Genomic DNA, 115,343 nt, shown 5'->3' with positions numbered 1-115,343 from the left:
ATGCCGAGAGCACGCGCCACAATCACCATGTGTGAGTTCATGGCACCTTCAGTGGTCACAATCGCTGCGATTTTATCGACTGGGAGTTCAACCAAGGCAGCTGTAGAAATTTCTTCACCAATTAAAATACTTTCATCGGTGATTTCACGGTGACTGGCATCTGCTTCTTGCAAAAAGGCTAAGATACGACGCCCCAGATCTTTTAAGTCTGAAACACGCTCACGGAGATAGTCATCTTCCATCTGTGCAAAGAGCGCAATGTGTTTATCAATGACAATGCGAACAGCACCTTGTGCCCAGTTACCGTCGCGAATTTCACTTTTGATTTCCGCGGGGAGGGCATTGGCATCGAGCATCCGTAAGAACACGCTAAATAATGCCCGTTCTTCAGCCATGAGGGCATCTTGCATTTTTTCATCAAGCGACTGAATTTCCTGACGAACTGCGTCTATGGCATTGTCGAGTAATTCGAGTTCCTCACTAATGTCATCGGCTTCACGATCAGGGACTGACGCCAAGTCAGCAGGTGGATATAGGATAACTGCCCGACCTAGGGCAATACCGCCTGAACCTGAAATGCCTTGGAAGGTTTTGTACGCTGGCAGATTATTTGGCTTACGAAAGACTTCGATATTGCCGACGGCATGTGCATGGGCAATCACCCCTGAAAGTTGAGCGCATAGGGTCACGAGGAAGGATTCAGCAGCTTCGCTAAAGTCTTGAGGTTCTTTGTTTTGAACCACCAAGACACCCATAACTTTACGGCGATACATTACCGGAACACCGAGGAAGGAATTGTAAATTTCTTCTCCCGTTTCTGGCAGATACATAAAGCGTTCGTGTTTGGGAGCATTGTCTAAGTTGACGATTTCTTCACGTTGTCCAACTAAGCCGACCAAACCTTCACTGGTATGCAAAGAGACATGCCCAACGGCTTCAGGGTTTAAACCCTTAGAAGCCATCAGTAAATAACGATGGTTTCGTTCATCAAGCAAGTAGATTGAGCAGACATCCACATGCATGGCTTCTGCCACTTGATTGACCATTATGTCTAAAGATTCATGCAAACTGGCTGACGCATTAATCTCTTGGACTATGCGTCTTAATGTATCCAGCTGCATGTTCGACATCGTGTCTGCTCCAAAATTTATTCTGCTTTATTTATAACAACACTCATCCTAAAAATCTGCATCCATTCTGCAAATTTTTACGGCTTTTGTGGAAGCTGACTGCACAGTTCCACCATGGCTTTACGATATACATCGCGTTTAAAATTCACCACTTGTCCTAGTGGGTACCAATAGCTGACCCATTGCCATTGATCAAACTCAGGTGGATCTGACAAATCAAGCTGAATATGCTGTGCTGAAGCTGTCAGTTTCAATAAAAACCACTTTTGCTTTTGACCAATACAAACGGGGGCTGAATCGGTACGTATATACCGATGTGGCAAACGATAGCGCAACCACCCTTGGGTTTGTGCTATCACCTGGACGTGTTCGGGCAGTAAGCCAACTTCTTCTCTCAGCTCACGGTAAAGTGCCTGTTCGGGGGTTTCTCCATGTTGGATACCTCCTTGTGGAAATTGCCAGGCATTGTGACCAATGCGCTTTGCCCATAAAACTTGTCCAATGTCGTTTGCCAAAATGATCCCGACGTTGGGTCGGAAACCTTCTGAATCGATCATTTGGCTACCTAAATATTGTGTAATTTATGACTTTGCTCGCGGGGACGTTTATTTCTGTGTCCATCTCGAAAAAGCAAAGTGTAAAAATGTTAAAATTGTTATGATCTTAACGAATTTCTATCGACTAGCGGAGATAGATTTACAATTTTTTTCTTAAATTTCAGCTTTTACGAGTATTTTCATGAAATTGGCACTGTTTGACCTTGATCACACCTTATTAAATACCGACTCAGACCATTCTTGGGGGGAGTTTTTGGTCAATGAAGGCTTGGTTGATCCAATTCGTCATCGTGCCATGAATGACAAATTTTATGATGATTATAAAAAAGGCCAGCTTGACCCGATTGCCTATAACGAATTTGTATTTGAGTTTTTAACCCAACATGACAATGCCTACTTAACTGAGTTACATCAGTTGTTTATGAAAAAAGTTATTCGTGCGCAAATGCGTCCAGAGGGCTATGCTGCCATTCAGCGCCATCAAGATGCAGGGCATCAATTGGTCGGGATCACCGCAACGTCTGATTTTATTACCGCACCGATTTTTCGTGAATTCGGCATTACTGAAATCATTGCGACCAATGCCGAAATTGTGAATGGTAAATATACAGGTAAAGTAATTAATACTCCGTGCTATCAAAAGGGCAAATTAGTCCGTTTGAATCAATGGTTAGAAGGTCGTGATGTTACAGAGTCTTGGGCCTATTCAGATTCAATCAATGATCGATTCTTATTGGAATATGCGGATCATGCAATTGCAGTTAATCCAGATGATCGTTTAGAGGTCCTAGCAAAAGAACAAGGTTGGGACATTCAAGACTGGTCAATTCAAGCCTAAAGATGAACATGAAAAAAAGCATCTTGAGATGCTTTTTTTTTGATGTTCTTTTGATTAACCCTCAACTCACTTATTTGAACTATCGCTCCGTATGCAGACAGAAGCTTCTTTTAAACATTTAATTCAAATCTTTATTGGGCCACGTGCTCAATCTTATTTAAATTTCATTGAACAACAAGTTGGACAGAACAATGGTCTGAGTTGGGCAGGGCTAATTTTTGGACCCTATTGGTTACTCTATCGAAAGATGTACCGCTATTTCTTCTTATTCTTTGCGGTTGGTTTTTTGATTAGTATGTTGGCACTCATCATTGGTGTGCCTGATCAAGTCTTGATGGGGCTAGCATTGATTCCTAACGTCGTACTCGCAGGGATCGGAAAGCGTTTATATAGCGATTTTGCGGTGCAAAAGACCAAAGCCTATATGCAGCAGCCAAAATATAGTGAACAGGTGTTTGCTGAAGAAGGGGGAGTGAACTGGGGGCTACCTTTATTGTTGGTATTTATTCAATCTGTCGTGATGATTATGCTCAGTTTGCCTTTTATTCAATTTTCACCGCTATAGAATTCTGTAATTGAGTGCGTGTTCATTCCATGTTATATCCTTAAAACAGAATAATTTTGTATCCATAAACAATAAGTTTTAACAGGGAGAATGACAATGAGTGTACGTCCACGCATGACTCATCTATTTGAACAACTGGGTTTAGATTCGAGTGAAGACGCGATTGCTTTATTTATCGTGACGCATCAACTCAGTGCCCAAACTAAAATTACCGAAGCAGATTATTGGACAGATGCTCAGCGCCAGTTCTTGGCCGAAAAAATTAAGTCAGATGGTGAGTGGGCGATTATTGTCGATCAATTGAATGAATCATTACATGAAGATTCGTTGACGAAGTAAAACTGACGGGTCTTCCTTGGTTTTTTTAATGGGATCGGCTGAAATAGGCGATCCCATTTTTAATGCAAAATAAATTTAAGCGACCATTCAACATATAGAAAATCATTCGCTTTTTCTAGATGCTTAAACAGATGAATATAAAAAGCCACCATAGCAGTGGCTTTTTTAACGATTAAATATTGTAGGCAAAAAAATTCGATTAGATGTGTTTCATCAATTCAACCAGCTTTTGTGCAGCAAGTGACTGAGTACGGCCTGGGTGCCATACCATGCCCAATTGACGATTCATGTTTGAAGGTAAATTCAATTGTTTTAAATCTTGGTTCAATAAGGTTTTAGGAAGAACTGACCAACCGAGACCAATGGAAACCAACATGCGAATCGACTCAAGTGAGTTATTGCTCATGGTGACTTTTGGCTTGAGTCCATACTTTTCAAACTCAGCCAAGGTAATTTGACTGGTATAGGTTTGCGCCGCAGGTAAAAGACTTGGGTATTGGATCAAATCTTCTAAGGTCAAATGTTCAACTTGCGCCAAAGGATGGAACGGTGCAACCACGAATACCAATGGATCATTCCATGTCGTGATGTATTTTAAACGGCTGTCCCCTTGTGGCGGTAAAGTCAAAAATGCCAACTCTAAGTCGCCAGCTAAAACTTGCTCATGGGCTTGTTCAGAATCAACAAAGTGTACATCTAAGGTCACTTCTGGAAATTGCTGTACGTATTGACGCAAATGAGCCGGTAAATGGTGTAAGCCGATATGATGGCTAGTACCAATTTTCAGTTTACCTTGAACCTGACCTTGCTCATGGCTGAGCGTATGGTGAATATCGCCCAACTCATTCAACCAGCTCTTCACTTTTGGTAAGAGAGAGTTTGCTGCATGCGTCGCTTGAACACCACGACCAGCGGATTCAAAAAGTTTGACACCAAAGTATTCTTCTAAACTGTGAATACGCTTGGTCACAGCAGGTTGCGTAATGAAGAGTTGATCTGCTGCCAAAGAGATCGAACCAGTTTCCATAACTTTTACAAAGGCTTCAAAGGCTGCGAGATTCATCTTCATTCCTATAAAGAATTTTTATGCTTAGTCTCATTGTTATAATATTTTAAGAATAAATCAAAGGGAAAGTTGTATCTTTTGATTTAAAACTAGGCGTTCAAGCCAGATGACCCTTTAAATCTGAGGGGATTTTCCGAGTTCTATAGCGTTATTCAAGTGCTTGATTGTTGCATGATTCGAGATGGAGCTGTGACGTTTTCAGCTCAAATGCGTTGTTACAAAGTTGTTTTTTAAACCGAAACCACAGTTATGCATAATATAAAAAATACAGGGCTGGAAAGTATTTTTAACCGTTTGAATTAAAGAGGAGAGATGGCTTTTCTTTTTAACTCAGCTTTAAACTAGAACAAAAAAATGAGTTCAAGGTTTGATGGCTTGGGGAACATAGTTTTCAGTGAATAATTAAAGCAACAGGTACAGTCAGGGCGGCATCGATTAGCGATGTTTTATCTCACAGGGAGAAGGCGATGGATATTAAACACATTAAAAATTTATTGGATATTTTTGAAGTGACAGTCGAAAAGCGCTGTGCGATATACGAAATCGCAGACGATGAAGACGAAGAAAACCGTGCAGCTGCCGAGTGTAATGCGGCAAAAAACAAACTGATTCTTGCGATAGAACAATTGATCGAGGCGCATGATCAGCTGGTTTTACAACAAAAAACCAAGCTTTGATGATCTGTCTACAATTGAATCTATAGGATGAAATGAATAGAAAGTTAAAGTGGATAGAGTAAAAAAACGTTTGAAGATCATTAAAAAACCACCGTGATGGTGGTTTTTTTACAAGGAGCAGGGTTGGATTAAGCGGGGATATTTTCCTCTACAGCTTTATCTTTCTTTTCCCATGCTTTTTCGTGGAAGAAAAAGGCAACCGCTTGAACAGTTGGTTCAAGTAAACTTAAGGTAATAGCCATTGCAATACTGCCTGTCACGTAATAACCAACCAACATCGCAACCGTGATATGCATGATGTAATAGCTCAAGGTTTTTTTGAACATGCGCTGATTATTTTCGACGAACTTGTTAATGTGTGCCATGAGAATGCTCCTTGTTAAATTGATAAATCTTGGCAATGAGTTAATAATAATGATTCTTATTTGCAATGTAAAAGAGAAAATTCAATTTATGATCATTGAATTTCTAAATCACTGCCTAAAAATGGCAGAAAGTGAACAAAAAGTCGGAGAAAATTCTAAAGTTCCATCGGCTGAAAGTATTGAAGTGAGCGTGTTTTAAACGCATTAATGGTCTTTAAAATGCTGCGGAAATCAGCAATTAAATATCATTCCTATAAGTTTTTAAACTAATAAAAATGATAAATTAGATTTATGTGAATACGTGGTTATAATCGATTTAACGAAAGAATTTACCCAGTCCAGTGGAGCAAATCGACATGGCAGGCGAAACCCAAAAAGCGGAAACCCAAACAAAAAAAACCTTGTATGACAAATTGTGGGATGACCATCTAGTAAAACAACGAGATGATGGCTCTTCATTATTGTATATCGATCGTCATTTATTGCATGAAGTGACTTCTCCACAAGCTTTTGAAGGTCTACAACTTGCAGGTCGTAAACCATGGCGTTTAAGCGCTAACGTTGCAACGCCAGACCATAACGTACCTACGTCTACTAAGGAGCGTGCTGAAGGTATTGCGGGTATTGAAGATGATACTTCACGTATCCAAGTGCAAACCTTAGATGACAACTGTAAAACATTTAATGTTGCCCAGTTTGACATCAACGATGTACGTCAAGGGATCGCGCACGTGGTTGGGCCTGAACAAGGTTTAACCTTGCCAGGTATGACCGTAGTGTGTGGTGACTCACATACTGCAACGCATGGTGCTTTTGGTTGCTTAGCTCATGGTATCGGCACATCGGAAGTTGAACACGTGTTGGCAACTCAATGTTTAGTTCAAAAGAAAATGAAGAACATGTTGGTGCGTGTTGACGGTCAATTGGGTCATGGCGTTACTCCTAAAGACGTGGTTTTAGCGATTATCGGTAAAATCGGTACGGCAGGTGGTACAGGTCACGCGATTGAGTTTGGTGGTCAAGTATTCCGTGATATGTCGATTGAAGGCCGTATGACTGTATGTAACATGGCGATCGAAGGTGGCGCACGTGTCGGTATGGTCGCAGTCGATGAAAAAACCATTGAGTATGTCAAAGACCGTCCATATGCACCGAAAGGCGAGCAATGGGATCAGGCGGTTGCGTACTGGAATACCTTGCACTCTGATGAAGGCGCCCACTTCGATACAGTCGTGGTGTTGCAAGGTGAAGAGATTGAGCCACAAGTGTCTTGGGGGACTTCTCCTGAGATGGTGATTCCTGTATCTCAAGCAGTGCCAACTTTAGAACAAGCTAAAGATGACGTACAGCGTAATGACTGGACACGTGCATACAACTACATGGGCTTAGAAGCGGGTCAGGCATTGGCTGATATTCAATTAGACCGTGTATTTATTGGTTCATGTACCAACTCACGCATCGAAGATATTCGTGCAGCGGCTGAAGTGGTCAAAGGTAAAAAAGTGGCGGCATCGATTAAGCAAGCCATGGTGGTACCGGGTTCAGGTTTAGTCAAAGCACAAGCAGAAGCAGAAGGCTTAGATAAAATCTTAATTGAAGCAGGCTTTGAATGGCGTGAGCCGGGTTGCTCAATGTGTTTGGCAATGAATGCCGACAAATTGCAACCAGGTGAGCACTGTGCATCGACGTCTAACCGTAACTTTGAAGGTCGTCAAGGCAATGGTGGTCGCACGCATTTGGTGAGTCCAGCAATGGCAGCAGCTGCGGCAATCGCTGGTCACTTCGTTGACGTTCGTACCTTCTAATCAGGGCTAATAGGAGCAAATCGCATGAAAAAATATACCGTTGAACAAGGTATCGTTGCACCATTAGACCGTGCCAATGTGGATACAGATTTAATTATTCCAAAACAGTTTTTGAAATCTATTAAGCGTACTGGCTTTGGTGCCAACTTATTTGATGAGTTGCGCTATTTGGATGAAGGCTATTTAGGTCAAGACATTTCAAAACGTCCAATTAACCCAGATTTCGAATTGAATAAACCACGTTATCAAGGTGCATCGATCTTGATTTCACGTGCTAACTTTGGTTGTGGTTCAAGCCGTGAACATGCGCCATGGGCGTTGGAAGAATATGGCTTCCGTACCGTGATTGCACCAAGCTATGCGGACATTTTCTTTAATAACAGCTTTAAAAACGGCATGTTGCCAGTGATCTTGTCTGAAGAGATCGTCGATCAGTTGTTTAAAGAATGTGCTGCATCTGAAGGCTATCAATTAACCATTGATTTGGCTGCGCAAGAAGTGCGTACACCGAGTGGTGAAGCATTTACATTTGAAGTCGATCCATTCCGTAAACACTGCTTATTGAATGGCTTGGATGATATCGGTTTAACTTTACAAGCAGCCGATGATATCCGTGCTTATGAAGAAAAAACCAAAGCATCTCGCCCTTGGGTATTTGCAGAAATTAAAGCTTAAGTCAGTGTCACTGTAGAACTTCTTAGTAGTCAGTCGGCTTAAGTCTTGCTAATATCAGGCGAAACAAAATTTATACGTTAGCCAGAATTTATCAGGTTGGGTTCGAAAAATGAAAAAGTTCTTCGGTCAGCTGGTTGTAACGGGAGCGCTGTTCGCAACGCTCTCTGCCTGTCAAAGCTTTGACACGGCACGCATTAAAAATGTGAAAGAAACTGAAAGTACAAAAAATAATGCTCTGATTTACTGTGCAGGTACAGCGCATTGTGAATTTGAGCGTTTTGATCAAATACAGGTGGTTGATCCAAATAATCAACATGTACAACGTGCTGCGATTAAAGCAGGTATTGTACGGTTGAATGGTCGTTCATTGTCTGAGCCTAATCCTTTGTATTTGTCCGTACCTTCAGGTCAGCATGAAGTCGTGATTCGCTATTATCCTATTTCTCAGGAAAAAGCAGAGCGCTTGCATGTCATTCACAACTTTAGGTCTAAACACGAGTACACCTTTAAAATGTACCGTGAGCGTTCAAAAAACAGAGGCAGTTTACTAGATAAATCTGCGCCTGATCCGCTCTGTGTAGACTTAAAGCAAGGTGCAAAAACGATTCGACGTTTCTGCCGACCCTACAATGTCCTCACAGGACTTGGTGAGTTTGTAGAAAAGAAACTTTAAATCTGACTGGTAATCAAGCCAGCGTATAAATGGAAAGACTCATGTCAAAACATATTTTGATTTTACCAGGTGATGGTATTGGTCCTGAAATCGTGAAAGCGGCTGAACAAGTGCTGACACGTGTAAACGAGAAATTCAACTTAGGTTTGACTTGGGAACAAGGTCTTTTAGGTGGTGCAGCGATCGACGCGCACGGTTCACCTTATCCAGAAGTAACAGCAGCACAAGCGAAGACTGCTGATGCGATTTTATTGGGTGCAGTGGGTGGTCCTAAGTGGGATACTATTGAGCGTTCAATTCGTCCAGAACGTGGCCTATTAAAAATTCGTTCAGAATTAAATTTATTTGCTAATTTACGTCCAGCCATTCTTTATCCGCAGCTTGCAGATGCGTCGAGCTTAAAACCTGAAATCGTAGCAGGTTTGGATATCTTGATCGTACGTGAGTTAACTGGCGGGATCTATTTCGGTCAACCACGTGGTATTCGTGAACTCGAAAACGGTGAAAAACAAGGTTTCAATACTGACGTATATGCAGAATCTGAAATCAAGCGTATTGCCAAAGTTGCTTTTGAAATGGCGAACTTACGTGGTGGTAAGGTATGTTCAGTGGATAAAGCCAACGTACTAGAAGTGACTGAGCTTTGGAAACAAACTGTAACTGCATTAAAAGAAGAGCAGTATCCTGAAATTAACTTGTCTCATATGTATGTTGACAATGCTGCCATGCAATTGGTCCGTGCGCCAAAACAGTTTGATGTGATCGTGACTGGTAACTTGTTCGGCGATATCTTGTCTGATGAAGCGGCGATGTTAACCGGTTCTATCGGCATGCTGCCATCGGCTTCTTTAGATGAAAATGGTAAAGGTATGTATGAACCTTGCCACGGTTCAGCACCAGACATCGCAGGTCAAAACATTGCGAACCCATTAGCAACAATTCTGTCTGTTGCTATGATGCTACGTTATACCTTCCGTGAAGAAGCGGCGGCAAAAGCAATTGAAGATGCTGTAGGTAATGTCTTAGATCAAGGCTTACGTACAGGTGACATCATGTCAGAAGGCAGTACTCAAGTCGGTACTGTTGAAATGGGTCAAGCTGTAGTTTCTGCTTTGAACTAATGTTAAATCTAAAAAAACGCAGCGTTTATGCTGCGTTTTTTTGTGCCTAGAAATTATCAATCCTAGAATTGATGCGCTAACAGGTGCGACCAGTTAATCGGACATCAGTTGCAATATTATGCTTTAAGCTAAATTGAATAAGGCAGTTTAACTCAACCTCATAGCGTGTATTTCCACTGGGAATCGGCACAGCAGCGCCGCTGCCCATGCCCATCGCAGGATTTTCCGTCATCGGTAAAGGAATACTGATCGGGCGTGCAACACGATAACGAAGGTAGTCTGAACTGACCTCTACGGGAGAGGTTCTTTGATAGCCGAGTTTGCTGAGATTAAGTTCTGCTTGAATCATTTGGCTCGATTGACCAATAAATGAGGCTAAATAGCGTTCACGTTCGACGGAGGATATCGTTGATGTCGTGGTACAACCAGCCAACAATACGATGCTTAGAACGCATCCCATGCTCAATATCGGGCGAATAAAACGCTGATCTTCGTAAACCTGATGTTCTAAAATAAATTTCATGGGTCAATTCCTCACGAAATAAATTCAGTTTAATCAGATCGGTCTGTATAACACTGTAGTCATTTGATACACGGTCATCCGAGCAAGATTAGCCTCTAGTATTCTCATGCAGGATCAACAAGCTCTGCCAACATAGTCAATGGATTCAACTATTTGATTGCGTAATTTAAACTCGATTTTACATTCCATATCGACAGTGACACCACCTTTAGACGGCGTTGGGATAGGGGCGCCCATGGCTATACTGGTGCCGATATTTGGTGTACCAATCGGGATTGGCATCGAGCGTAAAATGGTATAGCTAAGTTTTTCGTTGCTTTGTACGGGTGCTCCCATCACTTTATACCCCAATTGACTCAAGTTGAGCTCTTTACGAACTTGATCAGCTGGCTGTCCAATATAGTGTTGTAGGGATTGATTGAGTTGCTTTTGGCCTGTCGTGGCGCAAGCAACACAAAAGATAGCACTGACTAATCCTAGATGTTTCATATGATTTTATGTCCTTATATTTTGAATTTTATAATCGAATTTTTATGTTTTTAGACTGTAAAGCAAATTTGCAGTCAATTTTTATCATTGTATTGAAATAAATACAAAAAAAGCCACTGATAAAGTGGCTTTTTCGCTTCGCTAAAACTTAGCGCGCACGGTAAGTGATACGACCCTTAGTCAAATCATAAGGTGTCATTTCTACTTTAACACTGTCGCCAGTCAAAATACGGATATAGTGTTTACGCATTTTGCCAGAGATGTGAGCAATCACTTCATGACCGTTTTCTAAACGTACACGGAACATAGTATTAGGAAGCGTCTCGGTGACAACGCCTTCGAACTCGATGAGTTCCTCTTTATTGGCCATAGCCTACCTGAATGAATAAATTAGCAAGGCGCAAATTATAGTCAATTTTTTTTCAGAATACAAGCCGTAAAAGGCTTTGAACTGATCGACTGTCAGTAAAATAAGCGAACAATTTAGTTAAATATTTTCAACAAAAAATGCGCAGTAACTGTTGTCAGTTTGGTCAATCGCAGTTAATCTAAAATCAATCTTTTTAGGTATAAATGAAGTACATACAAGGAAGGTTCTGGAGTGGGTCAGCTAACTGATGCATCTGTTGTGTTGCGTTTAGGGTATCAAGCGATTCGTCGTGCCGGATTGCCAACAGAAGAAATTTTAACAAAAGCGGGTGTGGCATTAAATCAGGTTGAAACCAATGACCGTACCCCATTGAATGCACAATTTGCATTCTGGGTGGCTGCAGAAGAAGTCAGTAAGGATCCTGATATTGGTTTGCATCTGGGAGAGCATTTGCCTTTGTATCGAGGGCAGGTGATTGAACACTTATTTATTTCATCTGAGAATTTCGGTGAAGGTTTAAAGCGGGCTTTGGCCTATCAACGCCTAATTAGCGATGCCTTTCATGCGCAATTGGTGATTGAAGATGACCGCTGCTATTTGACCAATGGTCATCAGCCTTGGGCAGAAAATATCGTGAATCGTCATTTTTCTGAATGCGCGATGTCTGGTGTTTTGCGTTTCTTTAAGTTTATTACTGAAGGGCGTTTTCAGCCGATTTATATCGACTTTAACTTTAGTCAGGGCGCGCCAGATGATGAGTATTTCCGTGTTTATGAATGCCCTGTGAGCTTAGGGCAGAAAGAAACCCGATTGTATTTTGATCCGGCTATTTTAGAGTATCAATTGTGGCAGGCAGAACCTGAGTTATTACAATTGCATGAGCAGTTGGCGATTGAAAAACTTCAGGAGTTGGCGCGTTATGATTTGGTCGGTGAAGTTCGCCGTGCTATTGGTTCAACGCTTGAAAGCGGTGAAACCACACTCGAAACGGTCGCTGCGCAGCTCAACATTACTCCGCGTCGTCTACGGACTCAGTTGTCAGAAGCCAATACCAGTTTTCAGCAAATTTTGTCAGACTATCGCTGTCGTTTGGCTAAAAAATTATTGGCCAATACCAATGAAAGTGTGGAGCGCATTGTGTACTTAACGGGTTTTTCTGAGCCAAGTACGTTCTATCGCGCATTTAAACGCTGGACCAATGAAACGCCCGTGGAATACCGTAAGCGGAAGCAGCGTTAAGGTTGATCTTCGATAAAATCCTTCCCTAAACAGAATCCCCCTTTTTCAAAGGGGGATTTTCATATTTAGAATCTGGCAATGGCGGAAATGAAACACCCTCTCTGTGAAAGTGAGGTTGGGAGGGATTGTTTATTCAGGCATATTTAGCCAATGTGGTCCTAACGGAACTTGAGGAAGTTCAAACTGAGCTGGATAGTCTGCATGGATAAAATATAGTCCATCGGGTGGTGCGGTGACACCTGCTGCTTTACGATCTTCAGCAGCAAAAATATCGTCAATATGGTCAACGTCATACATACCTTGCCCAATTTCCAATAAACAGCCCATGATGTTACGCACCATGTGATGTAAAAAACCATCGGCCTGAATATCTAGGACCAAGTAGCATCCGTGTTGGATCAGTCGGCAATGGCTGACATGACGAACAGGCTGATTGGACTGACAGGCTGCGGCACGGAAGCTTTCGAAATTATGAGTGCCTTCAAATTTGGCCGCGGCACGTTGCATTTTTAGCACATCTAGCTTGGCATAAACATGGGTCACTTGCTTATGTAATAAAGCTGGACGTTGTGGATTGTTATAGACCACATAGCGATAACGACGTGCTTGCGCTTTAAAGCGGGCATGGAAGTCCTGATCCATTTCCTTAATCCATTGGATGGAAATATCACGGGGTAATTGGCTATTACTGCCCATTAACCATCCACGAATGGGACGAATCGCCTGAGTATCGAAATGTGCCACCATATTGGTTGCATGGACGCCGGCATCTGTTCGGCCAGCGCCATGCAACATAATTGGCTCATTGGCCACTTTGCTGAGGACGGTTTCAATGGTTTCTTGCACGCTTGGTACGCCCGGTTGCTGAGTTTGCCAGCCCTTGTATTGCATGCCACAAAACTCAATCCCAATCGCAAAACGTTGCATAGTTACCTCAAATGACTTAATCGTTCCAATGCGCAGTCCAGTCTGCGGCACTGCCGTATTGTAAATACATTTTCAAGCATTTGGCATAAAGATCTGCATGACCCAAACAATTGCTCAGTAATATTCCACTGTCTTTGACCCAGTCACTCACAGCATAGCGCTGATCTATACCGCCATGAACAACCTGTGTACTTAAGATAATTTTGCAATTTTTTTGTTGTATGGCTTTCAATACATTGAGTAATTCAGCATCAACGGCAATATTGCCTGTACCAAAACCTTGCAAAATTAAAACATCTGGCGTGTGTGTAAGCAGGGTGGCTAAATTTTGACTGTGTAGATCAGTTGCTATCGGTTGCCACATCCAATTCAGGCAATTGAAATGAGCTGCTTTGTCTAAATCATTGGCTTGAACAATATACGGCGATGTCAGCATTGAAAGTGGTTGTGTGGCTGGCAGTCCATCAAAGGCTTTCAGATCAGTTGTATGTACTTTTAGTGCGGATTGAGCATGCATCAGTTGATGATGAAAGGCCAAATAAACCCCAACACTCGATTGGTGTACCGATTCCAATGCAAAATTTAAATTGTCGATGGCATCGGTAAATTCACGGGTGTTGTCACCAGCCACATTAAACAGCGGATATTGGCTGCCTGTAAGCACGATATGAGCAGACTGTGCCATAAAGTGTGCAAGTACTGCGCTGGCATAGCTAAGCGTGTCTGTGCCATGAATAATCACGAAATGCTGAAATTGTTGTAATTGTAAACTTTGAATTTGTTGGATCAGTGCCAGCCAGTCGGGCGCCGTACAGGCACTACTGTCACGAATGACAGGTGCAACAAAACATTCAATGTTAAGGTGTAGTGGCAGCACATGCTGTAATTTAGGTAAAAACACATTCGCTGGCATGGGGCTTAAAGGTTCACCGATACAACCGAAAGTACCACCCATATAAATAAGAGCAATTTTTTTCATCATAAAAAAAGCAGCCTTGAAAGACTGCTTTAGTTTAAATCGCTTTTGCTTAAGATGCGATTTGATTCAGTAACTGATCTGCTTGTTGACGTTGAGCTGAAGAAAACTCAGCCTCTTTTTCAGTTAAAATTTCACGTGCAGCGTCATAAGCACCTAGTTTGATGTATTGCGCTGCCAATTCAAGATTCAATTCAATTTCATTGACTTCAACCAGTTCAGGGAAAGATTGAACCAATGGATCGTTTTGGTCTGTAGCAGATGGGGTTGACGGTGTGCTTAAACCGCTAATGTCAAAACTCACACCACTTGAAGCAGGGGCTGCAGGTTTAACTTCAGGCGTAGACTCTAAGTTAAACTCTGTTGCAGGAGCGACAACCGCGTCTTCTGTTTTTGCTGTTTCAAAAGCACCTAAGTCAAAGTTTAAGGTTGGGGCTTCAACTTTGTTTTCTTCTACAACCGATGTTTCTGTTGTAAATGAAAAATCTAAAGGTTCGATTTTTTCTTCTACAGTTTCTGTTTTAGTTTCAGCCGCAGCTTCAGTGCTTGGGGCAAAGTCCATTGCAAAATCAATTGGTTTGATTTCTTCAACGGCAGGAGATGGCTGAGCAATCTCTTCGGTTTTCGGTGTTGCTTCAAGTGCAGGCTCTGGTGAAATTGAAAGCGTGTCAAATTCAAGCGGCTGTATTTTTTCAGCAGGAGTATTTTCAACTGGGGTAGAAATATCTGCTTTTGCAGGGGGTTCAGTGGTGAAATTAAACTCTAGAGGCTTTTGTTCTTCAGAGATTGGTTTAGTTGGCGCTGAATTCATGAGCGCATCAAAATCTGAGGTATTGTTTGTAATTTTAGGAGTTGATGATGTAGAAGAATGATGAATCGCAATATTTTCATCAACATGTGAATTTTCAAACTCTACTTTTTTTGCTTCAGCTTGTTCTAAAATTTCATCGAGTTCAAGTGAACGAATATGGCTCAGCAATTGGCTGATGGCAAATTCGTCTTTTTGTAAAATGTGAATATCTAATAGATATAGATATAACTCATGTAGCGAGTTGTCACGTTTTAACGATTGATTAATTTGCGCTTCAGCAGAAAAGAAATTACGTTCTGCAATTAATTTTTCAATTTTGCCACGAGCATCGGTCGTTAATGGCGTCATTGATTTTTTTTCAATGACACTGTTTTCAACCACTTGAGTTTTCTTCGGAGTCGCTTTAGCTGAAACACCCGTTTTCTTGGTTTTAGTGGATGTTGGTTTGGCTTTATCTGATTCTTGATCTTTTTGGCGTTTGTTTAAAAAAACCAATACGATCACTAAGATCACTAATGGAATCACATAAATCAGCATGTTTTAACCCCTTGGAGATAGAGCGATATAAAGTTGCACTCATCTCTATAAAATCTTGATTGGTAACGTTTTAGTTTATTGGCTTCTTTTATCTGCTTGTTGAGCTTTCAACTGTTGTTGCAGTTGAGCAAGACGAGCATTTAATAATTGAATTCTGTGATCCTTTTGATTTAGCGCCAATTCTAATTGAGTTACGTTTCTCTGTAATTTAACGGTTTTTTCACGAGATGTCATAACTTTTAATGACAACTCTTTCGAAGTTTTATTCTTTTCTGCCGCACTGTTGGCAGAAGATTGTGCCGAATCTTGCGCTTTCTCTGCAACCAGACTCATTTCAGCTTGATTCAAACGGTATTTGGTTTTGCCTGACTGCTTCGAAGGCACTTTGGCAAGTTCTGCCGCAGAGACTTTTACAGGCTGTTTTGCTTGCTGCATACCATGCAGATTTAATGCCGCACCACGGCGCAGACGGTTTACGTCGCCCTGAATGAATGCATGTTCGTTGCTGTTTTTAATCTGTTGCATGACTTCAGAGACAGGGCGGTTTTGTTCTGTCGCAATACGTGAGGCAATCCCCCAAAGGCTTTCATTTGAGCGAACCACATATTTTGCCGCAGGTGTTGCTGTTGATGCAGCTGCAGTACTTGTTGGTTTTGGTGTAGATGCTGTTTGAGTTGTCGTTGTTGGATTTTCACGTTTTTGTGCTGCCTGCTCCGCAGCAAATTTTTGTGCCAATGGGTCTTGAGACCTTGCAGTTGATGCGGTTTCAGCTTGTGTAGCTTGCATTTCTGAACTGACAGAGCCGGTCGAATTGGTTTTTGTAACTTGCGAAATTGATGTTTCAGAACTAGATGAAGTACTTGTGCTATTTTGCTCCGCAGGTGCAACGCTATAATTTTGCACATGCGTGACTGGTTCAATCGCAACAGGCGTTGACGTTGCTAATTTGGGCGGTGCTTTGGTACTGAGTAATAAGGGTTGTTCTACAGCTACAGGTGCTTGTGCGGTGTAGAGTGTGCTAACAGGTAAATTTAGGGCAATTTCTTTTTCATTTACAATAACGACAGGTGCTAAAGCACGCTCATTGGCGGTTTGATTCGCATTCGATGTGGTTGGATTGCGTTTTAATGGGGTACGAATTTGTTGCAGGCGTGAAGCATTCCCTTCTTTAATATTAACAATAAAATTAAGCTCAGCATCGGTCACTGGACGCGAAGAGGTAATGGTAATTACCCCATTGCCCGCACCATCACGACGCGTAAAGAAGTTTAAATGCCCCGGTGGTTGATGCCCTGTACCCATACTCAACAAATCTTCTGCCGTGGCTAAACTTGCATCGAGCGGCACAGATGTATTTGAGTGGCGAAAATGAATCTCAGCGTACAGCAATTCCCCGGGTGCTGACTGGACTTGTACAGGATCAATGCTGATCGCTTGAATGTTTTGAGATGCAATAACGGCTAAAATGGCGATCTTTAATTTGTTATATACGGTCATCTTAATCTTTAGCTCGAATATATGTCGCATGGCGAAAATTATAGATTAGCGAGTTGTCAAAGAATTGTAAAATATTTACACGACAGTTACATAAAAAAGCCGATCAATTGTGATCGGCTTCCTGTTCAGAGACTTAAAAATGCTTAAGCATTTTTATAATCAATGAGAATTCTTAGCATACGACGTAAAGGTTCAGCAGCACCCCAAAGCAATTGGTCACCTACAGTGAATGCACCTAGGTATTCTTTACCCATGTTGAGCTTACGGAGACGACCAACTGGAACAGACAAGGTGCCTGTTACAGCAACAGGAGTCAAATCAGTCATTGACGCTTCACGGGTATTTGGAACCACTTTAGACCAATCGTTGGCACTTGCGATAATATCTTCGATTTCATCCAGTGGAACATCTTTACGAAGTTTTAAACTCAATGCTTGTGAGTGACAACGCATTGCACCAATACGGACACAGTGTCCATCGATTGGAACGATTTGCTGGTTGCCTAAGATCTTGTTGGTTTCAACTTGACCTTTCCATTCTTCTTTCGACTGACCGCTTTCAAGCTGTTTGTCGATATAAGGAATGAGAGAACCTGCTAAAGGCACACCGAAGTTCGCAGATGGGAAACCTTCACCGCGTTGTAGGGCTGCAATTTTAGAGTCGATATCTAAAATTGGAGAACGTGGGTCATCTAGCAAATCTTTGGTATTGTTGTACAAGTAGCCCATACCTGAAATCAGTTCACGCATGTTTTGCGCGCCTGCACCAGATGCCGCTTGATATGTCATAGACGTTGCCCATTCCACTAAATTATTTTGGAATAGACCGCCTAAACCCATTAACATTAATGAAACGGTACAGTTACCGCCCACGAATGTTTTTGTACCTTTTACTAAGCCGTCTTTGATTACGTTCATGTTTACTGGGTCAAGTACGATGATTGCTTCATCGTCCATACGTAAAGTCGATGCAGCATCGATCCAGTAACCATTCCAATTTTCAGCTTTAAGCTTAGGGAAAACTTCAGTCGTATAATCGCCACCTTGGCAGGTGATAATGACATCCATTTGCTTCAGACTATCAATGTCCGTTGCATCCATAAGTGCTGGGGCAGTCTTACCACCAAACGCAGGGGCTTCACCACCTGCATTACTGGTAGAAAAGTAAAACGGTTCGAAATGAGCGAAATCGTTTTCTTCAACCATACGTTGCATAAGGACGGAACCAACCATCCCGCGCCAACCGACCAGACCTACTTTCATGTCACTTTGCCTCGGTGCGTTAAAAAAATAAAAAGGGGGTTCGAGTGTACCAAAAGGGCGCATAACTGCAAGCGCTACATAATGAAAACACCAATAATATTGTGCAATATATCTTGTTTATGTTACATGCAAAACTGATATAAATTTATGAATCAATAAAAAATAAAGAATATAAGGGAGGCGTAATGATTTGGATTGAAATACTGGCGGGCTTCGTCATTTGGTTGACATTTTGGTCACTCATACCACGAGATGAATGGTGGTTTCGTGGTGCAGATTTTCCGCGTCTGCAAATCTTGGCTTTGGGCATATTTGCCTTCATAGGCTTAATTTTATGGAATGCTGAATGGGACTTGGCGCGTGAAATCATTTTAATTGGGTTGATTGCTGCCTTGGCATATCAATTAAAAATGGTTTTGCCTTATACCTTTATTTGGAAAAAACAAGTCAAAAAAGTTCGTTCAGACCAGTTAGATAAACAGAAACAAATTTCAATCATTGTCTCAAATGTACTTACGCCGAATACTCAATATCACTTATTATTGGCACAAATACAAAAGCATCAACCTGACTTAGTACTCACGCTAGAAACAGATCAAACTTGGCAAAATGAATTGGCAGTGATTGAAGCTGATTATCCTTATCGCGTACCCGTACCTTTGGATAATTTGTATGGGATGCATTTGTATAGCAAGTTAGAACTTAGTGAAACTGAAGTCAAATTTATTCTCAGTGATGAAATTCCTTCGATCCATACCCGAGTCACCTTAGCATCAGGAAATCAGGTTCAACTGTATTGTTTACATCCCAAACCGCCAAGTCCAACAGAAGCCAAAGATTCAACTTTACGCGATGCAGAATTGCTGATTGTGGGCGATCAGATTAAAGATTTAGATGAAAGTTGCATCGTTATGGGGGACCTGAATGATGTGGCATGGTCACGTACTACACGACTCTTTCAACGAATCAGTGGGCTTTTAGATCCACGTGTTGGACGGCATTTCGTAAATACCTTTCATGCCAATTATCCACTGCTGCGTTGGTCGCTCGACCATATTTTTCATAGTACAGATTTTGCATTGGTACACATGGAACGCTTGCCCAATATCGGTTCAGACCATTTTCCAGTCTATGTGGTGCTGCAAACAGGCAGGGTATTTGAGCAAATCCAAGAAGAATTAGCGCAAACAGATGAAGATGAACAAGAAGCGCAAGAGGCAATTCAGGAGGGTATAGAAAAAGCTGAGAAAGAGGAGAAGATTGTGACTGATGAAATCGCCCATGATTATAAGGATGGTACGAAGGCACCTTGATTTTGTTTGATTTAAGAGAAAAGTGTAAGAAATAGCTTACACAGCTTTCGGCTTCTGACGAATGGTCAGGTCAAGTGTATTGACTTATTCTTTGTTCATCGGCACATGGAACTGGGAAAGGAACATCCCACTAAGGAAGACGAAGCCGATGGAAGCATCACGGAACGGATGCAGGAAAGGAAAGCCAATAAAAAATAAAAAGAATACTTGTGAAAGCACAACCTCATAGACCCGAGTTTTGCAGGATGCAGAACTCGGGTTTTGCTTTTGTGATATAGATTTTTTGCTTTTCTTTTGATCAATTTCTTTATACAGTGTGCCAAGAAAAAAACGATGAATTTCCAATAAAAATATAGGTATGAGACGTTCTATGCTGTCCGAATGGCACCAAAAAATATTGCAGATTACACACTTATCCACCGATGCACTTTCCATTTACCTTGGCTTAATACTGTTCTTTTTTGTGGCCTTTTGCCATCACCGCCAATTGAAATCACCTTATGCGATTTGGACTGTTGTGGTCGTCGCAGTGGGATTGGAATTGTTTAATGCACGCCATGATATTTTAGATAGAGGCTTTTGGCGTATAGGGCAAAGTTTGAAACATATTCTAAATGTCATGTTGTTGCCGCTGATCCTTTGGTTGATGGCCCGATACCGTGTATGGAAGGGTTGAATCACCATTGAGTCGTTCATAATAAAAAAGGATATTGTGCATTTCACAATATCCTTTCTAGATGCTGATCTAGTTGCCGAATTAAAAAGATTTCCCGAGCTTCATCCTGCACAGCAAAGATCTATGGCGTGTAGTCAATCAAGCTGAATGCTGAGAGACCACTTGCGTATACAACTCCAAAGTCTGATCACACATCTCTTTTAAACTAAACATGCTGATAGGCTGCACGTGTTGTGGTTGGTCTAAATGCAACTTTAAGGTGTCGAGTAATTGTGTTTCATCATCGACAGTGACTAAACCTTGCGGATAGACATTGGATAAAATTTCAGCTACACCACCACGGTTCCAACCAATCACAGGTGTACCTACAGACAGTGCTTCGAGTACAGTCCGTCCAAAGGTTTCCGCTTGGCTCGACAAAGATAAAACCAAATCGCTAAAAGCTAACCATTCACGGATATCTGAACGATGACCGACAAAAGTAATCCGATCACTCAGCCCTTTAGCCGCAATACTGTCTTGCATTTCTTGTAAATAAGCCGCTTTTTTCGGATCTGCACCACCGACCACCACCGCATGTACGTCGGGATACTGTGTTTGTAGCTGTTCCATTAAATGGATCAGGGTTTCATGACCTTTCAAACGGGTGATACGGCCTGGTAAGCAAATCAGACGCTTATTTTCTAGTTCAGGGAAATCTTTTAGGGTTTGATTGAGCCAGTGTGCTGAGGGTTGATAACCATGTGGAAAAGCAGCGGGGTCAATGCCACGATAAATACGCACAATGTCCTTGGTAGGACAGTTTTTGTAGTTGTCCGTGATGTATTTGACAACACTATCCGAGACCGCAATGACTTTTTCAGCCTGCGTCATGATTTGACTATAGCGATTAATCGAATAAAAACCATGTACAGTTGAAATCAGGTGAGGTCGCTTGTTTGCAGGAATCCCTTTGAGGGCAAAATGCGTGAGCCACGCAGGGACACGTGAGCGCACATGCACTATGTCTGGTTGATGTTGCTCAATCAGTTTACGTAGAGGACGAATTTGCCATAAGCTTGATAAGGCTTTTTTATGGATTGCGAGCGTGAGGTGAGTTGAACCTTCAGCTTCCAATTGAGTTACCATGCGACCACCATTTGAAACCACTAAGGACTCATGACCGGCGGTCACTAAAGCACGAGCTATTTCTAAGGTTCCTCGCTCGACACCACCACTGTTCAATTCAGGTAAAAGCTGCATTACTTTCATAGCATTTCTCTTTTTTATGTGCTGAGTTGAACTCAATAGATTTTGTCATAGCCTTGTGGGCGGGTTTTAAAGCGGCGATGGAACCACATGTATTGTGTCGGTGCGATTCGTAGCTGATTTTCAATAATTTTATTGGTTCGAACAGCATCCGAAACTTCATCTTCACTCGGAAAATTATCCAAAGCAGGTTCAATCAGCACATGATATTGAGGGTTGCTGATGTCGCCATCGCGATAAAAATACAACGGGATCGCCTCGGCTTTAGCAATTTTTAATAAGCGACGATGTGCAGTAACAGTGGCTGCTGGAGTACCAAAAAATGGTGCCATAACCCCTTGTTTTAAACCAAAGTCTTGATCGGGACTGTACCAAATGGCATGGCCATTTTTCAGATTGCGAATCAAGCCACGCATATCGTCATGGTCGATTTGGTTGGCATAGATGGTGGCACGGCAACGCACAATCAACATATCCAACAGCGGATTATTTTGCGGACGATAAACCACATCCGGCTCAAAGAACTGTGCGCATAAGTAGCCACCAGCATCGAGCAGGGTAGAATGTGTGCCGAGGAGTAAAATACCTTTGCCTTCAGCTTGTGCATTTTGAATATGTTCTAAGCCTTCAATTTGCACCCGATTTTTGAACCACTGCGGACTGTACCATGCATTTAAAGTTTCAAAAATGCCAATCATTTGGTCGATAAAAACCTGTCGTGCATTGGCCTCAACCTGTTCTGCTGTCCATTCAGGAAAGCAAACTTCCAAGTTGCGAATCGTGGTTTTACGACGTGATTTGAGATTTTTAAATGCGACAGAACCGAGGAATTGTCCAAGGCGATACTGAACTGCCCAAGGAAGAATCGCCAAAATCATAAGAAATACAATCCCTATCCATATTCCCCAATACTGAGGAAGTAAGAAAGACCATTGGAATTTTCCGGGTTGATATGTTGGCTTTTGACTCATAGGGCTAAATCAAAGATTAAAAAATAGGGGTTCAGTTTAGCATGAAGCTGAATTGAAAGAGAAAGTTCAAACTCATGCTGCGCTAGACTTAACCTTTGACTAAACCGCCATCGACAATCAAATTCTGCCCGGTGACTGCACGTGAGTAAGGGGACAAGAACATCATGATGGCCGCCGCAAATTCTTCAGGTGTGGTCACTGTGCGTAAAGGTGTCGATGCTGCGATTAAATCAAACACGGCATCGGGCGTCGCTTTACTGGCATCGGTGCTTTGTAATAAGCCACCTGAAAGCATATTCACATTAATCCCAAACTCACCCAGCTCATGTGCCGCTGTGCGGGTGAAGGCCAACAAAGCTGCCTTTGCTGCAGTGTAGTCGTGGTAAGGCACGACAGGGTTTTGTACCAGGTTGGTACCAATATTGACAATGCGACCAAAACCCTGTGCTTTCATCTTGGGAAGCGCCGCTTGCGTGGTGTTGAGAGCAGCAACGACTGCTCCATCAAATTGTTGCTGTAAGTGCTGTGCGGTCAGTTCTTCCATTTTAGGACGGGCATCGCCATTAAATTGAAAATGGATGAGGGCATTATTTACGACAGAGGTGATCGCGGTACCAAAATGTGCTTCTGCTGCGGCAAAAAGCTGTTCTACTTGAGCTTTATCTGTGACATCTGCTTGATAGGCAAACACTTGCTGAGGAAATGCGGTCGCCAACTGTTCTGCCGCAGTTTGACTGGATAGATAGTTCACGACCACGCGTGCCCCTTCAGCTATTAAAGTTTGGCTAATTGCCAAACCGAGGCCACGTGCGCCTCCTGTAACCAAGACAATTTGATCTGAAATTTGCATGCTCGTGACTCAATCTTATATTGAACGTCACCATAGCAAGCTTTTCACATTTGCGGAATCGTCTTTACAGACGCTGTATGCTCCAATTTGAAACAGCGTCATTTAGGTTAGCCATCCAGTCGAGTCATATGACATAAAAAAGCCGTATCGAAATACGGCTTTTTCTGTGTGGAATATTTGTAGATTTAGCCTTTAGCGAGCGTTTCTAGCTCATCTAAACGTTCCATTTTTTCCAACATTTCGTCATCAATTTCAGCAAGACGCTGTGATGCTTTGGTGGCAGCATCGGCGTCAGTCATAAACCAAGAACCGTCGGCTAATTTTTCAGACAATTCAGCTTGCTCTTGTTCCAATGCTTCAATTTCAGTCGGCAGTTGTTCTAAAGCACGTTGGTCTTTATAGCTGAGCTTGACTTTTTTAGGCACCGCAGCGGCAGCCGCTGCTTCGGCTTTAGCCATGGCTTTTTTCACATCGCTTTTTTGATCCACGACAGTTTGGTCAGGACGCTGTTCCAAATAGTCTTGGTAACCTCCGATGTATTCATCGATTTGACCTTTACCATCAAATACCCAAGTCGAAGTCACCACGTTGTCCATAAAGGCACGGTCATGCGAAATCAGTAACAGTGTGCCTTTGTAAGCGCTGAGCATTTCTTCCAACAGTTCAAGCGTCACCATATCCAAGTCGTTGGTCGGTTCGTCCATCACGATAAGGTTCGATGGTTTTAGTAGAAGCTTAGCCAACAGAATACGGTTACGCTCACCCCCAGACAGTGCTTTAACAGGTGTACGTGCACGTTCTGGAGAGAATAAGAAGTCTTGTAAATAACTGTAGATGTGACGACGGCTACCGTTTACATCGACATGGTCTGAGCCTTCAGAGACGTTATCTTTCACTGATTTTTCAAGATCAAGTGCATTTCGAAGCTGATCAAAGTAAGCAACTTCAAGCTGTGTACCTGTTTTTACTGTACCAGTATGTTCTTGCTCACCCAAAATAGCTTTGATAAGAGTGGTTTTACCCACACCGTTGTCACCGACTAAGCCGATACGGTCACCACGTAATACCAGTGCCGAGAAGTCTTTGATGATTGGTGCGCTGTTGCCAAATTGCACAGCTAAGTTTTCAATTTCAAAGACCACTTTACCTGAGCGCTGCGCATCTTGCGTTGCCATGCTCACTTTGCCTTGTTGTGAACGACGTGCTTTAGACTCTTCACGCAACGCTTTTAAGGCACGAACACGACCTTCGTTACGGGTACGACGCGCTTTAATGCCCTGACGAATCCACACTTCTTCTTCAGCGAGTTTTTTATCGAATAGCGCATTTTGCTTTTCTTCCGCTTCCATTTGCTGAGCTTTAAGTTCGAGGTAACGTGAATAGTTACCTTCATAGCTACGCAAAATGCCGCGGTCAAGTTCCACAATACGGGTTGCGATGCTATCGACAAATGAACGGTCATGCGAAATAAACAACAGGGTTAAGTTGTTTTGATCGAGTAAGAATTTTTCGAGCCATTCAATACTTTCAACGTCCAAATGGTTGGTTGGTTCGTCGAGTAGCAATACATCGGGCTGCGTTAAGAGAGCACGTGCCAATAGAACACGACGCTTACGACCACCAGACAAATCTGCAAGGTCAGCTTCTGGGTCTAGGCCCATTTTACTGAGGATGGCATTCACTTTAGTTTCAAGTGACCAGCCATCCATTTGATCCATCTGATGTTGTAGGTTACCCATGCGCTCACAGGCGTCCATATCGCCGAGTACGCAGGCTTCGCTGGCTTCATGATAAGCACGTAATACAGTTGCAGCTTCACCTGCACCATCGGCAACAATATCAGCAACTTTGCCCGAATCCATGGGTACATCTTGAGCAAGCATTGAAATCGTAATGCCATTTTGCAATGAAACTTCACCGCCATCTGGCAATAAAGTTCCCTCAATCAGTTTAAGTAAAGTAGACTTACCTTCACCATTACGACCGATTAGACACACTCGCTCGCCACGTTCTAAACTGAAGTTCGCGCCGTCGAGTAGGGAAGGTCCGCCAAATGCAAGCTGGACGTCCCTTAAAGTAATATAGGCCATAATGTTTCCTGAAATCTTATATGAGGAGTGTAAATTGACTACACAACAAAATCTTGATGAACAGGCGTCATTTTCCGCACCCATTGAAGATTTGCAAGTCCGAATTGCATTTTTAGATGATTTAGTTGACCAACTGAATGATCAAGTTGCGCGTCAAAACGCCGAAATCGCTGATTTAAAGAAACAAATGCAGATGTTGTATCGTCGTATTGAATCGGCAGATTTATCTGAAGGCATCGCGGCATTTGACCCGATGACCAACCGCCCACCGCATTATTAATGTCGATTTTGAATGACAGGCAGATGACGAATCAGCGCCAAAGCTGTGGATTGGTGTAAATTTATTTGACCTTTTGCAGCGTGACAGGTCTAATGCACCGCATCTGCTGATCGAAACCCATTATTTCATCTCATGAGTCAAAAAGTTGTCCTGCTAGATTTGGAAAATAACCCGCCCACAGCAAATCTATTGCGCAATATCATTGAGCATTACAGTACTTTGTATGTGTTTAGCTGCAGCGGAAAATTTGAATATGCACTTGAAGATTTGACTGAAATTGCAGGGTGGATTGCGAGTGGTCAATTGGTGGTTTTGGATATTCCAGAAACGCCGCAAAAAGAATTTGAATATGCGGTGATTGTGGGGCAACTGATGGCCTTGATGTATCTAGATTCGCATATTGAAGTCATTTCAGCAATGTCTAATATTGAATTACTGATGGAACAATTGGATGGCTCTGGACTCAGTGCACATCTCATTCAAATTCAGTCAGAACAAGAAGTTTCACATAAAGTGAAGTATAAGATTCCTGACCTAGAAACCATTCGGAATAAACCTGATTTATTACTGATTAAACACTATTGTGATGGTCTGGAAAAACTCAGTGGCAAACCCAACAGTTTGGATAAACTGAAAAATTCACTGATGAATATTTTGCAAGTCTCTAGCGAAAAAGCTCAGCATTTGGTCGGTATGTTGATCAATCTAAAAATCGTCAAACGCTTTGATGAGCAGATTTCGATTCGAAAAAAAGTACTCAAACAATGGGTGCAGCTAGATTTAAATGCGACTGCTGAAACAGCATTGCCCATCAAAACAGACCTGAACGCATTTACTGCTTCACTCGAAAAACAAACCTCAAATACTGATGATACGGCGTCGATGATTCAGGCTGCACAGCAAGGCTTATTTAAAAATTTCAATAAGATTGATCCTGTGCAAATGGAAGTGATCCGAAAATTGCATGAATTAAAATCAGATAAACCAAAAGATATCTACGCCTTACGTGATTTATTGGAGCAAATGTTCCCACAATCTGACGTTCGATTATTACTTAAAGAGTTGATCGAAAAAGGATATATCTATTGGAATGGTCACGAAGTCCTGTATAGCCACGAGATGTTCCTGAATTAATATAAAATAATTAAATGGGTGAGCTATGAAAAAAATATTATTACTTGATATTGAAAATTTGCATAAAACTGAAAATGAGTTGCTAACTTATTTAAAGCAATACTCATCTATTTATTTAGTTTACGCCAAGTCTCCAATAAGTTTTAGCTTGGATGGTTTGGTTAAGCTCTCTCCATTTATTATGAATGGCAAACTAAAAGTATTAAAAATGCCAAAGATTGGGAAGGATGCAGCTGATTTTGGACTAACATTTATTGCAGGCCAACTTTCTACACAAGTTTCGGCTAAGGAATTTAGTTTTGATGTTATGTCTAATGATCATTCCATGGGGTATGTTGTTGATTTATTAAAAATAGCTAAATTTGAAGCTAAAATTATTCATGAAAAGCCGCTAGTTTCTGCTCATGTAATTAACGAAGTGAAAGCTGAGCAAAATGTGGGTGAGCTAATTTTTCAATATTGTGAATATTTAACAAAAAATGCAGCTAGACCTGCAAAGTTAGAAAGTTTATTAAACTCACTTAAAGCTATACTTAAAGTGAGTGATGATGTTGCCAAGGTTTTAGTTGAGTTATTAAAAAAACACAAAATTATCCGCTTGGATAATAGTAAAATATTTTATCAAGATCCAAGTTTGCAGAAGTTTTTGAAATCAAATAAACAAACTGCTGAAACTGCTGAAACTGCTGAAACTGCTGAAACTGCTGAAACTGCTGAAACTGCTGAAACTGCTGAAACTGCTGAAACTGCTGAAACTGCTGAAACTATTGAGCAAAAATTGATTGAGATAAGAAATAAATTACTCGCTCATATGGATGTAAATAACCATACTCCTCCTAAATCTTTAAGTGGTTTTACTAGTATTTTAAAGAGATGTTTGCCTGAAGATGATGTTATTAACTCATTAGAATTATTGAGGAAATATAGATTGATAGAGGTTAATAGTAAACGGCAAGTTAGTTATAACCCGATATTGCTAACTAATATTATTCATTAAGCATGCTTGCGTTTTATATTGCGCTTATGCAACTCTAATAAAGGAATATAAAGGTTGTGCTATGGAAAATACTGGAATCTGGGTTACCGTTTTTATTGTGGTCTTTGTACTTGGGTCGATTTTTGGACTTCGAGTAAATCCTAGAGAAAAAGCCTTGGGCATTATGCGCGAGAAGGCGCGTAAGATGGGGCTGCACCCACGTTTAGTGGCTGCACCTGCTTGGACCAAGATTCCAATGGCATCTGAAAAGCGTGCCAGTATGGTGGCGTATTACAGTGTGCTGATTCCAGATGCGCGTTTGCCTTTAATGCGTGCTTTAGTGGTCGATGACAAACTTGAACTGGTACATGGTGATGACAAGTTCAAGGATTTAGCCATTACATTAAAGGGCATTTATGCTATTGATATGCAGGCAAACTGTGTAGGACTCTATTGGAACGAAGAATCTGACTTAAGAGCCACACAGCTTGATGATATGAAAGCATTTTTACATTCATTGGCTGAACTTTAAATTTTAAAAAACCTATTAAACAGGAATGATGGTTAACTATGGCGAACGCTCCTCGGTCCACATCTAAAAGTACCACAGCAAAATCTGCCGATGCTGGGAAAAAGCGTGCGTTAGTGATTGTGGAATCGCCTGCAAAAGCGAAAACAATCAATAAATATTTGGGCTCTGATTACATCGTGAAATCATCGGTGGGTCATGTCCGTGATTTACCTACAGGCGGCTCGAGTAAAACAGCAGAGAAAAAGCCAGTAACTCGTGCAAAATTAACTGAAGCTGAAAAAGCCAAAAAAGCACAAAAAGCTTTGGTTAATCGTATGGGTGTAGACCCTGAAAATGACTGGAAGGCACAGTACGAAGTCCTACCGGGTAAAGAACATGTTGTTGCGGAACTGAAAAAGCTTGCATCGCAAGTTGACGAGGTCTATCTCGCAACGGATATGGATAGGGAAGGAGAAGCAATTGCTTGGCATTTAAAAGAAGTCATTGGCGGTGACGACTCACGTTATCAACGTGTAGTGTTCAACGAAATTACCAAAAATGCCATCCAAGAAGCGTTTAAACATCCTTCTCGCCTCGATACAGATAAAGTCAATGCTCAACAAGCCCGTCGTTTCCTCGACCGTATTGTGGGCTTTATGATCTCGCCACTCTTATGGGAAAAAATCGCCCGTGGTTTATCAGCAGGTCGTGTGCAATCTGTGGCTGTTAAACTTGTGGTTGAGCGTGAACGTGAAATTCGTGCCTTCGTTCCAGAAGAATTTTGGCAAGTTTTTGCAGATACCAAGTCGAAGAAAGACGATATCCGTTTAGAAGCGGTGAAGCAAAATGGCAAGACTTTAAAACTGCACAATAAAGCTGAAACGGATGCTTTACTGAACTTGATTAAAGATGCCGACTACACAGTTTCAGCACGTGAAGACAAACCAACTAAGGTTAATCCAAGCGCGCCTTACATCACGTCTACATTGCAACAAGCAGCGAGTACACGTTTAGGTTTTTCTGTGAAGAAAACCATGATGTTGGCACAGCGCTTATATGAAGCCGGCTTTATTACTTATATGCGTACAGACTCAACATTCTTGAGTGATGACGCTGTAAATATGGTTCGTGGTCATATTGAAACTGAGTTTGGTCAAAAATATTTACCGGCTAAACCAAATCGCTACGGCAATAAAGCTGGTGCGCAAGAAGCCCATGAAGCGATTCGTCCATCAAATGTGGCGCTAAAAGGCGATAGTTTGGTGGGTGTTGAGCGTGATGCGCAGCGTCTTTATGACCTGATCTGGCGTCAGTTTGTGGCATGTCAGATGACACCAGCGGAATATTTATCATCGACTATTTTAGTCAATGCCAATGGTGTAGAACTCAAAGCCAAAGGTCGTACCTTGGTATTCGATGGTTTCACCAAAGTTCGTGGTCAAAACAAATCGGATGATGATGTACTGTTACCTGCTGTAAAAGTCGGTGAAGTACTGAAACTTGAAAAATTAGATCCATCGCAACACTTTACTAAACCACCTGCGCGCTTCACTGAAGCATCTTTGGTCAAAGAGCTTGAGAAAAAAGGGATTGGTCGTCCATCGACGTATGCTGCGATTATCTCAACTATTCAAGACCGTGGTTATGTGAAGCTTGATAACCGTCGTTTGTTCGCTGAGAAAATGGGTGAAATCGTGACAGATCGTCTCGATGAAAACTTCAATAACTTGATGAACTATGCATTCACGGCAGATCTTGAAGGTCAGCTAGATAAAGTCGCGGATGGTGATCGTAACTGGAAAGAGTTACTCAATAGCTTCTACGGTGATTTTAAAACACGCTTAACCACAGCTCAGGGTGAAAATGGCATGCGCCGTAATTTACCTGTAGAAGTGGATGCGGTGCACTGTAAAGAATGTGACCGTCCAATGCAGATTCGTACAGGTACAACAGGCGTATTCTTAGGTTGTTCGGGTTATAACTTACCACCTAAAGAGCGTTGTAAGGGAACTTTAAACCTGACACCTGTAGAATCATTGGCTGCACTGTCTGACGATGACTCGGCAGAAACAGCAGATTTAATGTCGAAAAAACGCTGTCCAATCTGTGAAACAGCCATGGACAGCTATGTGATTGATGGCGGCCGTAAGTTGCATATCTGTGGTAATAACCCGGACTGTGCTGGTTTTGAGCTTGAAGAAGGTGAGTTCAAAATCAAAGGGTATGATGGCCCAACCATTCCGTGCGACAAATGTGATGGCGAAATGCAATTGAAGACAGGCCGTTTCGGTCCTTACTTTGCATGTAATAGCTGTGACAATACACGTAAAGTGTTGAAGAGCGGTCAGCCTGCACCTCCACGTGTAGATCCAATTAAAATGGAGCACTTACGTTCAACAAAACATGATGACTTCTTTGTCCTTCGTGATGGCGCAGCAGGTTTATTCTTAGCTGCAAGTAAGTTCCCGAAAGTACGTGAAACTCGTGCACCGAAAGTGGCTGAACTACGTTCTGTCGCAGATCAGTTGGATGCAAAATATCAGTTCATCTTGCAAGCGCCGGATGTCGATCCTGAAGGAAACCCAACATTGGTGAAATTCAGCCGTAAGAACCAAGCGCAATATATTGGTTCTGAAAATGCTGAAGGAAAACAAACCAAATGGTCTTTGGTGTACCAAGACGGTAAGTGGGTTGAGGCTTAAGCTTTAAAATCAATAAAATGCTGACTTCGGTCGGCATTTTTTATGTCAGAATTAATCAAAATTTAAATGATAAAAATGATTGGGGGAATAGTGGAAATTCAAACGAAAAAGTTTGCTGTACTCATAGATGCGGATAACTCATCGACCAATGCTATTCCATCTGTGTTGGAAGAGGTTGCAAAATATGGAATCGCAAGTGTTAAACGAGTTTATGGAGATTGGAGCAGCGAAACCTTAAAAAATTGGCGTGAAGTCTTACTTCCTCATGCAATCACACCTGTTCAGCAGTTTGCTTACACAAAGGGCAAAGATGCAACGGATATGATTTTGATCATTGATGCGATGGATTTGCTGTACGCAGGTGCATTGGATGGCTTTTGTATTGTTTCAAGCGACAGTGATTTTACCCCTTTAGCATCTAGAATTCGTGAAAATGGGCTAAGTGTTTACGGTTTTGGAAAAAAGTCGACGCCAGAGGCATTTAAAAAAGCATGTGATAAATTTATTTATGTTGAAAACTTACTGCAAGATAATGAGCTAAAAAATACTGAAGAAGATCTTATTGTTTCACCAATTAAAGAAGTCATTGAAAATACAAAAGTAAGTGAACCAAAGCCATCTGTGCAGATTAAAGAGAATACAATCACTGAAATCATTGATAAACCCACTTTAAATTTGATTTATAAAGCTGTGAAAGATAATGCGGATGAAAATGGATGGGCCAATTTAAGTATGGTTGGGCAATATATCAGCGCAGTCAAACCTGACTTTGATTCTAGAAACTACGGTCGAGCAAAATTATCTGGACTAATTAAAACGCTAAATTTGTTTGAAACAAAAATAGAAATGAGTCAAATGTATTTAAGAAAGATAAAAAAGCAGAGTACGATTTAAAATGTGGAAAAAATTCGGGTACTGTGCTTATTGCTGATTTTATTGGTTGTCGCAGTCAATGCCTATAAAGACAAAAACCAAGACTGGAGTAAACCGATCTTTGTATTGTTACATCCAATTAATGCAGATGGTCGAGAGAGCACACAAGCTTATATACAGCAGCTCTCTGTCAATGATTTAAACGATGTTCAACAATATTTACAAGCGACAGCACAGAAATATCGAGGGCAACCGACTTATGTGTATTTTAAGTTAGGTCGCGAGCTGAAAGTTTTACCTCCCAAAGTACCCAATGACGCCGGTATGTTGGACGTTATCTTATGGAGTTTGAAATTCCGCTACTATGCTTGGCAGCAGCATGAAAATGTAGATGGTGTTTCGAGTGTCACTCTCTTTCTAAATTATTACGATCCGAACCAAACCAAAGAACTTAAACATTCCACAGCCTTGGAAAATGGTCGAATTGGATCGGTGAATTTATTTGCATCGAATAAACAGACAGCGCAGAATAAAATCGTTTTAGCACATGAGTTATTACACGCTTTTGGTGCAACTGATAAGTATGATTTGGCTACAGGTCAGCCTATCTTCCCTGTCGGTTATGCAGAACCCCAACGGCAGCCTTTGTTTCCACAAAGCAAAGCTGAACTGATGGCTGGGCATATTCCTACCTCACAGACGCAAAGTAAAATGCCTGAAGATTTAGCTGATACTGTGGTGAATGACGTCACAGCGATTGAAGTGGGATGGAAAAAATAATGTGGATAAAACCTATCTTATCCACAGTCTAAGTCAGCAGTGTGGATAAGATTTGGACTTTTCTTTTATTTTTCTTCATCATGAAGTTGCATAATCCATTGAATAACGAATAATTTGAGAAAAAACATGAGAACAGTAGGCAACGATTTAATTCGCAGTCAGCTCCATGAAAACCGTAAGTGGTATCTCGGTTTAGGTGCTTTATTGGTGGTCTTCGGATTGGTCCTTTTGGTAGCCTTGCCATTTGCGACACTTACGGTGATTTATATTTTTGGTTTGCTGATGATGTTAGGTGGCGTAATTCACTTCATCGCAGCATTTAAAATTTTTGAAGGCGGCTACCGCTGGTTCTGGGCACTATTTGGTGTGTTGTATTTGGTCGCAGGCTATTATGCATTTACAACGCCTGTCAAAACGGCCATTGTCCTGACCAATTTGTTGGCGATTATTTTGATCATTGCAGGGGTCATTCGTATATTTAATGCTGTGCTATTTCGAGCATTTCAAGGTTGGGGATGGACACTATTTTCAGGGCTATTGACCTTGATTACGGGGGTGATCATTTTGATTTCGCCTGATGCGCCATTTTGGGTATTAGGATTATTCTTGGCGGTTGATATTTTATTCCAAGGGGTCAACTACCTTACTTTGGCATCTTATATTCGACGTGAAGTGCCGAAAAGCTCGGCAGAGCAGTAAGTTGCTTGCGTCTCCGATAAATAAAAAAAGAGTGCTGAGGCACTCTTTTTTTATTCACTTTTAATGTGTACAACCCGTTAAGGTTTCACGCTATAGCGGCTACTAATGGCGATACGGTTCCATGTGTTAATGACAATCGCGAGCCATTCAATCGCACTGATTTGATCATCAGTTAAAAATGGTAGGGCATCTTCATAGACGGCATCGGGAACTTGGCCTTCGGCAATCAATGTAATCGCTTCGATCAAGCTTAAAGCAGCACGTTCTTTTTCATCGTAGTACGCAGTTTCACGCCATGCATTGAGTAGGCTAATACGTTCAATGCTTTCACCTGTTTTCATTGCATCTTGTGCATGCATACGAATACAGAACGCACATTCGTTGATTTGGGATGCACGTAATTTGAGTAAATGAGCTAATCCTTCACTTAGGCCAGCCTCATTTATTTTTTGCATTGCCAGTGCATCAAGTTCTGCGACTTTTTTATATAGCTCAGGTGCAGATTGACCTAGGTTGATTCGTGACATTTCGAACCTTTCTGATGTTTTTAGATATACCTGCTATTTTAAAACCGTTATGGTTGAGGACAAGTTTTATTTTGAGCATTTAGATGACCACTTTTGTTCTTGCGCCCGATTCATTTAAAGAAAGTATGAGTGCTCAACAAGCCTGTGACGCGATGCAGCGTGCAATTTTAAAGCTCATACCTGACGCCAATGTCATCGCTGTGCCAATGGCAGATGGCGGTGAGGGAACTGTAGATGCGTTACTCAGTGCTTGCGACGGCCAAAAAGTGACGATAGCGCTTACAGGTCCTTTGCCCAATCAACGTGTGACGACGTATTTCGGTTTGATCGACGGTGGGAAAACCGCAGTGATTGAAATGGCAAAAGCTAATGGTATTCATCTTGTCGATATTGCTCAGCGAAATCCTTTACTGACGTCAACTAATGGTACGGGCGAAATGATCCAGGCTGCTCTAGACTTCGGAGTAAGTAAAATTATCATTGGCTTGGGCGGGAGTGTGACCAATGATGGCGGTGCAGGTATGGCGCAGGCCTTGGGGGCACAATTTTTAGATGAAAATGGCTTGGAAATAGCAGTTTGTGGTGGTTGTCTTGATCAAATTAACAGTATTGATTTGACGCAGCTTGACTCACGTTTAGCGCATACAGAAATTATCATTGCCAGCGACGTCATTAATCCACTATGTGGTGAAAATGGTGCATCCCATATCTTTAGCCCGCAAAAAGGTGCAACGCAGGAGATGGTGCGTCAGTTAGATCAGAACCTCAGTCATTATGCCGATGTGGTTGAAGCGACACTGGGTTGTACTTTACGTGATGTAGCAGGTGCAGGTGCTGCAGGTGGATTAGGTTTTGGGTTGATGGCTTTTGCAGGTGCATCGATGCAATCAGGTGTGGAATTGGTTATTGAACAAACTCAGTTGAAGGAAAAAATAGCTCAGGCAGATTATGTGCTGACAGGTGAAGGGAAAATTGATCATCAAACCAAGTTAGGTAAAACACCATTTGGTGTGGCGCAGGTTGCAAAAAAGTTTAATAAACCCGTGATCGCCTTTGCTGGTCTAGTGGGTGAGGAAATAACAGAACTTTATGATTTAGGTTTCACACAGATTGTTGGGATTAATCCACCAGATTGTAAGTTGGAAGATGCATTAAAAAATGCCGAAACATACTTAGAAAAAAGTTGTACAGATCTCATCAATTCTATATGTAAAAGATCAGAACCTACTCCTCTTAAGATGGATCGGTTCTGAAAAGTGTTACTTCTATAAGCGATTTTCTAAATAGTGCTGTGCCAATGTGACTTCTGCATCGTACTCAGTTGGATTTTGCGGTTTAGGGAGGCGAATATTAGGTGCAATACCAATGTCGTCAATTTGCTGCCCCGTACGGCGGTGGATAAATGTGGTTGCATAATACAGTGTGAATTGTTGAGATGGCGTTTTGATGGTTCGAATATTCGATGCATCTAAAGCACCATAAGTGTTACGCCCCATGACTAAAACATTCGGATTTTGACGTGCGGTTAAAATAAACATTTCACACGAACTACCGCATTCTTCATCTGACAGAATAACAACTTTTTTGGGCGTAGCTTTGACGTCTGAATGGGCGATCACATATTTTTCCTCTTTCTGCTTCGTCATCCCAACCCAGCTATTTTTATTGCTTTCAAGTTTAGCAATCATACGATTAAATTCTACCTTGATTTCCCCATCAGGTAAGGTTTTGGCTGTTTCTTTCCATGATTGAATATTTTCTGTAGATGCATAAATTTGGGGTATTTCAAACCAATACTCAGCTGCTCCCAAAAGTGGATAAAGGGGTTGTGCTGATGTATCAAATCCGCCTGAGTTTTTGCGTAGATCAAGAATTAAATAACGTGCGTCTAACACTTGGTTTTGATTGTCTTGAATGATCTTTTCAAGTTGATCTTGAACAGACAGAGCAAAAGTTGGGATGGTAATTAAGGTTGTCTGCTCAGATAATTTTTGCGTGGTCACGAGATTGCTTGATTGTATTGTTGAACTCTCTGTGACGGCTTCTGATATGGTTTTTCGGCCTAAGCTCAGATGGCCTTTACGGATAGATTTCAGAAAGTGATTGGTGATTTCTTTACAGGCATCGACCGAATTTACTTGTGTAATTTTAGCGTTTTGCTCATTTATGTCCTTTTGAATATTTTCTGGATAGTTGTCCCAGTTTTTTGCTCGAATACCCGCATCATTTTTGAGTATAAATTTAGAGCTAAAGTTAAAATCTTTTTGGCACTCACTAGGTGTCATGGGCTAAGTTTATCTGCAGCTTGAATACTTGGACATGGAAAAAAACTACTACTCAGTACCAACAGAGAAAGCTGTGAAAATCTATTGAACATGTCATGATTCCTAGAGATGATTATTTTCTAAAGTTATAAGCCTATGGTTTTAAATAGGTTTTTGTTTTTCTAATGATATTGAATTGTAAATCTACTGATTTTTTACTGTATAAACAATGAAAATTTTAAATGAATAGTCATGGTTAAAGCGATGTGTTTCCGCGTCAAGTTGAGTCACTTTGTAGTCGTCTACGCTGTGAATTTAGGGTAGCTCTGTTAAACTACCAACTCACATAGCACGATGAGACACCATGAGTTTAGCCAACCTGATTGATGAATTAAATCCTCAACAAAAACAAGCCGCAACAACAGAAGCACAGCATAGCTTGGTTTTGGCGGGAGCAGGTTGTGGTAAAACCAAAACCATCGTGGCGCGTGCAGCTTATTTAATTGATCAAGGCGTGCCTGCCAATCAAATTCAAATTTTGACTTTTACTCGCCGTGCGGCCAGTGAAATTGTCGCTCGTGTGGAGTTGGCTCTGGGTGAGCAAGCTAAAGGGCTACGTGCATCAACCTTTCATACCTTTTGTATGTACCTATTGCGCCGCATTCCAAAAGCCTTTGGCCTAGAGCAGTTTTCGATTATTGATCGTGATGATCAACTCATGATGTTCCGCCTGATTCGTGGCCGTGATGATAAGAAAAACCCCAATCACTTGCCCAAGCCAAAAGAACTCTGTGACCTATATTCTTTTGCGCGGAATACGCGTCAAAAACTTAGCATTGCCATGGAAAAGCAAATGCCTGAGTACTTTGCTTTAAAAGATCAAATCGCGGATATCATGAAAGAATACGAAGCTCGTAAACGTGCGCGTAGTTTTTTAGATTATGACGATATCTTGGCGATTGTGGCGAAAGCCTTGGCGGAATCAGATGGACTGGTCGATTATGTGGCTTCGATTTGCCGCCACATGTTGGTCGATGAAATGCAGGATACCAATCCTCTGCAATGGGCGTTACTTGAGCCATTAAAAGAACGTGTCAGCTTGTTCTGTGTTGGCGATGATGCACAGTCCATTTACGGCTTCCGTGGTGCAGACTTTGAAAATATTCATCATTTCAAAGAGCGTGTACCCGACGCACAGATTTTCAAACTCGAAAAAAATTATCGTTCAACCCAAGAAATTTTAGATCTGTCGAATTGGTTGTTGGATGAAAGTGAAATTAAATATGACAAACGCCTAGATGCCTATCGTGGTGAAGGGATTAAGCCGAAAATGCATATTTTCCCGAATGAGTTTGATGAAGCCAAATGGATTGCCATTGATATTAAAGAGCGTCATTACCTCGAAGGCAGCAAATGGTCGGATCATATGGTGCTTGTGCGTTCAAGCTTTGCTGCTCGTCATATTGAAGCGGCCTGTATTGCCGCAAACGTGCCGTATCGCTTTATTGGCGGCATGAAATTACTTGAAACAGCCCATGTAAAAGACTTACTCAGTGTATTGCGTGTAGTGGCCAATCCTTTAGATGATATTGCATGGATGCGCTTTTTAACCTTGTGGAATGGTGTGGGTGATGTAGGTGCGAGTAAGTTATCGCAGCAGATTTTACTCGAGCCAGAAATGCAAGCCATTGCAACCAAGTTGGAAAAGTTTGGCAAAGTACCTGATCAAGCGATTCTGATGATGAAGCAAATGTCGGTGTTGAAAGATCAAGTCAAAGAATGTGTAAGCTTGGCTGTTCAAGCGATTTCTGAGCAGCTGGAAGAAAACTATAAAAAAGATTGGAACCGCCGTGTCGGGGATTTTGATTTGGTGAAACAACTGGCATCAAAGCATACACAGCTCAGTGAATTTCTTGAAGAGTATGTGCTCGATCCTGTGTCTATTTCTGAAATTGAACGGCAATCTGACAATGATGTCGTGACTTTAATTACCATTCATTCGGCAAAAGGAACGGAGCAAAAAGTCTGTTATGTGGCGAATGTCACACCAGGGCAATATCCGCATGCACGTGCCCAAGGTAATTTCGATGAAGTGGAAGAAGAACGTCGGGTGTTATATGTGGCGCTGACACGTGCGCAAAATGAATTGATTTTGACTAAGCAAAACTTGAACCACTGGGCGCGTGAAACTGTCGATGAGCAAGGGCGTAAAGTAGAAAGTTACTTTATGAATGATTTAACTCGAAACCTATGTAGTTTGGAAACACATTATAAAACCCGTCAGCAAACCGTAAAAAGTGCGTTAATCGAAAGAAAATCGATTAAAATAGATTTTTGACGTGATTTACACGCAAGTTAAAAAGCAAAATAGACAAATGCTTTTTGATGATGCTGTCTATTTGGAAGATTGAATGAAAATTTTAGTACGTAACTTAGAGCGTTCAGTTACTGAAGCAGAATTGGTTGAACTGTTTAAACCATTTGGCGCAGTAGAGTCTGCTGTTGTTGTTATGGATGCAAGCACAGGTAAATCGAAAGGGTTTGGTTTTGTCGAAATGCCAAATGGTCGTGAAGCTGTAAAAGCGATTAAAGGCCTGAATACTTTGAAAGTCAAAGGTGCGGGTATTCGCGTAAAAGCGGCTGAAGATAAGCCTAAAGCATAAATTCAAAAAGGAGCGTAACGCTCCTTTTTTTATCGGTGATCTATGAAAAAATGCTACTCGGCTTTGTCGATTGTTGCGCCATCTGGTTCGAACATTGCTTGTGGGCTTAAAACGCTTGAAGTCCGCTCATGGCAGCCCGAACATTTGCCTTTAAAAGATTTAGTGATCGTGGAAAATCAACGCTACTTACATGAAAGCGGAGATGAAGATATTGGACGTGCAGTGGCGATGGTCGATGTATATGACGTTCATGCATGGACTGAAACAGAGGTAGAGCAAGCGCAGGCGACATATTGGGCAGCAGGGTACTGGGCTTGGCGTCTGGAAAATATCAGGATGATTGATTGGGATATGCCTGTTCCTGCCAAGCGTGACATTTATTTAATTGAAATCGATCATCCATAATATTTATTGTGAATTTCCTAAAAATCCGTTTAAGCTTATTCATGTAGAAAAACACCAAAATTTAGGGAATTGTTCATGTCTCGTGTTGCTCGCTTTCATGCTGATCGTACCAATCAAAAGTTATATTTTAGCCGTCTTGCATGTCAGCAAGCTGAGCAGACCGATCATGTTCAACAAGCTCAGGCTTATCGCGAAGCAGCGGTTTTTCATTTGCATGGTGCAGTACTTGCGTTTTTACAAGAATTGGTGCGTTACTATCGTTTAAATGATCCTGCGCCCACGTTAAAGTCGATTGAAACGCTGATGGCTGAAAAAGGTCAGGTATCACCTGAAGTGACTGTTATGCAGCAATTGGCAAACCAGGGCTTTATTGCGGAGCTGAAACGCGCACATCGTATGTGTCAGTATGCACCTGAACCGTCTGCACCGGAGCCAGAAGATGAAACGTCTTCAAATTTAATTATTAAAGTTACCCAAACACCACAAGCATGGTTGCCCGATACCGCTATTTTGCGTGAATGGCATCGTGATCTAACTCAATTAATTGATGGATTTCGTAACGAGATGGTGGAGTTCTAATCGGACTATTGCTACTTGAAATAAATTTATTTAACCCGATATAAGATTATCTAAGTAATACAAAGTGCAGATGCCTTTATCACCATGTTGCGCATGGAGGGATATATGTCTATAGAACAGTTGAAAGAACTCTTTGGGAACCAGGAAGCAATTTTAGAGCTGGTTCAATTGGAAGGTGGTGAGTTGGCATTGCGTAATGCAGGCTCAGAAAAAGAGCCTTTGGTGACTATCCAATTCAATGAAGAATTACGCAATATTTTGGGCGATCAAATGAGTGTGATCGCTCAGCAAATGATTCAGGCTGCATTGTTTGGTCTGTTAGAAAAACAAGTGGATGAATGGCATGCCGAAGTGGTTGATGAAAAGCCAAAATATATGAGCTAATCATATAGCTGCTGACTTTGCGGATCATGATAATGAAAACGCACCTTTTGGTGCGTTTTTTTATATCCAAAATGGCACTTAGACTGTGCCCAGTTCAGTAGGTGAGATCAGTATCGAACCTAAAAATACAATAAAGACCCCGATGAGCTGTAAGAAAAAAGGATTTTTGGCATCTTGCCAATACAGAATCAGAAAGACGATGGAAATGGGATAAAACAATAGACAGCCCAGTCCCCATAAAATACTGGTTTTAAATGCAGCGATGAGAAAGCCCAGACCGCCAATCAAAATAATAGCAAGGCCTAAATAGAGGATGTACATGTTTTTCTCGTTTCTTGTTTGAAGTTTTTAAAAATGATGCTTCGTTTGATGCTTATTTTATCAATATGTTTTTTAAATTCAATTATTTGTAATTTTAAAATTAATGAATTATATCCATTAAAAAAAGGCGATGCTTAAATGCATCGCCTTTTTGGTATTGCCCCTAAGCGTTTTATTTAGGCATTTAGTGTGTCGGTGTTTGGTGATGCGCAATTTGGATTTGATTTAAAATATGATTGCTCATATTTTTCGCCATTTCCTCTTTGGCATAATAAACCTCACCGACATTGTCACGACGAATGACTTCAGCTTCTTCTTTGCTTTCCGCACAAACCAATACTTGGATAGACGGATTCAGCATTTTGGCAATGTCGACAATTTTATGAATATCTAAAATATCCATAGGTGAAATGACCAAAAGGCGTGCGTGTTGAATATGGGCCTGAATTAAAACCCCAGGTTCTGTTGCTACACCGGATACCGCAGCGATGCCTTTTTCCCGCAAGTTTTCCACGATTTCACGGTTTTCTTCAGCAATAACCACTTTAATGTTTTCATTCATTAATTCGCGGGTAATACGACGACCGACTTCACCATGACCAATCAGCACCACCTGATCACGCAGATAATCCTGTGAGACCTCATCCGGCAACATGGCCAATGGGTCACTACTACGTTCCAGTAAACGGGCCAAATTCGAGCGCTCACGGATGAGTCGCTGCATAGGCTCGATTGCAGAAAATATAAATGAATTCAGCGTAATCGAGATTAAAGCGCCTGCCAGTATCAGATTTTGACCTTCCATTGAAAGGAGATTTAGAGATACACCTAAGGTCGCCAAAATAAATGAGAACTCACCAATCTGCGCCAAACTCGCCCCAACGGTTAATGCGGTATTGATGGGGTAACGGAAGAACAACACCAACGCCATTGCAGCGATGGTCTTACCAATCATGATAATGCCGACTACTGCTAAGACGTGAAGCGGTTGTTCAATCAAGATCCGTGGATCAAACAGCATGCCGACGGAGACGAAAAACAAAATCGAAAAAATTTCACGAAGCGGAAGGGTTTCTTCTTCTGCACGGTGACTAAAGTCAGACTCTTTGACCACCATACCGGCAAAAAATGCGCCCAGTGCCATGGATACACCAAATACCTTGTAGGCACCAAAGGCAATAGACACAGCTGCTGCAACCACGGTAAGCGTGAATAATTCACGTGAGCCTAAGCGCGCAACCACTTGCATAATCATTGGCACTAAACGTTTACCAATGATCAGCATGAAGGCAATAAAGCCAGCAACTTTGAGTAAGGTAATACCAAGGGTGAGCCAGATATTTTCATCTGCACTACTTTCTGTGAGTGGCTGTCCACCAAGCAATACTGCTGTGGCAGGGAGTAAGACCAGAACCAAGACCATGACCAGATCTTCAACCAAGAGCCAGCCTACAGCAATTTTACCATTCACGGAATTAAGTAAGCCTCGGTCACCGAGAGCCTTGAGGAGAACCACCGTACTTGCACACGACAAACTTAAGCCAAACACTAAGGCTGAGCCCATGCTCCAGCCCCAAAGCATGGAAATTCCCATACCCAGTAAGGTCGCCACTGCAATTTGTAAAATGGCACCGGGCAAAGCAATACGACGGACTTGCATCAAATCATTGAGTGAAAAGTGCATACCCACGCCAAACATCAGGAACATGACACCGAGTTCGGCCAACTGGTTAGCGAGATGGATGTCACCAACTACTCCAGGCGTATTTGGGCTAATAATAATACCGGCAATCAGATAGCCGATGAGGGGAGGAAGTCGCAGGCGCGCAGCTATATAGCCAAAAATTAAGGCAAAACCAAAGCCAACAGCAAGTAATATTATGAGTTCTACATCATGAGGCACTAAAAACTCCTTAAGCCTAAGTTAAGGGTAAAAAAGACAAGCACAAAAAGTGCCAAAAGCATTTTGAAAGTTTAGCAATTCGAATAAAAAAAATGCAAAAAAAAACGACCTAAGCAGGTCGTTTTTTTCAAAAAACTAAAATTATTTGATTTTAGCTTCTTTGAAAATTACGTGTTGACGGATTTTTGGATCAAATTTTTTGATTTCCATTTTTTCCGGCATAGTACGTTTGTTCTTAGTGGTAGTGTAGAAATAACCTGTACCAGCAGAAGAAACTAGGCGAATTTTATCACGCATGTTCGTAGCTCCTTAGATCTTTTGACCTTGAGCACGTAGGTCAGCAACAACCTTTTCGATGCCCAATTTGTCGATAATACGCATACCTTTAGTAGTTAGACGAAGACGTACGAAACGTTTTTCGCTTTCTAACCAAAAACGGTGGTGATGCAGGTTCGGCTCGAACCGGCGTTTAGTTTTGTTGTTGGCGTGTGAGACGTTGTTACCAACGACTGGACGCTTGCCGGTAACTTGGCAAACCTTAGACATGGTGTAACTCCATTGATTTAGCCAACAGCAAATCTGTATGGCCAGTCAAAAAAAACATTGAATTCATTCAAGGGGCGTTTTATATCAAAAATGCGCTTAAAAGACAAGCGATTTTGCATAAAACGAACGATCACCTAGTGTGATCGTTCATGCCTTGATCGTTTATCGAAGAAGTGTCTTCGAAATCAGTTTGTGGATCGGCTTATTGAACGGTGGAAGAATGAATTTCAAACTATAGAGTTTTGGATTCGACATCACCGAGCGTTCATGCGACAAACTGAAGAAACCTTCTGGACCATGATATTTCCCCATACCCGAAGCCCCCACACCGCCAAAAGGCAGGTCATCTTGAGCCACATGGGTTAATACCGTGTTTTGTCCGAAATGTCCTGAATGGGTACGTGTCGCGACATAGTCGGCACGTGCCTGATCAAAGTCGAAATAGTATAAAGCAAGTGGACGAGGACGGCTATTAATAAAAGCAATAACCTCGTCAATTTGATCATATTCCATGATCGGAAGGATCGGACCGAAGATTTCATGCTGCATAATTTGCATGTCTGGAGTGACACCCGTTAAAACAGTCGGTGCAATTTTACGTACAGCGTCCACATTTTCATTTTGTGGGTTAAAACTGATGATTTGTGCGCCTTGATCACGTGCATCTTCTAAATAACCTTGTAGGCGCTTGTACTGCTTGTCATTAATAATCGAGGTGTAGTCCTGATTATGAGCAATACTTGGGTACATAGCTTCAACGCACACTTTATAGTGATCTAAAAATTCAGCAGTTTTACCACGAGGTAAGAACACATAGTCAGGTGCAACACAAGTTTGACCTGCATTCCAAAGTTTACCAACAGCAAGACGCTGTGCGACATCTGCTAGGTCAATAGACGGATGAACCAATACAGGTGACTTTCCGCCTAATTCTAAAATCACCGGAACTAAGTTTTCAGACGCTGCCGCCATGACAGTTTTACCGACATTGGTCGAGCCAGTAAAAATCATTTTGTCGAAGGCAAGGTGACTAAACGCATCTGAAATTGGGCCACCACCATTGACGACTGCGACCAATTCTTGAGGAAATGCTTCTGCGAGAGCTTTTTCGAGCACATCACCGAATACCGCAGAGGCACTCGAAATTTTGATCATGGCATGGTTGCCCGCAGCCAAAGCACAAATCAGTGGGCCTATAGAAAGAAGCAGTGGGTAGTTCCATGGCGTAATAATGCCAACGACACCAAGTGGTTGATATTGCACCCATGCTTTTGCAGGTTGGTGAATAATTCCGACATGGCGTTTGGATGGTTTCATCCAGTCTGTCAAATGCTTGCTATAATATTTAATGTGTTCAAGACATGTGAGTAACTCACCAATCTTGGTTTCACCAATAGAACGGTTACCATAGTCTTGATTAATTGCATCAGCAAATTGATCTTGATACTTAACTAAGATACGCTTAAGCCGAGCCAAACGGTCTATACGTTCCTTCGCTGTAGGCAATGGGTAACGTAAATACGCTTGTTTCTGCTGTTCCAACATATTGTTGAGATGCTGGTGATCAAAAGAATGTGGTGTCATTGAAGTTGTTTTTGTTTGACTATTCATGTCGCACGACCATATCCAAATTAGCGATTAATTAATTTTTAGAGCAAATACTCTAAATAGTCAAGTTACTTTATGTGTTAGTGTTCTAATGCTTTGAAATAAATGGTTGTTTTAGGATGTCTCACACCAAAACCTTAAAAACGAAAGAACGTATTTTGCAGCTGAGTTTGCAGTTGTTTAATGAGCGTGGCGAGCGTTCAGTGACAACCAATCATATTGCTGCTGAACTGGGAATGAGCCCAGGTAACTTGTATTACCATTTCCGAAATAAAAGTGAAATTATTAAGGAATTAATGGAGCAATATCAGCATGAAACGCTAGAAATGTTAGCGCTTCCTGATGATCGTCAGCTTGATGCCAATGATAAAATTCGCTATTTCCAAGTGTTAAGTAGCCAATTATGGGCTTATCGCTTTTTACATCGTGATGTTTATCACTTGGTCGAAAATAATGAAGATTTCCGCAAAATGTATCCACGTTTTGCCGGTCAAGTTATGCAACAAGGGCAGAAAATTTATCGTGCTTTTGTCGATGCAGGCTTAATGCAGATGACCGATTCTGAAATTGAGGCCTTAACCATTAACTTGTGGATCGTGCTGACCAACTGGACCAACTTCCTTTATATGTCGGGCCATATTACTGACTCCAACACTTTGGAAGAAAAGTGGGTGTGGCAAGCACTGCGACAAATGGTGTTCTTAGAAGGCGCATATCTACGTGGTGAAAGCCGTGAAACCTATGAGCGACTGCTCGAAACTTTAGGGCCGTCGGACTTATTTGCAAGTCTTTCAAACGTAAAGCATCAGGTTACTGAATAAGACTATTTAGTCTGGCTTTAAAAAGCGTTAGAATACTCGGCTCTTTTTTCAATTTAACTGATTAGTGATATAAACCAACATGAATATGTCGACCGCTAACACAGCACGCTTACTCATTACCTGTGAAGATAAACCAGGGATTGTGCAAGCTGTATCGAGCTTTTTGTATCATCAGGGAGCAAATATTACCGCACTTGATCAATACGCGACTGAAGCTCAAGGGGGGCGATACTTCATGCGTGTTGAGTTTGAATTGGACAATTTACAAAGCCGTAAAGAAAGTCTAACTCAAACATTTGCAAGCAATGTTGCTGAGCGTTACAACATGCACTGGCGTTTAGCTTTAGTCAGTGATGTGAAGAAAGTCGGTATCTTGGTGTCAAAAGTTGACCATGCTTTGCTTGAGCTGTTGTGGCGTCATGCACGTGGTGGTTTGCCATGTGAAATCACCAAAGTCGTGTCTAACCACGATGCTTTACGTGAATCTGTAGAAAATTTCGGTATTCCGTTTGAAGTTGTTCCTGTAAACAAAGAAAACAAACGTGAAGCTTATGAGCAAATTGATCAATTGATGCAAGGCAATGATTTATTGGTTCTTGCTCGTTATATGCAAATTTTAGACGAAGAATTTGTTCAAAAGTGGGAAATGAAAGTGATCAACATTCACCATTCATTCCTCCCAGCCTTTGTTGGTGCGAACCCATATAAGCAAGCGCATGAAAAAGGCGTGAAACTGATTGGTGCAACAGCGCACTATGTGACTGCTGATCTTGACCAAGGTCCGATTATTGAGCAAGACGTAGAGCGTGTCAGTCACGACTTTACCGTTGAACAATTGCGTGAGTTAGGTCAGGACGTAGAGCGTAATGTACTCGCACGTGCAGTCAAATGGCATCTTGAAGATCGTATTATTGTCGATGGTAATAAAACTGTTGTATTTCAATAAAACGAGATAAATTTTTGAATAAAAGGGCATACTTTAGGTATGCCTTTTTTATATTATGATTAAAAAAAGTCATTAAAACTGACGAATTAATAGTTGCAAATGAAAACACTTCTCATTTATTATTGCCGTACTTTAATTGTGCTAACCGATGAGCATGATTGTATTTTTGACAAAATAAATGCAATCGCTTCTTCAAGGTAACTGAGTTTAATGAGTCAATCTCCCGCTCCAATGATGCAATCACTTAACCCGATGAAAAAGAAAATCATTACTGCGCTTCTCGCTGTTGTGGTAGGGCATATGGGAGTATTATGGGCGGTCAGCAATATGAAAGCACCAGAACTTAAACCGATCGAAAAAGATCCGATTAAAGTTCGCTTTGTGAAGATTGTTGAAGAGAAAAAACCAGAACCTCCGAAGCCAAAACCAGAACCGAAGAAAGAGCCACCAAAGCCAAAAGAAGTTAAAATTGTAGATAAGCCTTTACCACCTCCACCGAAGAAAGTGGAAAAAGTGGAACAGGTGAAAAAGAAAGATGCGCCGAAACCAACTGTTGAAGCGGTCAAAAACGTACCACCAACACCTGTTGTTTCAACTGTGGTTTCTGAAACGAAAGTCGTTCGTGTTGAACCAACACCTCCGGCACCTGTTGCACCACCACCTGCGCCTCCAGCACCACCTGCGCCACCGACACCTAAAACTGTGAGCATTGGTAATGGTGTCAGTTGGATTAAGAAACCGAATGTTCAATTTGAAGATGGTGAATTAAAAGCGTCGTGTACAGTTGAAGTTGCGATTGCAGCAAGTGCTGAAGGTAAAGTCGAATCAGCAACGATTAAAAACTCGACTTGTGGCGCTGCTGTAAACCGTAAAGTGACTGCTGCAGTGAAGCGTGCACGTTTATCCAAATATATTGATAATGGTGTGGCAACTCCGACGCGAGTTGATCAACCATTCAACTTTAAACTTAATTAAGATTCCGGCTAACCCATTAGGAGTTCGAATATGAACTTTTCAGTTTATTGGCAACATGCAGATGCAGTCAGCAAAACACTGTATTTCGTGTTACTTGCAATGTCGATTGCGACTTGGACGATCTTCGTTCTTCGTATTATGGGCACACGTCAGCTCAAGCAAGTGGCATATAACCACCTTGCAGATGCACTAAGCAAACTGAAAGCGAAATTTGCTCCTTTAGCTTTTGAACAACGTAAGGCTGTGGCAGAACAAGCGTTACTACGTCAAATTTCGGTAGAAAAAGCTAATGCTGAAAAAGGCGTATCTGTATTGGGTACGATTGCTTCAATTGCACCGTTCGTAGGTTTGTTCGGTACAGTATGGGGTATTTTCCATGCCCTTGTAGCAGTGGGTAAAAGCGGTCAAGCGGGTTTAGCGCAAGTGGCAACTCCAGTCGGTGAAGCTTTGATCATGACCGGTCTTGGTTTGGCTGTGGCGATTCCTGCGGTATTGGCTTATAACATTTGTGTTCGTTTTAACCGTACACTGTCGAATGAATTGCAAGATCAAGCGCATGGTTTATTGATTGACACGATGTTGCAACAAGAATCTGCAGCGAAGAAAGAAGACGTGAAAACTGCACAGCAAAGTTTAGCTGGAGGTCAAGCTTAATGGCTTTTCAATTGGGTGAAGACAACGATGCTGGCATGAATGAGATGAACCTCATTCCGCTCATCGATATTATGTTGGTATTGATGATCATCTTCTTGGTGACTGCGACTGTTGCCAACCCATCAATTCCATTAACCTTGCCACAAACGACTGCAGAAGTGATTGATCTGCCAACTGAAAGCGTAACCATCAGCATTAACTCAGCGGGTGATATCGCTTGGAATGGTGATATTGTCACGCTCGAAGATTTAGAAAGTCGTCTAAATACAGCTGGTCAGCAAGAACGTAAGCCTGCATTGGTATTAAAAGCCGATAAAGAATCACGTTATGACACAGTTGCACAAGTGATGTCGCGTGCGAGTGGAGCCGGACTCAGCGATATCGCCTTTGCCAGTGATAACTAAGCACTGAGCAAAGATAACTAAAAAAAGCGACTGAAATGTCGCTTTTTTTATATCTCTATTTTGAAAATAGATGCCGTTTAATTAGATCACTCAGATTTGAGTAGGTCTTGAAATTTGCTACGTAATTTCATGAGTTTAGGTGGTATTGAAAAATTACAATAACCTTGGTTTGGGTTACGTGCAAAGAAGTTTTGATGATATTCTTCGGCAGGGTAGAAGGTTGGCATTGGACTCAGTTCAGTCACGATATTGACGCCTTCAGCTTTTAATTCTTCAATACGTTGCTCAGCGATTTGCTTTTGTGATTCGTCCTGATAGAAAATCACTGAGCGATACTGTGTACCGACATCGTTGCCTTGACGGTTCAGCGTGGTTGGATCGTGAGTTGCGAAAAATACATCTAGCAATTGGCTAAAACTGATTTGGCTGTCATCAAAATTGATCTGAATGACTTCTGCATGTTGGGTGTTTCCCTCACAGATTTGCTCATAGCTCGGATGCTGAGTAACTCCCCCTGCATAACCACTGACGACTGTTTGCACGCCCTTTAGTTGTAGAAAAACTGCTTCTACACACCAAAAGCACCCACCACCAAATACCGCTTGTTGCATAGTGAAATCCTATTTTGTTCCCTGATGTTTAATATGGGGTTATAGCTAAAAACTGCAATGTACGTCTGTATACTAATCACTAGTTTATGTGCATTAAATGTCTCTGGCATGACTGAACAGTGAATAAAAAAGTCTGCCGAAGCAGACTTTTTTAATGATTTAACGCGGTTGAACAGCGCTTTCATATTGAATTAATAAATTGCCGTGACGGTCTAGCAATTTCAAGGTTTTTCCAAAAACTTGATAATGCGTTACCTTTTCGAGTGCTGCATGGTACTGTCGCTCTAGCCCATTGTTATTGAGACAAGCCATTTGTGTCGCAACAATCGGGCCAAACGTTATGGTGTCTTTGCCAGCATTATAGCCACCCATTATACGATTACAGCCGTCTGCACCTGAGACACGTTTTGAAGCCGCATCGAATTGAATGCTTGGAATATTATGCGCATTGGGTGCTGTTTTGATTGGAGTGTTGCCAATCTGAGTGGCAATCCAAGTACGATTCTGTAATAGGTTTAAATTTTCAGTTATGGTGTTGTCTTGTGCAGGCATGCTTTCACAGCCTGTCACCACTAAAGTTGAAACCAAAGTTGCAGCAACAAATATTTGTTTTAGCATCGGAATTTCCCCGTGGAAGCATTTCAACTATCTAAGCAAATATCGCACAGATAAGCTAGCCATATTTGTATCATTATTTAAGAATTACAATTGATTGGCGCTTGGATTTGAATGTGAATGCGGCAAACCTTGTCGAATTAATTTGGAATATTGTTCACTGCTCAGTTGCTTGATTTGAGAGACACGAGGGTTAACATGGGCTTTTTGATACCATGTTTTCATATCCCAATTTTGGTCTATGGCATGGAGGTCATATAAATAATTCGGCAAATAACCGGATGCAAATAAGCGGTAATCGGTTGGAAGTTGATGTTTGGAAACGGCTTGAATCATGTCAAAAACCAGTGTTGTACAATTACTAGTGAGCGTGTTGTACCATTTGGGCTGAGTCTGCAGTTCATCGGCTTTATGTAGATATTCAATAAACAGCGCCTGCATTTCAGATTTTGGCATGTTTACGGGGAAGAAATAGACCTGTTCTCCGCGTGTATTGCTGCGGGTATAGATGATATCTTTTTCATCTGATGCAATAAGGCTCAGTTCATATTTACGGAAAAAACCACCAATCGCAGAGAATTCTTCGTTTTTCTCTTTGCGAATTTCAATCGAAAATGTCAGCGGTGGTCGGTCAGCAAAATCAAAACTGACCAAGGTATGGGCGATTTGCGGCCCCATCCAATACGAGGTAATGATGTTGACGCCATTGATTTGACTCAGGTCATATTGGCGGGTTTCCCAACGCGGGGTATAGCCGCCATCGGCATGCCAGTCGAAATTACGCACATTGTGCAAGGTGACGAGATTGCCTTGCTTTTCATAATGTAGAATTTCTGCTACTTCAGGATTCCATTCACGATCTTGGCGTGCTTCCATGCCAAAATACCAAAATAGACCACAGATAAAGCCCGCAATATAAATCAAGACATCTTTACGACGGCTAAAAAAGTGTTGGGTAATATAGATGCCTAAAATGCTCAGGGCGAAAGCAATCCAGATCCCAATGATAATGCGGCTGCTTAACCAGCCTGCCGGTTGCTGTATCCACAGGGCGGCACAGAGCCAAATCGAAGAACAGAGGACAAACACACTAAATAGAGCATGTAGAATACTTCGCCCTATTTTTTTGAACATTACTTGTTGGTCACTCTGTTGCATATTTTTCTTTTAGCTTAAGATTTTTCTTTATTTTCGGTAAGTTGCGAACTCAAAAGCAATCCCAGTTTTGTCGTCGATATGTTGTTCTGACGCCACTTTTTGAAAGTCCGCAGGAATTTCAGGATAATGCGCATCACCTTGAACATCGAGTTCAACATGCGTGAGTTCTAAACGGTCTGCGATGCCGATGGTTTGCTTAAAAATTTCACCACCACCAATAATAAACAAACTTGTTGTTTTTTCTGAACTCGCGACATCAGCAACAGCTTGCGTTAACGCCTCATCGATACTATATGCGACTTTGGTGCCTTCAAATGACCAAGTGTTATCTCGTGTAATTACCCAATTGACACGCTTCGGAAGGGTACGTCCCATAGACTCTAAGGTTTTGCGTCCCATGACCACTACACCGCCTTGAGTGATGGCTTTAAAGTGCTGTAAATCGGCAGATATATGCCACGGCAAATCATTCCCTTTACCAATGCAGCGCTGCTGATCCATAGCGACAACGTGCACGATTTCTAAATTTTGAAATGCCATAGTTTGAACTCAAATAGCCGAAATATTTGCCGTCTATTAGAATGCAAAATCCCGCTTGAGGTAAAGCGGGATTTTGCTTTTCACTTGGAATTTCTAAAAATTAAACCGCAACAGGGGCTTTAATCGCAGGATGTGATTCATAACCTACGATTTCAATATCTTCAAATTTAAAATCGAAAAGATCGGTAATTTCAGGATTGAGTTTTAATTGGCACAGACCCATTGGTTCACGTGTCAGTTGCAACTGCGCTTGTTCGAAATGGTTGGCATATAAATGTGTATCCCCACCGGTCCAAACGAAGTCACCTACACCTAGACCACAAACTTGCGCAATCATGTGTGTTAACAGGGCATAGCTGGCAATGTTAAACGGCACACCCAGGAAAACGTCAGCACTACGTTGATATAATTGGCAAGATAATTTTCCGTTTTGAACAAAAAATTGAAACAAGGTATGGCATGGTGGCAATGCAACATTACCTGCCTCATTTGGGTTCCAACCAGAGACGATTAGACGACGTGAGTTAGGATTGGTTTTGATTTCATTGACCAACCATTTAATTTGGTCAAAACCATCTTGTTCATATAGGCCATCGGCTTTTTTGGTTGCACCGAAATTACGCCATTGATGACCGTAAACAGGACCTAATTCGCCGGCAGGACGACCGAAGCGTGCAGTTTGTTCTGCTGTAGACCATTCATCCCAAATCGAGACTTTATTGTCTTGCAAATATTGAACATTGGTATCGCCTTTAAGGAACCACAACAGTTCAATCACGATAGAGCGGAAATGAACTTTCTTGGTGGTGAGTAAAGGGAAACCTTGAGAAAGATCGAAGCGCATTTGATGACCAAATACAGAACGTGTTCCCGTACCCGTACGGTCGCCCTTGTCGCCGCCGTTGTCGAGAATGTGTTGTAAAAGGTCTAAATACTGGCGCATGTCTCTCTCATAATTTGCTAAATTTCTTGTGGCACATATTAGCTTGTTTTGCGTGTGGAAGGAACTGCGATGGGCGCTTGAATATGGTCAGGTTTAAAAAATCAAAAACATACGGTGTTTATTGGGTGATGAGAAAATTTTGCATATAACAAGCGCTGAGTTGTCTGGGCTGAAGACGCCTATTAATAACAATTACATCAAGCGTTAACGAGACAATATGTCTGTTAAATCAAACATGTGCTTAGAAAACGAAGCTCTATTTTTTACATATTGAGAGATGCTTCTTTCGCAGTGTTGAAAAAAATACAGATAAGTTTGATTAAAAAATAAACGTGATTTTTCTCATTATGAAGAGGTGATATTGAACAGCTATTTTTGATTAAGAGTTTGATATCAAAAATAAATCTATTTGAATTAAAAATAGACGGTCGTATTTAAATGTGAAGATTTGTTTAAGAAATCTTACATTTTTTACATGAAAAAACATGATTTACGCGGTACTATCACCCTCGTTAAAATTTTTGAATGCCTAAATATAGGCGGGAGTGTGGGTTAAAGAATGGCTTATGATCACAATGTAAACTTGAGTGAAGTGCATGCTCCAGTTCAGGCAAATATCATAATTCGTTCTCAGGCGAGTAAAAATACGGGCAAGTCCAATACCACTCAAAAAGCAGCGACTAAAAATGTGGTATCCCGAAATGGTCAGCGTATCGATATCGATCGTTTGACTGGATTTTTACAAGGCATTACCCGCCAAAGCAGTACTCAGAAATGTGCCCGCAGTGTTCGTCTAGCACTTGAGTCCGCAGGGGCACGTTTTAACGGTCACCCCGTTGCCGCAGCAGACTGGGGCAGCACATTACAAAAAATTGGTTATCAAAAAATTAATTTAGCGTTTGATCGACCAAAGAAAGGCGATATTTATATTATCGACCGCAATCAAAGTAGCCGTTATGGTCATATCGCAGCATATTCAGGTAAGGATTGGGTGTCTGATTATCGTCAAGCGGGTTATGCGGTCTATCGAACTCCAAATGTGAAATATAGCTATTATCGCTTAGCAGATTGATAATCCTTCAGTGAAAAAAGGTTAGTCTTCAAACCTTTTTGCACGCTGACTGTAGATCGAGACGATAAATAATCCAATTGCAGCAAAGCCCACACATTGCAGCGCTAAAATCCAGCGTTGCTCATTGGGTAGAAAATAAATTAAGCACACTAAACATAAAATTGGCAAACCAGCCAAACCGCATTTTAATGACTGAGACAGTGTTTTTAGTTTGTCTTGTCTGAGCTTATAAAGCAGATCAATCATCAAACCAATGGCTAAACTTATGCCCGCAAAGCGGGGATCTAGTTGTTTTTGTTCAGCGCATAGAAAAATAAGCACGCAGGTACTAATACAAATGATGAGCTTGATTTGTCGGTTACAGCGCTCAGAGTACCAAAACGTCAGCATTTAAATTTTACCTTGGGGTGAAGTTTTCTCGTTTTTATTCAGTAGAGAAATCGGGGAGAGTAGGCAGATCGCCAAAGCCATAAAGCCAATGCCTTGAGCACCCGGAATCAAAATTTCACCCTTATTCATGTTGATAAAAACCAATGCTAACAGCAGTGCAATCGGTATCCAGGTCAATAAACGATAGAGCAAACCTGTTGGATTTTTTGCTGCAAAATGAATCTTGCAATAACGACAAATCAGGAAAATGACGCCTGTACCCATGAACATTAGAATGGCTTGAAGTGTTAGGGGTTCCATCCAATACAGAACACCGGTCAGTACGGCCATCGCAATAAAAAACAAGATTTTTTTAAGTACAGAAACGCTGGGGTTAAACCAAAATTCAAGCATGGATCGATAGTTTAAAAATAAGCTGAATAAACTTTAGCACAGATCAGTTGTCTAATTCAGTCACTTCATGTGGAGTAAATGCGTATGAAGGAATAAATTTCAGCGCATAAAAAAGCGAGGCTTGGACCTCGCTTGCTTAAAGATATTTAGAAAATATTAATGATTCTTTTGTGGACCCCAGTCATAGATTTTTTTCTGGTAGGCATACCACATCATCCATAGGCCAATCAGAATCATCGGAACCGTCAGGAATTGACCTTTACTCATCCATCCAATGAACAGTTGACCATTGTCCGGCTCACGGAAGAATTCAACGGTGAAGCGTGCGATACCATATCCGATGAGGAACAAGGCTGAAACGGCATAACGTGGACGAGGTTTTGAACTAAACCACCACAGCACGATAAACAGAATTAAACCTTCACAGAGGGCTTGATAGAGCTGCGACGGATGGCGCACCAACTGAAGTGGATCGGTCGGGAAGATCATGCCGAAAGCAAAATTTGGGTCAGTCACTGCACGACCATATAGCTCGCCACCAATAAAGTTCCCAATACGACCAAACATTAAGCCTGTTGGAACGCAGGGTGCGATAAAGTCGAGGGTCTGGAACCAAGTCATTTTATATTTCTTGCACCACAGTAACATGGCAATCATGACCCCAAGGAAACCGCCATGGAAGCTCATACCGCCTGTCCAAACTTGGAATAGCCACAATGGGTTGGCAAGGAACTGATCGAAACCATAAAAGAAGACATAGCCAAAGCGTCCACCAATCACGACACCCAATGCACCGTAGAAAATCAGGTCTGAGACCATTTCTGCGTTCCAGCCGTCACGTTGTTTTGCACGGTAGGTTGCCAAGCCCCATGCAAATAAAAAGGCCAATAAATACATCAGACCATACCAGTGAACTTGTAGTGGCCCCAGTGATATCGCCACAGGGTCGATATTTGGATATGTCAGCATTGCTGTTCCTTGTCATTATGTTTTGCACAGATTTTAGCTGAATGTGCTGAAAAATGTTGTACATTCAATGTGTAAAGATATTGAGAGTTGAATATGTGCATTGTGGCTTTTGCTTGGCAGGTCTTGGATGACATGCCACTCTGCCTGATTTCGAATCGTGATGAGTTTTATCATCGACCGACGGCAGGCCTAAAGCAATGGGTAGATAGTCCGATTATTGCAGGGCAGGACTTACAGTCTGGTGGAACATGGATGGGGATAACCGCTCAAGGGCGTTGGGCGATTGTGACCAATTTTCGTGATGGTCGTGATCAGACCACATATCCCACTTCACGTGGCGCTTTGATTCAGCAATTTTTAGAATCTGAGCAAACGCCCATTCGGTTTGCGCAAGCACTGGAACAAATCCAATGTAATTATGCTGGCTTTAATTTATTCGTTGGCGATGCCACTCAAGCCGTTTATATGAGTAATCGCGGTGAAGCGCCACAAGTCTTAGCCAAAGGGGTGTATGTCACATCCAATGGTTTAATGACTGAACATTGGGAAAAGACCCGACATTTACGCAAACGTTTCACGCAAGAATTTTTACCGATGCTACAAAGCCAGCAACCACAGGCGGACATAGATGCCGCTGCGTGGGATATTTTGGAAGATGAACGTAAAATCATTCCAGCGCTGCTACCCAATACTGGGATTCAGACAGAGATGGAACATTTGCTGTCTTCAACCTTTATTCAAAGTCCGGTGTATGGCACCCGCTGTTCAAATTTATTGTGTATGCGGGATTCACAGTGGCATTGGCAAGAAAAACAGCAGCAGGGTGAGCAACAAGGACAGATCACCCAGATAGAAGTGCATTTAAAGCCATAAAAAAAGCCGACGATTCGTCGGCTTTTTTTTAAAAGGTGTTTTATGCGGTTTTTTGTGTTGGCTGAGCTTGTTCTACCGCTTCGCCAGCAATCACACCACCATCTTTACGGGTGATGACAACGGTTGCAGAACGTGGACGTGAGGTGGCTGCTGCATTGGTTTGTGATGCAGGCCAGTGGCTGGTCGGTTCAGAATAGGATGCTGAATCTTCACCGGGATGTTGCACATTGATAAAAATCGCTTTGTAGTCAGGTGTCATTGTTACACCTGTGATTTCACACTCTTTTGGTCCGGTCAGGAAGCGACGTAAGTTTTCATCATTCAGTTTTGCCCCCACAATGGTTTCTTGACCCGATGATGTCGTGGCTTTTGTGCCATCACCGACTTGACCCGGAAGCGCAGCAAGCATCATACAGTTGGTGGTATCGGTATAAGCACCGTCATCGGTTTGAATCCATAACACACCACGTGGGTCGAACCACATCCCATCAGGTGATGACAAGTCATTGTTGTCATTTAGACCAGATAAGTTAATGTTGCTCGCCATTTTTGCTTCAGCACCAAACAGGTAAATATCCCAAGTAAAGCTGAGTGCTGTGGTTGTATCACCATCTTCACGGAAACGGATAATATGACCGTTGACGTTGCCTTTACCACCTTCAGGGTCGGTGTAGTTACGTGGGTTGGCTGCATCAAGTGCATGCGTCGTACCACGGTTCGAGTTATTGGTGAGGGTCACATAGACTTCACCATTGTCTGGATGTACAGCGACCCATTCAGGACGGTCCATTTTGGTAGCACCGACAGCATCTGCGGCAAGACGTGCGAAGGTCAGAACATCTGCTTGTGAGCTAAACGGATACACGCTGTTGCTTTGGTTTAAACCATTGACGTTATAGCTCAATTCAATCCATTGACCTTTGCCATCATTCTTAAATTTGGCAACGTATAACTTACCGTTGTTCATGTATTTGTCGCCCGCGGCATAGCCACCGTTGACATCTTTTTTATTCCATTTTTGGTCGGATACAAATTTATAGATGTATTCACCGCGTGAATCATCGCCCATGTAAAACGCGAGGTTGTCATCTTCACGTAAGCGACTTGCACGACAGTCTTCATGTGCAAAGCGACCCAGTGCAGTACGTTTTACTGGGTTTTCACGGCGGTCAAATGGATCGATTTCGACAATCCAACCAAAGGTGTTTGGACCATTACGGTAATCTTCCGCTGCCTGAGTACCGGTAACATTCGCTGACCAACGGTCATATAAATCTTGAGACTCATTACTTCCAATCGCTGTTTCCCAACCATAGCGCGAGTTCGCACCCGCTTTTAGGCCATAACGGTTGAGTGCCACAATTTCAGCAGGACTACGTTTGGCATCATCTTCTTTTGCACGAGCGAAGTAACCAATGAAGTTTTCTTCTGTTGTCAGGTAAGTGCCCCAAGGGGTATAGCCATTACCGCAGTTGTTGTGTGTACCACGGGTTTGCTGGCCATTGGTTGAAAATTTCGTGCAAACTAAGCTTGAGCCTGCAACAGGGCCTTTAAAGTCCATTACGGTCGATGCTGTGATACGACGGTTAAATGGAGAGTTTTGTACCAGTTTAACGGCTTGAGTCTTGCTGTCTTTTTCAATTTGAATCACAGAAACACCGTGTGCATTGACTTCACGGATGACTTCATCTTCAGGGCGACGACCTTCCACTTTGGTTGGGCCTTGCGGGTGCAAGAAGGTCGGGTTGATGTATTCATGATTCATTACCAACAAACCTTGGTCAGACTGCTTGGCATCATAACGTCCAGAGGTGGTATTTAAACCAAAGAAGCTCATACCGTCATGGCAGTCACCAGAGCGGAATTGGAAGCTTGGGCCAGAAGGAACATTGTTATCATCCCATGCTGGGTATGCAGGGTTAATCGAGTCACCCATCGCATATAGCACATGCGCTTGATAGCCTTCAGGAACAGTCACAATATCGTCTAAATTTTTTTTCACCGGTGTGAAATTGAACTTGGTCGGTTTTTGATTTGGATCGGTTACAGGTGGTTTGGTATTGCTATTTGAATCTGAGTCATTGTCATCATTACACCCCGTTAATGAAGATGCCAATGCAAGTGCGACTGCACCACTCGCAGTCTTGGTAATCAAGCTACGACGGCTGATGCGTTGTTCTAAAATGTCACGAAAATGAAGGTTATCCGAAGTGTTGTTATCAAGTTCTTGATCTTCGTTATATGGCATGTTTGTCATGAATTTAAATCCTGGCAAAGGTGTGCTGGGTAAAAGTTGATCACATAAAACTATCGATAAAATATGACAATGCTTTGAAGCTAATGTTGCAAACTGATGAAATAGGCGTTTAGATTTCGCTGCATGTAAATTGCAAAACATTAAATGGGTGCATAAAAAAAGAGGCTATCTCAGCCTCTTAGGTGTAAAACTCACCAAAATTGTCGAAAAATAAGTTTGTTTAAGGTGCAGATGCACGTCGTTTTTCAATCAGCTTGCCAAAGAACAAACCCAGCTCAAACAGCATCCACATAGGAATGGCTAACATGATCATCGAAAGCGCATCGGGTGGCGTGGCAAACATGGCGACAAAAAAACAGCCGACGATAATAAAACGACGCTTCTCCACCAAGGTTTGAGTAGACACCACCCCGATCAAAATCAAAATTAACGTGATGATAGGAATTTCAAAGGTCAGTCCAAACACCAAAAATAGCTTTAAGCAGAAACTTAAATAACTATTGATGTCAGTCATAGGGGCGACTGTTTCAGGGGAAACACTCATAAAAAAATGTAGGATGGAGGGCAGGGCAACCCAATAGGCAAAGGCAATACCGGCATAGAAGAGGACGATACTGCCGAATAATAAGGGCATCGCCAAATGCCGCTCTTTTTCATACAGTGCAGGTTTGATGAAGGCCCAAAGTTGATAAATCACGAAGGGCATCGCGAGCATGAGCGCGACAAAGAAATTAAGCTTAAACGGCGCCATAAAGGTGGCGGTCACATCCGTTGCAATCATGGATGAGTTCATCGGCAACTGCGCACGCAGTGGCTCTGACATCAATTGATAGCTTTGATTGGCAAAGGGTAGTAAACAAAAGAACAGAATCAAAATAAGTCCTGTAATTTTGATCAAATGCCGACGCAAAATCACCAAATGTTTGGTGATCGGCATTTCTTCCAAATCAGGCACAGTGTTCTGTGAATTATTCAGTGAAAGATCTGTCATACGGCCACCTGATATTCTGCTAATGCGTCGGTCGAACTTAATACAGGAGCTTGATCTGTTTTAATTTCGTGCTTTTTTTTCATTTGGGGGGTAACCACGGCAAAGATCGTGCTCTGACCACGTTCGATGTACTGATAACGTGGGGATAAATTTTTATTGTCTGGTAGGACTGCTTCTTGTTGTTTTTGCGCAGTCTGTTCTATGGGGTGTTGCGTTTGTTGCAATTCATTCATCTGAGCCTGCATACGCGCTTCGAGCTGTTGAATACGTTGCATTTCTTTTTGCATTTCTTCACGAAGTTCGGACATGCGAAGTTCACGATCAATGTCTGTTTGCACGTTACTGATCAGTCGTTTAACTTTCCCGTACCATTTACCTGCAAAGCGGATACCTTCAGGCAGTTTTTCCGGGCCGAGTACGATCAGCGCAATAATGCTGAACACCAGTAATTCGCTAATACCAATATTAAGCATTATGACAACTCCTTAGCTTTGAACTGAGGAATTGGTTTTATTTTGAGCTTCATGCTCTAGCGTGCGAGGCTCATTAAGCTGTGTATTTGCTGCGTCTTCATCACGCATCGATTTTTTGAAATCTTTGACCGCGCCGCCGACATCTTTGCCCAAGTTTTTTAGTTTTGATGTACCAAAGAGTAAAATCACCACAATTGCAAAAATCAGTACATGCCAAATCGATAGTCCAGCCATCTTGTTATCCTCTTGTTGGTCTGCACAACATTTCAGCAGTTGTAGATGACAGTGAAGTGACCAAGATGTTGCAGTTTAAAGACAGCCGCGAAGCTTATGTTCAGTGTTACTATGCATGGATTGAGCAGTGAGGGTGGTGTAGTGGCGTTTCTTCTTCCGATATTGGGTTTTTTAAGTGGCCTCGGATTGGCATCATTATCAGGAACATCATCGCTCAAATCGATTTTCTCTAGCTTACTTGCACGCTGTTTTATTCCAGCCGTGATCATCTACAACATGGTGTTCTATCAAGCAGGCAGTTTAGCGCTCATGCTCTTTAGCTTTAGTGTTGCCGTGCTGATGTTTTATTTATTTCGCTGGCTGTTAAAAGATAGTTTACGTGCCTTGTGTGTCAGTTATTTGAACTTGGCTTGGCTGGGTTTTCCTTTTGCATTAGCACTGTTTGGCCCTGAAATTAGTGCAGCGATGGTGGCTCTGTATGTCGGTGGCTCTATCTTTGGCAATATGTGGGCCGTGACAGCCGTCAGTTCAGCCCAACTCCCATGGTCGAGCGTGATTCAAAAAGTGGCGATGTCACCGCCTGTATTTGCCTTGATGATTGCAGGTGTCTGTCGAATAGTTGGACTGCAGCATTTAGAAGAACATCAGATCTTAGATTGGCTGTATCAGGCTGCAAAAATTGGAATGAGTTTCACAGGGATGTGTGTCTTAGGCATGTGGCTGCGCCAGACTAAGGTACAGTGGCGTGATCTGATGAACAGTAGTCGTATTTATGCGATGAAACTCACCGTTGGCGCGGTGATCTGTAGTTTGAGTTATGCCTTTCTTCCGATTCCCCAGATCGAGAAATATATTGGGGTGATGTTTATGCTGTTCTGCTTACCCCCTGCCGCCAATATTGTGGCTTTAGAAACGCATTATCAAGGAACAGGCACTTCGGCACGTTATATTGCTTCAGGCACGATTATGAGCTGCATCGTCGTCAGTATATATGGGTTAATTTTGCATCTTTTTTCGCTTTAAAATGAAAAGTGAATTATAGATGCCGGCAAAGGGTGACTACTTGAGCTGTTTGCGAATCTGCCAATCACGCACGAGGGCATATATCATCGCGATACCTATCAGGCCTGGAAATCCAACCTGACCTTGCGACAGATTAAGCATGATCGACAGCACGATCACCACTGCAAAAATAACGTAAGTGGTACGAAAGCCTGAGGTGAGCGGGTAGGTTAGTTGCGCATGGCAATGAGGGCAGCTTATTTTTTGAAAACCAAGAAATGAGCGTGTTGGGATTTCAGTTGAAGTGTGATGGCAAGCGTTGCATATGATCTGTATCGGTTGAAGTGCCATAATTATTCTATTTTTATTCAGGGATTGGAGTTAATCTTTGGCATTAAGATTAACTCCAATTCAAATTATTTCAAACTTGCTTTAAATAATTTCATCGCCTGACCACGATGGCTGATTTTATTTTTTTCTTCTTTTGATAATTCAGCACTAGAAACGTTTAGTTCAGGCAGCCAAAACAGTGGGTCATAGCCAAAGCCATTTTCACCGCGTGCTGCTTCCATCACTTCACCGCGCCAAATCCCTTGGAAAATTTGTGGGAGTGGGTCTTCTGCATGTTGGACCAAAGCCAAGACACATACAAACATCCCTTCGATGGCTTCACCCTCTTTACGGAGTGGTTTGAGGTCAGCAAGCAACTTGGCATTGTTAGCGGCATCATTGCCATGTTCACCTGCATAGCGCGCAGAGTAAATCCCCGGTGCGCCACCAAGCACAGGTACGCAAATGCCAGAATCATCTGCAATGGCTGGCTTGCCTGAAATTTTCGACGCATGACGCGCTTTGATAATGGCATTTTCAACAAAGCTTAGACCGTCTTCGATGGCATCTTCAATGTTCAACTGACCTTGTGGAATCACTTCAACAGGAAGATTAAGCTCGGCAAACATTTTTTCAAATTCTGCAATTTTGCCTTTGTTATTACTTGCAAGCACCAAAGTGCCTTGAGATAACCAATCAGTTGAAGCCATGTGAATATTCACCATAAAACAAGATTTGAGGCTATTTTAACAAGATGCTGTGGTTGACAGGCAATAAAAAAGCACCCGAAGGTGCTTTTTAAGATTCAAAAACTTATTGTGCTTGAATCCATTTGTCTGCACGGTCACGTGCTTGACGAATTTGGTCTTGGCTTAAGTTGGCTGCCAATGCCGTTTTCTTACCTTCAGACAAGCTAATCACTTTGTTGTCGAGCATGCCATCACGGGTAGAAAGCTCATACCATTGGTATGCACCCATGTAGTTTTTCTTTTGCTCTTCCATCATGGCTAAGTTAAAGCTTGCGCGGTTATCACCACGGCTGGCTGCTTTTTCGAAATATTGACGAGCAAGCGCTTCATCTTTTTTAGTCCCAATGCCATCAGCGAGCATACGACCTACATTAAGCTGTGCTGCAGATAAACCTTGATCAGCAGCAGCCTTATACCATGCAAAAGCTTGACGTTCATCTTTGGCAACGTCTTTACCTTGTTGATATTTAGTGCCTAAGTAAAACTGAGCACCGGGCTGACCTGCTTTAGCAGCTTTACTTAAGCTGTGAATATCCATAATTGAATATTGAGCAGCTTGGCTAGAAACTGAAGATGATGGAGCAACATAATCCGCATGGGCTTGTATGCTAAAAAGTCCAATCAGTAGCGTCGTGCTTAATAATAATTTTTTCATAGAGCGCTCACTCGATAAATTGCGACTTCACCAAATAGATTTGGGAGACGTTTACTGAGTAAACTGTCTTGTTGATCCCCATTCACGGCAAGTCGGTTAATAATCCGGATGTTATTTTCAGCACACAGCGCTTCAAAATCACGGAAAGTACATAAATGAATATTGGGCGTGTTATACCACATATAGGGTAACGCGTCTGAAACGGGCATCATTCCTTTTAATGCAAGGAAAGAACGAGTCTTCCAATGTGCAAAGTTTGGAAAGGTAATAATAGCCTGTTTCCCCACACGCACCATGTCTCTTAAGAGAACGTCTGGCGCATCTACAGCTTGCAAGGCTTGTGCCATAACCACATAGTCAAAAGACTGGTCGGCAAAGCGACTTAAACCTAAGTTCAAGTCCTGTTGGATGATATTTAACCCGCGACTGACTGCAATTGCAATCTTTTCTTGATCAATTTCTAAGCCATATGCACGAATATTGTGCTTTTTGCTCATATGTGCAAGCAGTTCACCGTCACCACACCCTAAATCGAGTACGCTTGAATCTGGTTTAATCCAACGTTCAGCCAGTTGATGATCAATACGCATTAGTTGGTCTCCTTCGGTGTTTCTTGCAGGTGTTTTACACCGCCTAGGAATGCACGTAAGCTTTTCACATATAACGGAATCGGGAACAAGAAAGAGTCATGGCCTTGTTCAGCATCAATATCCACATAGCTCACAGGCTTATGATTGCTAATTAATGCATCTACAATTTCTTGCGAACGAGCAGGGGCAAAACGCCAGTCCGTTGTAAACGAAACAACTAAAAATTGACACTTGGTTTTAGACATCGCGGTTTTTAATGATTGCTCATATTCACGTGATGGATCGAAATAATCTAAAGCCTTGGTCATGATCAAATAGGTATTGGCATCAAAGTTACGGCTAAATTGCTCACCTTGATAACGCAAATAACTTTCGACTTGGAATTCGACGTCAAAGCCATACATAAATTTACCTGACTTTAAGTCACGGCCAAATTTTTGTTTCATGGCTTCTTCAGAGAGGTAAGTGATATGACCCACCATACGGGCCAAGATCAAACCTCGCTTAGGATAACTATCATTTTCTAAATAGCGACCATCATGGAAATCAGGGTCAGACAAAATCGACTGACGCGCCACTTCGTTAAAGGCAATGTTTTGCGCAGACAGTTTTGGTGTACTGGCAATAATCACGCACTTTTGTAAACGATCTGGATAGTCCACAGACCATTGTAGAGCTTGCATACCGCCTAAAGAGCCGCCAATCACCGCATACCACTGCTGAATTTCTAAACGATCAGACAACATGGCTTGGGTTTTGACCCAGTCACGGACAGTCACTAATGGGAAATCAGGACCATAAGGGCGATTGTCATTTTCAGGATTTGGAGAGGTCGGTCCAGTAGAACCGCTACAGCCGCCAATATTATTTAATGCTACGACAAAGAATTTTGACGTATCAATGGCTTTGCCTGGTCCAATACATGCGTCCCACCAACCCGGTTTACGGTCATCTTCATGATGATAACCTGCTGCATGGTGATGGCCTGACAGAGCATGACAAATCAAAATTGCATTAGATTTGTCTGCATTCAGTTCGCCATAAGTTTCAACCATGAGCTCAAAACGTGGGAGTATGCGATCGCATTCGAGCTCTAACGGCTCTTCAAAAATAAACTTTTGTGGGGTAACTAAGCCCACTGAGTCAGCTGGAAAAGACACAGGAATAATTCGCCTTAAATCTTTAGTATGAATAATAAAAGGATACCACTTGAGGGTATCCTTCTAAAGTCATTTTATTGCTATTTGATATTTATAGCATTGAATTAGACTGCAGCAGCAATCACTTGTTCAGTACTTAAAACACCTTGTTCAATTAAACGGTTAGTGCTGGCAATAATCGCTTCGATGGATGCAGTCACGATGTTGTCATGTACACCTGCGCCGAATGCAGACTTACCTGTACCTTTCACTTGAAGTTCAATTAAAGCTAATGCTTTGGCATGCGCACCAGAACTGATACTACGTTCTTCATAGTTCAAGACATCAATCGGCAACTGCAATGCATTTAAGATAGCAGAAATTGGGCCGTTGCCTTCACCACGTAATTGCTGGATCTCACCGTTCACTTCGATATCGAGTTCAATGACTTGCTTGCCATTTTCATCATGTAAGCGGTAGTTTTTCGCCGCATAATGTGTATCTTTGGCCGCCACATACGTGTCTTTAAACAATGACCAGATCGCTTGTGCAGAAATCTCAGTACCGTCTTCATCTGTTTTTTGCTGTACGATTTGCGAGAATTCAATTTGAATACGGCGAGGCAACACCACGTTGTAATTTGATTCTAACAAGTACGCAATACCGCCTTTACCAGACTGTGAGTTGACACGAATCACGGCATCATAGTCGCGGCCCAAGTCTTTCGGGTCGATTGGCAAATAAGGCATATCCCACATTTCTTCGTTCTTTTGGAACTCGAAACCTTTTTTAATGGCATCTTGGTGTGAGCCAGAGAACGCGGTGAAGACCAAATCACCAGCATACGGATGACGAGGGTGTACCGGCAAGCCTGTGCATTCTTCAATGATTGAAATGATTTCGTTAATGTTTGAGAAATCTAAGTTTGGCGCAACACCTTGGGTATACATGTTCAATGCAATCGCTGCAACGTCCACGTTACCTGTACGTTCACCGTTACCAAACACACAACCTTCGACGCGGTCAGCACCAGCCATAATGGCCAACTCAGAAGCGGCAATACCACAGCCACGGTCGTTATGACAGTGCACAGAAATAATCACACCGTCACGGCGTTGAATGTTACGGTGCATCCATTCCACTTGGTCTGCATAGACGTTCGGACCTGAAACTTCAACCGTTGCAGGCAAGTTTAAAATCACTTTGTTCTCTGGAGATGCTTCCCAAATTTCAGTGACCGCATCACAGACATCTTTAGCAACTTCTAATTCTGTTGCAGTAAAACACTCTGGACTGTATTGGAATACAAATTCAGTTTCAGGCTGTTTTGCAGCGTATTCTTTGACTTTCGTTGCGGCATTAATCGCTAATTGTTTTGCACCAGCAACATCAACATTCAACACTTTATTGCGGAATGTTGGCGAGTTTGAGTTGTAGATATGCACGATGGCACGTTTTGCACCTTGTAATGATTCAAATGTACGTTGAATCAAATGATCACGTGCTTGAACCAAAACTTCGATGTACACATCATCGGGAATATGGCCGCCTTCGATCAACAAACGGGTGAAATCAAAGTCGATTTGTGATGCAGAAGGGAAGCCGATTTCAATGTGTTTGAAACCAATTTTCACAAGCATTTGGAACATTTTGAACTTTTGTTCAATGTTCATTGGCTCGAAGATCGCTTGGTTACCGTCACGAAGGTCGGTACTCATCCAGATCGGCGCTTTATTGATTTCGTTATTTGGCCATTGACGGTCTGGTAAGTCTACACGTTGGTACATGCGACGGTATTTTTTGCTTGGATCTGCCAACATCATGTGAAAACTCCTTATAGCACCGTGGATAAATGTCGTGGATAAACGGCAAGGTACTACTTATATAGATTGTGTCTATTCTAGCAATTTACAAGTTTAATTTCGGAGTCTTTAGTCGAAAGTCGAAATAAATCCGTAAAGATTCACATGACTTAGCTTTACCGTAAGCTCGTAAATGTATAACTAAATATTAGTCCATATATTCCGGAAATAATTTCCTATTTTTGCGTCAAGATGCCATTACTGGAAAATATTTTTCTATAAAATTAGCTTTTTTGAAAAATATAATCTTTATTAATCTCATCGACGGTGGCTGTTCCCATCAATGCCATCGTAATCTCAAATTCTTCTTTCAGTATTTTGAGTACATGGGCAACACCTAAAGCGCCCGCTGTAGCTAAACCATAAATGCAGGGACGGCCGACTAATACGGCAGATGCACCCAAGGCTATCGCTTTAAACACATCTGAACCACGACGAATACCACCATCATATAAAACTGGAAAATCCTTAGGCACAACTTTTTTAATCAGTTCTAAGGCGGTGAGAGGGGAAATGCAACCGTCCAGTACGCGCCCACCATGATTCGACACAATAATGCCTTGTACACCGTGTTGCAGGGCAAGTTCAGCATCATGTGGACTGACAATGCCCTTTAAAATAATCGGTAATGAGGTGTTTTGACTGAGCCAAAGGATATCGGCCCATGTCGGTGCGATTTTCATCAGACCGTTAAATACGGGATGGTCGCCATCATTGAGCTCAGGCAATGGGATATGTGCAGGGGTATGCGGATGTTGCATGCCTTCAGGCAAATGGAAAAACACTCGACGTTCACGGTCACGAATCCCTGTATGCGGGGAATCAATGGTTACTACAATCGCTGTGTAAGCATGTTCTTCTGCCATCTTGACCAGTGATAATGACTTTTCGCGCTCACCTTGCCAATACAATTGGAACCATTTGTACGGATTGTCCTGCTTTAACTCACGCATATCTGTATTGGTAAACGTACTGAGGATCATATTGCTGCCAAGGACTTCGGCAGCGAGGGCTGTTGCAGCTTCGGCGTCAGGATGAAATTGTTGTTGATGACCTATCGGGGCTACAAAAATAGGATGTGGGAAACGTTGCCCTAAGATTTCGATTTGAGTATGACCTTGGGTCAGATCTTTCAGCATACGTGGTAGCAGTTGTATCTGTTCAAACTGAGATAAATTGTCACGGACACTGTGTTCATCCATCGAGCCGCCTTGCAAGTACTGCCACACCATGTTGGAAAGGTGTTTTTCAGCCTCGACTTCATAATCTGCAATGGTTTGCAAATGAGCTGGAATCTGAGTCAGTGGCGCTAAAATGTTGTGATCAGTCATTGGTAGTTTGTCCATGTCTATTGACCTTAAGCTTTAAATTTCGGCCCATTTGCGGATAAGGTTGTGATACAGACTAGTCAACTTGACGACTTCACTATGTGCATCACCCAATTGCATACGCAAATTTTGAATGCTTTGATCGAGATTAAATAACATGTGACGCTCAGCATCTTCACGGATCATACTTTGCAACCAAAAAAATGACGCAATACGACAGCCTGCAGTCACGGGAGTAACTTCATGCACACTGGTAGATGGATACAAAATCAAATCTCCGGCAGGCAATTTCACTTCGTGGTAGCCATAGGTGTCTTCTACCACAAGTTCACCACCCTCATATTCTTCGGGTTCACTTAGAAAAATCGTGCAGGACAAATCGGTACGAATTTTTTGATTGCTGTCAGGCATCCAGCGAATGGCATTATCGACATGGAAACCAAACGTTTCACCATTTTCATAGCGGTTAAAATAGGGCGGCAAAATATTGAGGGGGAGAGCCGCTGATGTAAAAAGCGCGTGTTGTGATAATTCATGCAGAATAATGTCACCTAAATGCTGTGTTAATGGATGGTCTATATCTAGCTGTTGGTTGTTTTTTACATTTTTAGACAGTGAGCCCGTAGTTTTTTGACCATTAATCCATTCTACTTTTTGCATTTCTGTGCGGAAGTAGTTGACCTGTTCTTTACTCAATACATTTGGGATATGGTGAATCACGGCCTAACCCTTTGGAACTGTAATATTAATGTTTTGATCATATACAAAAATAGCCTCGAAGCGAGGCTATTTGAGTCAATACCATAAATTATTTATGGTATTTATTTCTTCTTAGTATTTAAAGTTAACAGATAGAACTGCACTGCGGCCTTCTGCTTCAGTTGCATAGTGTGAGGCATACGCTTTAGTGAAGTAGCGTTTGTCAGAAAGGTTGTTTACATTCAACTGTAAATCCACATTTTTGTTAACGGTATAACGCGCCATAGCATCGTAGCGTACGTAGCTTGGAACCCATTTTGTATTGGTAGCATTACCAAATACTTTATCCATGTAGGTAGCGCCACCACCAATTGTGAACTGTGGAAGGACTTGGTAAGTTGTCCAAAGTGTTGCTGAGTTTTTCGCAACGTTTTGAACTTGGTTACCATTGCTTGGATTTACAACATAGTCGTCACCGACTTTCGTGAAACCACCGTCAACTAATTCGCTGTCTAAGTAGGTATAACCTGCCATTACAGCCCACTTATCAGTTACATTACCAGTAACACCAAGTTCGATACCATCAACACGTGTTTCACCAATGTTGCTTGTAGTACCCTCTGTTGTTGTTGCACGTGTATTGGTTTTTTCTGTACGGAAAATTGCAGCAGTTAAGTTTAAACGGTCGTTTAATACATCCCATTTCGTTCCTAACTCGTAAGTTTTAACCTCTTCGGGTTTAAGATTTTCGATTGCTGCAGTAATACCTTCTGAGCCATCACCACCATCAACACCGACTGGATTTGAGGATGTCGCATAGCTTGCATAGATACTGCTATTTTCAGTTGGTTTAAATGTTAAACCTGCTTGCCAGTTAATAAAGTCTTTTTCATTTTTGATTGATACTTTATCGCCAGCTTGAGCTTTAGCAGGATTTGAGGTCACATTGCTGTTGAGCGCACCATAAGTCATCGTTTGCTCTGTTGAGTAATCATCCCAACGTACACCCAAATCTAAGATCCATTGTGGGTGTAATTCAATGCTATCAAGGAAATATACTGAAGTATTTTTAGTTTCGATATTATAAAGATCTGCGCCAGCAGTACTTAAAGAGCCTGTCCAATTACCACGGTCAGGGTTTTGCACTGATGTACACCAACCATTTGCGATCGAATCTGCCGGACAAGATTGATGTGCAGAGCCTGTCGAGTTTTTGCCGTCAATAATATACTGGGTACGATCTGTTTCTTGAGCTGAATATTCTGCGCCCAAATTAAAACGATGTTTTAAAAAGCCTGTGTCAAATTTACCAGTTAAAGCCAGTTGATCAGTAAAGCCATCTGTATCCGCAACTCGTGAGTTTGCACGTGCCCATACATTGCCTGTTACTTGGCCTGTTGCTTTATCAAAAAAGTTACCTTTTGAGTCGTCTGGGTTTGTCCATAGATAGTCATTTTTTGATTTGCTATAAACAGCAGTATTAGTCAATGTCAAGTTGTCAGTTAAGTCATGTTCTAACTTAATTGTACCAATATGATTTTCTTGTTTTTGGAAATCACGATCTTTCCAACCGTAGTAAATGCCTTGTTTGACATCAATCGGTTTACCGTTACCGTTTAATGGGCGGTAGTCCATTTCACCAGTTTTAGGTGCGCCAAATGGATTGTTATATGGCACACCAGAATTAGGTGTATCATCCGATTTTAGATAGTAATAGCCAACAGTTGCACGAGTAGGTGTGTCTAAGCCGAAAGTAATACTAGGGGCAATACCAGCACGTTTGTATTCAGCACCATCAGCTTGACCAGCTTTCTCATTCATGTGGCCCATAACGGCAACACGTGCAGCAATCCCATTGCCAAAATCTTTGTTGCCATCAAGCGTCACACGTGCATAAGCATCTGTTCCACCAGCAACTGAACCTTCTAAAAAGTCACCTTTTTTCGCAACTTTCGAAATCATGTTGATACTGCCGCCAGAAGTACCTGCACCACCCATAGCAGAAGCTGAACCTTTGGTAACTTCTACTTGCTCTACAGCAAACATCTCACGGTTTTGAGAAGTTGAGTTACGTACACCGTCAACATACATTGAGCTTTCAGAGTTATAACCACGAATAAATGGACGGTCACCATTTGGGTTACCACCTTCACCAGCACCGAGGGTAATACCAGGTACTGTACGTAAAGCATCACTTAAAGTTGTGACTTGCGTGTCTTCAATCAGTTGTTTAGAAATCACTGATACTGATTTTGGTGTATCAAGAAGTGGAGCAACAAATTTAGCATTCGCAGATTTATCAACTTTTAAGCTTGGTGCTTTTTCAGCAGCAACTTCTTGGTTAATCGTTGGAAGTTGAGTAACTTGCTCTTGTGCGATTGCATTAACGGCAATAACAGAAAGAGAAGAAGCAATTGCTGAAGAAACAATTTTCTTACGTGTTTTAATGAAGGCCATTTCGAACCCGATTTGGAATAGTGAATTTGTATGCGAATAATAATGATTCTTATTTTTTCTTACATCTTTATGTAATTGTAAATCACGATAAATAATCATATTGTGATAGTAGTATTTAATGTAATGATATAACAAGTATTAATTAAGACTATGTTTTATTTAAATATTGATAAAATGTATTGTTTTTTTATGTTTAATTGAGATTATAAATATAGACATGATTGTGAATTAAATAAGAAGTAATCGTAAATTATTTATGCAAAAAAAACCTGCCGAAACAGGTTTTTTATTATGTGGTTATTTAGAATTTAAAGGTTGTACTTAATTGTACACGGCGGCCTTCCTGAGTATTGCTATAACGGTTGTAGTAGCTATTGGCTACTTTCTCATAATCGTTAAAGTCTTTATCAAAGACATTGTACAGAGCAACCCCAATATCCCAATTTGGGGTGACATTAAAGTTTGAACCCACATGTAATAGCGCATATTCTTTGTAGTCGCCTAAAGCGTCATACACTTGTTGATTAGCTGTTGTGATATTGTCATAAGTTGATGTGAAGCGTGCACGTTCACTTCGATACTCACCACGCGCCCATAAATTCACAAAGTCAGCAGCTTGCCATTTAAGTGAAGCATTGACCATATGTTCTGGTGTGTCATTAAGTACAGGATTACCTAAACTACTATCTTTAATTTCAGTTTCAGTCCAAGTGTAGTTCAGACCAAATTTCCAATTGTCGGCAAATGCCCAGTTTAAACCGGCTTCAATACCATAAACTTCAGCTTCTTCGGCATTCACAGGACGAGTCACATTCCATGAATCTGGTGTGCCGCGGTTATAATCCATCACCCACGGCGTTCCCACTGATGCCATGAATGCTTCACAGTCCGCTTTAGACCAATTAATACCCGAAGTTGTTGTGTTATCAGTATTACAGCTAATTTCTTTATTGCCCGTCATAATTTTATCTTCAATTTGGCTAAAGAAAGCTGTTACGTTGAAGTCAAAATTATTATTGGTTGAGAAATATGTACCAAACTCAAAGTTTTTGCTGGTTTCTGGTTTTAGATTTGGGTTACCAAAAGTAGGTGTACGACCTTGACCGCTGACATTGACAACGCCATCGGTTAGTCTTTCTAAACGTGGGGCTTTATAACCCTCACTATATCCACCTTTGAATGTCCAGTTTTCATTTGCATTCCATACCAAATATGCACGTGGTGTCCAAAAGTCACCAAACGTATCGTGGTCGTCATAACGAAGACCAAGTGTTAATGCAAGATTGTCGTTCAGCGACCAAGTATCTTCGGCGAATAGACCCAATTGCTCAAAAGAAACTTCTTTTTTTACACGCAAACCATCACTGATACTGGCTTCCCACCATTGACCGCCTAGAGTAATACGGTGGTCTTCAAAATGTTGAGTGGTAAATTTAGTATCAAAAATCGTATCTTCACTTTCTAACACACGAGGAGTGATGGCTGTTGACATTCCTTGTGCACGTGCAGGAATTAAACGTCCAACCGTTTCTGTTTGAGTATTGATAATACTTGACTCAAGTTTGCCAATAGCATTATTCCAAGTATGTGCGAGGATCATTTTCTCACGGTTATATTCTTGAGCATCACCATAACCACCGTTTGCGCCAAGCGTTCCTAATTGACCTTTGCTATTGTCATACCATTGTTCAGTTTTTTCATATTCAACTGAAATATCATGGTCGCTGTGCGGTGTCAGGGTTAAGCGAGCACCGATAGTTTCTAGATCTGATTTAGTTGGGCTATTTCCGCCACTAAGTTCAGCACCAGTATCATCGTCATCACTACGTATTAAATCTGATTGATCACGTTCCGCTTTACGTGCACGGATTTGTAAGCCCAATAAATCTTGAATGATTGGCCCTGTTAAAAATGCATCGACAGCGCGTTGGTTACCAAAGTCTGAGTGATTTGGCAGTACTGTCCCTTCTAACGTGACCGAACCAGTCCATTCAGGTGAAACTTTTTTGGTAATGATATTGACTACACCACCAATTGCATCAGAACCATATAAAGTAGAAGCTGGTCCGCGGATGACTTCGATGCGTTGGATAGCCGAAACAGGGGGGATAAAACTATTATTCGACTCACCAAATCCATTAGGGGCAATGTCACCTGTACTATTTTGTCGGCGGCCATCAATTAAAACCAAGGTATATTCGGCGTCCATACCACGAATACGAATATTTAATCCGCCGGTTTTCCCTGCTGTAGGGCTAATATCGACACCTTCTACATCACTTAATGCATCTGCAACGGATGTAATTCGTTTATTTTTTAAGTCTTCAGCCGTAATCACGGTAATTGAAGCAGGAGCATTCTTGATCTTTTGTTCAAAGCCCGCTGCAGAAACAACAATGGTTTCCATCTGTTGAGCTTGAGATTCAGTCGTTTCAGCATGTGCGAAACTCGTAGTAGTTACAATTGCCCCAAATAAAGCAGCGGAAAGAGGGTTGAGATTAAATTTACTCATAAAAGAATACCAAATATGGACAAGATAAATATATGAAAATAAATTAAAAAAAATATCATTAAGAATAATAGTGAGAAAGTTTCTCATTTTCAATGGTGAATTAAAAAATAATCAATATTTCTTCGAAAAAAGCTGAAAAATTCTAAAAATAAGAAGGGCATCCATGCCTGAATTTATAGTGTTATAATCCATTTTTGTATATCTTTAATTGTTGTCATATAATGTGGCACTTTTTTTTAAAACTGTTTTAACTAACAAATTATCGAGGAAGCCATGCAAGTAACTTCTGAAGCGGTTTCGGGCGTTGCCCGTCGTTTAAATGTATCTGTACCGACGAGCCGTATTAACGAGCAGTTTGAAGCTCGCTTGAAACGCACTGCCAAAACTGTGAAGATCAACGGCTTCCGTCCAGGTAAAGTACCTGTAAACGTTGTTCGTCGTGAATACGGTGCTGGTATCTATCAAGAAGTTGTAAACGATATCATTCGTGACACAGTATTCGAAGCGATCCAACAAGAAAAAATCAATGCTGTTGGTATGCCAAACATTGAAAAAACTGAAATGAAAGATGATGCTTTAGTTTATGAAGCAACTGTAGAAGTTTATCCAGAAGTTGAAGTTAAGTTCGAAGGTCTAGAAGTTGAACGTAAAACAACTTCAGTTGACGACAAAGACGTTGAGAAGATGATTGAAAATCTTCAAAAACAACGCGCTTCATGGGTTGAAACTAAAGGCATGGCTAAAAAAGACATGCAAGTAACTTTCGACTTTGAAGGTACTGTTGATGGCGAGAAGTTTGAAGGCGGCGCTGCTGAAGACTTTAAACTCGTTCTTGGTTCTGGTCGTATGATCCCTGGCTTCGAAGACGGTATCGTTGGTATGAAGAAAGGCGAAGAGAAAGTTATCGATGTAACTTTCCCTGAAGACTACCAAGCTGAAAACCTTGCTGGTAAAGCTGCTCAATTCAAAATCACTGTTAAGCTTGTTGAAAAACAAAAGCTTCCAGAAGTTGATGCTGAATTCTTAAAAATTTTCGGTTTAACTGAAGAAGAAGGCGTTGAAAAACTGAAAGCTGACGTTCGTAAAAACATGGAACGTGAAGTGAAAAATGGTCTTCGTAACCAAGTGAAAGGTGCAACTTTTGATGCGCTTGTAGCTGCAAACGAAGTAGAACTTCCAGAAGCAATGGTTGCTCAAGAAATTGACCGTCAACGTCAACAAATGATCCAACAATTCACTCAACAGTTTGGTGCTCAAGGCGCTAAAGCGTTTGATTCAAGCATGCTTCCAGATGACCTATTCAAAGAGCAAGCTGAAAAATCAGTTAAACTTGGCGTATTAGTCAGCAAAGTATTAGCTGATGCTAAAATTGAAGTTGATGCTGCACGTGTTGATGCTTACATCGAAGACATGGCTTCTTCTTACGAAGATCCTAAAGAAGTAATTGAATACTTCAACAACGATAAACAGCAACGTGCTCAAATCGAAGCTGTTATTCTAGAAGACCAAGTTGTAGATCACATCTTAGCTTCTGCTAAAGTAACTGATACAACTGTGAGCTATGAAGACTTATTGAAAGAGCAACAAGCTCGTCAACAAGGCTAATTTCTAGCTTTCAAAAAAAGGCGCATTAAGCGCCTTTTTTTATCGAAATTTGCCCCCAAATAAGTTGTCCTGATTTCACAATGCTTATGAAAAAAATATCTGTTATTTAATTGGGAATCTTTTGCAATTTCGACAAATATCCCTCATATTGTGAATTATGGGTTGAGTCAGAAAAATTTAGGAATAAATAACGTATGTATGTTCCAACAATTGAAAACGCACTAGTGCCAATGGTGGTAGAACAGTCATCTCGTGGCGAGCGTTCTTTTGATATTTATTCACGCCTTTTGCGTGAACGTGTGATTTTTTTAACCGGTGAAGTTGAAGACAACATGGCAAATTTGATTGTTGCCCAAATGTTGTTCTTAGAAGCAGAAAACCCAGATAAAGATATTCATTTATATATCAACTCACCAGGCGGTTCGGTTACTGCAGGTATGGCGATTTACGATACCATGCAATTTATTAAACCTGATGTTGTGACTTACTGCATGGGGCAAGCAGCATCGATGGGTGCATTCCTGCTTAATGCCGGTGCTAAAGGCAAACGTTACTGTCTTGAAAATGCCCGTGTCATGATTCACCAACCACTCGGTGGTTTCCGTGGTCAGGCATCTGACATTGAAATTCATGCACGTGAAATTCTATTCATCAAAGAACGTTTAAATCGTTTAATGGCAGAGCATAGTGGTCAAGACTACGAAACTGTTGCTCGAGATACTGACCGTGACAACTTTATGACAGCGCAAGCTGCGAAAGAATACGGTCTTGTGGACGAAGTTTTATCTAAACGCCCATAAGTTTTAAAGAATTAATTATTGGAGTGAATATGTCCGAACATCCTCAAGGACAAAAGCATTGTTCATTTTGCGGTAAAACGCAGTCTGAAGTCGGGAAACTGATTGCAGGTGAGGACGCGTACATCTGTAATGAGTGTGTGGACGTATGTCTTGACCTAGTTCAGACCAGTCAGCAAGTTGAATCAAATGACTGGGCAACTCGTCCTTTACCAAAACCGCATGAAATCCGTGCTGCGCTTGACCAATATGTGATTGGGCAAGATGTTGCGAAAAAGACCCTCTCTGTTGCGGTATACAACCACTATAAACGCCTAAAAGTTGGCACCAGTGGTAAAAAACCAGAAGACGGAGTAGAGATTTCGAAAAGTAACATTATGTTGGTTGGACCAACAGGTTCAGGTAAAACACTGCTTGCTCAGACACTTGCGCGTCTTTTAGATGTGCCATTTGCGATGGCAGATGCAACGACTTTAACTGAAGCTGGTTATGTGGGTGAAGACGTTGAGAACATTGTTCAAAAACTCCTTCAAAAAGCCGATTACGATGTAGAAAAAGCACAAAAAGGCATTATCTATATCGATGAAATCGACAAAATTACCCGCAAGTCTGAAAACCCATCGATTACTCGTGATGTATCGGGTGAGGGTGTTCAGCAAGCGTTATTGAAAATGATCGAAGGTACGGTTGCGTCGATCCCGCCTCAAGGTGGTCGTAAGCATCCGCAGCAAGAATTTATTCAAATTGATACTTCAAATATCCTGTTTATCTGTGGTGGCGCATTCTCTGGTCTAGAGAAAATCGTACAGCAGCGTCAGGAAAAAGGAGGTATTGGCTTTACAGCTGAAGTGCGTAAGAAAGATGAAACTAAAAAATTATCTGACTTATTCCGCCAAGTTGAAGCGACAGATTTGGTTAAATTCGGTCTGATTCCTGAATTTATTGGTCGTTTGCCAGTCATTGCAACCTTGGAAGAACTCGACGAAGAAGCATTGATGCAGATTCTGACTGAACCAAAAAATGCATTGACACGTCAGTACCAATATTTATTTGAAATGGAAAATGTTGACCTCGTATTTGAAGACTCAGCATTGCGTGCCGTGGCTAAAAAAGCCCTTGACCGTAATACGGGTGCACGTGGTCTACGTTCGATTTTAGAAAATTCATTGCTTGAAACGATGTATGACCTACCAAGTCGTTCAGATGTGGGTACGGTTGTCGTCAATGAAGCGGTGATTAATGGTGAAGCGGAACCTGAATTTAAATCAGAACGTCAACCAAAGAAAACTGAAGAAGCTGCACCGAAGTCAGATTTAAAAGTTGTGAACTCTAAATCTGCTTAAGCGCTATTCGTCTGAAACGTGTGTAAATCCAAGATTTGCACACGTTTTTTATTTCCAAAAATAAAGGCAGAATGTTAATCTCAGCAGGATGGCGTGGATGCCTGAATGTAAAAAACTGAAAACAAAAGTGTAAAAATAAAAAAAGACGCAGTGAGGGATAATCATGCGTGGAGTTGCAATTCTACTTTTAAGCAGTGTAGCGCTGCTGGGTTGTCATGGAAAATCAGCCGTTGAGCAAACATCATTGGCTTCAACATTAAAGCCCGTGGATCCTGAAAGTAAACCGGGTCATATTGAGCAATATCGATTGGGTATGTTTACCATTGGTGGTTGGGTCAATCAGAAACAAGGCCGACATTTTCAAGAAGTGAAAGCTCAACATGATCAAGCAGCGATTGTGTATTTATATCGTCCAGACAGTAAATGGAACCGTCAAGAAATTGTGGCCAGCAGCTTATTTCTGAACAGTGAGCGTATTCCAAGTTTATTGAATAATCATTATTACTGGGTGGAGTTACCGGCGGGGAATTACCGCTTATCATCGAGTCGCCCTTTGGGGGTGAATCATTTTCAAAAACCTAAATATTTAGACTTTGATGTTGAAGCAGGTCAAACTTACTTCATTAAATATGATGAAGAGAATTTATCCAGTAAAAGAACGGTTTCAGGGCCATTGCTGCTCATGCCTGAAAAAATTGGTCGAAATGAAATCGCATTTACAGAGTTGAAATCCAACAGTTTTAACTTTGTGGCAGAAGATCAAAACACTGGAAAAGTGCGGAAAAGTGCGCAGAAGTTGAAAGCACCTCATTATGATCCTGCGGAAGATGTGCAGTTGACCAAGCCTTTTAAACTGTGGAATCCATTAACTTGGTAATGTAATTAGCTCGTGTTTTTGAGTGTGTGAAAATATTAAATAGCGAATGTCATTCGACAAACAGCCTAAATATTGACATTAAAAAAAGCACCCGATGGGGTGCTTTTTTATATCTTGAATGTGGCGAAATCAGTTCGCAGCAGCATCAACTACTGGGATTTTACCAATTTTTGCTTGCCAGATTTTTGGTGCAGTTGCGTGAACAGAAGTACCATTTACGTCAACAGCTACCGATACAGGCATGTCTTTTACAACAAATTTGTAGATCGCTTCCATACCTAAGTCAGCGAAAGCAACCACTTCAGCTTCACGAATCGCTTTCGATACTAAGTACGCAGCACCACCGACAGCCATGAGGTAAGTTGCTTTGTTGTCTTTGATTGCTTCAACAGCAGCAGGGCCGCGATCCGCTTTACCAATCATACCGAACATGCCAGTTGCTTCAAGCACTTGACGTGTGAACTTATCCATACGAGTTGCAGTTGTTGGGCCAGCAGGACCAACGACTTCGTCACCGACTGGATCAACAGGGCCAACGTAGTAAATAAATTTACCTTTTAGGTCAACTGGAAGTTCTTCACCTTTATTTAACATGTCAACCATACGTTTGTGCGCAGCATCACGACCTGTATAGATTGTACCGTTAAGAAGTAGTGTGTCACCTGGTTGCCAAGAGTTCATTTCTTCTTGAGTGATGTTATCTAAGTCAACACGTTTAGATGTTGATGAATCCCAAGTCACTGCAGGGTAGTCTTCAAGGCTAGGCGCTTGAATATGCGCTACACCTGAACCGTCTAATTGGAAATGCGCATGACGAGTTGCAGCGCAGTTAGGAATCATACCCACTGGTTTACCTGCAGCGTGACATGGGTAGTCTTTGATTTTGATATCAAGAACAGTGGTTAAACCGCCAAGACCTTGAGCACCAATACCTAAAGCATTTACTTTTTCGAAGATTTCGATACGAAGTTCTTCGATTTGGTTTTGTGGGCCACGACGAAGTAATTCGTCCATGTTGATTTCTTCCATCAATGCTTCTTTTGCAAGCATCATGGCTTTTTCAGCAGTACCACCAATACCGATACCGAGCATACCAGGAGGACACCAACCTGCACCCATTGTTGGAACAGTTTTAAGTACCCAATCTACGATAGAGTCAGAAGGATTAAGCATTGCAAGCTTAGATTTATTTTCTGAACCACCACCTTTAGCAGCAACAGTAATATCAACTTTATTACCCGGAACGAGTTTGTAGTGAATTACAGCAGGGGTGTTGTCTTTGGTATTTTTACGACCAAAAGCAGGATCAGCTAATACTGATGCACGAAGAATATTTGAGTTTTCAAGATAACCTTGACGTACACCTTCGTTGATTGCATCGTCTAGGCTCATGGTTAAATCAAATTTAACGTCTAAGCCCACTTCAAGAAATACGTTCACAATACCTGTATCTTGACAGATAGGACGATGGCCTTCTGCACACATACGAGAGTTAATTAAAATTTGTGCAATCGCGTCTTTTGCGGCTTTGTTTTCTTCACGGTCATACGCACGGCTCATCGCTTGGATGAAGTCCTGTGGGTGATAGTAAGAAATGAACTGAAGCGCATCTTTTACCGATGTGATCAAGTCATCTTGCTTGATAATAGTTGTCATACAAATATCTCTTGAGCGGGCTGATAGCTAGCGGGCTAAATTATAAGACAAAAACACAGTTGTGTGGGTATTTCGCTTAATCTTTGGCCGAAAGTTTAATAGGGTTTAACAGTGCCATGTCTCGCTGTCATAAATGACCTGAAAATGACGTTTTCACTGTCATATTTCATGAAATATTTGTCACAAAACTAGAAAGGGAGATATGTTTTTATTTTTAAATTTTTGAAAATAAAAGATATTTATTATTTTTGAATATTTCATATTTGTCATATAACTGTCATAAAACTTTTACATAATGACGTCATCAAAGTTAGAGTGTGAAATATATGGTTACTCCAGTGTTGTCAGTTATTGGTTTTTCTCTGTTTATCGCAGCAACTTGGTTCTACGGTCAACAAGAAGATCAAGCCTAAAGCTTTATCTTCTTTTTTTTGCTTTAAATTTTATAAAAAATAATATTCTTCTTCAAATCTTCAAATCTTCAAATCTTCAAATCTTCAAATCTTCAAATCTTCAAATCTTCAAATCTTCAAATCTTCAAATCTTCAAATCTAATCATGAGTAATAGCTAATTTTTAGTCTTTGCGTCAGTGTGTGTGATAATCATCGATGATCTTTGTTGCTTTCAAATTTTTTACAAGACTTCAATTCTAAACGTTATGATTTGAAGCAAATAGATGACAGGTAAAATTAAAAATGGGCACTGTTACTGTTCGACCAACTGTTGAATCAGATTGGGAGATACTGAAAAATTTACGGCTAGAAGCATTACAAGACAGTCCTGATGCATTTACAGCAACTTTTGAAAAAACTAAAACTCATAGTGATTCTGAATGGCGTGATAGAGTTGCGCAAAAAAGACCATGCCAGTTTCTATTGGCATTTGACGGAATGAGAGTTGGAGGTACTATTGATAAACAGCATGAATTTACTGTAGTTGCAATGTGGTTGTATGAGAATTATCGGGGAAACAGTGTTGCTGATCTTTTAATATCTAGTCTACAAAATATGCAGCAAACCAAGGTTATACAAAAATTGTACTTCGTGTTGAATTAAGTAATTTACGAGCTACTCAATTTTATTCTAAACAAGGTTTTATAAAAGTTGTTGAGCAATCTTCTTTAAAATCAGGCTTAGAGCTTAGCAGTCAAAAAATGGAGTGCTTGCAGTTCTTTTAATGGTCAACTTTTTTCGTATTTAAGTGATTAAAAACAAAAAAATAAAAAATAACTTTAATTTTTATATTATCAAATATTTATATTTAATATTTGTTTTATTTTTTCATGTAATTGTCATGGGATTGCAAGTGTATTGTCATACAGAGTCTTTAGGTTATTGCAGTATTTCTCAAGGACCAAAGAGGTTAGACGTTGAATTACAAAGCACTCATCTGCTGTATGGTTTTCACCCCCATGCTGACAATGCAGGCAGCACAAGCAGAATTTATTAAAGATAGTAAAGCAGAAATAGATTTTAAAAATTATTATTTTGATCAAGATCAAGAGCCTAACGATAAAGATTCGACAGTTTGGGGACAAGGTATTGAATTGAGTTATCAATCTGGTTTTACCGAAGGTCAAGTCGGTTTTGGTTTAGATGCGACTGCGGCAGCAGGTATACGTTTAGACGGCAGTAAAGATAAAGCCAAAAATTCGTTGATGTTTCCTTTAGAGGGTGATGGTAGTCCAACAAATTATTGGACACGTGCATATCCCACTTTAAAAGCGCGCTATCAGAAAACTGATGTAAAAGTCGGGGAGTTACGCCCTAATTTACCCATTTTAAGTCGAAGCTTTGCTCGCTTGCTCGAATCTGCTTATTTAGGTGGTCAAGTCACTTCTAAAGATGTAAAGGGATTGACTTTAACGGGTGGTTACGTCACTAAAGCAATTCCACGTGCATCACGAGATGCGTCAAAGCTTTCTATTAAAGGCGCAACAGAAACCAGTGAAGGGTTTATGTTTGGCGGTGCGGACTGGAAGCCCAATAAAAATTTAACGCTACAGTACTATGCCGGTGAGCTGGATGATTTTTATGTACAGCAATTTATCGGCGTGAAACACAAATTTCCATTCAGTGAAAACCAGAGTTTTAATACGGACTTACGTTTATTTGATACTCAAGCGACTGGAGCTAATGAGCGTGGTGAAAAAGGCTATGGCGCTAAAGTAGATAACCAGACAGCCAGTGTGGATTTCAAATACAAATTTAAAAATCATCAGCTGCAATTTGGCGCGCAAAAAATTGGTGATGATGGCGATTTTCTGCATATGAATCAGGGCAGTTTAGATAATGGTGCGGATGGTACGTTCATTTATTTGCCAACAAATCGTCTGTTGCAGAACTTTACCAATGCTGGGGAAAAGTCCACATGGTATGGCTATCGATATGACTTCAATAATCAATACTTAAAAGGCTTAAATGTATCGTTCCTGAAAGTACAAGGACGTGACTTTGGTAAATGTGGTTGTGCAACTGAGTCCGAAATTGACTATACCTTGCGTTATAAAGTGCCGGAAGGCAAATTCAAAAATTTAGGTTTTACCGCTCAGTACGGAAAATTCAAAAAAAGTACAGGAACAAAGCAGGAACAAAGCCGTATCTACTTAACCTACACCCTGCCAATTTTCTAATCCAAAACTGATCAGATTAATTTATTAATAAGTTTATAGAGAAATAAAAATGAATCATATTAATTCGAATCGTCGTCAATTCTTAAAGGGTTTGATGGGAGTCGGGTCTTTAGCGTTATTTTCTGGACTGAGTCCAGTAAGCACGTGGGCAAATGCCAAATTTCCGATTAGCCCGTTTCAATTAGGCGTTGCTTCAGGTGAACCTTGGCCAGATGGCTTTGTGATTTGGACGCGTGTTGCACCATATCCACTTTCTGTAGATGGTGGGATGCCGAAGGAAGCTGTTGAAGTGGATTGGGATATTGCTACAGATATTGAATTTAAGAAAATTGTGCAAACTGGGAAGGCGCAGGCACATCCTGACTTACATCACACAGTACATGTAGAGATAAGTGGTTTAGCACCGATGACACGCTATTATTATCGATTTAGATTGGCTGGTTATGAAAGTTCTGTAGGTACAGCAAAATCAGCACCTGCCGCGCACCAAATGCCAGAACGAGTTCGAGTCGCTGTAGTGGGCTGTCAGCATTATGAAACGGGTTATTACACGGCCTATGACTACTTGAGCAAAGAAAAAGAGATAGATTTAGTTTTCCACTATGGTGACTATATTTATGAAGGACCAGAGGGTAAAGGTGGGGGGCGTGCAATTGGAGATTTAAGAATTTCAATTCCTGCACGTCAACATATTGGTCCGGAAATTCAAACTTTACTGCAATATCGTATTCGTTATGCACAGTACCGTGCGGATCCCGATTTACAAGCTGCACATGCATCTGCACCTTTTGCGATGACGTTTGATGATCATGAAGTAGATAACAACTGGGCTGCAGATATTGAAGAAAAAGGCGAGAAGAAAGACATATTTTTGCTGCGCCGCGCAGCAGCGTTTCAAGCGTGGTACGAATATATGCCTGTACGCTTAAAACAGAAGCCGAACGGTCCAGATATCCTTGCTTACCGTACTTTAGATTATGGCAAAATGCTACGGATGAATATTTTAGATACACGACAATACCGTTCTCCAATTTTATGCACCAAAGCTCAGTTAGAAGATGGGTTTGATAAAATAGATTACTGCCGTACTGAGAATAGCCGAAATGAGCAGGTTCTTGGTAAAGCACAAGAGCAATGGTTGGCGAAGCAAATGCGCCATGATAAGCGTTGGAATGTCTTGGCACAGCAAATTCAGGTTATGCCTTGGGTACGTTATAACAAATCAGGCAAAGCTTATTTTGGGAAAGATACGTGGAATGGCTATCCATACGCACGCGAGCGCTTGATTGAATCTATCAAAAAAAATGCACCTCATGGTAATACAGTAATTTTATCAGGAGATTTGCATCAATATTTTGCAGCGAATATTCCAAGTGATTTGAATGATTTTAAGAGTCCATCGATTGCAACCGAATTTTTAACTACATCGATAACCTCTACCGGCAATGGTCAACCAATCCGTCCAGGGCAGGAAGATGTGCTGAAGTTAAATCCACACATCAAATTTATCAATGATCAACGCGGTTATCAGACTTTAGACTTTTTTAAAGACTATATGCGTACAGACTTGAAGGTTCTAGACTTTGTTGAAAAACCAGGTGGAAAAATGACGACCGTCGCCAGTTTTGAAGTGGCTTACGGCAAGCCAGAACTGAAGCAGATTGAATCTTAATAAAACGATATCAAAATACTTCTGCTAAATTAAATAAAGCGCTTAGATGGTTCTAAGCGCTTTATTTTTATATTGGACATGCACATCTATTAAAAACCACTGCCCATGCATGTGATCTACTATCTATGCAATGAGACAAGATGCTGATTTTTTTAATCAGATTTTTTGTGTGTGGCAGAAATAAGATGGTTAATTTCAGTTTTGGCTTTAATCATATCGGCTTGGAACTGTGGATCTGCCTGCAAGCGTGAAAATTGTGCTGCACCCATAATACGGCCAGCATCGACATCACTTTGCCAATGCATATTGCACACGACTCGGCTTTGACCAAATTCAATGCCACGTTTGAAAATTTCATTTTGGCGTTCTGGGCGAAGCTGCGCCAGAACCAATGCATAAGTCCAACCAATTGTGGTGTGGCCAGATGGATATGAAACAAATTGGTTCTTTTTATTTTCCTCATCAGGCGTACAGGTGCTGACATTAAAATAGCCATATGGACGTTCACGGCTATATTTCTTTTTTGCAGTTTGAGTAGAGTATCTACTATCAAGTTTAATCTTTCTTAAAATTTCAAATAAAATAGGTGTATTTTTCTCATTAATTTCTACGCCAAATGCATGTGAAAAAGGTCGCCCTAAGTGTGCATTTGAAACATCAGCATCAATTTGTGCTTGCTGCCAGCGAGCCGTATTTTTCAAATATTGAGATTGTTTAAAAATACTTTGATCACGAATAAAATCTCCACTATGGGCTTGTGGAGGAGTAGATAATATTTCAAGACTATTTGGAGCTGAGTCAGGTGTTAGATATGAATCTGCGGCCATGGAGTGTGCGCTTAAGCAAACCCATATTAATGTAGAGATGGCACATGGAGTATAAAATTTTAAGTTTGTCATGATATAGCTAAGTTTTGAATAATTAAAAAAGCGCTCATACCATAAGCAATAATATTTACTCTAAGATGACAAGAATTAATAAGATGAAAATTATCGCAATATAAATAAGATTGAAATGCGGGAAAATCGGAATGAATAAAAAAACCACCCAATCTTTCGAAAGGGTGGTTTAGAACTCGAAACTAAAATTAAGCTTCTTGCTGTTCAGATTGAATTGCCGTTAATGCAATGGTAAACACGATGTCATCGACCAATGCGCCACGAGACAAGTCATTTACAGGCTTGTTTAAACCTTGCAGCATTGGGCCAACACTGACTACATTTGCAGAACGTTGAACTGCTTTATATGTAGTATTACCTGTATTTAAGTCCGGGAAGATAAACACATTGGCACGACCAGCCACTTTCGAGTCAGGTGCTTTAGAGCGTCCCACACTTTCCACCGATGCAGCATCGTATTGAAGCGGGCCATCAATAAGTAAGTCTGGGCGGCGTTCTTTGGCAATACGTGTTGCTTCAGCCACTTTTTCGACATCTGCACCTGCACCAGAAGTACCTGTTGAATACGAAATCATTGCGATACGTGGGTCAATACCAAAAGCTTTCGCTGAATCTGCAGATTGAATCGCAATCTCTGCAAGCTGTTCTGCATTTGGATCTGGATTAATTGCACAGTCACCATATACATAAACTTCATCTGGTAACAGCATAAAGAATACAGAAGAAACCAATGAATAATCAGGTGCAGTCTTAATCAATTGGAATGCAGGACGTACAGTATTTGCCGTAGTATGTACTGCGCCTGAGACTAAGCCATCCACCTGATCAAGTGCAAGCATCATGGTGCCTAAAACCACGGTATCTTGTAGCTGTTCGCGTGCTTGTAGATCATTGAGTTTGCCTTTGCGCAGCTCAACCATTTTCGGCACATAGTTTTCACGAATCAGATCTGGATCAATGATTTCCAAATCATGTGGAAGTTCGATGTTACGTGCTTTTGCAACTTCAATTACGGCTTCAGGTTTTGCCAATAAAATACAGTGTGCAATGCCACGAGATTGACAAATGGCAGCCGCTTGGATGGTCCGTGGTTCATCACCTTCAGGTAAAACAATCCGTTTTTTCGCAGCAATCGATTTTTGTACCAATTCATGACGGAATGCAGAAGGGGACAAGCGTGGTTGATATGAACCATTTAATACTTCAGTAATCCATTCAGCATTGATGTGGCTTGAAACAAAGCGAGTCACTTGCTCTGCACGTTCGACGTCATCGACAGGAATTTCATTGCCTAAATTTGAAAGTTGTTGTGCCGTTTCAAAAGTGCTTAAAGGCGTATGTAAAATCGGTAAGCCTTGCTTAATCGCGGTTTGGCAGAAATCCAAAACTTGTGGGTTCGGTTGATGGTGTTCAGTCAAAACCAAACCGGCAAGTGGAATACCATTGCTACTTGCAAGGCTAGAAGCCAACAATACATCAATACGGTCAGAGGCGCTGATAATCAGTTCACCTGCCACAAATTTGTGAAGTTCATGTTCAATATTAGAGGCAACTAAGCTGCTATGTAGTACGCGTCGATGAGCAGCATCGCCTTGGTTAATCCATTCTGATTGAATATGCGTCGCCAAGTCAGACATGCGCGGTACGCTGAGCGTATTACTAAATGGAACGAGGCCAATGACAGGTAGCTGTGTAGAACCAATTTGCGGATTACTTTGTTGTAATTCGAGTACAAATTTATTGGTATCACTGATTAAACGCAGATTTGGATCAAGCGTGACAGGAATTTGCGCAGATTCTTCTGGCAAACCACGTGTGCGCATAAACAAAACGCCCGCAGTACGTTCAGATGCTGCACCACCGAATTGGCGTAGAGAACTGTCAATTTTCTCAGCAGTTTTCGTGGCATTTTGAATATCTGCTGTGCTGACAATAATTACTTTAGCATCAAGAGCTTTTGCTAATGTCGCGTTGAGTTCTGAGGCAAAGTTATCTCGGCTGTTTGGAACCAAGCCTTCAACAATAATCAGATCATGCTTTTTTGCAATTTCACGGTGCAAACGAACTGCTTCTTCGAGCAATTCATCACTTTCATCATGACTCAGTTGTTTCACGATGGTGGCATGATGAATGGGTTCTACCGTTTCATTATTAAATAAATGACGATAAAGAGCCGTTGTACGGTCTACAGTATCTGCGACATTTTCTTGTGAAAATGGTTTCAGAAAACCTGCTTTGACCCCTTGGCATTCCAAAGCATAAATTAAACCTAAGCATGCAGATGTTAAACCTACACCTTCCCCAGTTGGCACGAGTAAAATTGTTTTCATACGGTGTCTAAATTAAAGCTAAAAATTAATATTGAAAGCGAAGGGGATGATGCGATTGCTTATGCAATCGCAGCTTCAGCATCAGACTTTTTTGTAACAGACGCTGTCACCTCGTCTACAACATGCTCAGTTTCTTTGGCAATACGGCCTTCTTCATCGGTTGGAACAACCCAAATTTGTGGGCCAGTACCGTGGTCAATACGACCTTCAGTACCGCGTTTTAAGTTGTCATTTAATTCTTTACTAAGGTTGAAACCAAAGTGCGGTAAGTATGAAACCGTTTTTTCACGAATGTAGGCAGAATTTTCACCAATACCACCGGTAAAGAATAGACCATCAATACGTGGCAGACCACAGCTTAAACCTGCTAAAGATTTAGCTAAACGGTAGCAGAAAACTTCAATGGCAAGTGCGGCATCTTCGTTGCCTTGTTCCGATGCTTCGATCAACGTACGCATGTCATTTGAAAGATCAGACAAACCGAGTAGGCCTGATTGGCTGTTCAGCATCTTGTCGATTTTGTAGATATCCCAACCTAAGTTGCTCGCAAGGAAGCTGTGAATACTTGGGTCAACATCACCACTACGTGTGCCCATGACCACACCTTCAAGTGGAGTCAGACCCATTGACGTATCTACAGATTGACCATTCCAAATCGCACAAGTCGAGCTACCATTGCCTAAGTGAGCAGTTAACCAGCCACCTTGTTTAAAGCTGCCTGCCAACATTGAGCCACGCTCAGATACGTAGGCATGGCTAGTACCATGGAATCCATAACGACGTACGTTATGTTGTGTGTACAAGAATTTTGGTAATGCATAACGGTATGCATGAGACGGCATGGTTTGGTGGAATGCTGTATCAAATACGGCTACTTGCGGAAGTTCAGGGAACAAACGCATCGTTGCTTCGATACCCACCAAGTGAGCCGGGTTATGCAATGGAGCAAGTGGAGTTGCTTCACGAATACGTTCAATAATTTCTGGTGTTAATAGCTCAGCTTTGGTTAATGTACCGCCGTGAACAACACGGTGACCAATCGCTTGAGGATTATGGTGAGCCAAACGCTCTAAAATAGTTTCGAGGGCTTTTTCATGGTCAGCATGTGGAATAGACAGCTCAAGCGCATCACCACCTGTAGTGACCCCTTTAATACGTGCATCAGCAGAACCTAGGTTCTCGGCTAGACCAAAAATACGATCTTCACGGCGCTCAGAAACTAACGCATATTTGATAGAAGAAGATCCGCAGTTAATTACTAATACTGATGTAGACACGTTTAAATACCCGAATTCTAATTGAAATACTTATCCATAATATTGATCTGATTGCAGTTGTATTGATTGATGCAATTTAGATCTGTGATGATGTTTTATCATGGGTTTTTTTATCGTCCTAGATAGACTTTAGGAGATTAGACTTAAGCACTATCGACCCTGAGCACAATAATAATTAAAATTTATCAGTTCATAGTTTTCATTTATTAATAAAATAGTCCTTAAAATTTATACGATTTAAGAGATATACATAGAACATAACATGCGGTTGCTGCGCTGTAATCCTTAAATTGTTGCAAAAAAGCAGGTAATTTGAACTTCTCTTATTTTTATGAAGCATTTAATTGTCAAAATATCTGTTTTTCGATTCTAGATCCTGTGTGTTTACAGGCTTATATTTCAATATGTGAACCTTGGGTTTAGTTTTTTAAATTACCATAAAAAAAGCTGTGCCTTTAATCAGAAAAGCACAGCTTTCGTTGTCTTATTGGGTGTTATTGGCGAATTTGACCATCACCAAACACAATCCATTTTTGAGAAGTCAGACCTTCTAGGCCGACTGGTCCGCGTGCATGGATTTTATCGGTTGAAATACCGATCTCAGCACCAAGACCATATTCAAAACCATCCGCAAAGCGAGTTGAGGCATTGATCATCACTGAACTCGAATCTACACGCGCTAAGAACTGACGAGCCAGACTAAAGTTTTCGGTAATGATTGAGTCTGTATGGTGAGAGCCATATTTGTTGATGTGCTCAATCGCTTCATCTAAGCCTGTAACGACTTTCACTGCCAAAATTGGGCCTAAGTATTCGGTGTACCAATCTTCCTCAGTTGCAGGAACAATCGATTCACCCAAAATGCGCTGCGTTTCAGCACAGCCACGAAGCTCAACTTTTTTCTCAGCATAGAGTTCAGCAATGCGTGGTAAAAACTCTTCAGCGACATTTTCATCGACGAGCAAGGTTTCCATGGCATTACATACGCCATAACGGTGTGTTTTGGCATTAAGCGCAATAGGTAATGCTTTTTGCAAATCAGCCTGAGCTTCCACAAAAACATGGCAGTTACCATCAAGATGTTTGATAACAGGCACACGTGCTTCATTGGTAATACGTTCAATTAAGCTTTTGCCACCACGAGGTACGATCACATCGACATATTCAGGCATAGTAATTAATTGGCCAACCGCAGCACGGTCTGGGGTATTAATTACTTGAACGGCATGCTCAGGTACACCTGCGGCAGTTAAGCCATGTTGAATCGCTGCCGCAATTGCTTGGTTAGATTCCAAAGCTTCAGAACCACCACGTAAAATAATCGCGTTACCTGATTTAAGCGCTAAAGATGCGGCTTCAAGGGTGACATTTGGGCGAGATTCGTAAATCATGCCGACAACACCTAACGGTACGCGCATTTTGCCCAGCTGAATACCTGTCGGACGAAAGACCATATCGGTAATTTCGCCAATCGGGTCAGTCAGTGCGATTACATCTTTTAGACCTTGAAGCATGCCTTTAAAGCGTGTGGGGGTAAGTTCTAAGCGATCAAGTAGAGCACTATCCAAGTTGTTGTTATGCGCTTTGGTCATATCCACTTGGTTAGCTGCCAAAATTGCAGTTTCACTGTTTTGTAAAGCAGTATAAATTGCTGATAAAGCATTATTTTTAGTCTGGGTAGAAGCCCCTGCGAGCACACGTGATGCTGTGCGTGCTTGCTGTCCTACCGTTTGCATGTATTGTTCAATAGACTCTTGCATAGCGGTTTGATCACTTAGAAATTTCAACTCGATATTAACAGCCTGTGACGGAACAATGAAGCACTTAAGTGCATATTCAACTGTACTTGCTGACTAGAATTAACATTTTGAAATTGTTTTTAGAGCAAAAGTAGATAAGCGGCGGGGATATCAGTTGCTTGTAAAATGAACCTCTGTATAGAATGAAACAATAGCGACATTGAAGTCGTACAAATAACGATTAAAGAGCAGGACGCTAAGTCGAGCAGAGTCTCTAAATGAATTCCTGACAATAAAAATAAGGCAGGAATGGAGGAAAGGAATATGAATTCCATTATCCAAATGGATCCCACCGTACAGGAAAGTACGCATTACAGTTTTTTCGATCTGTATGACAAGCAAAGCTTTAAACAGCCTGCCAGAACGACATGGATTGATGGCTGGAAGGTCGAATATATGGCCATTGCACAACCTGAAACCATTCATCGCACCCCGATTGTTATTATTGGTGGGGCATTTCAAAACTTTAATTCCTACAAATATTGTGTCGAACAATTATTTGCGGCAGGCCCAATTATTTTAATTGATTTACCCTCCATGGGCTCAAATCAGCAAATTACCAATGTCGATACTTCGGTGTCGGCAGGGACTTTAGAGTTGGGTGATCTGGCACAGATGTTAGGCGTTTGGTTGGATATCGTCGGGCTAGAAAAAGTATCCGTGATGGGGATGTCGCTCGGTTCAGTGGTGGCTGCAGGACTGGCGGATCAACGTCCTGAATTGCTTGACCGCATGATATTGATGGGCGTAATGCAAAAAACGCGCAAGAGCTGGCGCATGTTGCTTGAAGAATCCTTGCATTTGATGAAAGAACAGCGCATGGATGAATTTGGTCAAGCGGTGATTTTGTATTTGGTTAATCATGCCAAACTGGATGTGACGCGGATGTCACCGACAGCGAAGCGTTTGTTCTTTAGACAAATGGCTGAATTCACCAATACCGAACAAGAGCGTTATGACATTAACTGTAATCGTTTGCTGCGTTTGCAGGACGTGCCGATTCCACAGTGTGATGTATTGGTGTCATGCGGGCAGTACGACAGTTTTACTTTGCCACATGAAAATGCAGGTTTTGCCTTGCAATGTCCGAATATGCAATTTGCCATGATTGCCAATGCGGATCATTTACCTCAGTTGCAGCGTCGTAAGGAAACTATGAATTTGTTTGCAACTTATCTACGCGGTGAGTCTATTCAGCAGTTGGAAGGGATCATTCCAATGAGTCGAGAGCAAATGCAAAATATCGAACGCCGTGGCGAAGCGCGGGTGAGTGTACAACAGCCATTCACGCATTTATCTCATCGCCATTCAGACCTTGTGGTTGACACTCAAATTATAGATTTAAATTATTTTGGGGTGTTGTTAAATGTGCAGGCTGAAATGTTGGACTCCATGCACGCATATCCACGGGATTTGGCATTACATCTAGAAGATGAAGAAGGTGAGTTTAAAATTGAATGTCTCATCTTTGACGTTGTGGATACACAGGTTCGCGCTTTGTTTAAGCATGGTAGTTTTGAGTTGGCAGAACGCTTATTGCGCTTTGTACAACGCCAAAAAGAAGATGTGTTGTTATTAGAAGCCGTTAGTTAAAACATGAAAAAGTGAAAAAACAGCGCTTTAGCGCTGTTTTTTTGTTTTGGCATGGACCATCCAAACCAAATCCCCACAATGCTGATCTGCATCGTGAAAAGGGATCACTTGTTCTTGATGATGTTGCGGAAAGTATAAGGCCGGCTGAACGACTTTTACTTCTTCAAATCCTGTATGGGTGAAAAACTGCTGTAATTCAGCAGGGGATTGAAAATGAAAAGTAAAAGCGCTGCGTGACATAACTTTGAGTAATTTACTACTGGCCCAAATAAAGCGTGCTAAACGGTTCTTGACGGGTTCTGGATAGATGTCGGTCAGATAATGCAATTCCTGAAACGAGGCGCCATATTCGGTGATCCCTTGCAATAATTTATTAAGCAGGGCTTGATCAAAATAATTAATCAGACCTTCGCTAATCACCACCAAAGGACGTTCAGGGTCAAAACTCTGAAAAATACGTTCAAAATCTTGAGTGAAAATGTCACCAGTTAAGACCTCAGGGGCATGCGGGTCAATTTGTTTGAGTGCTTGTGTTTTGATTTTTGCCATATCCGGCAAGTCGAGTTCACGATAGTCAATTTCAGGATGCTTGGTGCGAAAATTCCAACCGCGCGGGGAGAGGCCACAGGCAATTTCGAGTACTTGTAGCTGAGGGTGTTGGGCAATGAGTTGATCTAAATGTTGATCGATCATGGCATGGCGCTGTTTAAGCGTCGAACGCATACTACCGCCCACATTCTTTTCTGCCCAGCTTTCTAAAGGATGGACTAAACGTGCTAAAAATTTACCTTTACGTGTGGCAAAAACGGGATGCGAAATCCCCATGCTGTACCAAATATAGCCGGTGTAATGTGCAGTAAAGGAAATGTGTCGATGTTCCGATAAACTTTGTGTCATGTCGTCCTGACCTAATGTTGTTTTTATTGGCAATTTTTGTATAGCGCCGAAGCACTTATTTTGTCTTCATCATAAATCAAAAAGGAGCACCTTGTCGTGCTCCATTTTCTAGAATTTTGAAAGTCTTGGATTAGCAATATTGATTTTTAAAATCCACAATACGGTTACGCACGTTTTGCCAGTCCGCCCCGAGTTCAATGCTTTGTCCAATCTCAATTTGTGGGATTTTACCGCGCATACGTTCTAGGCGTTCTTGATTTGGGAGAGCCAAGTTTTGAATGCCATCCAGCGCAATGCATGCAGATTCACGGTTATTACATACAAGGCCCATATCACAACCTGCATTTAATGCTGCTTGGATACGAGCATCTGCGCCGCCAGCGACACAAGCGGCTTGCATGCTTAAATCATCGGAGAATAAAACGCCATCAAATTGGAGCTCTTGACGTAAGACTTTCTGAATCCAATACGGTGAAAATCCAGCAGGATTAAGATCAATATTTTCATAAATCACATGCGCAGGCATTAAGGCATCAAGCTGTGGTTGCAGTTGAATAAAGCTTTGCATGTCTTTTTGATAGATTTCTTCATAACTACGATGGTCAATGGCAGCAGCAACATGTGAGTCTGCTTTCACCGAGCCATGGCCTGGGAAATGCTTACCTGTAGATGCCATCCCCGCACGTTTCATACCTTTTAAGAAAGCACTTGCCAGTGGAATGATGTCTTGCATATTTTTGGCAAAACCACGGTCACCAATCACATCACTGACATCATTTAGGTCCAGCACTGGTGCAAAACTAAAATCGATGCCGACCGCAAGGACTTCAGCTGCCATCAACCAGCCACATTGTTCAGCCAGTTCAACAGCTTTTTCAGGTTCAGTTAAGTAAAGTTCTCCAAACTTACCCATAGCTGGTAAGAGTGTGAAGCCTTGTTTTAATCGTTGTACACGACCACCTTCCTGATCGACGGCAATTAAAATATCAGGACGGATTTGACGCATATGGTCGGTTAGGGCACGAACTTGTTCAGGAGATTCAATGTTGCGACCAAATAAAATCATGCCGCCAACTTGTGGTGCCTGTAATAGTTCAATATCTTCTTGGGTAAGTTCTGTGCCAGCAATGTCGAGCATTAATGCGCCAATCATATTCGGTGTCCGTGTTGGAATTTTTAAGGAAAAACAATACCTGAATTCTGCAATGATTTGCTACACTTTGTCAGCAGAGAATATGATAAAACTACACGACATAAACATATTAAGTTGTTTAAGATTTTGAATCTATTCAATTCAGGTCGAAAACCAACACGGTAATATTGGTCTTAATACCAAGGAAGTACAAATTATTTATGAAACTTCAAACATTAGCTTGTGCCGTTGCGATTGCGACAGGTGGATTCTTTTTCACTCATGTGGTGAATGACGCAATTGCTGCCAATAATACAGAAGCAGTGAGCGCGGGTACTATTCAGCCCACACAAGAGCAAGCCTTGGTCTCACGTCAGCTTGCAACATTGGTAGACCGTCAACACTATTTAAATCAGCGTTTAGATGCCAATACATCTAACCGTATTTTAGATTTTTATATTGATAGTTTAGATGCTGAACATACGTTGTTCTTGGCATCGGATATTGAAAATTATAAAAAACGTTATGGTTCAACTTTTGGTGCAAATCTCAAAGCGGGCAATTTAACAGGGCCGTATGCGATTCATGCGCAATATCGTGAGCGCTTAAAACAGTTCTACACCTATATGTTGGAAGAGCTGAAAAAGCCACAGAATTTAAATCAACCGAATAACTACATCGAAACCGATCGTGAAAAAGCGCCATTCTTTAAATCGACAGAAGAACAGCGTGCGCATTGGAATAAAATGTTGGTCTCTCAGCTGATCAATTTAACCATCAGCAAAGAAGAAGAGAAAGCCAAACAGAAAGCGTTGAAAGATGACCCAACACTGGCAAATGGTCAAGATTTAACTGGTCCGGAAGATTTAACACCTGAACAGACCTTAACTAAGCGTTATACACGTCAGTTAGAGCGGATTAGTCGTTTAAAAAGCGATGATGTGCTTGATAAAACTCTGAATGCCATGATGCTGACGTATGATCCGCACAGTAACTATTTCCCACCTGTAGATGCGATGGAATTGAACCGTCAAACCACGCTGCAATTGGAAGGGATTGGGGTGTCGATTCGTCCTGAACGTGGCAACGAAGACTACACTAAAATTGAAACGATTGTAGAAGGTGGTCCAGCCAGCAAATCAGGACAAGTCAAGTCAGGTGATCGCATTGTTGGTGTTGCCCAAGATGGCGACAAAATGGTGGATGTGATCGGTTGGCCGAGCAATGAAATTGTCGGACTGATTCGTGGTAAACGTGGCACCAAAGTGACTCTACGTTTATTGGGTGCTGGTGCGTCCATGAATCAAGCGCGAAATGTCACAATTGTACGTGATGTGATTCAAGAAGAAGATGCAGGCGTGCGTTCACGTACCGTTGAAATTGAACGTAATGGCAAAAAACATAAGTTTGGTGTGATCGAAATTCCATCGTTTTACTTGAACTATCGTGCCCGTCGTGCAGGTACAGAATACCGCTCTGTGTCAGAAGATACCAATAAAGCCTTAAAAACTTTAGATGCGCAAAATGTTGAAGGCATCATCATTGACTTACGTAACAACCCTGGTGGCTCACTTGAAGAAGTGGCACGTATGCTTGGTCAAGTGATTAAATCAGGTCCAGTGGTGCAAATCCGTGATGGCAATGGCAATGTCAGCGTGTTTGAAGATGATGATGGGGGCGCGCAAACTTATGCTGGTCCATTGGCAGTATTGATTAACTTGGCTTCGGCGTCTGCGAGTGAAATTTATTCTGCTGCGATTCAAGACTATGAACGTGGTGTGGTGATTGGTAGCACCACAACGGGTAAAGGAACAGCGCAGGTACAACTTGACTCTTTAGCCTATGGTCAAGCAACCTTAACGCAACGTAAATTTTACCGCGTGACTGGCGGCAGTACCCAAAATAAAGGGGTCGTGCCTGATATTAAGTTGGTTGATATTTACAATGAAGAGTTTGGTGAACGTAAAGCGAAAAATGCTTTACAGTGGGATACCATTCCTACAGCACCGTTTAAACGTGAAGGCTCGATCCAAGCCTATGTTCCCGATTTGATTAAGTCATCTCAGCAACGTGTCAGCATTGATCCGCAATTTAAATATTTAGAGCAACGTACTGCGATTGCGAAAAAGACAGAAGAGCAAAAGCGTGTGGTGCTTGACTTAGCGAAGCGTAAAGCCGAGCTGTTGGCACTAGAGCAAAAGTCTTTGGATGCTGAAAATCAGCGTCGTAAAGTGGTGGGTCAAAAACCTTATGCCAACTGGGAAAGCTACCAAGCGTCTATGGATGCATTGGTGGAGGCACGTGCAAAAATGAAGGCAAACCAACGTCCAGCACTGCCTGAAGAAGAAGTCTTTGTGACGGAAGCAGCAAACGTGCTAATGGACTATGCCAAATTACAAGGCAAAACGCATACAACAACAGCCAAAAAGTAAGTAATTCATCCATAAATAACATTGAGATGATTGCTTGAGTTTTTGACAGAAAAGATGAATTTATCCATTGAGAAATAGCGAGCTACGGCTCGCTATTTTTTTGTGAGTAGGGCGGTGTTCGATTTAAATCTAGAAAGCAATCTATAAATGATTCTAACTTATTCATTTTATTATGATTAGAAACTGTTCTAAAATAATAAACACCTGATGTAATTTTTATCAAAAGTTTAAGTTTTAGTGAACTTCATCAAGCTTTATTTTTTTAAATTAATCAGTTGCTTAAAATCTTGAAAGAAAGACTTGACCATTACCGTAGACTAATAGATTCTAAGAGAAAATAAGTAAGTAATTGAAAATGTAACAAGTTAAAGGGAAGAGATAGATTGGGTAATTCGGTTAAAGAAAGTGCCACGATAACCTAAGCGGAACGCTTGATATGACCCATATTCATTATGATTACAATCTGGTCGTTGGTTCAATCGTAGTTGCATTATTAAGTTGTTACTTAGCGGTTTCACTCGAACAAATGTTGTTTCGTGGAACACGACCAAGATATGAAAATGTCATATTATTATTCAGCGGTGCAATTTTAGGTGCTGCGATTTGGTGCATGCATTTTGTAGGCATGATGGCCAGCCATTTACCTTCAAATCATAGTTTTGATACTAGTCTGACCCTAACATCTTATTTTATCGCTTTTGTCGCGTCCACTTTTGCCGTGTGGTTAACCACACGACTGACGCTACCATTTCCTCGTTTAATTTTAGGCTCAGTTTTAATGGGGCTAGGCATTTCCGGAATGCATTACACGGGGATGCTGAGTTTAGACGTTCAGGGTTATGAGCAACGATACGAACCTTTAATTGTTATCTGTTCAATTTTAGTTGCAATCTGTGGCTCGTGTTTGGCATTTTGGCTAACGTTTAAAAATAAATACTCGCCAAAACGTAACATCATGAATGCCTTTGTTGCGGTCATGCTGACTTTTAGCATTGTCGCTATGCATTATATTGGTATGGCAGCTGTTGATTTTGTACCGCTAAATTCGATGGATGTATTGGTTGCGGCTCAAATTAACCATAATTTATTGCTATTTATTGTCTTATTTGTCACCAGTTTATTGTTGATGGCGGCCTTTAGCGTTGCAGTACTTGAGCAACGTTTAGAACATCGCAGTTTGCAGTTGATGCGCGCAAATCGAGAACTAGCCAATCAAGCTGTACAGGACAATTTGACCCGTTTGCCTAATCGACTATTTTTGGCTGAATATGCACATTTTCTATTTACAGAGCATCGCTTAAGACAAGATAAAATTGCTTTTATTTATATTGATATCGACCGTTTTAAAGCGGTCAATGATGTGTTTGGACACCATGTGGGTGATCAACTACTGATTCAAATTGCTACGCGTATTCACCGTTTAATTAATGATAAAGCCAAATTGCTACGAATCGGTGGGGACGAGTTTCTGATTGTGCTTGAGTCGGCAAGCAATGACTCTGCCACAGCAATGTCTGAAAAAATATTGGAATTGATGCAAGAAAGCTTTTTGATTGCAGGTAAGGAAATTAACATTTCAGGCAGTATTGGTATTGCGATGTACCCTGAACATGGTGCGAACTTACAAGACCTACTGATCAATGCAGACACTGCAATGCTGAGTTCGAAGTATCAGGGGCGTAATACCTATTCATTTTTTAATTATACTGCCGACCAATTTGAAGAAAAAAGTCAGACGAAACTGATCAATGATTTATATAAAGCGGTAGAAGAACAACAGTTTATCTTATTTTATCAGCCAAAATTTAATGCCGTTGATCGTGAAATTTGTGGGGTTGAGGCCTTAATTCGTTGGAATCATCCAACTCTAGGTATGTTGACGCCAAATAAGTTTATCAATGGTGCAGAAAAAACTGGACTGATTATTGCCATGGGCTATTGGGCGCTTGAAGAAGCCTGTAAGCAAATTCAGCACTGGGAAAAGCTGAATATGCCGTTGTATCCGATTGCGGTCAATTTATCAGCGATTCAGTTTGAACATAAACACTTATTTAGTACTTTAGAGTCACTTTTTGCACGGTATGAAATTAACCCGTCACATTTAATTATTGAAATTACCGAGTCAACAGCGATGCATCATATCGATGCCAGTATCTTGACTTTTGAACATTTGAGAAAGATGGGGATTAAAGTTGCGATTGATGACTTTGGAACGGGACATTCAAGTTTCTTGTATTTAAAAGAACTGCCTGTAGATGAGCTGAAAATTGACCGTGAGTTTATCCGTAATTTGAGCGTCGGTTCTAAAGAAGAAATTATTTTAGAAAGTATTATTCACTTGGCAATTCGACTGGGTTTAACGGTCACTGCAGAAGGTGTAGAGACAGAACAACAAGCAGAAATTTTAAAACGTTTAGGTTGCCAGCAGTTGCAGGGATATTTGTTAGGAATGCCGATGCCAGTGGCACAGCTTGAAGAAAGCATGAAAATGAAAGTTGAATAAAGTCCTCGTAGTCTGATCGCATTGCCAATGAGTGAGAAAAAAAAGACAGAGAAATGCGTTATATCGTCGATAAAAACAGGTCGTCATCCAATGTAAAACATCAAGACACACCACGCTAAGATTTTGACTCAACCCGATGTGGTTGATTATTTTTAATGGTCAATCTGATACAATATCGCCAATTTTCCATATTGATCAGATCTGATCTTTTGCACTGCGAGTTTTGCAGTAGGTGTCTTTCATGAGTTTTAAAGAAGAATTAGCGACACAGGTCGCTCAGCGACGTACTTTCGCTATTATTTCCCACCCCGATGCCGGTAAAACCACAATGACAGAAAAACTGTTGTTATGGGGACAGGCGATTCAGGTTGCAGGTATGGTAAAAAGCCGTAAATCTGATCGTGCGGCAACGTCTGACTGGATGGAAATGGAAAAAGAACGTGGTATTTCGATCACCACTTCTGTTATGCAGTTCCCGTTTAAAGACAAGATGATTAACTTGCTCGACACCCCAGGGCATGAAGACTTTTCTGAAGATACCTACCGTACATTAACCGCTGTTGACTCTGCGCTTATGGTGATTGATGGTGCAAAAGGTGTCGAAGACCGTACGATCAAATTGATGGAAGTGTGTCGTATGCGCGACACGCCGATTATTTCATTCGTCAACAAAATGGACCGTGAAATTCGTGAGCCATTAGAACTACTTGATGAAATCGAAAACGTTTTAAAAATTAAATGTGTTCCGATTACTTGGCCATTAGGCACAGGTCGTGACTTTGCCGGTGTATTTAACCTACTCGAAGAAAAATTCTACGTTTATAAGGCAGGTTTCGGTTCAACTATTACGGATATTGAAGTCCGTGATGGTTATGACTATGCAGATTTGCGTGAAAAAGTTGGCGATCTCGCTTGGGCTGCATTTGAAGAATCATTGGAATTGGTTCAAATGGCCAACGAGCCTTTAGACCGTGATGAATTTTTGGCAGGCCGTCAAACGCCAGTCTTGTTTGGTACGGCACTCGGTAACTTTGGTGTAGACCATGTGTTGGATGCATTTAGTCAATATGCACCTGAACCTAAAGCACATCCAACTCAAGACCGTAAAGTTGAAGCGACTGAAGAAGGCTTCACAGGTTTCGTCTTTAAAATTCAAGCCAATATGGATCCAAAACACCGTGACCGTATTGCATTCATGCGTATCTGTTCAGGTAAGTATGAAAAAGGCTTAAAAATGAAACATGTGCGTCTAGGTAAAGATGTGCGTATTAGTGATGCTTTAACGTTCCTTGCTGGTGACCGTCAGCACCTTGAAGAAGCATGGCCGGGCGACATTATCGGTTTGCATAACCATGGTACAATTCAGATCGGCGATACCTTCACTTCGGGTGAAGATTTACACTTTACCGGTATTCCTCACTTCGCCCCTGAAATGTTCCGTCGCGTGCGTTTAAAAGATCCTTTGAAGTCAAAACAGCTACAAAAAGGCTTAAAAGAACTTTCAGAAGAAGGGGCGACTCAAGTCTTTATGCCGCAAAACAGTAATGACTTAATCGTGGGTGCTGTGGGTGTGCTTCAGTTTGAAGTGGTGGCATATCGTCTGAAAGAAGAATACAAAGTGGATTGTATTTATGAGCCTGTAAGTATCAATACCGTACGTTGGGTATCGTGTGATGACGAGAAAAAATTCAACGAATTTAAGAAAAAAGCACACGACCAATTGTCTGTCGATGGCGGTGGTCATTTAACTTATCTTGCACCAAGTCGTGTGAATTTACAGTTAATGCAAGAACGTTATCCGGATATTGTGTTCAGTAATACACGTGAACACTAAGTTGTTCTTTTACAGAAATAAAACAGCTTCTTCGTGAAGCTGTTTTATTTTGTGGTAGAGTTTTTAAATCCATACATTACGCAATCATTTGGTCGTTTAGGACATCATGAAAAAATTCAAGGATGCTACAGTTTTTGCACTTTTGGGGAGTGTTTTGCTGCTCAGTGCATGTGATTCAGGAAAAGAAAACAAAGCGACAAAGCCGGCCGATGATGGCGCTTCTGAAGTGACTGTGATTAATCCAGATGTTTTGCCTTATTTAAATATCCAAGAGCAAGCCGCAAAAATCGCCAAACCGTTTTGTGAAAATAAAAGTTGTATTGATTTAGAGATACAAACCATTCAGACCGTAGATACATGGTTGAATGGCTGGATTGAAAAGAATCAGGCCAGCGTCGTACAAGATCAGATTGCATTAAAGCAAAATATGAATCTCCAACAAGCCGTCGATGCGTATGTGAAAAAATCAGATGCTTGGCAGGCAGAGTTTAAAACCAATAAAGCCTATGAATTGGCCATGTACACACGAGTTCCATATCAACGGAATCAATATGTGTTGCTGCAAATCGGTGTTGATACCAAACAGGAAAATATCACGGTCAAAGAGCGTTATTATTTTTTTGTGGCTGACCGCCGTGCGAAAAAGAATCTTAAACCTTTAGATATTATTGAAGCAAAGCAACAGCAAAATATGGATGCTATTGTGCAGGAAGCCTATAGCAAATGGTTAGATGAACAAGAGGTAGATGTCAAAAAATCGGCACCGAAAAAACTCTATTGGGGCCAAGCAGATTGGTTCTTTGATCAAGAAGGCGTTGGTTTGCATTACCGTACAGATGAAATTGTCAAAGATGGTAAACAACTGGATATTTATCTCAGCAAAGCGCAAACACAACAAGTATTGAAAGCTGACGTTTATCAGCATATGTTCTAATCAACGAAAGTATTTAATTTGATAAGATATTTACCAAAATAAATATCAATTATTCGAAATAAAAGGTTGAAGCAATGGTGCAAAAAAATAAAATTTGGGCAAGCTCAATATTGGCAGTTTCTGTTGCATTCACGGCGTGTCAGCCACAACAAGCTGAACCTGAAAAAAAGCCGGATCAAGCCAAAACTGAACAGCCAGATTTGAGTGCAAAACTGATTGGTGATGCGGAAAAATTACAACTGAATTTACCTGAATGTGATGGCGGGGTCTGTCCTGAAATTTCAGTTGAACGCTTAAACAGTAATCAAGCCTTTATTGATGAATTTATTGATGCGGAAATTCTAAAACAGTTAGGCGAAATTTTATCTGTTTCGCCTTTAGAAGATAAGACGCTGAGCACTGATGCTCCCGCTGCAAGTGGAGTTCCTGCAGCGTCTGAAGCAAAATCTGCTTTGGCAAATGTTGAAACGCCCAAATTAAAATTGGAAAAAGCCACGCAGCCTTATATGCAAGCGTTCTTAAAGTTAGATAAAGAATTGAAATCTTTAAGTGCCAATCAGCAAATCAGTTTGATGATTAAACCTAAAATATTAAATGCTGAAAAACCCTTGGCAACAGTGGTTTTAAATACCAGTTCATATTTAGGTGGAGCGCATGGTTCTTCTGCACAGCAATATTATAACTTTGATTTAAGCACTCAAAAATTGGTGCAGCTCAACGACATATTATTGCCAAATCAACGTGCTGAGCTTGAAAAGCGGGGCTATGAAGTATTTAAAACTTGGGTGAAAGATGCCAAGTTGGCAGACAATATTCAAGAATACGAACAGATTTGGAAATTTAAACTGTCTGATAATTTTTATCTGAGTCAGCAAGGTTTAATTTTGCAATATGCCGAATATGAAATTGGGCCGTATGTGGTGGGTTTACCACGTTTGACCATTCCGTATGATCAATTGCAAAGTGTATTGAAAAAGCAATATCTACCTCCAGTTGAAGTTGTTGAAGCCTCAGCCGCAAAAGCAAATTAATTAGTGCAATGACTTACTCACTGTTTGATACGCATACGCATTTTGATGTTCCCGATTTTGACGCTGATCGGGAACAGTTGGCGTATGCTGCCAAACAGGCGGGTGTCGATGCGTTAGTATTGATTGGTTTTGTACAGTCACGTTTTCACGATTTGCTGCAAACCCAAGAGTTTTTAGATCGTTTATCCAATGCTCCCAAAAGCTATTTAGCTCCCGGCTTACATCCGTTTTATATTGAGCAACATCGTGCAGAACATTTGCTCGACGTGGAACAGATGCTAAAGCAGCATGATTGTGTTGCTGTCGGTGAGATAGGTTTAGATACTTTTTTGAAACAGCATAAACAGCCTGAACTTTTTCAAAAGCAGCAGCAGTATTTTTCCGCACAACTTGAATTAGCACAGCAGTTTGATAAACCAATATTGCTGCATATTCGTAAATCCCATGCGGAGGTGCTTTCGATGTTGAAAAAGCATCAATTTAAGCTCGGTGGTATTGCACATGCATTTAGTGGTGGTGTTGAAGAAGCGAAGGCATTTACCAAGCTAGGTTTTAAAATTGGTGTAACGGGGCAAATCACCAATCCCAATGCAAAAAAATTACATCAAGTGGTTCAGACTTTAGGGGCGGCACATTTGGTCTTAGAAACCGACTGTCCCGATATGACACCCTTATGTTGTCAGCATTCGACGGAAGGGCGTACCCGTAATACGCCGGTCAATTTGCCCTATGTCTTGCAGGGGTTAGCTCAGAGTTTAAATCGTACCGAATCTGAGATTGCAGATATATTATGGACTAATTCATTACAAGCATTGCATCTGGACGCTTAAGCGGCCAATAAATATTGACGCCGCTTGATTGAATCTGATTTTATTCGCATCGTGCATGCAATGCTGGTTTTCTAAAAAAAGGCGCATTATGCAATTTCTAAAATGCTTTAGACTTGGCATTATGCTGTTAAATTATTTTGAGTGAGTTTCACATGGCACAAGGACTATTGGCTGGCAAACGCTTTTTAATCGCGGGTATTGCAAGTAAGTTATCAATCGCATTTGGTATTGCGCAAGCTTTACATCGCGAAGGTGCAGAACTGGCTTTTACTTATCCAAACGAAAAATTAAAAAAACGTGTAGATGATTTTGCTGAACAATTTGGTTCAACTTTAGTTTTCCCATGTGATGTAGCAGTGGACGCTGAAATTGATACCGCTTTTGCTGAACTTGCTAAACATTGGGATGGTCTAGATGGTGTTGTGCATTCAATTGGTTTTGCACCGGCACATACTTTAGATGGCGATTTCACTGATATTACCGACCGTGAAGGTTTTAAAATTGCTCACGACATCAGCGCATATAGCTTTATTGCGATGGCTCGTGCGGCAAAACCTTTATTGGCTGCACGTCAAGGTTGCTTATTGACGCTGACTTACCAAGGTTCTGAACGCGTAATGCCAAACTATAACGTTATGGGTATGGCAAAAGCGTCACTAGAAGCAGGCGTACGTTATTTGGCAACAAGTCTTGGTGCTGAAGGTATTCGTGTAAATGCGATTTCAGCAGGTCCGATTCGTACCTTAGCGGCTTCAGGGATTAAATCTTTCCGTAAAATGTTAGACCTAAATGAAAAAGTCGCACCGCTTAAACGCAATGTCACCATTGAAGATGTCGGTAATGCAGCATTGTTCCTTTGCTCGCCTTGGGCAAATGGTATTACAGGTGAAATTTTGTATGTTGATGCTGGCTTTAATACTGTAGGTATGAGCGCTGATCTAATGGCAGATGCTGAGTAATTTGCTCCTCCCTTTTTAAAAGGGAGGGTGGGAGGGATTTTGTTAAGTAGAAGTAAATCCCCCTCATTCCCCCTTTTAGTAAAGGGGGAAGCTAAAAAGCAATAAAAAAGACCGCTAAAAGCGGTCTTTTTTAGATTTGAAGATAAGCGATTAAGCTTGGCCTTCAGCAGCCGTTTGCGCACGTTGCAAATTCGCTTCAAATTCAGCATCGAAGTTAATTGGTGTAAGCAATAATTGTGGGAAGCTGCCTTTAGTAACCATATCGTTCACTGCTTCACGTAGGAATGGGAACAAGATATTTGGGCAGTAAGCACCAAGAATGTACGGAAGGCGTTCTTCTTCAACGCTATCGATCAGGAAGATACCTGCTTGAGTAACGTCAACGATAAATGCAGTGTCACCCGCATTGTTCGCTTGAACGACAACTTTCAGTGAAACTTCGAAGTGTGTTGGATCAACTTTTTCTGCAGAAGAAGAAAGGTTGATATTTAGTTCAGGCTGCCATTCTTTAGTAAATACTTGAGCCCCAGGTACTTCGAAAGAAATATCTTTCGTATAAATACGCTCTAATGCCAATTGTGGTTGAGCTTGTTGTTCTTCACTCATTGTTTATTCCTTAATATGAGGTGACGATTTATGTTTAGAATTAAGATAGCATGCTGTCGAGTTTGCCTTCACGCTCTAAAGCATAAAGTTGATCAAAACCGCCAATAAACTGATCATTAATAAAAATTTGAGGAACGGTACGGTGGTTGGTGCGTTGCATCAATTCAACACGTACTTCAGGCGCTTCATTTGATAAATTAATTTCTTTATAAGCCACGCCTTTACGCTCTAGGAGCTGTTTTGCACGAATGCAGTAAGGACATACAGTTGTTGAATAAATCGTAACTTCAGCCATGTTAATCTCCTAAGAAGCGCTTATTTGCTTTTAACTAGAGGTAAGCCTTGAGCTTTCCAGTTGCTAATGCCGCCGTCTAAACGGTATGCATCTGCATGACCGACTTGTTGCAATGCAGAACCTGCCACTTGACCAAGGTTACATACAAAAACCAACGGGCGATCAGAAGTTTTTAACTCTTCAATGTGTTTTGTAATTTGGCTATATGGAATATTACGGCTACCGCTAATATGACCTTCGCGGAAGTCTTTCGCATCACGTAAGTCAATCAATTGAGCATTTTTAGCTTTAACTAAAATCCCTAAAGATTGAGGTGAAATTTTGCGACCATTACGCTGGCCTTCAAGAATAAAGAACAGCACGACCAATACAGCCAGCGTTCCAAATAAGAAGGGGTGATTCCCCATAAATTCGAACCAACGTTCCACAATTCACCTAACTACAATTTTAAATTGCCAAGAGTATAGCCCATAAATATGGTGATCAAAATCACCCCTTCAAGGGCATGAACAGAATAAAAATTAATTTTTTTGCTGCGCTTCCGTGATTTCGTCGATCAGACGTAAATAACTGTCTAATCGGCGCGGTAAAATTTCGCCATTTTGAGCCGCCATTCTAAGCGCACATTGCTTTTCATGTTTATGCGTACAGTTACGGAACTGGCAATAGCCCAAATGTGACTCAATCTCAGGGAAACCTTGTTGAACTTTTTCAAGTTCTAAGTGCCATAAACCAAATTCACGGATTCCTGGTGAATCAATCAATGCAGAACCTTCACCAAACGCAATTAAGCGCGTAGAGGTGGTGGTGTGCTGACCGAGCGCGGAGTTTTCCGAAATAATATTGGTTTTTTGCGCAGCATCCGGAACAATGGCATTAATTAAAGTGCTCTTACCAACCCCAGACTGACCTACAAATGCGACAGTTTCACCAGAAAGTCGAGCAGAAAGTGTGCTTAAGTCACCATCGGATTGGGTTTGCATGACCTCATAGCCCAAGTCACGATATTCTTGTAATAGCGTTAAGATCGGATCGTTGTCTTTAAGCAAGTCGGATTTATTTAAGACCAATAATGCTGGAATATCGGCATCTGCACAGGCCACTAAATAGCGGTCAATCAGGCCAGGTGCTGGCTCAGGAAGCGGTGCAAATACAATCACAATCAGGCTGACATTGGCTGCGACAGGTTTCACTTTGTGATAACGGTCAGGGCGTGTCAGTAAAGATTGGCGTGGATGAATCGCGGTAATAATCCCTAAACCTGTAATCGGGTCAGCTTGCCATTTGACACGGTCACCCGTCACCAATAATTCGAGATTGGTACGGGTATGGCAGCGCCAAACACTGCCTAATTCGATGGGTTTCCAATGTGGTTCAGGTTCACCAGCTTGCACAATAGGTTTTTCAGGATGTTGGTCGGGTGTAGACAGCGCTTGAACTTCAAGTTGACGACCATAATGTTGGACGACCAAGCCTTCCAAATCTGCAGAAGTATCGATTTCTTCCTGACGAGATTTATGTTGCTTCTGAATGCGACGTTGCTGCTGTTCAGTCAGTCGGCGCTTACGAATTAAAGCCATTCATATCCTAAAAAAACCGTGAAAACTAGATGGCAAAAATAGCATGAAAGCAGGGTCTATTTACAGCGCAAGCCCAATAAATTTGCTACTATGTTTATTTTTACAGCCTAATAAGATTGCACATTTATGAGCAGCACACCTGATACACGCCTGATTTGGATTGACCTTGAAATGACAGGTCTAGATACAGATAACGACCAGATTATTGAAGTTGCAACAATTGTGACGGATGATAATTTAAATATTCTGGCGGAAGGGCCTGTGCTTGCGGTACATCAGTCTGACCGTGTGCTCAATGCAATGGATGAATGGAATACTCGCCAACATGGTCAATCAGGCCTAATCGAACGTGTACGTCGTAGTAAATTAACAGCACAAGATGCTGAACAGCAAACTTTAGAATTTTTGAAAAAATGGGTGAATCCAAAATCATCACCAATGTGCGGTAACTCAATTTGCCAAGATCGTCGTTTCTTGCATCGTTTAATGCCTGAAATGGAACAATACTTCCACTACCGTAATCTCGATGTATCATCAGTGAAAGAATTGGCGAAACGCTGGCGCCCAGAGATCATGGGTGGCTTGAAAAAGAATGCTTCACATTTAGCGATGGATGATATCCGAGACTCGATTGCAGAGCTCAAATACTACCGTGAATATTTCTTTATTATGAATAAAGACTAAGGTTGTGAGATCGAAAAAGAGGCGAAAGCCTCTTTTTTTTATCCGAGAAATTTTCTCTATCGTTGATAGACGTTGGCTTGATGAATCTCGAGAAAACTTGCAGGTTGAGCCAAATCGGTAAAGCCAAATTGACGATATAAACCATGTGCATCTGCCGTTGCAAGCAACATGCGTCTTAGATCTGCGGCGCCACATTTTTCAAATAAAGTACTCACAATTAATTTTGAATAGCCTTTGCCTCGATGCTCATCGGCGACATAAATATCGGCTAAATAAGCAAAAGTTGCATAATCCGTAATAGCACGACCAAAACCGATGAGTTCATCATCGAGAAGTAGAGCCACGGCCAAAGAGTTTTCAATCGCTTTTTTCACCACATTTTTCGGAATATCTTTTGACCAATAGGTATGGCTTAAAAAGCGATGCACGGTGTCTAAATCCATTTCATTTTTGTCATCGGTAATTTTTAAATTATTTGGCAGAGGATGGATGTCCATGGCAATACACACTTGAGTTTTAGATTTATGGTTATACTTTTTAAAGCAGACCTCCGTTCACTGTAAATGTTTATTTTGATGGATTTAGACCTGATGCGAATGCCGCTCTGTTGCGCTGTCTGCTGAATTGCGTTTTATCAAAGAAAATAAGTAGCGAATTTGCTAAAATGGCGGCTGATTTAACACAGCTTCCAAACCTATGACTGAACTGCTCCAAGATGATGAATATGACCGCCGTTTTGCTGGCGTAGCCAAAATATATAGTGATGAAAGTTTTCATCATTATGAAAAAAGTCATGTCATGGTGATTGGGATTGGTGGTGTAGGCTCATGGGCGGTCGAAGCTTTAGCGCGTACTGGTATTGGTGAGCTGACCTTGGTCGATATGGATGTCGTTGCTGCATCGAATATTAATCGACAATTGCCTGCCATGAGCACGACACTGGGACATGAAAAAATTGAAGTGATGGCAGAGCGCTGCCGTGCGATTAATCCCCGAATCAAAATAAATTTAATTGATGATTATCTCACACCTGAAAATGTGAAAGAAATATTAGCCGGCAATCCCGATTTAATTTTAGATTGTATTGATGACGTGAAAGCGAAATTCGCCCTCATGTTACATTGTCGTTTTAATAAAATTCCGTTGATTGTCTCGGGTGGTGCAGGCGGTAAACTCGATCCATTAAAAATTCGTGTGGCGGATTTATCTAAAACTGAGCAAGACCCGATGTTAGCGAAATTGCGTACACAATTACGCGGCAAGGGCATTTGTAAAAAGCCGAAAGAAAAGTTTGGGATTACCTGTGTTTATTCAATTGATAATCCATTTTCCAGTGCTGATGTTTGTCCAAGTGCAGGCTTACGTTGTGGTGGATATGGTTCAGCAGTAGTGGTGACGTCCAGCTTTGCGATGGTGGCTGTGTCAGAGGTGCTCAAAAAACTTGATGCAAAACGAGCAAAAGCATGACTGCTATCGCATTTTGAAAAAAATAAAGCACCGAATTCGGTGCTTTTTTTGTATATAGAATTAAAATCAGACACAATGTTGGAATAATTAAAATATTGATTTTTTTGGGGCGAGTATGTGGTTTTTACTGATACTAATTTTGGGGATGGGAGCACTTGCGTTTTGGATGTGGAAAAGACCCGATCCAGTTAAACGCGATCAGGCTAAAGCGGTTGGGCATGACTTGTGGATAGACCAATTAGATGCACAGCTGAAATTTGCAGAACGCTTAATGCTTGATGCACCAACCGACTATGCGCGTGCCTATGAGTTGTATCAAAATTTAGCCAAACAGCATGAAATTCCGCAGGCCTATGTCGCTATGGGGCAGATGCATTTACAAGGCTTAGGCCGAGAAGTCAGTGTGGAAAATGCGCTGGCTTTATTGGAAAAAGCCAATAGTTTAGGTAGTGATGATGCTGCATATGTGTTGGGGCAAGTTGAAGAAGGTATCTATGGCGGTGTGCCCAATATTGAAAAAGCGCAATACTGGTATCGACATGCGATTTCACGCGGTCATTTGGATGCACAATATCGACTCGCCGAACTAAACCCAGAAGATCAGACACATGCCGAGCAGCAACATTTAGATTTGTTGCAAAAAAATGCGGACAATGGACATGCCAATTCACAGTATCAATTGGCACAGTTCTATTTAAAACAAGCCACGCCAAATATTGCTCTGGGATTGGAATATTTACTGAAAGCCGCCCAACAAGACCATATGGCGGCTATTCAGCAATTGCAGCAGTTCTATGCTCAAGGAAAGTATCTTGCGCAAAATGATGAAAAGTCATTGCAATATTTAAAGCGAGGATTGCTACTCGGGCACCAGCAGCAGTTGTATGAATATTATCAAGCAGTATTGATGGGTAAAGTCGACGTCGATCAGCGTCAGCGGGTTTATCATGACCTTTTGCAGCAGGCCAAAGAGCACAAAGTTGCGGCAGCCAGCCGATTATTAGGCATTGCACATTTTCATGGTTGGTACTTGGAGAAGCAGGAAACTTTAGGTTTTCGCTTTCTGACCGAAGCTGCTCAACTTAAAGATGCTGATGCAATTAGTCTTATTGCAGCGCTGTATTTTGAAAAGTATTTGGTTAGTGATGATCCGCAAAAAGCATTTGAGTTATATCAAACAGCGTATCAATTCAAACCATTATTCATTAACCAAGTCGGTTTGGCACTATGCTACCTACATGGGGTCGGTGTTGAGCGAAATATCAAGCAAGCGCAGCAACTTTTAGTTGAAGCGGCAAGACACTTAAATGATATGTCCATTACTTGTGTCGCCGATCAGAATTATGTGATTGGACGTTTTTATGCATTGCCAGAATATCCTTTACCACATCGTGATCAGTGTCTGAGTTATCTGGAAAAAGCTGCAGAACAAGGTTCGCAGGATGCTGCTTGGTATCTCTATCGTTTAGCTGTGGAAAATATCTTGCCTGATCTACAATTTGATGATGCTCAAAGCCAGCGAGTATTGTTGAAGGCGGCAAAATTAGGCCATCCTGATGCACTCACGCAACTGGGTCTGGTTAATTTAAAAGGACAATGGGGAACACAAGATTTCCAACAAGCGTTGCAGTATTTCTCGCAAGCGGCAGCATTGGGAAATGTGACTGCCTTGTACCAGCTTGGTGAAATGTCAGAACATGGTTTAGGTGTACAGCAAGATTTAACCCTAGCGCATAGCTATTATGCACAAGCGGCTCAGGGGATGAATGCTGCGGCGTTAACGCGATTGGGCTATTTATATATTCATGGCATGGGCGTAGAGCGTGATCTTAAAATTGCACAGCAATATTTGGAAAAAGCGGCCTTACAAGGCTATGTCGAAGCACAAGAACAATTGGAGAATATTCACGCATTTTTAAATACCAATTAATCGTGATGCAAGGCAGTAAGGTGGTATGAAGAGACCTGAAGTTTAGTTTGATGGTCTCTACATTTTTTTAATGCAGAAATAAATAGAGTAAAAATAACATAAAGAATTGATGTAGAAATTTGAATTTTTAATTACATAAAACCCAAAAAAGCAGGCAGATTATGCCTAGAAAAATATGAGTTTTTTTGATTAAATACCCCGCATATTTTATAAAAATCTGATTTTAGATAATAACGATGCTGAACAATATTTATTCTGCACTTGAGAAATTGGGCATTAGTCCACAAAAACGTGCCTTGCATATTCAATTTTCCAATACCACGCTGAATGAACAAGTATTCTTGCAACGTATTGATGGGGAACATGCCTTAAGTGAAGGTTTGAATGTTCAGCTCATCTGTCTCTCAACTTCTGCCACGCTCGAACTGAAACAATTTATTGGTACACAAGTCGCAATCGATCAGGTAACCGATGCGGGTCAACTTTTTCGTATTACCGGGATCATTACAGAAGCATTTCAAGGCCAAAGTGATGGTGCATTAACGCTATATAAGTTGACCTTAGAAGATGCAACGGCATTGTGGCATAAGCGTCGTAATAGCCGCGTGTTTATGAATAAATCGGTCAAAGATGTGGTCGAGATTATTTTTAAGGAATGGCAAAAAAAGAGCCCACTTTTTGCAGCGAGCTTAAGTTTGGACTTAAGTGGCTTAAAAAAAGAGTATGACGTTCGACCATTCATGATGCAAAGTAATGAAACCGACTATGATTTTATTACTCGCTTACTACGCAGTGAAGGCATTCATTGGTTGGTTGATGAAGCTCAATCTTTTGTAACATCGTCTGCGGCACCCATCGCAGCCCAAAAGCTACGTTTGATTGATGATAATAGTCAATATCAAGCTTTGGAGCGACGTAATATCCGTTTTCATCGCAGTAGTGCGACTGAAAAAAATGACAGTATGACCAGTTTTATCGGTCAGCGCAGTCTGCAGCCGACGTCGGTACATGTGCAGCGGTGGCAGGCGGATGTGCTTGAACAGGACGAGGGGGGTGGTGCAGTACAAAGCAAGCACCTACATAGTCAAAATCAAGATAATGCGAGCTTAAGCTTAGAGCAGGCATGGCATGTGAGCCCTGCATGGACGCAAGATCTGAATGGTGAAGATGCTGCAACAGCTTCTAATAGTGCTCAAGTAGAACGTCTCAATCAAAATTTTAGTGATTATTATGCAGCTCAAGCCAAACAATTTATTGCTAAAAGTACCGTACGTGATACGCAAGTTGGTTATTGGTTCAAATTGGATGAGCATCCAGAGATTGACCAGCATCGTGGTGCCGATCAAGAATTTTTGATTTTATCTAAGTCTTTTTATAATCAAAATAATTTACCCAAAGACTTAACCGATCAAGTTACACAACTGATCCATCAAAGTCAGTGGCAAGTCAAACAAAGCGATGCGGATGAACGCCAAGCCAATACCTTGGCTTTGCAACGTCGAAATATTACGACCGTTCCTGAATTTAATCCACTTACACATCGACCAGTAACACATCCGCAGCGTGCCAAAGTTGTGGGGCCTGCCGGTGAAGAAATCCATGTTGATGAATGGGGGCGGATAAAAGTTCGTTTTCTGTTTACCCGTTCTGATGATCATGGCCATGATGGAGGTGCAGGTGCCAATAACAACGATACTGACTCGGCTTGGGTTGATGTACTGACGCCTTGGGCCGGCGAAGGTTATGGCGCACGCTTCTTACCTCGAATTGGTGAAATAGTCGTCGTTGATTTCTTTGATGGCAACATTGACCGACCTTTTGTCGTGGGTCGTATTCATGAAGCGCAGCGTAGTCCCACTAAATTTGACAATAAAGGACAATTACCCGATACCAAAAAACTCGCGGGAATTCGTTCTAAAGAAGTGGCGGGAGAGGGATTTGGTCAATTACGCTTTGATGACACCACGGGACAAATTAGTACGCAGTTGCAAAGTAGCCATGGTGCGAGCCAACTGAACCTCGGTAAGCTCAGTCATCCAAAAGATAAAGCAGAAAGTGAAGATCGGGGTGAAGGTTTTGAGCTGCGGACCGATCAATGGGGGGCAGTACGAGCTGGACAAGGTTTATTGGTGTCGACTTATAAACAGGAAAAGGCCAATGGTGAACATTTAGATGCAGAGATTGCAAGAACACAGCTGGAGACGAGTCATAGTAATAGTAAGTCTTTAAGTGATATTGCAAAGCAACAAAAAACAGATGAAATTGAATCTGTTGAACAGCTCAAAGCTTTTGCCAGTGAAATAGAAAAAGATATCGCTAAATTTAAAAAAGCCATTCTTTTACTTAACTCAGTGGATGGTATTGCACTGAGTACACCAGAGGATATTCATTTATCAGCAACAGGCATGATCAACCAAATTGCCGGTGATAGCATTAACCTGAGTACGCAAAAAAATATTGTGGGACAAGCTTTAGGTAAGGTTAGCTTATTTGCAGCTCAAGGTGGTATTAAAGCAATAGCAGCGCAAAGTAAAGTCGAAATTCAGGCACAGTCTGATGCTTTGGATATTTTGGCAAAAAAAGGAATTACGATTTCTTCTACTGAGGACAAAATAGAGATTAGCAGTCCGAAAGAGATTGTGATCACAGGAGCTTCTTCTCAAATTACTTTAAATGGCTCGGGAATTCTTGCTAAGACAGGCGGTAAATTTGAAGTAAATGCAGGGCAGCATCTATTTAAACCAGCATCGAGTGCTAGCAAGTCTGCACAACTTCCTGCTTCTAATCCGATGAAAGGGGCCTTAGAACTGCTTAAGAGCTATGGTGGTCAAGATTTCTTTAGCGGAACTGGATTTAAAGTGATTGATGCTTTGGGCAAGCAAGTTACAGGAAAATTAGACGGCAATGGCTTTGCTCAAGTAACGGGTATTGCACCGGGACCCGCGAAAGTGGAGTTTGATAAAGATCCACGCAGTGCGTGGGATCAGTCTAGTCACTTTAATCGCAACTATGATTGGGCGGAAAAAGTGGTACCAGGCGCTTCGGACTTTTTACAAAATACATTGGGTTCGTTGGGGCAAAATTTAACATCACAGTTAAAAGATAATCTCTTTAATTTAAATGCCGATTCTTTAAAAAATATAGGAAAAAATGCATTAAAAGATGTTGGTGGACAGGCATTAAATCAATTTAAAGACCAAGTCACCAATTCCGCACTATCTGCAATTTCATCGAAACTCAACTTGGGACTTTCTGCTTCACAAATGGCAAGTTTGGGTCAGGGTGCACAAGGCTTATCCAGCGTATTAGGTGGAAGTGGAATGAGTAACGGCATCGTTTCTGGGTCAACTGCTGCCGCAGTTCAGAACTCACAAGCAACCATTGATAAGGACATTGTGGGCCGTAAAATTTCTTATTCCACACGCGCATTGACCTATACAGAAACCATTCGAGAAGGCTCTGCAACGCCCGCGAATGTGACAGCTGCACCAGTCGCGGTGCCTAAAGTGCCTGAAATAAAAGTAGCGGAAGCTGCACCAGAAAAAGCGATACCTGTCCTTGCTAGTGATGATGATTGGGTGGACCGGAAACAATATTCAAGTCCTTACCTCACTTACAGTGAAACCACACGACCGAAAAAGAACAATGGTTAGCATTTGCTAAAGCTAGCGTCAAACACAGTTTTAAATATTTAGAATTTGAGTAATAGGTTTTTACATGACAACTGAGCAAAATGTTCAACAAGAACAACAGACAACAACTAAGCCAGCAGTTGAACTGGCGATTTTTAACTTAGAGAGTGTGACGCATACTGAAGATCATAAGTTTATTGCACATCAAATTCAGGATTATTTAAAAGCGTGTGGTAATACAAGTTTAGAGCAGTTAAAAGCCAAAGCAAATGTCCCTACTGTAGCCAATATTTTTGCACTTTCAGGTGCAGTGTTGGACTTACTATTATTTGCAACCGATCCAGAACAAGGTGATGCCGCTGTACAAAAAATAGCAGTGCTGAGTATGAACCTAATAGGTTTGTATTTAGAACCTAAAGCTGAAGCGCATGTGCGTATGGCATTGCGTCCTTTGTTGGGGCTAATGGCTGAAAAGCTCTATCCAGAAAATGGCAAAATTCAAGAGGCCGATCTTCGCCGTATGTCTTTGCATCTGAATGCACAGATTGCAGGGGATTTAGAAAAGTTTCTGACTGAAACACAGGCCAAACTACCTAGCCTGCTTTCAGGTGCGACAAATTTAGGAACATCAATATTAAACACTTTTGCAGCACCTATTCAGTCGGGGCTGGTTTCACCGACTATTAGCTTTGGTGCAAGTGCTGAAAAACGAGATCCGGCAGAACAATT

111 protein-coding genes (2 of these 111 cut by a window edge) are annotated in these 115,343 nt (G+C 41.4%); 54 read left to right on the top strand and 57 right to left on the bottom strand.

The window, feature by feature from the left end; all coding sequences use genetic code 11:
* Together ptsP and B1201_RS06290 are read right to left on the bottom strand one after the other, a co-directional pair.
* Positions 1–1,130: the 5' end (the start) of a phosphoenolpyruvate--protein phosphotransferase gene (ptsP, locus tag B1201_RS06295; protein WP_078192762.1), read on the bottom strand. The gene continues 1,174 nt to the left of window position 1, outside the view; 1,130 of the gene's 2,304 nt are visible here — the first part of the coding sequence; it begins with the start codon at positions 1,128–1,130; its stop codon lies beyond the left edge, outside the window.
* A gap of 77 nt (positions 1,131–1,207) precedes the next feature.
* Positions 1,208–1,687: an RNA pyrophosphohydrolase gene (locus B1201_RS06290; protein ID WP_078192761.1), complete on the bottom strand. Its 480-nt coding sequence runs from the start codon at positions 1,685–1,687 to the stop codon at positions 1,208–1,210.
* Positions 1,688–1,868: 181 nt separating this feature from the next.
* Between B1201_RS06290 and B1201_RS06285 the strand changes: the two genes are divergently transcribed.
* The 3 genes from B1201_RS06285 (at position 1,869) to B1201_RS06275 (ending at position 3,429) form a co-directional block, all read left to right on the top strand.
* Entirely contained in the window at positions 1,869–2,525 is a 657-nt protein-coding gene (locus B1201_RS06285) for an HAD family hydrolase (RefSeq protein WP_078192760.1), read from the top strand.
* 91 nt (positions 2,526–2,616) lie between these two features.
* Positions 2,617–3,090 (top strand): DUF2628 domain-containing protein, encoded by a 474-nt coding sequence (locus B1201_RS06280; RefSeq protein ID WP_078192759.1) that lies wholly within the window; start codon positions 2,617–2,619, stop codon positions 3,088–3,090.
* A gap of 96 nt (positions 3,091–3,186) precedes the next feature.
* The gene (locus B1201_RS06275; protein ID WP_078189726.1) at positions 3,187–3,429 is read left to right on the top strand and encodes a DUF2789 family protein; all 243 of its coding nucleotides are present in this window, start codon (positions 3,187–3,189) and stop codon (positions 3,427–3,429) included.
* A gap of 199 nt (positions 3,430–3,628) precedes the next feature.
* On the opposite strand, the gene B1201_RS06270 is transcribed toward B1201_RS06275, so the two are convergent.
* On the bottom strand, positions 3,629–4,492 hold the full coding sequence (locus B1201_RS06270; RefSeq protein ID WP_078189725.1) for a LysR family transcriptional regulator: 864 nt from the start codon (positions 4,490–4,492) through the stop codon (positions 3,629–3,631).
* A 470-nt stretch (positions 4,493–4,962) separates the two neighbouring features.
* Here B1201_RS06270 and B1201_RS06265 point away from each other — a divergent pair, with 470 nt between their 5' ends.
* Complete coding sequence (locus tag B1201_RS06265) at positions 4,963–5,172, top strand: hypothetical protein (RefSeq protein WP_078192758.1); 210 nt, start codon at positions 4,963–4,965, stop codon at positions 5,170–5,172.
* A 128-nt stretch (positions 5,173–5,300) separates the two neighbouring features.
* On the opposite strand, the gene B1201_RS06260 is transcribed toward B1201_RS06265, so the two are convergent.
* Positions 5,301–5,537, bottom strand: coding sequence for a DUF2061 domain-containing protein (locus B1201_RS06260; protein ID WP_078192757.1), 237 nt, complete (start codon positions 5,535–5,537; stop codon positions 5,301–5,303).
* A 356-nt stretch (positions 5,538–5,893) separates the two neighbouring features.
* On the opposite strand from B1201_RS06260, the gene leuC reads away from it, so the two are divergent.
* The 4 genes from leuC to leuB all read left to right on the top strand — a co-directional run bounded on the left by leuC (position 5,894) and on the right by leuB (position 9,811).
* The gene (gene leuC / locus B1201_RS06250) at positions 5,894–7,342 is read left to right on the top strand and encodes a 3-isopropylmalate dehydratase large subunit (protein ID WP_078192755.1); all 1,449 of its coding nucleotides are present in this window, start codon (positions 5,894–5,896) and stop codon (positions 7,340–7,342) included.
* 24 nt (positions 7,343–7,366) lie between these two features.
* Positions 7,367–8,017 (top strand): 3-isopropylmalate dehydratase small subunit, encoded by a 651-nt coding sequence (gene leuD / locus B1201_RS06245; protein ID WP_078189721.1) that lies wholly within the window; start codon positions 7,367–7,369, stop codon positions 8,015–8,017.
* Positions 8,018–8,126: 109 nt separating this feature from the next.
* On the top strand, positions 8,127–8,690 hold the full coding sequence (locus B1201_RS06240) for a hypothetical protein (protein WP_078189720.1): 564 nt from the start codon (positions 8,127–8,129) through the stop codon (positions 8,688–8,690).
* A gap of 41 nt (positions 8,691–8,731) precedes the next feature.
* Positions 8,732–9,811 (top strand): 3-isopropylmalate dehydrogenase, encoded by a 1,080-nt coding sequence (gene leuB, locus B1201_RS06235; RefSeq protein ID WP_078192754.1) that lies wholly within the window; start codon positions 8,732–8,734, stop codon positions 9,809–9,811.
* A 76-nt stretch (positions 9,812–9,887) separates the two neighbouring features.
* Here leuB and B1201_RS06230 read toward each other — a convergent pair whose 3' ends face one another.
* The 3 genes from B1201_RS06230 to infA form a co-directional block, all read right to left on the bottom strand.
* Positions 9,888–10,334, bottom strand: a complete 447-nt coding sequence (locus B1201_RS06230; protein WP_373684764.1) for a hypothetical protein — start codon at positions 10,332–10,334, stop codon at positions 9,888–9,890.
* 114 nt (positions 10,335–10,448) lie between these two features.
* A complete protein-coding gene (locus tag B1201_RS06225; RefSeq protein WP_078192753.1) occupies positions 10,449–10,823 on the bottom strand; it encodes a hypothetical protein in 375 nt (124 codons plus the stop codon).
* A 148-nt stretch (positions 10,824–10,971) separates the two neighbouring features.
* Positions 10,972–11,193, bottom strand: coding sequence for a translation initiation factor IF-1 (infA, locus tag B1201_RS06220; protein ID WP_001284370.1), 222 nt, complete (start codon positions 11,191–11,193; stop codon positions 10,972–10,974).
* Between the two features lie 231 nt (positions 11,194–11,424).
* Here infA and B1201_RS06215 point away from each other — a divergent pair, with 231 nt between their 5' ends.
* Positions 11,425–12,432, top strand: coding sequence for an AraC family transcriptional regulator (locus tag B1201_RS06215; protein ID WP_078189717.1), 1,008 nt, complete (start codon positions 11,425–11,427; stop codon positions 12,430–12,432).
* 129 nt (positions 12,433–12,561) lie between these two features.
* Here B1201_RS06215 and truA read toward each other — a convergent pair whose 3' ends face one another.
* The 5 genes from truA to asd form a co-directional block, all read right to left on the bottom strand.
* Positions 12,562–13,359: a tRNA pseudouridine(38-40) synthase TruA gene (truA, locus tag B1201_RS06210; protein WP_078189716.1), complete on the bottom strand. Its 798-nt coding sequence runs from the start codon at positions 13,357–13,359 to the stop codon at positions 12,562–12,564.
* A gap of 16 nt (positions 13,360–13,375) precedes the next feature.
* Entirely contained in the window at positions 13,376–14,338 is a 963-nt protein-coding gene (locus B1201_RS06205; protein WP_078192873.1) for an asparaginase domain-containing protein, read from the bottom strand.
* 49 nt (positions 14,339–14,387) lie between these two features.
* Positions 14,388–15,683 carry a hypothetical protein gene (locus B1201_RS06200; RefSeq protein ID WP_078192752.1) on the bottom strand — a complete coding sequence of 432 codons (1,296 nt, stop codon included), beginning with the start codon at positions 15,681–15,683 and terminating at the stop codon, positions 14,388–14,390.
* Positions 15,684–15,758: 75 nt separating this feature from the next.
* A complete protein-coding gene (locus B1201_RS06195) occupies positions 15,759–17,180 on the bottom strand; it encodes a hypothetical protein (protein ID WP_078192751.1) in 1,422 nt (473 codons plus the stop codon).
* 143 nt (positions 17,181–17,323) lie between these two features.
* Positions 17,324–18,442 carry an aspartate-semialdehyde dehydrogenase gene (gene asd / locus B1201_RS06190; RefSeq protein WP_078192750.1) on the bottom strand — a complete coding sequence of 373 codons (1,119 nt, stop codon included), beginning with the start codon at positions 18,440–18,442 and terminating at the stop codon, positions 17,324–17,326.
* A 185-nt stretch (positions 18,443–18,627) separates the two neighbouring features.
* On the opposite strand from asd, the gene B1201_RS06185 reads away from it, so the two are divergent.
* Both B1201_RS06185 and B1201_RS06180 read left to right on the top strand, forming a co-directional pair.
* Positions 18,628–19,755 (top strand): endonuclease/exonuclease/phosphatase family protein, encoded by a 1,128-nt coding sequence (locus tag B1201_RS06185; RefSeq protein ID WP_078192749.1) that lies wholly within the window; start codon positions 18,628–18,630, stop codon positions 19,753–19,755.
* 370 nt (positions 19,756–20,125) lie between these two features.
* Entirely contained in the window at positions 20,126–20,431 is a 306-nt protein-coding gene (locus tag B1201_RS06180; RefSeq protein WP_228144755.1) for a hypothetical protein, read from the top strand.
* 138 nt (positions 20,432–20,569) lie between these two features.
* Here B1201_RS06180 and B1201_RS06175 read toward each other — a convergent pair whose 3' ends face one another.
* The 4 genes from B1201_RS06175 to B1201_RS06160 all read right to left on the bottom strand — a co-directional run bounded on the left by B1201_RS06175 (position 20,570) and on the right by B1201_RS06160 (position 25,590).
* Positions 20,570–21,682, bottom strand: a complete 1,113-nt coding sequence (locus B1201_RS06175; RefSeq protein WP_078192747.1) for a glycosyltransferase family 4 protein — start codon at positions 21,680–21,682, stop codon at positions 20,570–20,572.
* Between the two features lie 32 nt (positions 21,683–21,714).
* The gene (gene lpxL / locus B1201_RS06170; RefSeq protein ID WP_078192746.1) at positions 21,715–22,650 is read right to left on the bottom strand and encodes an LpxL/LpxP family Kdo(2)-lipid IV(A) lauroyl/palmitoleoyl acyltransferase; all 936 of its coding nucleotides are present in this window, start codon (positions 22,648–22,650) and stop codon (positions 21,715–21,717) included.
* A gap of 88 nt (positions 22,651–22,738) precedes the next feature.
* Complete coding sequence (locus B1201_RS06165; protein ID WP_078192745.1) at positions 22,739–23,500, bottom strand: 3-oxoacyl-ACP reductase; 762 nt, start codon at positions 23,498–23,500, stop codon at positions 22,739–22,741.
* A 185-nt stretch (positions 23,501–23,685) separates the two neighbouring features.
* Entirely contained in the window at positions 23,686–25,590 is a 1,905-nt protein-coding gene (locus B1201_RS06160) for an ATP-binding cassette domain-containing protein (RefSeq protein ID WP_078192744.1), read from the bottom strand.
* 34 nt (positions 25,591–25,624) lie between these two features.
* On the opposite strand from B1201_RS06160, the gene B1201_RS06155 reads away from it, so the two are divergent.
* The 8 genes from B1201_RS06155 to B1201_RS06120 all read left to right on the top strand — a co-directional run bounded on the left by B1201_RS06155 (position 25,625) and on the right by B1201_RS06120 (position 33,545).
* Complete coding sequence (locus tag B1201_RS06155; RefSeq protein WP_078189840.1) at positions 25,625–25,870, top strand: SlyX family protein; 246 nt, start codon at positions 25,625–25,627, stop codon at positions 25,868–25,870.
* Positions 25,871–26,002: 132 nt separating this feature from the next.
* Positions 26,003–27,004 (top strand): hypothetical protein, encoded by a 1,002-nt coding sequence (locus B1201_RS06150; protein WP_078192743.1) that lies wholly within the window; start codon positions 26,003–26,005, stop codon positions 27,002–27,004.
* Between the two features lie 25 nt (positions 27,005–27,029).
* Positions 27,030–28,001 (top strand): PIN domain-containing protein, encoded by a 972-nt coding sequence (locus tag B1201_RS06145; RefSeq protein WP_078192742.1) that lies wholly within the window; start codon positions 27,030–27,032, stop codon positions 27,999–28,001.
* Positions 28,002–28,062: 61 nt separating this feature from the next.
* Positions 28,063–28,512 carry a hypothetical protein gene (locus B1201_RS06140; RefSeq protein ID WP_078189705.1) on the top strand — a complete coding sequence of 150 codons (450 nt, stop codon included), beginning with the start codon at positions 28,063–28,065 and terminating at the stop codon, positions 28,510–28,512.
* 38 nt (positions 28,513–28,550) lie between these two features.
* Entirely contained in the window at positions 28,551–31,193 is a 2,643-nt protein-coding gene (gene topA, locus B1201_RS06135) for a type I DNA topoisomerase (RefSeq protein WP_078192741.1), read from the top strand.
* A 90-nt stretch (positions 31,194–31,283) separates the two neighbouring features.
* Complete coding sequence (locus tag B1201_RS06130) at positions 31,284–32,087, top strand: NYN domain-containing protein (RefSeq protein ID WP_078192740.1); 804 nt, start codon at positions 31,284–31,286, stop codon at positions 32,085–32,087.
* A 3-nt stretch (positions 32,088–32,090) separates the two neighbouring features.
* A complete protein-coding gene (locus B1201_RS06125) occupies positions 32,091–32,846 on the top strand; it encodes a hypothetical protein (protein ID WP_078192739.1) in 756 nt (251 codons plus the stop codon).
* Positions 32,847–32,972: 126 nt separating this feature from the next.
* Positions 32,973–33,545, top strand: coding sequence for an HdeD family acid-resistance protein (locus B1201_RS06120; protein WP_078192738.1), 573 nt, complete (start codon positions 32,973–32,975; stop codon positions 33,543–33,545).
* 77 nt (positions 33,546–33,622) lie between these two features.
* Here the strand turns inward: B1201_RS06120 and B1201_RS06115 are convergent, their stop codons facing one another.
* The gene (locus B1201_RS06115) at positions 33,623–34,072 is read right to left on the bottom strand and encodes a carboxymuconolactone decarboxylase family protein (RefSeq protein ID WP_078192737.1); all 450 of its coding nucleotides are present in this window, start codon (positions 34,070–34,072) and stop codon (positions 33,623–33,625) included.
* 83 nt (positions 34,073–34,155) lie between these two features.
* Between B1201_RS06115 and B1201_RS06110 the strand changes: the two genes are divergently transcribed.
* A complete protein-coding gene (locus tag B1201_RS06110) occupies positions 34,156–35,325 on the top strand; it encodes a glycerate kinase (RefSeq protein ID WP_078192736.1) in 1,170 nt (389 codons plus the stop codon).
* A 12-nt stretch (positions 35,326–35,337) separates the two neighbouring features.
* Here B1201_RS06110 and B1201_RS06105 read toward each other — a convergent pair whose 3' ends face one another.
* A complete protein-coding gene (locus B1201_RS06105; RefSeq protein ID WP_228144754.1) occupies positions 35,338–36,357 on the bottom strand; it encodes a S41 family peptidase in 1,020 nt (339 codons plus the stop codon).
* A 343-nt stretch (positions 36,358–36,700) separates the two neighbouring features.
* On the opposite strand from B1201_RS06105, the gene B1201_RS06100 reads away from it, so the two are divergent.
* From B1201_RS06100 to B1201_RS06080, 5 genes are all read left to right on the top strand, one after another.
* The gene (locus tag B1201_RS06100; protein WP_078192735.1) at positions 36,701–38,674 is read left to right on the top strand and encodes an ATP-dependent helicase; all 1,974 of its coding nucleotides are present in this window, start codon (positions 36,701–36,703) and stop codon (positions 38,672–38,674) included.
* Positions 38,675–38,747: 73 nt separating this feature from the next.
* Positions 38,748–38,999, top strand: coding sequence for an RNA recognition motif domain-containing protein (locus B1201_RS06095; protein WP_078189697.1), 252 nt, complete (start codon positions 38,748–38,750; stop codon positions 38,997–38,999).
* A 42-nt stretch (positions 39,000–39,041) separates the two neighbouring features.
* Positions 39,042–39,404: an ASCH domain-containing protein gene (locus B1201_RS06090; RefSeq protein WP_078192734.1), complete on the top strand. Its 363-nt coding sequence runs from the start codon at positions 39,042–39,044 to the stop codon at positions 39,402–39,404.
* Between the two features lie 75 nt (positions 39,405–39,479).
* Positions 39,480–39,983 carry a DUF6586 family protein gene (locus tag B1201_RS06085; protein ID WP_078192733.1) on the top strand — a complete coding sequence of 168 codons (504 nt, stop codon included), beginning with the start codon at positions 39,480–39,482 and terminating at the stop codon, positions 39,981–39,983.
* A gap of 105 nt (positions 39,984–40,088) precedes the next feature.
* A complete protein-coding gene (locus B1201_RS06080; RefSeq protein ID WP_078192732.1) occupies positions 40,089–40,367 on the top strand; it encodes a hypothetical protein in 279 nt (92 codons plus the stop codon).
* Positions 40,368–40,445: 78 nt separating this feature from the next.
* Here the strand turns inward: B1201_RS06080 and B1201_RS06075 are convergent, their stop codons facing one another.
* From B1201_RS06075 to B1201_RS06055, 5 genes are all read right to left on the bottom strand, one after another.
* Complete coding sequence (locus B1201_RS06075) at positions 40,446–40,688, bottom strand: hypothetical protein (protein WP_078192731.1); 243 nt, start codon at positions 40,686–40,688, stop codon at positions 40,446–40,448.
* A gap of 184 nt (positions 40,689–40,872) precedes the next feature.
* Positions 40,873–42,591, bottom strand: coding sequence for a cation:proton antiporter (locus B1201_RS06070; protein WP_078192730.1), 1,719 nt, complete (start codon positions 42,589–42,591; stop codon positions 40,873–40,875).
* A gap of 141 nt (positions 42,592–42,732) precedes the next feature.
* A complete protein-coding gene (rpmG, locus tag B1201_RS06065) occupies positions 42,733–42,888 on the bottom strand; it encodes a 50S ribosomal protein L33 (protein ID WP_001205031.1) in 156 nt (51 codons plus the stop codon).
* A gap of 12 nt (positions 42,889–42,900) precedes the next feature.
* The gene (rpmB, locus tag B1201_RS06060) at positions 42,901–43,137 is read right to left on the bottom strand and encodes a 50S ribosomal protein L28 (protein ID WP_000048256.1); all 237 of its coding nucleotides are present in this window, start codon (positions 43,135–43,137) and stop codon (positions 42,901–42,903) included.
* Between the two features lie 162 nt (positions 43,138–43,299).
* On the bottom strand, positions 43,300–44,748 hold the full coding sequence (locus tag B1201_RS06055) for a coniferyl aldehyde dehydrogenase (protein ID WP_078192729.1): 1,449 nt from the start codon (positions 44,746–44,748) through the stop codon (positions 43,300–43,302).
* Positions 44,749–44,864: 116 nt separating this feature from the next.
* On the opposite strand from B1201_RS06055, the gene B1201_RS06050 reads away from it, so the two are divergent.
* From B1201_RS06050 to B1201_RS06030, 5 genes are all read left to right on the top strand, one after another.
* Positions 44,865–45,566 (top strand): TetR/AcrR family transcriptional regulator, encoded by a 702-nt coding sequence (locus tag B1201_RS06050; protein ID WP_078192728.1) that lies wholly within the window; start codon positions 44,865–44,867, stop codon positions 45,564–45,566.
* A gap of 79 nt (positions 45,567–45,645) precedes the next feature.
* Complete coding sequence (gene purU, locus B1201_RS06045; RefSeq protein WP_078192727.1) at positions 45,646–46,512, top strand: formyltetrahydrofolate deformylase; 867 nt, start codon at positions 45,646–45,648, stop codon at positions 46,510–46,512.
* 210 nt (positions 46,513–46,722) lie between these two features.
* Positions 46,723–47,487: a TonB family protein gene (locus tag B1201_RS06040; RefSeq protein WP_078192726.1), complete on the top strand. Its 765-nt coding sequence runs from the start codon at positions 46,723–46,725 to the stop codon at positions 47,485–47,487.
* Positions 47,488–47,517: 30 nt separating this feature from the next.
* Positions 47,518–48,141 (top strand): MotA/TolQ/ExbB proton channel family protein, encoded by a 624-nt coding sequence (locus B1201_RS06035; RefSeq protein ID WP_078192725.1) that lies wholly within the window; start codon positions 47,518–47,520, stop codon positions 48,139–48,141.
* Positions 48,141–48,545, top strand: a complete 405-nt coding sequence (locus B1201_RS06030) for an ExbD/TolR family protein (RefSeq protein ID WP_078192724.1) — start codon at positions 48,141–48,143, stop codon at positions 48,543–48,545. Before B1201_RS06035 ends, B1201_RS06030 begins: the two co-directional genes overlap by 1 nt.
* 86 nt (positions 48,546–48,631) lie before the next feature.
* Here the strand turns inward: B1201_RS06030 and msrA are convergent, their stop codons facing one another.
* The 5 genes from msrA to thyA form a co-directional block, all read right to left on the bottom strand.
* A complete protein-coding gene (gene msrA, locus B1201_RS06025) occupies positions 48,632–49,156 on the bottom strand; it encodes a peptide-methionine (S)-S-oxide reductase MsrA (protein ID WP_078192723.1) in 525 nt (174 codons plus the stop codon).
* Between the two features lie 159 nt (positions 49,157–49,315).
* On the bottom strand, positions 49,316–49,774 hold the full coding sequence (locus B1201_RS06020; RefSeq protein WP_078192722.1) for an META domain-containing protein: 459 nt from the start codon (positions 49,772–49,774) through the stop codon (positions 49,316–49,318).
* A gap of 84 nt (positions 49,775–49,858) precedes the next feature.
* Positions 49,859–50,929: a DUF4105 domain-containing protein gene (locus tag B1201_RS06015; protein ID WP_078192721.1), complete on the bottom strand. Its 1,071-nt coding sequence runs from the start codon at positions 50,927–50,929 to the stop codon at positions 49,859–49,861.
* A gap of 27 nt (positions 50,930–50,956) precedes the next feature.
* The gene (locus B1201_RS06010) at positions 50,957–51,469 is read right to left on the bottom strand and encodes a dihydrofolate reductase (protein ID WP_078192720.1); all 513 of its coding nucleotides are present in this window, start codon (positions 51,467–51,469) and stop codon (positions 50,957–50,959) included.
* A 100-nt stretch (positions 51,470–51,569) separates the two neighbouring features.
* Positions 51,570–52,412: a thymidylate synthase gene (gene thyA, locus B1201_RS06005; protein WP_078189681.1), complete on the bottom strand. Its 843-nt coding sequence runs from the start codon at positions 52,410–52,412 to the stop codon at positions 51,570–51,572.
* Positions 52,413–52,971: 559 nt separating this feature from the next.
* Here thyA and B1201_RS06000 point away from each other — a divergent pair.
* On the top strand, positions 52,972–53,484 hold the full coding sequence (locus B1201_RS06000; RefSeq protein ID WP_078189680.1) for a peptidoglycan amidohydrolase family protein: 513 nt from the start codon (positions 52,972–52,974) through the stop codon (positions 53,482–53,484).
* Between the two features lie 21 nt (positions 53,485–53,505).
* Here the strand turns inward: B1201_RS06000 and B1201_RS05995 are convergent, their stop codons facing one another.
* The 3 genes from B1201_RS05995 to lgt all read right to left on the bottom strand — a co-directional run bounded on the left by B1201_RS05995 (position 53,506) and on the right by lgt (position 55,236).
* Positions 53,506–53,874: a hypothetical protein gene (locus B1201_RS05995; RefSeq protein ID WP_078192719.1), complete on the bottom strand. Its 369-nt coding sequence runs from the start codon at positions 53,872–53,874 to the stop codon at positions 53,506–53,508.
* Positions 53,875–54,267: a hypothetical protein gene (locus B1201_RS05990; protein WP_078192718.1), complete on the bottom strand. Its 393-nt coding sequence runs from the start codon at positions 54,265–54,267 to the stop codon at positions 53,875–53,877.
* Between the two features lie 156 nt (positions 54,268–54,423).
* The gene (lgt, locus tag B1201_RS05985) at positions 54,424–55,236 is read right to left on the bottom strand and encodes a prolipoprotein diacylglyceryl transferase (protein ID WP_078189677.1); all 813 of its coding nucleotides are present in this window, start codon (positions 55,234–55,236) and stop codon (positions 54,424–54,426) included.
* Positions 55,237–55,329: 93 nt separating this feature from the next.
* Between lgt and B1201_RS05980 the strand changes: the two genes are divergently transcribed.
* Positions 55,330–56,109, top strand: a complete 780-nt coding sequence (locus tag B1201_RS05980; protein WP_078192717.1) for an NRDE family protein — start codon at positions 55,330–55,332, stop codon at positions 56,107–56,109.
* Positions 56,110–56,149: 40 nt separating this feature from the next.
* Here B1201_RS05980 and B1201_RS05975 read toward each other — a convergent pair whose 3' ends face one another.
* The 4 genes from B1201_RS05975 to tatA form a co-directional block, all read right to left on the bottom strand.
* Positions 56,150–58,366 carry a PhoX family protein gene (locus B1201_RS05975; protein ID WP_078192872.1) on the bottom strand — a complete coding sequence of 739 codons (2,217 nt, stop codon included), beginning with the start codon at positions 58,364–58,366 and terminating at the stop codon, positions 56,150–56,152.
* A 220-nt stretch (positions 58,367–58,586) separates the two neighbouring features.
* Positions 58,587–59,357, bottom strand: coding sequence for a twin-arginine translocase subunit TatC (gene tatC / locus B1201_RS05970; RefSeq protein WP_078192716.1), 771 nt, complete (start codon positions 59,355–59,357; stop codon positions 58,587–58,589).
* Positions 59,354–59,830: a Sec-independent protein translocase protein TatB gene (tatB, locus tag B1201_RS05965; RefSeq protein ID WP_078192715.1), complete on the bottom strand. Its 477-nt coding sequence runs from the start codon at positions 59,828–59,830 to the stop codon at positions 59,354–59,356. Before tatB ends, tatC begins: the two co-directional genes overlap by 4 nt.
* Positions 59,831–59,842: 12 nt before the next feature.
* Positions 59,843–60,064 (bottom strand): Sec-independent protein translocase subunit TatA, encoded by a 222-nt coding sequence (gene tatA / locus B1201_RS05960; protein WP_078189673.1) that lies wholly within the window; start codon positions 60,062–60,064, stop codon positions 59,843–59,845.
* Between the two features lie 141 nt (positions 60,065–60,205).
* Between tatA and B1201_RS05955 the strand changes: the two genes are divergently transcribed.
* Positions 60,206–61,087 (top strand): permease, encoded by an 882-nt coding sequence (locus B1201_RS05955; RefSeq protein WP_143221672.1) that lies wholly within the window; start codon positions 60,206–60,208, stop codon positions 61,085–61,087.
* 36 nt (positions 61,088–61,123) lie between these two features.
* Here the strand turns inward: B1201_RS05955 and B1201_RS05950 are convergent, their stop codons facing one another.
* The 10 genes from B1201_RS05950 to B1201_RS05905 all read right to left on the bottom strand — a co-directional run bounded on the left by B1201_RS05950 (position 61,124) and on the right by B1201_RS05905 (position 73,387).
* A complete protein-coding gene (locus B1201_RS05950) occupies positions 61,124–61,417 on the bottom strand; it encodes a hypothetical protein (RefSeq protein WP_078192714.1) in 294 nt (97 codons plus the stop codon).
* A 65-nt stretch (positions 61,418–61,482) separates the two neighbouring features.
* Positions 61,483–62,106: an RdgB/HAM1 family non-canonical purine NTP pyrophosphatase gene (gene rdgB, locus B1201_RS05945; protein ID WP_078192870.1), complete on the bottom strand. Its 624-nt coding sequence runs from the start codon at positions 62,104–62,106 to the stop codon at positions 61,483–61,485.
* Between the two features lie 103 nt (positions 62,107–62,209).
* The gene (locus B1201_RS05940; protein ID WP_078189669.1) at positions 62,210–62,800 is read right to left on the bottom strand and encodes a tetratricopeptide repeat protein; all 591 of its coding nucleotides are present in this window, start codon (positions 62,798–62,800) and stop codon (positions 62,210–62,212) included.
* Positions 62,797–63,390 (bottom strand): methionine biosynthesis protein MetW, encoded by a 594-nt coding sequence (gene metW / locus B1201_RS05935; RefSeq protein WP_067763682.1) that lies wholly within the window; start codon positions 63,388–63,390, stop codon positions 62,797–62,799. The genes B1201_RS05940 and metW overlap by 4 nt, the downstream gene beginning before the upstream one ends.
* Entirely contained in the window at positions 63,390–64,550 is a 1,161-nt protein-coding gene (metX, locus tag B1201_RS05930) for a homoserine O-succinyltransferase MetX (RefSeq protein WP_078192713.1), read from the bottom strand. The genes metW and metX overlap by 1 nt, the downstream gene beginning before the upstream one ends.
* A 104-nt stretch (positions 64,551–64,654) precedes the next feature.
* Entirely contained in the window at positions 64,655–66,352 is a 1,698-nt protein-coding gene (gene leuA / locus B1201_RS05925; protein WP_078192712.1) for a 2-isopropylmalate synthase, read from the bottom strand.
* A 263-nt stretch (positions 66,353–66,615) separates the two neighbouring features.
* Positions 66,616–67,722 (bottom strand): alpha-hydroxy acid oxidase, encoded by a 1,107-nt coding sequence (locus B1201_RS05920; RefSeq protein ID WP_078192869.1) that lies wholly within the window; start codon positions 67,720–67,722, stop codon positions 66,616–66,618.
* A gap of 33 nt (positions 67,723–67,755) precedes the next feature.
* Complete coding sequence (locus tag B1201_RS05915) at positions 67,756–68,439, bottom strand: Fe2+-dependent dioxygenase (protein ID WP_078192711.1); 684 nt, start codon at positions 68,437–68,439, stop codon at positions 67,756–67,758.
* A 111-nt stretch (positions 68,440–68,550) separates the two neighbouring features.
* Complete coding sequence (locus tag B1201_RS05910; RefSeq protein WP_078192710.1) at positions 68,551–70,875, bottom strand: TonB-dependent receptor; 2,325 nt, start codon at positions 70,873–70,875, stop codon at positions 68,551–68,553.
* A 301-nt stretch (positions 70,876–71,176) separates the two neighbouring features.
* Positions 71,177–73,387: a TonB-dependent receptor domain-containing protein gene (locus B1201_RS05905; protein ID WP_078192709.1), complete on the bottom strand. Its 2,211-nt coding sequence runs from the start codon at positions 73,385–73,387 to the stop codon at positions 71,177–71,179.
* A 273-nt stretch (positions 73,388–73,660) separates the two neighbouring features.
* On the opposite strand from B1201_RS05905, the gene tig reads away from it, so the two are divergent.
* From tig to B1201_RS05885, 4 genes are all read left to right on the top strand, one after another.
* Complete coding sequence (tig, locus tag B1201_RS05900) at positions 73,661–74,992, top strand: trigger factor (protein WP_078192708.1); 1,332 nt, start codon at positions 73,661–73,663, stop codon at positions 74,990–74,992.
* A 194-nt stretch (positions 74,993–75,186) separates the two neighbouring features.
* The gene (gene clpP, locus B1201_RS05895; protein WP_078192707.1) at positions 75,187–75,792 is read left to right on the top strand and encodes an ATP-dependent Clp endopeptidase proteolytic subunit ClpP; all 606 of its coding nucleotides are present in this window, start codon (positions 75,187–75,189) and stop codon (positions 75,790–75,792) included.
* A gap of 29 nt (positions 75,793–75,821) precedes the next feature.
* Positions 75,822–77,132, top strand: a complete 1,311-nt coding sequence (clpX, locus tag B1201_RS05890; protein ID WP_078189661.1) for an ATP-dependent protease ATP-binding subunit ClpX — start codon at positions 75,822–75,824, stop codon at positions 77,130–77,132.
* 163 nt (positions 77,133–77,295) lie between these two features.
* Positions 77,296–78,009: a DUF2846 domain-containing protein gene (locus B1201_RS05885; RefSeq protein ID WP_078192706.1), complete on the top strand. Its 714-nt coding sequence runs from the start codon at positions 77,296–77,298 to the stop codon at positions 78,007–78,009.
* A 129-nt stretch (positions 78,010–78,138) separates the two neighbouring features.
* On the opposite strand, the gene B1201_RS05880 is transcribed toward B1201_RS05885, so the two are convergent.
* On the bottom strand, positions 78,139–79,665 hold the full coding sequence (locus B1201_RS05880; protein ID WP_078189659.1) for a fumarate hydratase: 1,527 nt from the start codon (positions 79,663–79,665) through the stop codon (positions 78,139–78,141).
* 696 nt (positions 79,666–80,361) lie between these two features.
* Between B1201_RS05880 and B1201_RS05875 the strand changes: the two genes are divergently transcribed.
* The 4 genes from B1201_RS05875 (at position 80,362) to B1201_RS05865 (ending at position 83,970) form a co-directional block, all read left to right on the top strand.
* A complete protein-coding gene (locus B1201_RS05875) occupies positions 80,362–80,721 on the top strand; it encodes a hypothetical protein (protein ID WP_078192705.1) in 360 nt (119 codons plus the stop codon).
* Entirely contained in the window at positions 80,700–80,843 is a 144-nt protein-coding gene (locus B1201_RS17290; protein WP_373684760.1) for a hypothetical protein, read from the top strand. The genes B1201_RS05875 and B1201_RS17290 overlap by 22 nt, the downstream gene beginning before the upstream one ends.
* 234 nt (positions 80,844–81,077) lie before the next feature.
* Positions 81,078–82,298, top strand: a complete 1,221-nt coding sequence (locus B1201_RS05870; protein WP_171263743.1) for an OprD family outer membrane porin — start codon at positions 81,078–81,080, stop codon at positions 82,296–82,298.
* Positions 82,299–82,347: 49 nt separating this feature from the next.
* Entirely contained in the window at positions 82,348–83,970 is a 1,623-nt protein-coding gene (locus B1201_RS05865; protein ID WP_078192703.1) for an alkaline phosphatase D family protein, read from the top strand.
* A 152-nt stretch (positions 83,971–84,122) separates the two neighbouring features.
* Here B1201_RS05865 and B1201_RS05860 read toward each other — a convergent pair whose 3' ends face one another.
* The 4 genes from B1201_RS05860 to B1201_RS05845 all read right to left on the bottom strand — a co-directional run bounded on the left by B1201_RS05860 (position 84,123) and on the right by B1201_RS05845 (position 90,236).
* A complete protein-coding gene (locus B1201_RS05860) occupies positions 84,123–84,797 on the bottom strand; it encodes an acid phosphatase (RefSeq protein ID WP_171263742.1) in 675 nt (224 codons plus the stop codon).
* Between the two features lie 260 nt (positions 84,798–85,057).
* A complete protein-coding gene (pta, locus tag B1201_RS05855; RefSeq protein ID WP_078192701.1) occupies positions 85,058–87,199 on the bottom strand; it encodes a phosphate acetyltransferase in 2,142 nt (713 codons plus the stop codon).
* A 59-nt stretch (positions 87,200–87,258) separates the two neighbouring features.
* The gene (locus B1201_RS05850; protein WP_078192700.1) at positions 87,259–88,476 is read right to left on the bottom strand and encodes an acetate/propionate family kinase; all 1,218 of its coding nucleotides are present in this window, start codon (positions 88,474–88,476) and stop codon (positions 87,259–87,261) included.
* A 494-nt stretch (positions 88,477–88,970) separates the two neighbouring features.
* Entirely contained in the window at positions 88,971–90,236 is a 1,266-nt protein-coding gene (locus tag B1201_RS05845) for a glutamate-5-semialdehyde dehydrogenase (protein WP_078192699.1), read from the bottom strand.
* A 303-nt stretch (positions 90,237–90,539) separates the two neighbouring features.
* Here B1201_RS05845 and B1201_RS05840 point away from each other — a divergent pair, with 303 nt between their 5' ends.
* Positions 90,540–91,868, top strand: a complete 1,329-nt coding sequence (locus B1201_RS05840; RefSeq protein WP_078192698.1) for an alpha/beta fold hydrolase — start codon at positions 90,540–90,542, stop codon at positions 91,866–91,868.
* A 27-nt stretch (positions 91,869–91,895) separates the two neighbouring features.
* Here B1201_RS05840 and B1201_RS05835 read toward each other — a convergent pair whose 3' ends face one another.
* Together B1201_RS05835 and nagZ are read right to left on the bottom strand one after the other, a co-directional pair.
* Positions 91,896–92,765, bottom strand: a complete 870-nt coding sequence (locus B1201_RS05835; protein WP_078192697.1) for a class I SAM-dependent methyltransferase — start codon at positions 92,763–92,765, stop codon at positions 91,896–91,898.
* Between the two features lie 130 nt (positions 92,766–92,895).
* Positions 92,896–93,918 carry a beta-N-acetylhexosaminidase gene (nagZ, locus tag B1201_RS05830; RefSeq protein ID WP_078192696.1) on the bottom strand — a complete coding sequence of 341 codons (1,023 nt, stop codon included), beginning with the start codon at positions 93,916–93,918 and terminating at the stop codon, positions 92,896–92,898.
* 200 nt (positions 93,919–94,118) lie between these two features.
* Here nagZ and B1201_RS05825 point away from each other — a divergent pair, with 200 nt between their 5' ends.
* The 7 genes from B1201_RS05825 (at position 94,119) to B1201_RS05795 (ending at position 104,420) form a co-directional block, all read left to right on the top strand.
* Positions 94,119–96,329, top strand: a complete 2,211-nt coding sequence (locus B1201_RS05825) for a carboxy terminal-processing peptidase (RefSeq protein WP_078192695.1) — start codon at positions 94,119–94,121, stop codon at positions 96,327–96,329.
* Positions 96,330–96,765: 436 nt separating this feature from the next.
* Positions 96,766–98,832, top strand: a complete 2,067-nt coding sequence (locus B1201_RS05820) for an EAL domain-containing protein (RefSeq protein WP_078192694.1) — start codon at positions 96,766–96,768, stop codon at positions 98,830–98,832.
* A gap of 241 nt (positions 98,833–99,073) precedes the next feature.
* Entirely contained in the window at positions 99,074–100,666 is a 1,593-nt protein-coding gene (locus B1201_RS05815; protein WP_078192693.1) for a peptide chain release factor 3, read from the top strand.
* 106 nt (positions 100,667–100,772) lie between these two features.
* A complete protein-coding gene (locus B1201_RS05810) occupies positions 100,773–101,600 on the top strand; it encodes a hypothetical protein (protein ID WP_078192692.1) in 828 nt (275 codons plus the stop codon).
* A gap of 74 nt (positions 101,601–101,674) precedes the next feature.
* The gene (locus tag B1201_RS05805; protein ID WP_078192691.1) at positions 101,675–102,631 is read left to right on the top strand and encodes an RsiV family protein; all 957 of its coding nucleotides are present in this window, start codon (positions 101,675–101,677) and stop codon (positions 102,629–102,631) included.
* A gap of 8 nt (positions 102,632–102,639) precedes the next feature.
* Positions 102,640–103,461: a TatD family hydrolase gene (locus B1201_RS05800; RefSeq protein WP_078192690.1), complete on the top strand. Its 822-nt coding sequence runs from the start codon at positions 102,640–102,642 to the stop codon at positions 103,459–103,461.
* Positions 103,462–103,613: 152 nt separating this feature from the next.
* Positions 103,614–104,420, top strand: coding sequence for an enoyl-ACP reductase FabI (locus B1201_RS05795; protein WP_078189642.1), 807 nt, complete (start codon positions 103,614–103,616; stop codon positions 104,418–104,420).
* Positions 104,421–104,570: 150 nt separating this feature from the next.
* Here B1201_RS05795 and secB read toward each other — a convergent pair whose 3' ends face one another.
* From secB to rsgA, 4 genes are all read right to left on the bottom strand, one after another.
* Positions 104,571–105,026 (bottom strand): protein-export chaperone SecB, encoded by a 456-nt coding sequence (secB, locus tag B1201_RS05790; protein ID WP_078189641.1) that lies wholly within the window; start codon positions 105,024–105,026, stop codon positions 104,571–104,573.
* Positions 105,027–105,066: 40 nt separating this feature from the next.
* Positions 105,067–105,321 (bottom strand): glutaredoxin 3, encoded by a 255-nt coding sequence (gene grxC, locus B1201_RS05785; protein WP_078192689.1) that lies wholly within the window; start codon positions 105,319–105,321, stop codon positions 105,067–105,069.
* Positions 105,322–105,341: 20 nt separating this feature from the next.
* Complete coding sequence (locus tag B1201_RS05780) at positions 105,342–105,749, bottom strand: rhodanese-like domain-containing protein (RefSeq protein WP_078189639.1); 408 nt, start codon at positions 105,747–105,749, stop codon at positions 105,342–105,344.
* Between the two features lie 93 nt (positions 105,750–105,842).
* The gene (rsgA, locus tag B1201_RS05775; RefSeq protein ID WP_078192688.1) at positions 105,843–106,901 is read right to left on the bottom strand and encodes a ribosome small subunit-dependent GTPase A; all 1,059 of its coding nucleotides are present in this window, start codon (positions 106,899–106,901) and stop codon (positions 105,843–105,845) included.
* Positions 106,902–107,027: 126 nt separating this feature from the next.
* Here rsgA and orn point away from each other — a divergent pair, with 126 nt between their 5' ends.
* Positions 107,028–107,585, top strand: a complete 558-nt coding sequence (orn, locus tag B1201_RS05770) for an oligoribonuclease (protein WP_067763591.1) — start codon at positions 107,028–107,030, stop codon at positions 107,583–107,585.
* Positions 107,586–107,641: 56 nt separating this feature from the next.
* Here the strand turns inward: orn and B1201_RS05765 are convergent, their stop codons facing one another.
* Positions 107,642–108,082 (bottom strand): GNAT family N-acetyltransferase, encoded by a 441-nt coding sequence (locus tag B1201_RS05765; protein WP_078192687.1) that lies wholly within the window; start codon positions 108,080–108,082, stop codon positions 107,642–107,644.
* 199 nt (positions 108,083–108,281) lie between these two features.
* Here B1201_RS05765 and B1201_RS05760 point away from each other — a divergent pair, with 199 nt between their 5' ends.
* From B1201_RS05760 to B1201_RS05745, 4 genes are all read left to right on the top strand, one after another.
* Positions 108,282–109,052: a ThiF family adenylyltransferase gene (locus B1201_RS05760; protein WP_078192686.1), complete on the top strand. Its 771-nt coding sequence runs from the start codon at positions 108,282–108,284 to the stop codon at positions 109,050–109,052.
* A gap of 115 nt (positions 109,053–109,167) precedes the next feature.
* Entirely contained in the window at positions 109,168–110,982 is a 1,815-nt protein-coding gene (locus B1201_RS05755) for a tetratricopeptide repeat protein (protein WP_078192685.1), read from the top strand.
* Between the two features lie 236 nt (positions 110,983–111,218).
* Positions 111,219–114,635 (top strand): type VI secretion system Vgr family protein, encoded by a 3,417-nt coding sequence (locus B1201_RS05750; protein ID WP_078192684.1) that lies wholly within the window; start codon positions 111,219–111,221, stop codon positions 114,633–114,635.
* 64 nt (positions 114,636–114,699) lie between these two features.
* Positions 114,700–115,343 carry the 5' end (the start) of an RHS repeat-associated core domain-containing protein gene (locus B1201_RS05745; protein ID WP_078192683.1) on the top strand. It continues 4,411 nt past the right edge of the window, so the window shows 644 of its 5,055 coding nt (coding positions 1–644); the start codon lies at positions 114,700–114,702; its stop codon lies beyond the right edge, outside the window.

It is taken from the genome of Acinetobacter sp. ANC 5600 (assembly GCF_002018395.1).
GTDB lineage: Bacteria > Pseudomonadota > Gammaproteobacteria > Pseudomonadales > Moraxellaceae > Acinetobacter > Acinetobacter amyesii.
Note: the sequence above shows the minus strand (reverse complement) of the source record. Positions and strands in the feature narration are given on the sequence as shown.

Excerpts from the sequence above, each read along its gene's own strand:
- B1201_RS06290 (WP_078192761.1), bottom strand. The coding sequence starts at position 1,687 with ATGATCGATTCAGAAGGTTTCCGACCCAACGTCGGGATCATTTTGGCA.
- B1201_RS06285 (WP_078192760.1), top strand. The coding sequence starts at position 1,869 with ATGAAATTGGCACTGTTTGACCTTGATCACACCTTATTAAATACCGAC.
- B1201_RS06280 (WP_078192759.1), top strand. The coding sequence starts at position 2,617 with ATGCAGACAGAAGCTTCTTTTAAACATTTAATTCAAATCTTTATTGGG.
- B1201_RS06275 (WP_078189726.1), top strand. The coding sequence starts at position 3,187 with ATGAGTGTACGTCCACGCATGACTCATCTATTTGAACAACTGGGTTTA.
- B1201_RS06270 (WP_078189725.1), bottom strand. The coding sequence starts at position 4,492 with ATGAATCTCGCAGCCTTTGAAGCCTTTGTAAAAGTTATGGAAACTGGT.
- B1201_RS06265 (WP_078192758.1), top strand. The coding sequence starts at position 4,963 with ATGGATATTAAACACATTAAAAATTTATTGGATATTTTTGAAGTGACA.
- B1201_RS06260 (WP_078192757.1), bottom strand. The coding sequence starts at position 5,537 with ATGGCACACATTAACAAGTTCGTCGAAAATAATCAGCGCATGTTCAAA.
- leuC (WP_078192755.1), top strand. The coding sequence starts at position 5,894 with ATGGCAGGCGAAACCCAAAAAGCGGAAACCCAAACAAAAAAAACCTTG.
- leuD (WP_078189721.1), top strand. The coding sequence starts at position 7,367 with ATGAAAAAATATACCGTTGAACAAGGTATCGTTGCACCATTAGACCGT.
- B1201_RS06240 (WP_078189720.1), top strand. The coding sequence starts at position 8,127 with ATGAAAAAGTTCTTCGGTCAGCTGGTTGTAACGGGAGCGCTGTTCGCA.
- leuB (WP_078192754.1), top strand. The coding sequence starts at position 8,732 with ATGTCAAAACATATTTTGATTTTACCAGGTGATGGTATTGGTCCTGAA.
- B1201_RS06230 (WP_373684764.1), bottom strand. The coding sequence starts at position 10,334 with ATGAAATTTATTTTAGAACATCAGGTTTACGAAGATCAGCGTTTTATT.
- B1201_RS06225 (WP_078192753.1), bottom strand. The coding sequence starts at position 10,823 with ATGAAACATCTAGGATTAGTCAGTGCTATCTTTTGTGTTGCTTGCGCC.
- infA (WP_001284370.1), bottom strand. The coding sequence starts at position 11,193 with ATGGCCAATAAAGAGGAACTCATCGAGTTCGAAGGCGTTGTCACCGAG.
- truA (WP_078189716.1), bottom strand. The coding sequence starts at position 13,359 with ATGCAACGTTTTGCGATTGGGATTGAGTTTTGTGGCATGCAATACAAG.
- B1201_RS06205 (WP_078192873.1), bottom strand. The coding sequence starts at position 14,338 with ATGAAAAAAATTGCTCTTATTTATATGGGTGGTACTTTCGGTTGTATC.
- B1201_RS06200 (WP_078192752.1), bottom strand. The coding sequence starts at position 15,683 with ATGCTGATTTATGTGATTCCATTAGTGATCTTAGTGATCGTATTGGTT.
- B1201_RS06195 (WP_078192751.1), bottom strand. The coding sequence starts at position 17,180 with ATGACCGTATATAACAAATTAAAGATCGCCATTTTAGCCGTTATTGCA.
- asd (WP_078192750.1), bottom strand. The coding sequence starts at position 18,442 with ATGAAAGTAGGTCTGGTCGGTTGGCGCGGGATGGTTGGTTCCGTCCTT.
- B1201_RS06185 (WP_078192749.1), top strand. The coding sequence starts at position 18,628 with ATGATTTGGATTGAAATACTGGCGGGCTTCGTCATTTGGTTGACATTT.
- B1201_RS06180 (WP_228144755.1), top strand. The coding sequence starts at position 20,126 with ATGCTGTCCGAATGGCACCAAAAAATATTGCAGATTACACACTTATCC.
- B1201_RS06175 (WP_078192747.1), bottom strand. The coding sequence starts at position 21,682 with ATGAAAGTAATGCAGCTTTTACCTGAATTGAACAGTGGTGGTGTCGAG.
- lpxL (WP_078192746.1), bottom strand. The coding sequence starts at position 22,650 with ATGAGTCAAAAGCCAACATATCAACCCGGAAAATTCCAATGGTCTTTC.
- B1201_RS06165 (WP_078192745.1), bottom strand. The coding sequence starts at position 23,500 with ATGCAAATTTCAGATCAAATTGTCTTGGTTACAGGAGGCGCACGTGGC.
- B1201_RS06160 (WP_078192744.1), bottom strand. The coding sequence starts at position 25,590 with ATGGCCTATATTACTTTAAGGGACGTCCAGCTTGCATTTGGCGGACCT.
- B1201_RS06150 (WP_078192743.1), top strand. The coding sequence starts at position 26,003 with ATGAGTCAAAAAGTTGTCCTGCTAGATTTGGAAAATAACCCGCCCACA.
- B1201_RS06145 (WP_078192742.1), top strand. The coding sequence starts at position 27,030 with ATGAAAAAAATATTATTACTTGATATTGAAAATTTGCATAAAACTGAA.
- B1201_RS06140 (WP_078189705.1), top strand. The coding sequence starts at position 28,063 with ATGGAAAATACTGGAATCTGGGTTACCGTTTTTATTGTGGTCTTTGTA.
- topA (WP_078192741.1), top strand. The coding sequence starts at position 28,551 with ATGGCGAACGCTCCTCGGTCCACATCTAAAAGTACCACAGCAAAATCT.
- B1201_RS06120 (WP_078192738.1), top strand. The coding sequence starts at position 32,973 with ATGAGAACAGTAGGCAACGATTTAATTCGCAGTCAGCTCCATGAAAAC.
- B1201_RS06115 (WP_078192737.1), bottom strand. The coding sequence starts at position 34,072 with ATGTCACGAATCAACCTAGGTCAATCTGCACCTGAGCTATATAAAAAA.
- B1201_RS06110 (WP_078192736.1), top strand. The coding sequence starts at position 34,156 with ATGACCACTTTTGTTCTTGCGCCCGATTCATTTAAAGAAAGTATGAGT.
- B1201_RS06105 (WP_228144754.1), bottom strand. The coding sequence starts at position 36,357 with ATGACACCTAGTGAGTGCCAAAAAGATTTTAACTTTAGCTCTAAATTT.
- B1201_RS06100 (WP_078192735.1), top strand. The coding sequence starts at position 36,701 with ATGAGTTTAGCCAACCTGATTGATGAATTAAATCCTCAACAAAAACAA.
- B1201_RS06095 (WP_078189697.1), top strand. The coding sequence starts at position 38,748 with ATGAAAATTTTAGTACGTAACTTAGAGCGTTCAGTTACTGAAGCAGAA.
- B1201_RS06090 (WP_078192734.1), top strand. The coding sequence starts at position 39,042 with ATGAAAAAATGCTACTCGGCTTTGTCGATTGTTGCGCCATCTGGTTCG.
- B1201_RS06085 (WP_078192733.1), top strand. The coding sequence starts at position 39,480 with ATGTCTCGTGTTGCTCGCTTTCATGCTGATCGTACCAATCAAAAGTTA.
- B1201_RS06080 (WP_078192732.1), top strand. The coding sequence starts at position 40,089 with ATGTCTATAGAACAGTTGAAAGAACTCTTTGGGAACCAGGAAGCAATT.
- B1201_RS06075 (WP_078192731.1), bottom strand. The coding sequence starts at position 40,688 with ATGTACATCCTCTATTTAGGCCTTGCTATTATTTTGATTGGCGGTCTG.
- rpmG (WP_001205031.1), bottom strand. The coding sequence starts at position 42,888 with ATGCGTGATAAAATTCGCCTAGTTTCTTCTGCTGGTACAGGTTATTTC.
- rpmB (WP_000048256.1), bottom strand. The coding sequence starts at position 43,137 with ATGTCTAAGGTTTGCCAAGTTACCGGCAAGCGTCCAGTCGTTGGTAAC.
- B1201_RS06055 (WP_078192729.1), bottom strand. The coding sequence starts at position 44,748 with ATGAATAGTCAAACAAAAACAACTTCAATGACACCACATTCTTTTGAT.
- B1201_RS06050 (WP_078192728.1), top strand. The coding sequence starts at position 44,865 with ATGTCTCACACCAAAACCTTAAAAACGAAAGAACGTATTTTGCAGCTG.
- purU (WP_078192727.1), top strand. The coding sequence starts at position 45,646 with ATGAATATGTCGACCGCTAACACAGCACGCTTACTCATTACCTGTGAA.
- B1201_RS06040 (WP_078192726.1), top strand. The coding sequence starts at position 46,723 with ATGAGTCAATCTCCCGCTCCAATGATGCAATCACTTAACCCGATGAAA.
- B1201_RS06035 (WP_078192725.1), top strand. The coding sequence starts at position 47,518 with ATGAACTTTTCAGTTTATTGGCAACATGCAGATGCAGTCAGCAAAACA.
- B1201_RS06030 (WP_078192724.1), top strand. The coding sequence starts at position 48,141 with ATGGCTTTTCAATTGGGTGAAGACAACGATGCTGGCATGAATGAGATG.
- msrA (WP_078192723.1), bottom strand. The coding sequence starts at position 49,156 with ATGCAACAAGCGGTATTTGGTGGTGGGTGCTTTTGGTGTGTAGAAGCA.
- B1201_RS06020 (WP_078192722.1), bottom strand. The coding sequence starts at position 49,774 with ATGCTAAAACAAATATTTGTTGCTGCAACTTTGGTTTCAACTTTAGTG.
- B1201_RS06015 (WP_078192721.1), bottom strand. The coding sequence starts at position 50,929 with ATGCAACAGAGTGACCAACAAGTAATGTTCAAAAAAATAGGGCGAAGT.
- B1201_RS06010 (WP_078192720.1), bottom strand. The coding sequence starts at position 51,469 with ATGGCATTTCAAAATTTAGAAATCGTGCACGTTGTCGCTATGGATCAG.
- thyA (WP_078189681.1), bottom strand. The coding sequence starts at position 52,412 with ATGCGCCAGTATTTAGACCTTTTACAACACATTCTCGACAACGGCGGC.
- B1201_RS06000 (WP_078189680.1), top strand. The coding sequence starts at position 52,972 with ATGGCTTATGATCACAATGTAAACTTGAGTGAAGTGCATGCTCCAGTT.
- B1201_RS05995 (WP_078192719.1), bottom strand. The coding sequence starts at position 53,874 with ATGCTGACGTTTTGGTACTCTGAGCGCTGTAACCGACAAATCAAGCTC.
- B1201_RS05990 (WP_078192718.1), bottom strand. The coding sequence starts at position 54,267 with ATGCTTGAATTTTGGTTTAACCCCAGCGTTTCTGTACTTAAAAAAATC.
- lgt (WP_078189677.1), bottom strand. The coding sequence starts at position 55,236 with ATGCTGACATATCCAAATATCGACCCTGTGGCGATATCACTGGGGCCA.
- B1201_RS05980 (WP_078192717.1), top strand. The coding sequence starts at position 55,330 with ATGTGCATTGTGGCTTTTGCTTGGCAGGTCTTGGATGACATGCCACTC.
- B1201_RS05975 (WP_078192872.1), bottom strand. The coding sequence starts at position 58,366 with ATGACAAACATGCCATATAACGAAGATCAAGAACTTGATAACAACACT.
- tatC (WP_078192716.1), bottom strand. The coding sequence starts at position 59,357 with ATGACAGATCTTTCACTGAATAATTCACAGAACACTGTGCCTGATTTG.
- tatB (WP_078192715.1), bottom strand. The coding sequence starts at position 59,830 with ATGCTTAATATTGGTATTAGCGAATTACTGGTGTTCAGCATTATTGCG.
- tatA (WP_078189673.1), bottom strand. The coding sequence starts at position 60,064 with ATGGCTGGACTATCGATTTGGCATGTACTGATTTTTGCAATTGTGGTG.
- B1201_RS05950 (WP_078192714.1), bottom strand. The coding sequence starts at position 61,417 with ATGGCACTTCAACCGATACAGATCATATGCAACGCTTGCCATCACACT.
- rdgB (WP_078192870.1), bottom strand. The coding sequence starts at position 62,106 with ATGGCTTCAACTGATTGGTTATCTCAAGGCACTTTGGTGCTTGCAAGT.
- B1201_RS05940 (WP_078189669.1), bottom strand. The coding sequence starts at position 62,800 with ATGAAAAAATTATTATTAAGCACGACGCTACTGATTGGACTTTTTAGC.
- metW (WP_067763682.1), bottom strand. The coding sequence starts at position 63,390 with ATGCGTATTGATCATCAACTGGCTGAACGTTGGATTAAACCAGATTCA.
- leuA (WP_078192712.1), bottom strand. The coding sequence starts at position 66,352 with ATGATGTTGGCAGATCCAAGCAAAAAATACCGTCGCATGTACCAACGT.
- B1201_RS05920 (WP_078192869.1), bottom strand. The coding sequence starts at position 67,722 with ATGACTGATCACAACATTTTAGCGCCACTGACTCAGATTCCAGCTCAT.
- B1201_RS05910 (WP_078192710.1), bottom strand. The coding sequence starts at position 70,875 with ATGGCCTTCATTAAAACACGTAAGAAAATTGTTTCTTCAGCAATTGCT.
- B1201_RS05905 (WP_078192709.1), bottom strand. The coding sequence starts at position 73,387 with ATGAGTAAATTTAATCTCAACCCTCTTTCCGCTGCTTTATTTGGGGCA.
- tig (WP_078192708.1), top strand. The coding sequence starts at position 73,661 with ATGCAAGTAACTTCTGAAGCGGTTTCGGGCGTTGCCCGTCGTTTAAAT.
- clpP (WP_078192707.1), top strand. The coding sequence starts at position 75,187 with ATGTATGTTCCAACAATTGAAAACGCACTAGTGCCAATGGTGGTAGAA.
- clpX (WP_078189661.1), top strand. The coding sequence starts at position 75,822 with ATGTCCGAACATCCTCAAGGACAAAAGCATTGTTCATTTTGCGGTAAA.
- B1201_RS05885 (WP_078192706.1), top strand. The coding sequence starts at position 77,296 with ATGCGTGGAGTTGCAATTCTACTTTTAAGCAGTGTAGCGCTGCTGGGT.
- B1201_RS05880 (WP_078189659.1), bottom strand. The coding sequence starts at position 79,665 with ATGACAACTATTATCAAGCAAGATGACTTGATCACATCGGTAAAAGAT.
- B1201_RS05875 (WP_078192705.1), top strand. The coding sequence starts at position 80,362 with ATGGGCACTGTTACTGTTCGACCAACTGTTGAATCAGATTGGGAGATA.
- B1201_RS05870 (WP_171263743.1), top strand. The coding sequence starts at position 81,078 with ATGCTGACAATGCAGGCAGCACAAGCAGAATTTATTAAAGATAGTAAA.
- B1201_RS05865 (WP_078192703.1), top strand. The coding sequence starts at position 82,348 with ATGAATCATATTAATTCGAATCGTCGTCAATTCTTAAAGGGTTTGATG.
- B1201_RS05860 (WP_171263742.1), bottom strand. The coding sequence starts at position 84,797 with ATGGCCGCAGATTCATATCTAACACCTGACTCAGCTCCAAATAGTCTT.
- pta (WP_078192701.1), bottom strand. The coding sequence starts at position 87,199 with ATGAAAACAATTTTACTCGTGCCAACTGGGGAAGGTGTAGGTTTAACA.
- B1201_RS05845 (WP_078192699.1), bottom strand. The coding sequence starts at position 90,236 with ATGCAAGAGTCTATTGAACAATACATGCAAACGGTAGGACAGCAAGCA.
- B1201_RS05840 (WP_078192698.1), top strand. The coding sequence starts at position 90,540 with ATGAATTCCATTATCCAAATGGATCCCACCGTACAGGAAAGTACGCAT.
- B1201_RS05835 (WP_078192697.1), bottom strand. The coding sequence starts at position 92,765 with ATGACACAAAGTTTATCGGAACATCGACACATTTCCTTTACTGCACAT.
- nagZ (WP_078192696.1), bottom strand. The coding sequence starts at position 93,918 with ATGATTGGCGCATTAATGCTCGACATTGCTGGCACAGAACTTACCCAA.
- B1201_RS05825 (WP_078192695.1), top strand. The coding sequence starts at position 94,119 with ATGAAACTTCAAACATTAGCTTGTGCCGTTGCGATTGCGACAGGTGGA.
- B1201_RS05820 (WP_078192694.1), top strand. The coding sequence starts at position 96,766 with ATGACCCATATTCATTATGATTACAATCTGGTCGTTGGTTCAATCGTA.
- B1201_RS05815 (WP_078192693.1), top strand. The coding sequence starts at position 99,074 with ATGAGTTTTAAAGAAGAATTAGCGACACAGGTCGCTCAGCGACGTACT.
- B1201_RS05810 (WP_078192692.1), top strand. The coding sequence starts at position 100,773 with ATGAAAAAATTCAAGGATGCTACAGTTTTTGCACTTTTGGGGAGTGTT.
- B1201_RS05805 (WP_078192691.1), top strand. The coding sequence starts at position 101,675 with ATGGTGCAAAAAAATAAAATTTGGGCAAGCTCAATATTGGCAGTTTCT.
- B1201_RS05800 (WP_078192690.1), top strand. The coding sequence starts at position 102,640 with ATGACTTACTCACTGTTTGATACGCATACGCATTTTGATGTTCCCGAT.
- B1201_RS05795 (WP_078189642.1), top strand. The coding sequence starts at position 103,614 with ATGGCACAAGGACTATTGGCTGGCAAACGCTTTTTAATCGCGGGTATT.
- secB (WP_078189641.1), bottom strand. The coding sequence starts at position 105,026 with ATGAGTGAAGAACAACAAGCTCAACCACAATTGGCATTAGAGCGTATT.
- grxC (WP_078192689.1), bottom strand. The coding sequence starts at position 105,321 with ATGGCTGAAGTTACGATTTATTCAACAACTGTATGTCCTTACTGCATT.
- rsgA (WP_078192688.1), bottom strand. The coding sequence starts at position 106,901 with ATGGCTTTAATTCGTAAGCGCCGACTGACTGAACAGCAGCAACGTCGC.
- orn (WP_067763591.1), top strand. The coding sequence starts at position 107,028 with ATGAGCAGCACACCTGATACACGCCTGATTTGGATTGACCTTGAAATG.
- B1201_RS05765 (WP_078192687.1), bottom strand. The coding sequence starts at position 108,082 with ATGGACATCCATCCTCTGCCAAATAATTTAAAAATTACCGATGACAAA.
- B1201_RS05760 (WP_078192686.1), top strand. The coding sequence starts at position 108,282 with ATGACTGAACTGCTCCAAGATGATGAATATGACCGCCGTTTTGCTGGC.
- B1201_RS05755 (WP_078192685.1), top strand. The coding sequence starts at position 109,168 with ATGTGGTTTTTACTGATACTAATTTTGGGGATGGGAGCACTTGCGTTT.
- B1201_RS05750 (WP_078192684.1), top strand. The coding sequence starts at position 111,219 with ATGCTGAACAATATTTATTCTGCACTTGAGAAATTGGGCATTAGTCCA.